General features: G+C 73.1%; 91 protein-coding genes (1 of these 91 running past the window's edge). 47 read left to right on the top strand and 44 right to left on the bottom strand.

What is annotated here, in order from left to right:
* From ACFYOU_RS15015 to ACFYOU_RS14990, 6 genes are all read left to right on the top strand, one after another.
* Positions 1-227 carry the 3' portion of a M64 family metallopeptidase gene (locus tag ACFYOU_RS15015; RefSeq protein WP_391305941.1) on the top strand. It extends 1,114 nt beyond the left edge of the window, so 227 of the gene's 1,341 nt are visible here — the last part of the coding sequence; its start codon lies beyond the left edge, outside the window; the stop codon is at positions 225-227.
* 170 nt (positions 228-397) lie between these two features.
* A complete protein-coding gene (locus ACFYOU_RS15010; RefSeq protein WP_389766191.1) occupies positions 398-802 on the top strand; it encodes a MazG nucleotide pyrophosphohydrolase domain-containing protein in 405 nt (134 codons plus the stop codon).
* 137 nt (positions 803-939) lie between these two features.
* Complete coding sequence (locus ACFYOU_RS15005; RefSeq protein ID WP_385488193.1) at positions 940-1,323, top strand: cell division protein SepF; 384 nt, start codon at positions 940-942, stop codon at positions 1,321-1,323.
* Positions 1,324-1,504: 181 nt separating this feature from the next.
* Positions 1,505-2,689, top strand: a complete 1,185-nt coding sequence (locus ACFYOU_RS15000) for an ATP-binding protein (RefSeq protein WP_391305938.1) — start codon at positions 1,505-1,507, stop codon at positions 2,687-2,689.
* A gap of 68 nt (positions 2,690-2,757) precedes the next feature.
* Positions 2,758-3,096 carry a MazG-like family protein gene (locus tag ACFYOU_RS14995; protein WP_391306311.1) on the top strand — a complete coding sequence of 113 codons (339 nt, stop codon included), beginning with the start codon at positions 2,758-2,760 and terminating at the stop codon, positions 3,094-3,096.
* Positions 3,097-3,348: 252 nt separating this feature from the next.
* A complete protein-coding gene (locus tag ACFYOU_RS14990) occupies positions 3,349-3,813 on the top strand; it encodes a DUF6099 family protein (RefSeq protein WP_391305936.1) in 465 nt (154 codons plus the stop codon).
* Positions 3,814-3,939: 126 nt separating this feature from the next.
* Here ACFYOU_RS14990 and ACFYOU_RS14985 read toward each other — a convergent pair whose 3' ends face one another.
* Positions 3,940-4,446 (bottom strand): DUF6624 domain-containing protein, encoded by a 507-nt coding sequence (locus ACFYOU_RS14985; RefSeq protein ID WP_391305934.1) that lies wholly within the window; start codon positions 4,444-4,446, stop codon positions 3,940-3,942.
* Between the two features lie 295 nt (positions 4,447-4,741).
* On the opposite strand from ACFYOU_RS14985, the gene ACFYOU_RS14980 reads away from it, so the two are divergent.
* Positions 4,742-6,298 (top strand): alpha/beta fold hydrolase, encoded by a 1,557-nt coding sequence (locus ACFYOU_RS14980; protein ID WP_391305932.1) that lies wholly within the window; start codon positions 4,742-4,744, stop codon positions 6,296-6,298.
* A 9-nt stretch (positions 6,299-6,307) separates the two neighbouring features.
* Positions 6,308-6,946 (top strand): nucleotidyltransferase domain-containing protein, encoded by a 639-nt coding sequence (locus tag ACFYOU_RS14975; protein WP_391305930.1) that lies wholly within the window; start codon positions 6,308-6,310, stop codon positions 6,944-6,946.
* A 36-nt stretch (positions 6,947-6,982) separates the two neighbouring features.
* On the opposite strand, the gene ACFYOU_RS14970 is transcribed toward ACFYOU_RS14975, so the two are convergent.
* The 3 genes from ACFYOU_RS14970 to ACFYOU_RS14960 all read right to left on the bottom strand — a co-directional run bounded on the left by ACFYOU_RS14970 (position 6,983) and on the right by ACFYOU_RS14960 (position 12,099).
* A complete protein-coding gene (locus tag ACFYOU_RS14970) occupies positions 6,983-7,906 on the bottom strand; it encodes an LLM class F420-dependent oxidoreductase (protein ID WP_389766138.1) in 924 nt (307 codons plus the stop codon).
* Between the two features lie 135 nt (positions 7,907-8,041).
* Positions 8,042-10,597 (bottom strand): polynucleotide kinase-phosphatase, encoded by a 2,556-nt coding sequence (locus ACFYOU_RS14965; RefSeq protein WP_391305928.1) that lies wholly within the window; start codon positions 10,595-10,597, stop codon positions 8,042-8,044.
* On the bottom strand, positions 10,594-12,099 hold the full coding sequence (locus tag ACFYOU_RS14960; RefSeq protein ID WP_391305926.1) for a 3' terminal RNA ribose 2'-O-methyltransferase Hen1: 1,506 nt from the start codon (positions 12,097-12,099) through the stop codon (positions 10,594-10,596). Before ACFYOU_RS14960 ends, ACFYOU_RS14965 begins: the two co-directional genes overlap by 4 nt.
* 344 nt (positions 12,100-12,443) lie before the next feature.
* Here ACFYOU_RS14960 and ACFYOU_RS14955 point away from each other — a divergent pair, with 344 nt between their 5' ends.
* Together ACFYOU_RS14955 and ACFYOU_RS14950 are read left to right on the top strand one after the other, a co-directional pair.
* On the top strand, positions 12,444-13,043 hold the full coding sequence (locus ACFYOU_RS14955; protein ID WP_391305924.1) for a hypothetical protein: 600 nt from the start codon (positions 12,444-12,446) through the stop codon (positions 13,041-13,043).
* Between the two features lie 86 nt (positions 13,044-13,129).
* On the top strand, positions 13,130-13,846 hold the full coding sequence (locus ACFYOU_RS14950; protein WP_391305922.1) for a class F sortase: 717 nt from the start codon (positions 13,130-13,132) through the stop codon (positions 13,844-13,846).
* A gap of 238 nt (positions 13,847-14,084) precedes the next feature.
* On the opposite strand, the gene ACFYOU_RS14945 is transcribed toward ACFYOU_RS14950, so the two are convergent.
* Together ACFYOU_RS14945 and ACFYOU_RS14940 are read right to left on the bottom strand one after the other, a co-directional pair.
* On the bottom strand, positions 14,085-16,502 hold the full coding sequence (locus tag ACFYOU_RS14945; protein ID WP_391305920.1) for an FtsX-like permease family protein: 2,418 nt from the start codon (positions 16,500-16,502) through the stop codon (positions 14,085-14,087).
* The gene (locus ACFYOU_RS14940) at positions 16,496-17,254 is read right to left on the bottom strand and encodes an ATP-binding cassette domain-containing protein (RefSeq protein WP_391305918.1); all 759 of its coding nucleotides are present in this window, start codon (positions 17,252-17,254) and stop codon (positions 16,496-16,498) included. The genes ACFYOU_RS14945 and ACFYOU_RS14940 overlap by 7 nt, the downstream gene beginning before the upstream one ends.
* Positions 17,255-17,523: 269 nt before the next feature.
* On the opposite strand from ACFYOU_RS14940, the gene ACFYOU_RS14935 reads away from it, so the two are divergent.
* From ACFYOU_RS14935 to argF, 4 genes are all read left to right on the top strand, one after another.
* Positions 17,524-18,810: a sensor domain-containing protein gene (locus tag ACFYOU_RS14935; RefSeq protein WP_391306309.1), complete on the top strand. Its 1,287-nt coding sequence runs from the start codon at positions 17,524-17,526 to the stop codon at positions 18,808-18,810.
* On the top strand, positions 18,807-19,478 hold the full coding sequence (locus ACFYOU_RS14930; protein WP_391306307.1) for a response regulator: 672 nt from the start codon (positions 18,807-18,809) through the stop codon (positions 19,476-19,478). The genes ACFYOU_RS14935 and ACFYOU_RS14930 overlap by 4 nt, the downstream gene beginning before the upstream one ends.
* Before the next feature lie 94 nt (positions 19,479-19,572).
* Positions 19,573-20,814: an arginine deiminase gene (locus tag ACFYOU_RS14925; RefSeq protein ID WP_391305916.1), complete on the top strand. Its 1,242-nt coding sequence runs from the start codon at positions 19,573-19,575 to the stop codon at positions 20,812-20,814.
* Between the two features lie 103 nt (positions 20,815-20,917).
* Complete coding sequence (gene argF, locus ACFYOU_RS14920; protein WP_391305914.1) at positions 20,918-21,928, top strand: ornithine carbamoyltransferase; 1,011 nt, start codon at positions 20,918-20,920, stop codon at positions 21,926-21,928.
* A gap of 50 nt (positions 21,929-21,978) precedes the next feature.
* On the opposite strand, the gene ACFYOU_RS14915 is transcribed toward argF, so the two are convergent.
* The 4 genes from ACFYOU_RS14915 to ACFYOU_RS14900 form a co-directional block, all read right to left on the bottom strand.
* On the bottom strand, positions 21,979-22,752 hold the full coding sequence (locus ACFYOU_RS14915; RefSeq protein WP_389766155.1) for a S1 family peptidase: 774 nt from the start codon (positions 22,750-22,752) through the stop codon (positions 21,979-21,981).
* 125 nt (positions 22,753-22,877) lie between these two features.
* Positions 22,878-23,324 (bottom strand): ATP-binding protein, encoded by a 447-nt coding sequence (locus ACFYOU_RS14910; protein ID WP_391305911.1) that lies wholly within the window; start codon positions 23,322-23,324, stop codon positions 22,878-22,880.
* A gap of 133 nt (positions 23,325-23,457) precedes the next feature.
* Entirely contained in the window at positions 23,458-24,264 is an 807-nt protein-coding gene (locus tag ACFYOU_RS14905; RefSeq protein ID WP_391305909.1) for an AAC(3) family N-acetyltransferase, read from the bottom strand.
* Between the two features lie 93 nt (positions 24,265-24,357).
* Positions 24,358-25,554, bottom strand: a complete 1,197-nt coding sequence (locus ACFYOU_RS14900) for a nucleotide disphospho-sugar-binding domain-containing protein (protein ID WP_391305907.1) — start codon at positions 25,552-25,554, stop codon at positions 24,358-24,360.
* Positions 25,555-25,992: 438 nt separating this feature from the next.
* Here ACFYOU_RS14900 and ACFYOU_RS14895 point away from each other — a divergent pair, with 438 nt between their 5' ends.
* Genes ACFYOU_RS14895 through ACFYOU_RS14885 form a run of 3 tightly spaced genes read left to right on the top strand, consistent with a single transcriptional unit; the run spans position 25,993 to position 29,496 of the window.
* Positions 25,993-27,405 carry a family 2B encapsulin nanocompartment shell protein gene (locus tag ACFYOU_RS14895; RefSeq protein ID WP_389766160.1) on the top strand — a complete coding sequence of 471 codons (1,413 nt, stop codon included), beginning with the start codon at positions 25,993-25,995 and terminating at the stop codon, positions 27,403-27,405.
* Positions 27,402-28,601, top strand: a complete 1,200-nt coding sequence (locus ACFYOU_RS14890; protein ID WP_391306306.1) for a family 2 encapsulin nanocompartment cargo protein terpene cyclase — start codon at positions 27,402-27,404, stop codon at positions 28,599-28,601. The genes ACFYOU_RS14895 and ACFYOU_RS14890 overlap by 4 nt, the downstream gene beginning before the upstream one ends.
* 16 nt (positions 28,602-28,617) lie before the next feature.
* Positions 28,618-29,496, top strand: coding sequence for a geranyl diphosphate 2-C-methyltransferase (locus tag ACFYOU_RS14885; RefSeq protein ID WP_389766162.1), 879 nt, complete (start codon positions 28,618-28,620; stop codon positions 29,494-29,496).
* Positions 29,497-29,571: 75 nt separating this feature from the next.
* On the opposite strand, the gene ACFYOU_RS14880 is transcribed toward ACFYOU_RS14885, so the two are convergent.
* The 4 genes from ACFYOU_RS14880 to ACFYOU_RS14865 all read right to left on the bottom strand — a co-directional run bounded on the left by ACFYOU_RS14880 (position 29,572) and on the right by ACFYOU_RS14865 (position 33,219).
* Positions 29,572-30,114: a GNAT family N-acetyltransferase gene (locus tag ACFYOU_RS14880; protein WP_389766164.1), complete on the bottom strand. Its 543-nt coding sequence runs from the start codon at positions 30,112-30,114 to the stop codon at positions 29,572-29,574.
* Positions 30,115-30,251: 137 nt separating this feature from the next.
* The gene (locus ACFYOU_RS14875) at positions 30,252-30,656 is read right to left on the bottom strand and encodes a hypothetical protein (protein WP_389766165.1); all 405 of its coding nucleotides are present in this window, start codon (positions 30,654-30,656) and stop codon (positions 30,252-30,254) included.
* Between the two features lie 284 nt (positions 30,657-30,940).
* On the bottom strand, positions 30,941-32,470 hold the full coding sequence (locus tag ACFYOU_RS14870; RefSeq protein WP_385488127.1) for a helix-turn-helix domain-containing protein: 1,530 nt from the start codon (positions 32,468-32,470) through the stop codon (positions 30,941-30,943).
* A 257-nt stretch (positions 32,471-32,727) separates the two neighbouring features.
* Positions 32,728-33,219, bottom strand: coding sequence for an SgcJ/EcaC family oxidoreductase (locus ACFYOU_RS14865; protein WP_391305903.1), 492 nt, complete (start codon positions 33,217-33,219; stop codon positions 32,728-32,730).
* Positions 33,220-33,460: 241 nt separating this feature from the next.
* On the opposite strand from ACFYOU_RS14865, the gene ACFYOU_RS14860 reads away from it, so the two are divergent.
* Entirely contained in the window at positions 33,461-34,123 is a 663-nt protein-coding gene (locus tag ACFYOU_RS14860; protein ID WP_391305901.1) for a TetR family transcriptional regulator, read from the top strand.
* A gap of 33 nt (positions 34,124-34,156) precedes the next feature.
* Here ACFYOU_RS14860 and ACFYOU_RS14855 read toward each other — a convergent pair whose 3' ends face one another.
* Together ACFYOU_RS14855 and ACFYOU_RS14850 are read right to left on the bottom strand one after the other, a co-directional pair.
* Positions 34,157-34,828 carry a hypothetical protein gene (locus tag ACFYOU_RS14855; protein WP_391305899.1) on the bottom strand — a complete coding sequence of 224 codons (672 nt, stop codon included), beginning with the start codon at positions 34,826-34,828 and terminating at the stop codon, positions 34,157-34,159.
* Between the two features lie 29 nt (positions 34,829-34,857).
* Positions 34,858-35,373, bottom strand: coding sequence for a hypothetical protein (locus ACFYOU_RS14850; protein WP_389766171.1), 516 nt, complete (start codon positions 35,371-35,373; stop codon positions 34,858-34,860).
* A 438-nt stretch (positions 35,374-35,811) separates the two neighbouring features.
* On the opposite strand from ACFYOU_RS14850, the gene acnA reads away from it, so the two are divergent.
* Positions 35,812-38,526, top strand: a complete 2,715-nt coding sequence (gene acnA, locus ACFYOU_RS14845; RefSeq protein ID WP_389766173.1) for an aconitate hydratase AcnA — start codon at positions 35,812-35,814, stop codon at positions 38,524-38,526.
* 207 nt (positions 38,527-38,733) lie between these two features.
* Here acnA and ACFYOU_RS14840 read toward each other — a convergent pair whose 3' ends face one another.
* Positions 38,734-42,081, bottom strand: a complete 3,348-nt coding sequence (locus ACFYOU_RS14840; RefSeq protein ID WP_391305896.1) for a GH92 family glycosyl hydrolase — start codon at positions 42,079-42,081, stop codon at positions 38,734-38,736.
* A 500-nt stretch (positions 42,082-42,581) separates the two neighbouring features.
* Between ACFYOU_RS14840 and ngcE the strand changes: the two genes are divergently transcribed.
* Genes ngcE through ACFYOU_RS14825 form a run of 3 tightly spaced genes read left to right on the top strand, consistent with a single transcriptional unit; the run spans position 42,582 to position 45,918 of the window.
* Complete coding sequence (gene ngcE, locus ACFYOU_RS14835) at positions 42,582-44,030, top strand: N-acetylglucosamine/diacetylchitobiose ABC transporter substrate-binding protein (protein WP_391305894.1); 1,449 nt, start codon at positions 42,582-42,584, stop codon at positions 44,028-44,030.
* Positions 44,031-44,080: 50 nt separating this feature from the next.
* Entirely contained in the window at positions 44,081-45,004 is a 924-nt protein-coding gene (locus ACFYOU_RS14830) for a carbohydrate ABC transporter permease (protein WP_385493426.1), read from the top strand.
* Positions 45,004-45,918, top strand: coding sequence for a carbohydrate ABC transporter permease (locus ACFYOU_RS14825; protein ID WP_385493425.1), 915 nt, complete (start codon positions 45,004-45,006; stop codon positions 45,916-45,918). The genes ACFYOU_RS14830 and ACFYOU_RS14825 overlap by 1 nt, the downstream gene beginning before the upstream one ends.
* A gap of 105 nt (positions 45,919-46,023) precedes the next feature.
* Here the strand turns inward: ACFYOU_RS14825 and ACFYOU_RS14820 are convergent, their stop codons facing one another.
* Positions 46,024-46,719, bottom strand: coding sequence for a DNA-binding response regulator (locus ACFYOU_RS14820; RefSeq protein ID WP_389770344.1), 696 nt, complete (start codon positions 46,717-46,719; stop codon positions 46,024-46,026).
* A gap of 499 nt (positions 46,720-47,218) precedes the next feature.
* Here ACFYOU_RS14820 and ACFYOU_RS14815 point away from each other — a divergent pair, with 499 nt between their 5' ends.
* The 7 genes from ACFYOU_RS14815 to ACFYOU_RS14785 all read left to right on the top strand — a co-directional run bounded on the left by ACFYOU_RS14815 (position 47,219) and on the right by ACFYOU_RS14785 (position 55,992).
* Positions 47,219-48,442, top strand: coding sequence for an ROK family protein (locus ACFYOU_RS14815; RefSeq protein WP_391305891.1), 1,224 nt, complete (start codon positions 47,219-47,221; stop codon positions 48,440-48,442).
* Between the two features lie 138 nt (positions 48,443-48,580).
* Complete coding sequence (locus ACFYOU_RS14810) at positions 48,581-49,699, top strand: substrate-binding domain-containing protein (protein WP_391305889.1); 1,119 nt, start codon at positions 48,581-48,583, stop codon at positions 49,697-49,699.
* 4 nt (positions 49,700-49,703) lie between these two features.
* Positions 49,704-50,513 carry an ATP-binding cassette domain-containing protein gene (locus tag ACFYOU_RS14805; RefSeq protein ID WP_391305887.1) on the top strand — a complete coding sequence of 270 codons (810 nt, stop codon included), beginning with the start codon at positions 49,704-49,706 and terminating at the stop codon, positions 50,511-50,513.
* Entirely contained in the window at positions 50,510-51,799 is a 1,290-nt protein-coding gene (locus ACFYOU_RS14800) for a sugar ABC transporter permease (RefSeq protein WP_391305885.1), read from the top strand. The genes ACFYOU_RS14805 and ACFYOU_RS14800 overlap by 4 nt, the downstream gene beginning before the upstream one ends.
* A gap of 128 nt (positions 51,800-51,927) precedes the next feature.
* The gene (dxs, locus tag ACFYOU_RS14795) at positions 51,928-53,847 is read left to right on the top strand and encodes a 1-deoxy-D-xylulose-5-phosphate synthase (protein WP_385752881.1); all 1,920 of its coding nucleotides are present in this window, start codon (positions 51,928-51,930) and stop codon (positions 53,845-53,847) included.
* 188 nt (positions 53,848-54,035) lie between these two features.
* Positions 54,036-55,562, top strand: a complete 1,527-nt coding sequence (locus ACFYOU_RS14790; RefSeq protein ID WP_391305883.1) for an amino acid permease — start codon at positions 54,036-54,038, stop codon at positions 55,560-55,562.
* A gap of 64 nt (positions 55,563-55,626) precedes the next feature.
* Positions 55,627-55,992, top strand: a complete 366-nt coding sequence (locus ACFYOU_RS14785) for an NTP pyrophosphohydrolase (RefSeq protein ID WP_391305882.1) — start codon at positions 55,627-55,629, stop codon at positions 55,990-55,992.
* A gap of 56 nt (positions 55,993-56,048) precedes the next feature.
* Here the strand turns inward: ACFYOU_RS14785 and ACFYOU_RS14780 are convergent, their stop codons facing one another.
* The 5 genes from ACFYOU_RS14780 to ACFYOU_RS14760 all read right to left on the bottom strand — a co-directional run bounded on the left by ACFYOU_RS14780 (position 56,049) and on the right by ACFYOU_RS14760 (position 62,742).
* On the bottom strand, positions 56,049-58,181 hold the full coding sequence (locus ACFYOU_RS14780; RefSeq protein WP_391305880.1) for a 3-hydroxyacyl-CoA dehydrogenase NAD-binding domain-containing protein: 2,133 nt from the start codon (positions 58,179-58,181) through the stop codon (positions 56,049-56,051).
* Positions 58,178-59,398, bottom strand: a complete 1,221-nt coding sequence (locus ACFYOU_RS14775) for a thiolase family protein (protein WP_389770323.1) — start codon at positions 59,396-59,398, stop codon at positions 58,178-58,180. Before ACFYOU_RS14775 ends, ACFYOU_RS14780 begins: the two co-directional genes overlap by 4 nt.
* Before the next feature lie 199 nt (positions 59,399-59,597).
* Entirely contained in the window at positions 59,598-60,899 is a 1,302-nt protein-coding gene (locus ACFYOU_RS14770; protein WP_389770321.1) for an HRDC domain-containing protein, read from the bottom strand.
* 78 nt (positions 60,900-60,977) lie between these two features.
* Positions 60,978-61,640: a LuxR C-terminal-related transcriptional regulator gene (locus ACFYOU_RS14765; RefSeq protein ID WP_385493412.1), complete on the bottom strand. Its 663-nt coding sequence runs from the start codon at positions 61,638-61,640 to the stop codon at positions 60,978-60,980.
* 430 nt (positions 61,641-62,070) lie between these two features.
* Entirely contained in the window at positions 62,071-62,742 is a 672-nt protein-coding gene (locus tag ACFYOU_RS14760) for a DUF3000 domain-containing protein (protein ID WP_385493411.1), read from the bottom strand.
* Positions 62,743-62,845: 103 nt separating this feature from the next.
* On the opposite strand from ACFYOU_RS14760, the gene hemE reads away from it, so the two are divergent.
* Positions 62,846-63,922 (top strand): uroporphyrinogen decarboxylase, encoded by a 1,077-nt coding sequence (hemE, locus tag ACFYOU_RS14755; RefSeq protein ID WP_389770317.1) that lies wholly within the window; start codon positions 62,846-62,848, stop codon positions 63,920-63,922.
* A gap of 109 nt (positions 63,923-64,031) precedes the next feature.
* On the opposite strand, the gene ACFYOU_RS14750 is transcribed toward hemE, so the two are convergent.
* Both ACFYOU_RS14750 and ACFYOU_RS14745 read right to left on the bottom strand, forming a co-directional pair.
* Positions 64,032-65,417, bottom strand: coding sequence for an FAD-dependent oxidoreductase (locus tag ACFYOU_RS14750; RefSeq protein WP_391305877.1), 1,386 nt, complete (start codon positions 65,415-65,417; stop codon positions 64,032-64,034).
* A gap of 27 nt (positions 65,418-65,444) precedes the next feature.
* Positions 65,445-66,542: a DUF4349 domain-containing protein gene (locus ACFYOU_RS14745; protein ID WP_391305875.1), complete on the bottom strand. Its 1,098-nt coding sequence runs from the start codon at positions 66,540-66,542 to the stop codon at positions 65,445-65,447.
* A 187-nt stretch (positions 66,543-66,729) separates the two neighbouring features.
* Between ACFYOU_RS14745 and hemG the strand changes: the two genes are divergently transcribed.
* Both hemG and hemQ read left to right on the top strand, forming a co-directional pair.
* Positions 66,730-68,202 carry a protoporphyrinogen oxidase gene (gene hemG / locus ACFYOU_RS14740; RefSeq protein ID WP_391305874.1) on the top strand — a complete coding sequence of 491 codons (1,473 nt, stop codon included), beginning with the start codon at positions 66,730-66,732 and terminating at the stop codon, positions 68,200-68,202.
* Between the two features lie 5 nt (positions 68,203-68,207).
* The gene (gene hemQ, locus ACFYOU_RS14735) at positions 68,208-68,927 is read left to right on the top strand and encodes a hydrogen peroxide-dependent heme synthase (RefSeq protein WP_389770306.1); all 720 of its coding nucleotides are present in this window, start codon (positions 68,208-68,210) and stop codon (positions 68,925-68,927) included.
* A gap of 10 nt (positions 68,928-68,937) precedes the next feature.
* Here the strand turns inward: hemQ and ACFYOU_RS14730 are convergent, their stop codons facing one another.
* The 12 genes from ACFYOU_RS14730 to zapE form a co-directional block, all read right to left on the bottom strand.
* A complete protein-coding gene (locus ACFYOU_RS14730) occupies positions 68,938-70,641 on the bottom strand; it encodes an alpha/beta fold hydrolase (protein WP_391305871.1) in 1,704 nt (567 codons plus the stop codon).
* 219 nt (positions 70,642-70,860) lie between these two features.
* A complete protein-coding gene (locus ACFYOU_RS14725; protein ID WP_391305869.1) occupies positions 70,861-71,688 on the bottom strand; it encodes a TIGR04222 domain-containing membrane protein in 828 nt (275 codons plus the stop codon).
* 251 nt (positions 71,689-71,939) lie between these two features.
* Positions 71,940-73,310 (bottom strand): DUF692 family multinuclear iron-containing protein, encoded by a 1,371-nt coding sequence (locus ACFYOU_RS14720; RefSeq protein ID WP_391305867.1) that lies wholly within the window; start codon positions 73,308-73,310, stop codon positions 71,940-71,942.
* A 216-nt stretch (positions 73,311-73,526) separates the two neighbouring features.
* Positions 73,527-74,288, bottom strand: coding sequence for a DUF4142 domain-containing protein (locus tag ACFYOU_RS14715; protein ID WP_391306304.1), 762 nt, complete (start codon positions 74,286-74,288; stop codon positions 73,527-73,529).
* A gap of 1,327 nt (positions 74,289-75,615) precedes the next feature.
* Positions 75,616-76,410, bottom strand: coding sequence for a peptidyl-tRNA hydrolase (locus tag ACFYOU_RS14710; protein ID WP_391305865.1), 795 nt, complete (start codon positions 76,408-76,410; stop codon positions 75,616-75,618).
* 122 nt (positions 76,411-76,532) lie between these two features.
* Positions 76,533-76,736, bottom strand: a complete 204-nt coding sequence (locus ACFYOU_RS14705) for a hypothetical protein (RefSeq protein WP_389770290.1) — start codon at positions 76,734-76,736, stop codon at positions 76,533-76,535.
* Between the two features lie 53 nt (positions 76,737-76,789).
* Positions 76,790-77,671, bottom strand: coding sequence for a polysaccharide deacetylase family protein (locus tag ACFYOU_RS14700; RefSeq protein WP_391305862.1), 882 nt, complete (start codon positions 77,669-77,671; stop codon positions 76,790-76,792).
* A gap of 189 nt (positions 77,672-77,860) precedes the next feature.
* The gene (locus ACFYOU_RS14695; protein WP_391306302.1) at positions 77,861-78,550 is read right to left on the bottom strand and encodes an alpha/beta fold hydrolase; all 690 of its coding nucleotides are present in this window, start codon (positions 78,548-78,550) and stop codon (positions 77,861-77,863) included.
* 816 nt (positions 78,551-79,366) lie between these two features.
* The gene (locus ACFYOU_RS14690) at positions 79,367-80,926 is read right to left on the bottom strand and encodes an alkaline phosphatase PhoX (RefSeq protein WP_391305861.1); all 1,560 of its coding nucleotides are present in this window, start codon (positions 80,924-80,926) and stop codon (positions 79,367-79,369) included.
* Between the two features lie 348 nt (positions 80,927-81,274).
* Positions 81,275-82,726 carry a SulP family inorganic anion transporter gene (locus tag ACFYOU_RS14685; RefSeq protein ID WP_391306300.1) on the bottom strand — a complete coding sequence of 484 codons (1,452 nt, stop codon included), beginning with the start codon at positions 82,724-82,726 and terminating at the stop codon, positions 81,275-81,277.
* Between the two features lie 547 nt (positions 82,727-83,273).
* The gene (locus ACFYOU_RS14680) at positions 83,274-83,759 is read right to left on the bottom strand and encodes a hypothetical protein (protein ID WP_391305859.1); all 486 of its coding nucleotides are present in this window, start codon (positions 83,757-83,759) and stop codon (positions 83,274-83,276) included.
* A 687-nt stretch (positions 83,760-84,446) separates the two neighbouring features.
* On the bottom strand, positions 84,447-85,544 hold the full coding sequence (zapE, locus tag ACFYOU_RS14675; RefSeq protein WP_391305857.1) for a cell division protein ZapE: 1,098 nt from the start codon (positions 85,542-85,544) through the stop codon (positions 84,447-84,449).
* Positions 85,545-85,581: 37 nt separating this feature from the next.
* Here zapE and ACFYOU_RS14670 point away from each other — a divergent pair, with 37 nt between their 5' ends.
* The 7 genes from ACFYOU_RS14670 to ACFYOU_RS14640 all read left to right on the top strand — a co-directional run bounded on the left by ACFYOU_RS14670 (position 85,582) and on the right by ACFYOU_RS14640 (position 94,045).
* Positions 85,582-86,478: a dihydrofolate reductase family protein gene (locus ACFYOU_RS14670; RefSeq protein ID WP_391305856.1), complete on the top strand. Its 897-nt coding sequence runs from the start codon at positions 85,582-85,584 to the stop codon at positions 86,476-86,478.
* 132 nt (positions 86,479-86,610) lie between these two features.
* A complete protein-coding gene (locus ACFYOU_RS14665; RefSeq protein ID WP_385493389.1) occupies positions 86,611-87,084 on the top strand; it encodes an indole-3-glycerol phosphate synthase in 474 nt (157 codons plus the stop codon).
* 167 nt (positions 87,085-87,251) lie between these two features.
* Positions 87,252-88,640 (top strand): UDP-N-acetylmuramate--L-alanine ligase, encoded by a 1,389-nt coding sequence (murC, locus tag ACFYOU_RS14660; RefSeq protein ID WP_391305854.1) that lies wholly within the window; start codon positions 87,252-87,254, stop codon positions 88,638-88,640.
* A gap of 76 nt (positions 88,641-88,716) precedes the next feature.
* Positions 88,717-89,124, top strand: a complete 408-nt coding sequence (gene msrB / locus ACFYOU_RS14655; RefSeq protein WP_391305852.1) for a peptide-methionine (R)-S-oxide reductase MsrB — start codon at positions 88,717-88,719, stop codon at positions 89,122-89,124.
* Between the two features lie 230 nt (positions 89,125-89,354).
* Positions 89,355-91,631, top strand: a complete 2,277-nt coding sequence (locus ACFYOU_RS14650) for a germacradienol/geosmin synthase (protein WP_391305851.1) — start codon at positions 89,355-89,357, stop codon at positions 91,629-91,631.
* Positions 91,632-91,859: 228 nt separating this feature from the next.
* Positions 91,860-92,984, top strand: coding sequence for a M24 family metallopeptidase (locus ACFYOU_RS14645; protein WP_391305849.1), 1,125 nt, complete (start codon positions 91,860-91,862; stop codon positions 92,982-92,984).
* Positions 92,985-93,016: 32 nt separating this feature from the next.
* Positions 93,017-94,045 carry a phosphotransferase gene (locus tag ACFYOU_RS14640; RefSeq protein ID WP_391305847.1) on the top strand — a complete coding sequence of 343 codons (1,029 nt, stop codon included), beginning with the start codon at positions 93,017-93,019 and terminating at the stop codon, positions 94,043-94,045.
* A gap of 47 nt (positions 94,046-94,092) precedes the next feature.
* On the opposite strand, the gene treZ is transcribed toward ACFYOU_RS14640, so the two are convergent.
* Positions 94,093-95,865, bottom strand: coding sequence for a malto-oligosyltrehalose trehalohydrolase (gene treZ / locus ACFYOU_RS14635; RefSeq protein WP_391305845.1), 1,773 nt, complete (start codon positions 95,863-95,865; stop codon positions 94,093-94,095).
* Positions 95,866-96,078: 213 nt separating this feature from the next.
* Between treZ and ACFYOU_RS14630 the strand changes: the two genes are divergently transcribed.
* Entirely contained in the window at positions 96,079-96,624 is a 546-nt protein-coding gene (locus ACFYOU_RS14630) for an FHA domain-containing protein (protein WP_391306299.1), read from the top strand.
* Positions 96,625-96,737: 113 nt separating this feature from the next.
* On the opposite strand, the gene ACFYOU_RS14625 is transcribed toward ACFYOU_RS14630, so the two are convergent.
* Positions 96,738-97,895, bottom strand: coding sequence for a transglycosylase family protein (locus ACFYOU_RS14625; protein ID WP_391305843.1), 1,158 nt, complete (start codon positions 97,893-97,895; stop codon positions 96,738-96,740).
* On the bottom strand, positions 97,889-99,244 hold the full coding sequence (locus tag ACFYOU_RS14620; protein ID WP_391305841.1) for an FG-GAP-like repeat-containing protein: 1,356 nt from the start codon (positions 99,242-99,244) through the stop codon (positions 97,889-97,891). Before ACFYOU_RS14620 ends, ACFYOU_RS14625 begins: the two co-directional genes overlap by 7 nt.
* A gap of 440 nt (positions 99,245-99,684) precedes the next feature.
* Here ACFYOU_RS14620 and ACFYOU_RS14615 point away from each other — a divergent pair, with 440 nt between their 5' ends.
* The gene (locus ACFYOU_RS14615) at positions 99,685-100,650 is read left to right on the top strand and encodes a helix-turn-helix domain-containing protein (protein ID WP_391305839.1); all 966 of its coding nucleotides are present in this window, start codon (positions 99,685-99,687) and stop codon (positions 100,648-100,650) included.
* Positions 100,651-100,700: 50 nt separating this feature from the next.
* Here ACFYOU_RS14615 and ACFYOU_RS14610 read toward each other — a convergent pair whose 3' ends face one another.
* The 3 genes from ACFYOU_RS14610 to glgX all read right to left on the bottom strand — a co-directional run bounded on the left by ACFYOU_RS14610 (position 100,701) and on the right by glgX (position 106,841).
* On the bottom strand, positions 100,701-101,954 hold the full coding sequence (locus ACFYOU_RS14610; protein WP_391305838.1) for a M14 family zinc carboxypeptidase: 1,254 nt from the start codon (positions 101,952-101,954) through the stop codon (positions 100,701-100,703).
* 185 nt (positions 101,955-102,139) lie between these two features.
* On the bottom strand, positions 102,140-104,596 hold the full coding sequence (treY, locus tag ACFYOU_RS14605; RefSeq protein WP_391305836.1) for a malto-oligosyltrehalose synthase: 2,457 nt from the start codon (positions 104,594-104,596) through the stop codon (positions 102,140-102,142).
* A 103-nt stretch (positions 104,597-104,699) separates the two neighbouring features.
* Positions 104,700-106,841, bottom strand: a complete 2,142-nt coding sequence (gene glgX, locus ACFYOU_RS14600; RefSeq protein WP_391305834.1) for a glycogen debranching protein GlgX — start codon at positions 106,839-106,841, stop codon at positions 104,700-104,702.
* 179 nt (positions 106,842-107,020) lie between these two features.
* Here glgX and ACFYOU_RS14595 point away from each other — a divergent pair, with 179 nt between their 5' ends.
* The 5 genes from ACFYOU_RS14595 to ACFYOU_RS14575 all read left to right on the top strand — a co-directional run bounded on the left by ACFYOU_RS14595 (position 107,021) and on the right by ACFYOU_RS14575 (position 112,867).
* Positions 107,021-107,899 carry a Tat pathway signal sequence domain protein gene (locus ACFYOU_RS14595; RefSeq protein WP_391305832.1) on the top strand — a complete coding sequence of 293 codons (879 nt, stop codon included), beginning with the start codon at positions 107,021-107,023 and terminating at the stop codon, positions 107,897-107,899.
* Positions 107,900-107,939: 40 nt separating this feature from the next.
* A complete protein-coding gene (locus ACFYOU_RS14590; protein WP_391305830.1) occupies positions 107,940-109,241 on the top strand; it encodes a copper amine oxidase in 1,302 nt (433 codons plus the stop codon).
* A 128-nt stretch (positions 109,242-109,369) separates the two neighbouring features.
* The gene (locus tag ACFYOU_RS14585) at positions 109,370-110,611 is read left to right on the top strand and encodes an SAV2148 family HEPN domain-containing protein (protein WP_389770348.1); all 1,242 of its coding nucleotides are present in this window, start codon (positions 109,370-109,372) and stop codon (positions 110,609-110,611) included.
* Positions 110,612-110,701: 90 nt separating this feature from the next.
* Positions 110,702-111,433: an exonuclease domain-containing protein gene (locus ACFYOU_RS14580; RefSeq protein WP_391305828.1), complete on the top strand. Its 732-nt coding sequence runs from the start codon at positions 110,702-110,704 to the stop codon at positions 111,431-111,433.
* A gap of 306 nt (positions 111,434-111,739) precedes the next feature.
* Entirely contained in the window at positions 111,740-112,867 is a 1,128-nt protein-coding gene (locus ACFYOU_RS14575; protein ID WP_391305826.1) for a methyltransferase, read from the top strand.
* 64 nt (positions 112,868-112,931) lie between these two features.
* Here ACFYOU_RS14575 and ACFYOU_RS14570 read toward each other — a convergent pair whose 3' ends face one another.
* Positions 112,932-113,810 (bottom strand): phosphotransferase, encoded by an 879-nt coding sequence (locus ACFYOU_RS14570; RefSeq protein ID WP_391305824.1) that lies wholly within the window; start codon positions 113,808-113,810, stop codon positions 112,932-112,934.
* 175 nt (positions 113,811-113,985) lie between these two features.
* On the opposite strand from ACFYOU_RS14570, the gene mgt reads away from it, so the two are divergent.
* Positions 113,986-115,197: a macrolide-inactivating glycosyltransferase gene (gene mgt / locus ACFYOU_RS14565; RefSeq protein ID WP_391305822.1), complete on the top strand. Its 1,212-nt coding sequence runs from the start codon at positions 113,986-113,988 to the stop codon at positions 115,195-115,197.
* The last annotated feature ends 146 nt before the right edge of the window (positions 115,198-115,343 follow it).

The raw sequence follows: 115,343 nt of genomic DNA, 5'->3' as shown, positions 1-115,343 counted from the left end.
ACCGCCGGGGCATCGCCCGGGTCCAGCTGCGCTGGTACGTCGACGGCGTCGAGGTCCGGCACGCCCGCGGCGAACGGGTCGTGACCCCGCGGCAGTTGGGCGTGCGCGGCCACGGCCAGGGACGGACCGTCACCGCCCGGGCCGTCGACGCGACCTCCGCGATCCGTGACCCGCAGGTCCGCGAGGCGGCCACCAGCTCCCTGACCTGGACCGTCGGCCACCGATGAGCCGGCCGCCCGCCCCGGCTCCGCACCCCGCCGCCCGGAGCGGCGGGGCCGGGGCGGCCGGTAGATTCAGGGGCGTGCGCCCTTCTCCTTCTCCCGCCCCTGACCCGTCCGCCGCTCCCGACGACGCCGGCACCACCACTCCCGCGGCCCCGGGCGGCTCGCCCGCCCGGCTGGTCAACGAGTTCCACCGGGCGTTCGGGCTCGACGCCCGGACCGTCCCGCAGGAGGTGCCCGCCCGGCTCGCCGCCCACCGGCAGGACCTCCTGGACGAGGAGGTGGCCGAGGTCGCGGAGGTCGCCGTCGACGGCCCCCTCGACCGGCTCGCCCACGAACTCGCCGACGTGGTCTACGTCGCCTACGGCACGGCCCTCGTCCACGGCATCGACCTCGACCGGGTGATCGCCGAGATCCACCGGGCCAACATGAGCAAGCTCGGCCCCGACGGGGTGCCCCGGGTACGCGCCGACGGCAAGGTGCTCAAGGGCGACCACTACCGGGCACCCGACGTCTCGGCCGTCCTGCGGGAACAGGGCTGGCGCCGCCCGGCTGCCCCCGCCGCGGACCCCTCGGCCTGACCGCGTCCGGCACCTCGGGGCGTTCCGATCCCCCCGTCCCGCCACGACGTTCCGTGTCGTTGTTGGGCCGATCGGGTGACTTCACGTAAGAATGGTCCAGTGGGGAAGAAAAGCGCGAGCCAGGACGGGGTGGGCCGTTGAACAGCCACGACGTCACCGACGAACAGTGGGAAGGGCTGGCCCGGGTGGTTCCACTGCGCGGGCGGGACGAATGGCCCTCCTGGACCGGACACCCGGCGGAGCCGGAAGGGGCGAGGGAGCCCCGGCGCCAGTTCGTGGTGCTGCGCGTCAACGTCTTCTCGGACGCCCGTGAGGTGGCGGAGACCCTGATGTCGGGCATCCCCGTCCTCCTCGACCTGACGGGCGCCGAAACGGACGTGGCCAAACGCGTGCTGGACTTCAGCAGCGGAGTCGTCTTCGGCCTCGGCAGCGGGATGCACCGCGTCGACCGGAACGTCTTCCTGCTGGCGCCGCCCGGCACCGAGATCCAGGGACTCGTCGCCGGAGCGACCTTTCCCTAGCCCCTCCCCGGCCCTTCCGGAGCCTTCCCGGAGCCCTTCCGGTGGCGACGCCGGCTTCGGGTTCGGCCTGTGCCCGGGGTCCCGCACCCCTCGTCAGCCGCCCGGCCCGTTCCCCCGTTCGTAGGAAAGTCACCCTGAGGGAACGGTTCGGCGCGACGGGCGGTCCCTACCGTCGTGGTGCATGACAGTGCTCACCCCGGGCGCGGCCGAGCCGGGCACCCGAACCCTCCGGCCGGCCCTCACCGAACTCCGACTCACCGCCTGTGCCTCCCACGTCGGCGTCACCCTGCCGGTGGAGCCGCTGACCATCCTCACCGGTCGCAGCGGCAGCGGGCGCAGCAGCGCCCTGCGCGCCTACCGGGCGCTCGCCCGGCTGGCGGCCGGGGCGCCCCTCGCCCGGGCGTTCCCCGACCCCGCCGGCTGGGTGCCCGAACACATGGGCCCCGACGGGAGCGGTCGCCGGGGGTTCCGCGTCGGCTGCACGGTCGACGGTCCGGCCGGTCCGGTCCGTCTGGACCTGGCCGTCCAGGTCGAACCCGAACTGCGGGTCGCGGGCGAGCGGCTGACCGGGGCGGACGGTACCGAACTGTTCGTCACCGCGCTGCGCGATCCCACCCGGTCCACCGTCCAGGCCGCTTGGTACACCGCGGGGGCCGCTGTCGTCACCCGTGCCCCCTTCCCCGACGACCGGCTGGGCACCGCGGTCGTGCCGCTGCGGGTGGCGGGCCGCACCCCCGGGCAGCGCAGGGTGCTCGCCGCCGCCGAACAGGTCGTCGTGGCACTGCGTTCCGTCTTCGTCTGCGACCCCGACCCCGAGCGGATGCGCGCCACCGGCCCGCCGCCCGCCGGCACGGAGCGGGACACCGGACGGCTCCTGCCCGACTGCGGAAACCTCGCAGCCGTGCTCCGTCGCACCCGCACCGAATGCGCCCAGCGCCACGCCCGGCTGGTCGCCGCCGTCCGTGCGGGCTGCCCGGGCCCCGTCGTCGACCTCCGGGCCGAAGGCCCGCCCGACGGTACGGAGCGTGCCGTGCTCGACCGCGGCGACGGGCGCCTCACCCCCGTGCAGCGGCTGGGCGACGGCGAACTGCGCTACCTCGCGCTCGCCCTCGTGCTGCTGACCGGGCCGGGGGTCCTGGACGTGGACCCCGCCACCGAGATCCCGTCCGCGTACCAGTGCCTCACCGTCCTCGCCGACGACCTCGACCGCTCGCTCGACGATCGACAGGTGCGCGAACTCGCGGCGCTGGCCGCAGCGATGTGCGAGCGCGGGCACGTGCGGCTGGTGGGCTCGGCGCGGGGCGCGGCGCAGCTGAGGGCCGGGGTGCCCGGTGATCCGCTCACGGTGGTAGACCTTGACCGGTGACCCCATCGACCCCGGCCGCTCCCGGCACTCCCGAACCTCCCCACCGTCCCGGTACTGAGGACGTCTCGCTGACGGAACTGCGCCGCAGGCTCGTCGAGTTCGCGCGGGCCCGCGGCTGGCAGCCGTACCACACCCCGAAGAACCTGGCCGCGGCGCTGAGCGTGGAGGCGTCCGAACTGGTGGAGATCTTCCAGTGGCTGACGCCCGAGGAGTCCGCCCGGGTGATGGACGATCCCGACCGCGCCCACCGCGTCAGGGACGAGGTGGCGGACGTGCTCGCCTATCTGCTCCAGTTCTGCGCCGTGCTCGACATCGATCCGCTGACCGCGCTGGCCGCCAAGATCGACCGGAACGAGAAGCGGTTCCCGGTCCCGGAGGCCGGCCCCGTCACGGACTCGCCGACCTGACCGACCTGCTGACCGGCCCGTCAGCGGGCCGGAGGGCATGAACTGACCGTCCGCCAACCGGGAGAAGTCGTAGGCCCAGCAGCCGGTTTGGTCACTCTCCGGAGTGGTCGGCTTTTCCCCAGTCGCCTTCTTGTCCACAGATTTCAGGCTTCCACTAGCTATCCGTCTCAGAAGCGCTCACTCTGGGTAATGAACAGATGAGGCGCGGTCGGACGCTCACTCCCAGCGTCCAAGAAAGGCGGGGGCAAGGGCATGGATGCGATGCGGCTGATCGTGATCAACAGGCAGGCGTTGGCGGCGAGCGAGGACGTGGTGCACATCATGGCGGAGTCCTGGCAGGCGCAGGCCCTGGCCCAGGTGATGGGGAGTCGGCTCGCCGTCACGGGCCCCCCGGAACTGCGCGGCGAGGCTCTGCGCCTGAGCGAGGTCGGCGGTCGGGGTTGCGGGGTGCTGTCCCCGCCGCTCCCGGGCGTCGACGGGATACGGGCGGCCCGGCTCACCGGCATCGACGACGCCCAGGTGGCCCTCTTCGGGCTGGGCGGTCTGCTCACCGAGGTCGGCATCGCTCTGGTCGGCATCGCCAGCACCGCGGAGGACCAGGGGGCGTACTGGCAGTGCATGGAGGCGATCGACGCTGCCGACGAATGCCGTGACCGCGTCCTCGAAATGCTTCGCCGCCTCCCCGCCCTCACCCGCCTCCCGGACGGGGACCCGTGAGCGGGTGCCGTGGCCCTGCGGGCGCGCGGTACAGCGGGGGCGCGGTGCTCAGTGCGCGGTGCTCAGTGTTTGGCGTTGGGCGCTCGGTCCGCGCGGACGGGGCCGCTGCGTGAGCATCCGGCGGCGTCAGTCCCGCGTGAACTCGGCGACGTAAGCCTCGAAGGGTGGGATGCCGACCTCCGCGCGGAGCACGTCCATGCGCTCGGGTTCCACGCAGGGCCAGGGGACAGGTGCGCCGCCCCGCACGCCGGCGATCTGCGTGCCGTAGACCTGCTCGCGTCCCTCGTTGACCAGCGTGCGGTCGAGGAGGAAGGCCAGCTCGCGCGGACCGGCCGCGCCCGCCGACACCGCCTGCCGCATCAGTGCGAGGGCGCGCCGCTGGACGTCGAGTTGCCGGTCGGCGTGCTGGGCGATCAGCCAGGCCGCCCGGGCGGCCTCCTCGCCCACGAGCTCCGACGTCGGCCAGCCGTACTCGTCCATGATCTCGCCGAGTCGATCCCCGTGCCGTGCGGTCAGGCGGCGCCACGCCAACTGCTCCACCGGGTCCTCGCTGTTCGCGCCCGTCGCGGACCGATGGTCGACCGCGGCCATCTCCCTGAGTTCCACCGCCAACGCGGCAACGTCCTGCGTCACTCTCAACTCCCCTGATCGGTGCGTGTGTTGTGCTTTCTGCGGCAAGCCTAGGGTGCATATCGGGTGCAAAAGATCATTCCGGAGAACGGTGACGAGCGCCGCCGCACTCCGGGACAATGGACCTACCCCTCCGAGCCGGGCGCTTCTTCCCCCCTCCGCCGAACGGGCCCGTTCCCGTGCCCCGGGGTCGTCCGGGGGTTAACCCCCGTGAGGAACGACCGGGCAGCCGCATGCCGCTGGAGCCTCACCCGCCCCTAGCGTCACCACCAGCGAATCCCCAGCTCGAAGGACCACGATGCGCATGTCACCCCTCGCCGCCCTCGGACTCGGTGCGGCCGTCCTGTTCTCCGGTGCCTTACCGGTCGCCGCAGCCCCGGCGGAACCCCGCGGAGCCCTGTCGCGCTTCACCGAGCAGCGCCTCACCTGGGGCGAATGCCCGGCGGACCAACCGGAACTGGCCACAGCGGGCGCACAGTGCGCGAAGGTGACCGTCCCGCTGGACTACGCGGAGCCCCGCGGACGCACGATCCGCATCGCGGTGTCCCGGGTACGGGCCGCCTCACCGGAGGGCCGCAGCGGCATCCTGTTGTCCAACCCGGGCGGCCCCGGCGGCACCGGACTCGGCCACCCCCTCTCGCTGCGCCCCGTCCTGAAGGACGTGGCGGACCGCTACGACCTCATCGGCTTCGACCCCCGCTTCCTGGGCGAGAGCACACCGATCACCTGTGCCCCCGCCGCCACCGCCCCTCCCACCGGGGAGGTGACGTCACCGCGCGCCGACTTCGAGGAGTCACTGCGGGCCGCACGGGATACGGCCCGGCGCTGTCACGAACACCAGGACAACGCGGCCCTGCTCCCGCACGCCTCCACCCGCAACGTCGCCCGGGACATGGACGTGATCCGGGCCGCCCTGGGAGAACGCCGACTCTCGTTCTACGGGGTGTCCTACGGCGCCGACCTGGGCGCCGTCTACACACAGATGTTCCCCCGCCGGACCCATCGCATGGTCATCGACTCGGCCACCGACCCGGCGGCCACCCAGTACGAACTGTTCCAGCAGTCCGGCGCCCCCGCCGAGGAGGGCCTTGACGCCTGGGCCGCGTGGACCGCCCGCCGGCACGGCACCTACGGACTCGGTCGCACCGCGGGCGAGGTCCGGGCGGCCGTCGAACGGCTGCTCCACCAGGCCGAGCGGCGCCCCGTGGCGGTCCAGGGCCACCGGCTGGGCGCCCCGCTGCAACGGATGATCCTCAAACAACTCGTCCAGCACGAGGAGCACGACGCCGCACTGGCCGCCGTGGTCCGCGACCTGGTGACCGCCGCTGCGGGCGAACTGACCGCGCCAGGACCGGAACTCGCCGGGTTCCTCCAACTCCTCAGCTCGCCCGAACTGGCCGACAGCATGGTGGGCGGCGCCGTCTTCATGTGCGGTGACGGCGGCTGGCCCGCGGGCGGTTGGCCGAAGGACCCCGCGACGTACTGGCACAACAGCGTCCGCAGCCGGGCCACCGAGCCCGTCTTCGGACCGTACGTCAACGGCATGATCGCCCCGTGCGCGTACTGGGCCACCGAGCCCCGGGAAGCGGGCACGGCCATCGACAACGACGTCCCCGTCCTGATGCTGCACGCCCGCAGCGACAACAACGTGCCCTACGAGGGCGCCCTCGCCCTGCACCGCCGGCTCACCGGCTCGCGCCTGGTCACGGCGGACCTGCGCACCCACGGCGTCTACGCCCGCTCCGTCGACGGTCTGGGTGCCGTGCCCTGCGCGGACCGCACGGTCAACGCCTACCTGCGCGACGGGACCCTGCCCCCCGACGACGTCACCTGCGCCGAACCGTCCGCCCGATAGCCTCGCCGGATGACACCCGCCGCGCACGTCCCGCCCGCCCTGGAACCCTGGGAACCCGCACCCCTGTCCACCGTGGTCGGGTGGTTCGCCGCGGCCTCCGTCCCCTGGTGGATCGCCGGTGGCCACGCCATCGAACTCGCCGTCGGCCGTACGGTCAGGGCCCACGGCGACATCGACGTCCTGCTGCTGCGCCGCGATCAGCTGGCGGTCCAGGAGGTGCTGGCCGGGTGGGAGTGGTGGGCGGCGGACCCGCCCGGCGAGTTGCGCCCCTGGGCGCCCGGGGAGGTCCTCCCGGTCGGCGTCCACGACATCTGGTGCCGCCCCGGCCCCACCGCACCCTGGCGGCTCCAGGTCATGCTCGACGAGGCCGAGGGCGGGCACTGGGTCTCCCGGCGCAACCCCCGGGTGCGGCGGCCCCTCGACCTCGTGGGCGCCCGCACCCCCGAGGGGGTGCCCCACCTCGCCCCGGAGGTCCAGCTGTTCTACAAGGCCAAGCAGCCCAGGGCGAAGGACGAGCAGGACTTCGCGGCGGCGCTCCCCGTGCTCGGCGCCGAGCAGCGGCGGTGGCTCGCCGGGGCCGTCGCCGCCACCTACGGGGACCACCCGTGGGACGCCGAGCTGCGCCCACCGGGCGGGGAACGCCCCTGACCCCGCACCCCGCGGGGCGCTCCGCGCCGGCCGGGCTCACGTCAGCTGGGGCATGACCTCGGAGGCGACGAGCTCCAGGTGGTCGAGGTCGTCGAGGTCCAGGATCTGGAGGTAGACCCGCTCGGAGCCGACCGCGGCGTACCGGCCCAGCCTCTCGACCACCTCGGCCGGCGAGCCCGCGAGACCGTTCTCCTTCAGCTCGTCCACCTCCCGGCCGATCGCCGCCGCCCGGCGCGCCACCTCCTCGTCGGTGCGCCCCACACAGGTCACCAGGGCGTTGGAGTACACCAGGTCGGAGGGCGCCCGCCCCAACTCCTCGGCGGCGGCCCGGACCCTGCCGAACTGCCGCTCGGTGTCCGCGACCGAGGCGAAGGGGATGTTGAACTCATGGGCGTACCGCGCGGCCAGGGCGGGCGTCCGCTTCGCCCCGTGCCCGCCGATGAGGATCGGCAGCGGGGACTGCGCGGGCTTCGGCAGCGCGGGGGAGTCCTTCAGCTGGTAGTGGGTGCCGTCGAAGGTGAACCGCTCGCCGACGGGCGTCTCCCACAGCCCGGTCACGATCGCGAGCTGCTCCTCCAACCGACCGAACTTCTCCTTGGGGAACGGGATGCCGTACGCGGTGTGCTCGTCCGCGTACCAGCCCGAGCCGAGGCCCAGTTCCACCCGGCCGCCGGACATCTGGTCGACTTGTGCCACCTGGATCGCGAGGACTCCCGGCAGTCGGAAGGTGCCCGCCGTCATCAGCGTGCCGAGCCTGATCCGCCGGGTCTCCCGGGCCAGGCCCGCCAGGGTGGTCCACGCGTCCGTGGGGCCCGGGAGACCGTCCACCGAACCCATGTGGAGGTAGTGGTCGGACCGGAAGAAGGCGTCGTAGCCCAGGTCCTCGGCGGCCCGCGCGACGCGGAGCAGCGTGTCGTAGGTGGCACCCTGTTGGGGCTCGGTGAAGACTCGTAGATCCATGTCTCCATCATGCCCGGCAGCGGGGAGCCGGCGACGGCAACCCCGCGGCCCCGCACCCGCGCGTCCCCGCCCCGTCGCCGGAGCCCGGGCCGTCGCCGGCAGCCCGGGGCGGGGACGCGCTCGGTGCCGCCCGGGTCAGAGCCTCGGGTCCACCGGCTCCGACTCCAGGGCGAGGACCGCGAACACCGCCTCGTGGACCCGCCACAGCGGCTCCCCCTCGGCCAGCCGCTCCAGCGCCTCCAGGCCGAGCGCGTACTCCCGCAGCGCCAGCGACCGCTTGTGGCCGAGGTGCCGGGAACGCAACCGCTCCAGGTGCTCCGGGCGGGTGTACTCGGGACCGTAGACGATCCGCAGGTACTCCCGTCCCCGGCACTTGATCCCCGGCTGCACCAGACGCTGCCGCCCGACCCGGGCCAGCGCCTCCAGCGGCTTGACGACCATGCCCTCGCCGCCGGCGTCGGTCAGCTCCTGCCACCAGTCGACGCCGGCCCGTACCGACGCCGCGTCCCCGGTGTCGACGACGAGCCGCCGGGTGGGGGCCAGCAACCCCGTCGCGTCGTGCGCCACCAGCAGGTCGATCAGCGCCAACTGCTCGTCGTGCGGCAGCCCCGCCAGCGAACGGCCACGGGTCGCCAGGACCTGGAACGGTGCGAGGCGCACCCCCTCCAGGCCCTCGGTGCTCCAGCAGTACCTGCGGTACGCCTCGGTGAAGGCGGTGGCGTCCTCGGTCCGCCCCCGGTGCCGCTCCAGCAGGTCCCCGACGGGCGCGCCCCGCCCCGCCGCGGCCTCCAGTGCGCTCACCGCCCGCGGCAGCACCGTGCCCGCCGCGGCGCCGACCGCCGCGTACTGGGTGCGCAGCAGCCCCGCCGCCTTCAGCGACCACGGCATCAGCTCGGCGTCCAGGAGCAGCCAGTCGGTGTCCAGCGACTCCCACAGCCCCGCGGCCGTCGCGGCGCCGCGCACCCGCCCGATGACCTCCTCGGTGACCGCCGGATCGTCGAAGAACGGCCGTCCCGTCCGGGTGTACAGGGACCCGGTGGGGCCGTCCACCCCGAAGCGGGTCCGTGCGGCGTCCGCGTCCCGGCACACCAGGGCGACGGCCCGCGACCCCATGTGCTTCTCCTCGCACACGACCCGGGCGACCCCGTCGGCCGCGTACTGCGCGAACGCCTCCACCGGGTGCTCCAGATGGCCGTCCAGCGACGAGGTCGCGGTGGGCGCCATGGTCGGCGGCAGGTACGGCACGAGCCGCGGGTCGACCGCGAAGCGGCTCATGACCTCCAGGGCCGCCGCCGCGTTCTCCTCCCGTACCGCGACCCGACCGCCGTGCCGGGTCTCCACGGTCCGCCGGCCGACGACGTCGGTCAGGTCCAGGGGGCGTCCGTCCTGCCCGCCCGGCGCCTCGGGCACCAGGGGCCGCACCGGCTCGTACCAGACGCGCTCGGCGGGCACCTCGACCAGTTCGCGTTCCGGGTAGCGCAGGGCGGTCAGCTTGCCGCCGAAGACGCAGCCGGTGTCCAGGCACAGGGTGTTGTTGATCCACTGGGCCTCGGGCACCGGCGTGTGCCCGTACACCACGGCGGCGGAGCCCCGGTAGTCCTCCGCCCACGGGTAGCGCACCGGCAGCCCGAACTCGTCCGTCTCCCCCGTGGTGTCGCCGTACAGGGCGTGCGAGCGGACCCGGCCCGAGGTCCGGCCGTGGTACTTCTCCGGCAGCCCCGCGTGGGAGACGACCAGCCGGCCGCCGTCGAGCACGTAGTGGCTGACCAGTCCGTCCACGAAGGCGGCGACCCGGGCCCGGAACTCCTCGCTCTCGTCCGCCAGCTGCGCCGCGGTCTCGGCCAGGCCGTGGGTGAGCTGCACCTTGCGGCCCTTCAGCCAGCGCCCCAGCTTGTTCTCGTGGTTGCCGGGCACGCACAGGGCGTTCCCCGCGGCGACCATGTCCATCACCCGGCGCAGCACCCCGGGGCTGTCCGGTCCGCGGTCGACCAGGTCACCGACGAACACGGCGGTCCGGCCCTCGGGGTGGGCGCCGTCGACGTAGCCGAGCTCGCCCAGCAGGGCCTCCAGCTCGTTGCGGCAGCCGTGCACGTCACCGATCAGGTCGAACGGGCCGGTCAGATGGGTCAGGTCGTTGAACCGCCGCTCGGTGACGATCCGCGCCGACTCGATCGCGTCGACCCCGCGCAGGACGTGCACCTTGCGGAAGCCCTCGCGTTCCAGTCCGCGCAGCGAGCGGCGCAGTTCCCGCTGGTGACGGCTGACCACCCGGGCCGGCAGGTCCGCGCGTTCGGGCCGTTCGGCGTTGCGTCGCACGCACACCGACTCGGGCACGTCCAGGACGATCGCGACGGGCAGCACGTCGTGTTCACGGGCCAGCCGGATCAGCTGGGCCCGCGCCCCGGACTGCACGTTCGTCGCGTCGACGACGGTCCGCCGGCCCGCGGCGAGACGTTTGCCCGCGATGTAGTGCAGGACGTCGAAGGCGTCGCCGGACGCCGACTGGTCGTTCTCGTCGTCGGCGACCAGTCCCCGGCAGAAGTCGCTGGACAGCACCTCCGTGGGCCGGAAGTGCCGCTGGGCGAAGGTCGACTTGCCGGAGCCGGTGGAGCCGATGAGGACGACCAGGGACAGGTCGGTGACGGGCAGGACGCGCACGTCCTGCACGGTGGTGGTGTCGGTGCCGCTCATGCCGCGCTCTCCTCCTCGGTGCCGGTGGTGCCGGTGGTGCCGGTGGTGCCGGTGGTGGCCGGGGCGGCGCCGCGGCGGAACAGGGCGAGCTGCGTCGGCGCGCCCACCTCCGGGTCCTCGGGGCCCACCGGCCGCAGCTCCACGGTGTACCCGTGCCGTGCGGCCACCTGCTGCGCCCAGTCGCGGAACTCGTCGCGACGCCACTCGAAGCGGTGGTCCCGGTGCCGCTTGTGTCCGGCCGGCAGCGACTCCCAGCGGACGTTGTACTCGACGTTCGGGGTGGTCACGATGACCGTCGCGGGACGGGCCGCGCCGAACACCGCGTACTCCACGGCGGGCAGCCGCGGCGGGTCGACGTGTTCGATGACCTCGCACAGCACGGCCGCGTCGTACCCTTCGAGCCGGCGGTCGGTGTACGTCAGCGAGCCCTGGAGCAGCGTGACGCGGGACGCCTGGCGCTCGCCCATCCGGTCCAGCCGCAGCCGTCGGGCGGCAACGGTGAGCGCACGGGCCGACACGTCGACCCCGACGATCTCCGTGAACCGGGGGTCCGCCAACAGTTCCTTGACCAACTGGCCCTGGCCGCAGCCGAGGTCGAGCACCCGGGAGGCGCCGGTCCGGGTCAGCGCGGTCACGACGGCCGTGCGGCGGGCCCGCGCCAACGGCACCGGCTTCTCCTCGGTGTCCGTGGTCTCGTCGACCGCGTTGTCGATCTCCTCGACCTCGGTGTCGTCGCTCTGCGCGAGGCGTTCCAGGGCGAGGCGTTCCTGCGCGGTGCGGGCGAGGCCCCAGCGGTGGTTGAGGTAGCGGCTGGTGATGACCTGCTGCTCCGGGTGGGTCGCGAGCCAGCCCTCCCCGGCGCGCAGCAGCTTGTCGACCTCGTCCTGCGACACCCAGTAGTGCTTGGTGTCGTCCAGTACCGGCAGCAGGACGTAGAGGTGGCGCAGCGCCTCGGCGAGCGTGCTGCCCGAGCCCTCCAGGACCAGGGACACGTAACGGGAGCCGCCCCACTCGGGGAAGTGTTCGTCGAGCGGTACGGGGGTCGCGGTGACCGTCCAGCCGAGCGGTGCGAACATCCGGTGGACCAGTTCGGCGCCCCCGCGCGCGGGGAGCACGGGAACCTCGATCCGCAGGGGCAGCGGCTCGGCGGCCCGTGCGGGCAGCGCCGTGCACTGGCCCTTCAACGCGCTGGAGAACACCCGGCTGAGCGCGACGGCGAGCAGGGAGGACGCCGCGTAGGGCCGGTCGTTCACGTACTGCGCGAGGGCGGCGTCGGGTGTGCTGCGCTCCTTGCCCTTGAGCTTGCGGACCAGCGCCACGGGGTCGACCTCCAGCAGCAGCGCCGCCGTGCAGCGCTCCGCCGTCGCCTCGGGGTAGAAGACGTGGGCGGTGCCGTGCGAGGTGGAGAACGCCTGGCTGCGGTCGGGATGCTTGTGCAGCAGGAAGCCCAGATCGGTCGCGGGACGTTCAGGATGACCTGTCGTGGTGACGGTGATGAACACCCGTACGAGTATTCCGGGCGGATACCGGCCGGGGCGAGGGAGTTTTCCGGGCGCCCGCCCCGGGGCGGTCCGTGGGGGTGCGTCAGGTGGAGCGTTCCGCCGGGGTGTGGCTACCCGTGCGGACGCACCTGGACAAGATCACCTGAGTGCGCCAGCTGCAATGCCTCTGACCTGCGGCGTTGTCCTACGTATCCGGCTGGCCGCGGGGACGGTCCGGCGCCGCGGGCGGGCCGGTGGAGATGCGCCGCCATCCGACGGATCGTCACATGAGGGGGCGACGGTACCGGCTCTCGTCAGCGCGCGGGCAAGCATTCGCACGCGGCCGGTGCTTGACGGAGGATCACATGCATGCTCGACGCTTTCTCGCCTCGGCCGGGGTGGCCGCGGCGACGGTCGCGCTCACCGCGCCGCTCGCCCTCGCGGCGGGCGTGCCGGCCGGCGGGGCGCCCGGCCCCCGGCCCGGTGCCGACACCCTGTCCTTCTCGCCGGACCCGGTGCGGGCCGGACACGCCACCACCGTGCGCACGTTCTCCTGCGGGAACAGCGACACCGCCACGGTGAACGCCGAGTCCCTGGGCGTGCGGCACGTCCGGCTGACCCGCGACGGACGTGACGGACGTGACGGACAGGACGGCCGCGACCTGAGGGACGACCAGGACGCCCGGGGCGGACCGCAGTCCGGTGCCCGGGACGAGCTGAGCGGACGTCTCGACGTGCCGTGGAACACCCGCCCCGGCCGGTACGACGTCCACGGGACCTGCAACAACGGCGCGCACCTCGCCGGAGTGCTGGAGGTCGTGCCCGCCAGCGGCTCGCACGCCGGATTCGGCGGCCTCCGCGCCGACGGACACGACACCCTCACCACGGCCGCGGGCGGTGCGCTGATCGTCGGCGCGGTGGCGGGCGGCGCGTTCCTCCACCGGGCGCGGCGCCGGGCCCTCTGACCCACCCGCCCGGAACGGGCCCGCACCCGCGCCCCGGCCGGGTGCGGTCACGGCAAGAGCACGGGGCGAACGGAAGGAGACCCGGGATGGACCCGTACCCACGGAGGCCGGCGCGCTGCTCCGCCGAGGGCGAGGCGCTGCTCGCGGCGCTCGACGTCCACCGCAGGGCCGCCCGGGCCCGGGTCGATCGACGGTACCGGGTGGGGTGGTCCTCCCTCGCGCTCGCCGTCCTGGTCGGGGTGCGCCTGGTGCAGGGCGACCCGGTGGCGGGCCCGCCGCAGCCGGCGCCCGCGGCAGCGGTCCGGCCCGCCCCCTCCGCCACCGCTCCGGCGGGCGCGGAACCGCTCACCGTCGCCCGCCCGGTACGGGTCCAGGTGCCGAGCGTCCGGGTGGACGCCCCGCTGCTGGACGTCGGTTACGACCCGCAGGGACAGATCGAGGCGCCCGTGCCGACCCGGCCGGACACCGCGGGGTGGTTCAGCGAGGGCCCCACCCCGGGGGAGCGCGGCACCGCGGTGATCACCGGACATGTGGACACCCGCACCGGCCCCGCGGTCTTCTACTCACTGGGCCTGCTCCGCCCGGGCGAAACCGTCGAGGTGCCCCGCGCCGACGGGCGCACCGCGGTGTTCACCGTCGACGGCGTCGAGACCCTCAAACGCGAGGGGTTCCCCGCCGAGCGCGTCTACGGCGACACCGGGCGCGCGGAGTTGCGCCTCATCACCTGCGGCGGCTCCTACGCGGGGGAGAGCGGCTACGACGCGAACGTGGTCGTCTTCGCCCACCTCACCGGCGAGCGCTGATCCGGTTCCGGCCGCAACGCCGTCCGCCGACCGGGGCCTTCGGGTCCCGCCCGGCGGACCGCCCCGGCACTCCCGGGTGCCGACCAGCGTGCCCGCCCCGGCGCTCCGGGTTCCCCGGCGGGCCCCGACCCGGCCCCGGCGGTCCGCGCCGCGCCCCGGCGGGCCCGATCGTGCACCGGCGGGCCCCAGCGGCGCACCGGCGGCGCACCGGCGGGCCCCGACCGCACGTCGGCGGTCCTCACCGACGCGCGCCGAGCAGCGACCGGCCCGTCGCCCACAGCGCCGTCAGCACGGCGACCGTCAGGTACCCGGCACCCACCGCGGCGAGCGGCCCCCACGGGACGACCACCGGGGCCGGCGCCCCGACCAGCGCCAAGGCTGCCGCCAGCGCCCCCAGGTGCACCGCCGCGACCAGCGCGCCCAGCACGGCGCCCGTGCCGACCAGCACCGCCGCCTCGCACCCGACGACCCGGAGCACCTGCCCCCGGGTCGCCCCCGCCAGCCGCAGGGCCCGGAGTTCCGGCAACCGGTCCGCGGCGGCCATCAGCGTCGTGTTGGCCAGCGCCAACGCCCCGTACAGCACCGCGATCCCGATGACCAGCAGGAAACCGATCCGGGTGGCCGCGTTCGCGCGCGGAGCCAACGCCCGCGCGTACGCCTCGCCCGTGCGGACCCGGCCGGCCCCCGCGGCCGTCCGCAGCGCCGCCGCGACCGCACCCGCCCGGGCCCCGGGCACCACCCGGACCTCGACGCGGTCCACCACGGCGCCCGGCGCGTTGGCCGGGGTGACGTACACGCCCTGGGAGCCGGTGCCGGTGCGCAGGACCGCCGCGATCCGCAACCGCACCCGCTGACCGTCGGCCCGCCACACGGTGACGTGCTGCCCCACCCGGTGCCGCTGCCACTCCTCGTTGACGACGAGGGACCCGTCGTCCAGGTCCCGTACGTCGCCCGCGGCGACCGGGAGCGTCGTGGTCGCCGAGAGGGCCGCGGGGTCGACGGCGCGCGCCTCGGACCGGACCAGCGCCGTCCCCTCCTCCAGTACGTGCACCTCGCTCGCCGCGGACGGGGACACCACCGCGCCGGGCACCCGGGCGAGCGCCGCGACCCCGGCCCGGTCCACGCCCGTGACGACGAAGTCCGCCGTCGTCCTGCGCTCGACCTCCCGCGCCTTCGCCCCGTTCAGGGTGGCGGTCGTCCCCAGCAGGGTGCCGGTGAGCGCCACGGTCACCAACACCGGGGACGCCACCGCGGCCCCGCGCCGGACCGCCGTGGACACGCCCGCCCGGACGAGTTCGCCGCCCGCCCCGGGCAGCCGCGCCGGCAACCGGGTCAGGGCCCGGGCCACCGGACCCACCCAGCCGGGCGCCACCAGCGCCACCGCGACGACCAGCAGCGCGGGCCGGCTGGTGTACGTCTTGCGGTGCAACAGCTCGCCCGGTTCGACGACCAGGGAGTACCCGAGGAGTCCCAGCGCGGCCACCAGCAGGCCACCGCCCCACAGCAGCCGGCCCCGGGTCAGCACCCCGTGGTCGACGGACGCCTCCCGCAACGCCTCGGCCGGGCCGGTGCGCCCCGCCCGCCAGGACGCCGCCGCCACCCCGGCGAGGGCCACCACGAGCCCGGTCCAGAACGCCAGGTGGTACGGCCAGCGGTCCGGGCCGATCCGGAAGCCCGCGGGCGCCGCCTGACGGGCCACCAGCAGACGGGCCAGCAGCGGCGCCGCCCAGCCGCCGAGCAGACACCCCACCGCCGAGGCGGTCGCCCCGACGAGCAGCCCCTCCGCGTACACCGTGCGCCGCACCTGACCCGGGGTCGCCCCCGCCGTGCGCAGCAACCCGAACTCCCGGCGTCGACGGGCCACCGAGTACGCGAACGTCGACGCGACCACGAACACCGACACGAACCCGCAGACCCCGCCCGCGGTGCCGAGCAGCGCGACGAGTGCCGTGCGCGCCGCCCGTTCCCGTTCCGTACCGGGGTCCGCGAGCCGCCGCTCGGTGCCCGTGAGGACCCGCACCCCCGGGTACCGGCCGTCGGCGACCACCGCGCGCACCGCCGCCGGCGGGGCGTCCACGACCACGTGGTCCCCGGCGGCGAACCGCGCCGCGTGCCGCTCGGTGAGGAACACGGCCCGCTCGAACACGGTCGGGGCGGCGGCCGTCCCCACCACCCGGAGCACGCCCCGGTCGGTGTCGACCCGTTCGCCGGGGCGCGCCCAGCCACCGGCCGCCACGACCTCCCCGTCCCGCACCGGCGCCCGCCCCGCGGTCAGCCGGTACGAGGCGAAGGCGGCGGTCGACCACGGGTGGGCGACGAGCTCACCGGCGCCCTCGGCCCGGACCGGGAACGTCCGGTCCACCACTGTGGGGCCCAGCTCCGCCAGCTCCCGCAGCAGGGCGCGCGGCACCGCCCGCGGCCCGCTCCACCGGCCCTCGCGGGGTCCGGCGGGGGTGTCCACCCGCAGGGTGTCCGCACCCCGCACCAGCACCGGTGCCGCCGCGAACCGCTCCGGCTGCCGCTCCGGGGTCCGGGTCGCCGAGGCCAGGGCCAGGCCCATCGCGGTGAGCACCCCGACGCCCAGCGCCAGGGCCAGGAAGCCCCCGAGGAAGGTGACCAGGCGCTCGCGCAGTCCGCACCACGTCACGCTCAGCACGACGCCGCCCCCACCCCTGCCTCCAGCGCGGTCATCCGTCGGGCGACCTCCTCGGCGCTCGGCGCGGTGACCTCCCCGGCGAGCGCCCCGTCCACCAGGAACACCACCCGGTCGGCGCGGGCGGCGGCCGTCGGATCGTGGGTCACCATGACGACGGTCCGCCGCTCCTCGTCCACCAACTCCCGCAGCAGGGTCAGCACCCCGCGGCCCGCGCCGGTGTCGAGCGCGCCGGTCGGTTCGTCCCCGAACACCACCGCGGGGCGGGTGATCAGGGCCCGGGCCACCGCGACCCGCTGCTGCTGACCGCCCGACAACTGGGCGGGACGGTGCCGGGCCCGGTCCGCCAACCCCACCCGGGCCAGCGCCTCCCGCACCCGGGCCCGGCCGGGACGGCGGCCCGCCAACCGCAGCGGCAGCGCCACGTTCTGCTCGGCCGTCAGCGACGGCAACAGGTTGAAGGACTGGAACACGAACCCGATCCGCTCCCGCCGCAGCAGGGTCAGCCGCCGCTCACCGAGCCCGGTCAGCTCGGTCCCGTCGAGGACCACCGACCCCGAGGTCGGCCGGTCGAGCCCGGCCGCGCACTGGAGCAGCGTCGACTTCCCCGACCCGGAGGGGCCCATGACCGCCGTGAAGGTGCCCCGCCCGAAGGAGAGGGACACTCCGTCCAGGGCCGTCACCGGGGTGCCGCCGCGGCCGTGCGGCCGGTGCACCCGGGTCACCGAGGCCAGTCTGATCACCTTGTCGTCCATGCCGTCCACTCCACCGCCCCGGACCCCGCCGGGTCAGCGGGGCACGGTGGAGAACGGGGGTAGGGCCTGCCCCACCCCCGGACCTCCACCCAGCGCCCTGGGCCGGCCCCGTACGCCCGCCTACCGTGGGAACCGTGCGCAACGAACGCCGTGAACGCAGCCAGCACGGACGGCACCCCGCCGCCCCTCCCGACCCGCCCGGGCGCCGGGGCACGCCCCCGGCACCCGGGTGCCCGGCGCCGTCCGCCGGCGAAGGGCCCGGCACGGGCCTGCGCGAGGTCCTGGGTTCCCCGCGCCGACTGCGCTACCTGCGCACCGGTTGGCCCTGGCGGGCGGTCGGCTACCTCCTGACCGGCGCCCTGCTGGGCCCCGTCCTCCTGGCGGCGCTCCTGGTCACCGCCGCGGCCGGGCTCGCCCTCGCCCCGGTGCTCCTCGGACTGCCGCTGCTGGCCTCGCTGGTGCTCCTCGGACTGCCGTTCGCCCGGTTCGAACGGTGGCGGCTGCGCATGCTCCGGCACACCGCGACCGATCCGCACCGACGGGTCACCGAGCCTGGGCCCGGAGCCTGGGCCCGGCTCCGCTTCCGGGAACCGGTCACCTGGCGGGAGTTCGGGTACGCCGGCCTCACCGCGCTCCTGCTGTGGCCGTTGGAGGCGTTGGCGGTGGCCTTCGTCCTGGGCGCGCCCCTGACCCTGGTCGCCGCACCGGCCCTGATGGCGACCGTCGGCGGCGGCGAGGAGGTCCGGGTGCTCAAGCTGTGGCTCGTCACCTCCTGGCCGCTGGCCTGCGCCTGCGCCGCCCTCGGGACCGCCCTGATCGCCCCCGGACTGTACGCGCTCGGCTGGCTCGCCGAGGTGCGCGCCGGCATCGCCGGGGCCCTGCTCGGCCCGCGGGACACCACGGCCGAGCGGACCGTACGGGAGCTGAGCCGCTCCCGGGTCCGCCTGGTCGACGCCTTCGACGCCGAGCGGCGCCGGATCGAACGGGACCTGCACGACGGGGCGCAACAACGGCTCGTCGCCCTGACGATGACCCTGGGCCTCGCCCGCCTCGACGCCCCGCCGGGACCGCTCGCCGACACCCTGGCCCGCGCCCACGACGAGGCCGGACGGGTCCTCGCCGAACTGCGCGAACTCATCCACGACATCCATCCGAAGGTCCTCACCGACTTCGGTCTGGAGGCCGCCGTCCAGGACGCGGCCGACCGCTCAGCGGTGCCCGTCGACGTCGCCGCCGCACTGCCGGGCCGGCTCCCCGGGCCGGTGGAGGCCGCCGCCTACTTCGTCACCCGGGAGGCCCTGGTCAACGTCGCCCGGCACAGCGGCGCCCACCGGGCCAAGGTCACCGTCCGGCACGCCGCCGGGACGCTGGTCCTGGAGGTCGACGACGACGGCCGCGGCGGCGCCGACCCGGCGGCCGGCAGCGGACTGACCGGACTCGGCGACCGGGTGTCGGCCCTGGATGGCACACTCACCCTGTCCAGCCCACCGGGCGGACCGACCCTGCTGCGCGTGGAGATCCCTTGCCGACCGACCGAGCGGACCCGTCCCACCTGACGGCCGGCGCCGATGCACCCCGACCGCTGCGGGTGGTCCTCGCCGAGGACAGCGTCCTGCTGCGCGAGGGACTCGTCGGCCTGCTCACCCGCTTCGGGCACCGGACGGTGGCCGCCGTCGGGGACGCCGCCGCGCTGACCGCCGCCGTCGCGGACACGGACCCGGACGTCGTCGTCACCGACGTGCGGATGCCGCCCGACTTCGAGGACGAGGGGCTGCGGGCCGCCGTGGCCCTGCGCCGCGTCCGTCCCACCCTGCCGGTCCTCGTGCTGAGCCAGTACGTGCAACGGGCCTACGCGGCCGACCTCCTCGACTCGGGCGACGGCACGGGCGTCGGCTACCTCCTCAAGGACCGGATCGGCCAGGTCGAACAGTTCCTCGACGCCCTGCGCGCGGTCGCGGACGGCGGCACGGTCGTCGACCCGGAGGTGGTCCGCCACCTGCTGCGCCGCCGCCGCGACCCGTTGCAGCGGCTGACCCCGCGCGAACGGGAGGTGCTGGGCCTGGTCGCCGAGGGACGCTCCAACAGCGCCATCGCCCGGGAACTCGTCGTCTCCGACGCGGCCGTGGTCAAGCACATCGGCAGCATCCTCGCCAAGCTGGACCTGCCGCCCGCGGGCGACACCCACCGCCGGGTCCTCGCCGTCCTCGCCTACCTGCGGTCCTGACCGGCCGCGGCCGGCGGCGTTCGTGCTCACGCGGCGCGCCGGCGGGAAGGCGCACTCGCGTCGTGAGGGTGCCAATTCGGGGAAGGTAGACGCCATGGGATTCCACGTTGACTCCGAGACCGGGCGGCTGCGCCGCGTCATACTGCACCGGCCCGACCTGGAGCTGAAGCGGTTGACCCCCAGCAACAAGGACGCCCTCCTCTTCGACGACGTGCTGTGGGTGCGCCGGGCCCGGCAGGAGCACGACGGGTTCGCGGACGTGCTGCGGGACCGCGGCGTGACCGTCCACCTCTTCGGCGACCTGCTCACCGAGGTGCTGGACGTGCCCGAGGCCCGTGCGCTGGTCCTGGACCGGGTCTTCGAGGAGAAGGAGTACGGTCCGCTCGCCACCGGCCATCTGCGGGCCGCCTTCGCGGGGCTGCCCGCGCCCCAGTTGTGCGAGGTGCTGGTCGGCGGCATGACCAAGCGGGAGTTCCTGGAGGGGCACGCCGAACCCACCTCCGTCCGCTTCCACGCCATGGAGCTGGACGACTTCCTGCTGGGCCCGCTGCCCAACCACCTGTTCACCCGGGACACCTCCGCATGGATCTACGACGGCGTGTCCATCAACGCGATGCGCTGGCCGGCGCGCCGCCGCGAGACCGTGCACTTCGAGGCGATCTACCGGCACCACCCGCTGTTCGCCGCGGAGTCGGCGGGACCGTTCAACGTCTGGTCCGAGGGGCTGGCCGACTACCCGTCCACCATCGAGGGCGGTGACGTCCTGGTGATCGGCAACGGCGCGGTCCTCATCGGGATGAGCGAGCGGACCACGCCCCAGGCCGTGGAGATGCTCGCCCACAAACTGTTCGCGGCCGGGTCCGCGCGGACCATCGTCGCGCTCGACATGCCCAAGCGGCGCGCCTTCATGCACCTGGACACGGTGATGACGATGGTCGACGGTGACACGTTCACGCAGTACGCCGGGCTCGGCATGCTGCGCTCGTACACGATCGAGCCCGGTGTCGACGTGCGGGAGCTGAAGGTCACCGACCACCCGCCGGAGCACATGCACCGGGCCGTCGCCGCGGCCCTCGGCCTCAGCGAGATCAGGGTGCTCACCGCCACCCAGGACGTGCGCGCGGCGGAGCGGGAGCAGTGGGACGACGGCTGCAACGTCCTCGCCGTCGAACCGGGTGTGGTCATCGCCTACGAACGCAACGCCACCACCAACACCCATCTGCGCAAACAGGGCATCGAGGTGATCGAGATCCCGGGCAGCGAGCTGGGGCGCGGTCGGGGCGGGCCGCGGTGCATGAGCTGCCCGGTGGAGCGGGAGGCCGTGGGTGCCGGCTGAACGCCGACCTCGGGAACGGCCTGAAGCAGCCTTGCATAGAAATGTTGTCTATCGTATAGACTTCCAAACTTCCTGACCGACGTTCTCGCCCCTGGAGCCCCGCATGGTGACTGTCCCGTCCGGTTTCACCGGCCGCCACTTCCTCAAGGAGCTGGACTTCACCGCCGACGAGTTCAAGGCCCTGGTCGTCCTCGCGGCCGAACTGAAGGCGGCCAAGAAGTCCCGCGCCGAGACCCCCCTGCTGCGCGGCCAGAACATCGCCCTCATCTTCGAGAAGACCTCCACCCGGACCCGCTGCGCCTTCGAGGTCGCCGCCGCCGACCAGGGCGCCAGCACCACCTACCTGGACCCCTCCGGCTCCCAGATGGGCCACAAGGAGTCGGTCAGGGACACGGCCCGGGTACTGGGCCGGATGTACGACGCGATCGAGTACCGGGGCGACAGTCAGCCCGCGGTCGAGGAACTGGCCGCCTTCGCGGGCGTCCCCGTCTACAACGGCCTCACCGACGACTGGCACCCCACCCAGATGCTCGCGGACGTCCTCACCATGACCGAGCACTGCGTCAAGCCCCTCGACGGGATCTCCTTCGCCTACCTCGGCGACGCCCGGTTCAACATGGGCAACTCGTACCTGATCACCGGCGCGCTCCTCGGCATGGACGTCCGGATCGTGGCCCCCGAGGCGTACTGGCCCGACCGCGGCGTGGTGGACCGGGCCCGTGCGCTGGCCGAGAAGAGCGGCGCCACCCTCACCCTCACCGAGGACGTCACCGAGGGGGTGCGCGGAGCGGACTTCGTCGCCACCGACGTCTGGGTGTCGATGGGGGAGCCCAAGGAGGTCTGGGCCGAGCGGATCGCCGCCCTCGGCCCGTACGCCGTGACCCTGGAGGTGCTCCAGGCCACCGGCAACCCGGACGTGCGGTTCCTGCACTGCCTGCCGGCCTTCCACGACCTGGGCACCCGGGTCGGCCGCGAGATCCACGAGACGTACGGCCTGGAGTCGCTGGAGGTCACCGACGAGGTCTTCGAGTCCCCGTACTCCGTCGTCTTCGACGAGGCCGAGAACCGGCTGCACACCATCAAGGCCGTGCTGGTGGCCACCCTCGCCGACTGACCGGGGCGGGAGCGGCGGCGGGATCGACACCCGCCCCCGCTCCCTCCGGGTCAGGAGGTGGACAGGCCCAGGTCCGCCGCGACGGCGCTGACCCGGGTGAACACCGAGTCGGGGTGCACGTCGTCGCAGTACTTGTTGCCGGTGGAGACGATGCCGATCACCTTGCCGCCGGCGATCAGCGGGCCGCCCGAGTCACCGCGGCAGATGCTGTCCTTGGTGCCCGCGGTGGGCGCCCCGCACACCGTCAGCGCCCGGGTGTCGGTGGGACCGGTGAACGGCTCGCAGGTCTTGATGGACGCCAGCTTGAGCACCGCCGACTTGAGCCGGGTCGCCGAGGTGTCCCGCGCGGTCTGCCCCCAACCCACCGTCGTCGCGGTCTTCCCCAGCGCGTACAGCGCGTTGTCCCGCGGACCCGCCACCGGCAGCGACCGGTACGGCATCCGCGCCGACAGCGTCAACACGGCCGCGTCCCGGCCGAGGAAACCGTCGTACTCCGGGTGCAACGTCACGTCGGCCACCCCGCGGACCGTGCCGTTGGTGGCGGCGAGGGTGGTGCGCCCGCCGATGACCTTCAGCTGGCGGGCCGCGTCGACGTCCTTGACGCAGTGCGCCGCGGTCAGCACCTTGGTGGGCGCCACGAGGGTGCCGCCGCACACGTGTTGACCGCCCGCGGTCCTCAGCTGCATGGCGTACGGGTGGGTGCCGGTCGTGGCGTTCTTCCCGCCGTGGATCGCGCTGGCCGGCGCCGCGGTGACCGTGAGGCCCGCGGCCATGAGCGCGGACGCGGCGAGTACGGTGGCGGCGCTCCTGGTGGAACTGGACATGGAATCCCCCTCTGGACGTGGGCGCGGCGTGATCCACCGCGCCTTCCGTACAGCAGGACGGGGAGTTCGGCGGGGGCGTTCCCCCCGAAGGAGGGAGTTCTGCGCGGTCCGCCGGGGGGAAGTGCTCAGTGGGCGTGGCGGGGCCCGGGCACGGCGGAGAGGGTGAACCACACGGCCTTGCCGGACTCGGTGGCCCGGTGTCCGCACGCCGAACTGAGGGCGCGGATCAGCAGCAGGCCCCGCCCGTGCTCCTGCCAGGGGTCGGGCGGCTCCGAAAGCGCGGGGCGGGTGAGGCTGCCCGGGGGACACGGATCGGGGTCGTGCACCTCGACCTGACAACCGCCGGGCAGCAGCGCCACGACCAACTCGATCGGTTCGTCGCCCGAGGTGTGCTCGACGGCGTTCGCCACCAGTTCCGCCGTGAGCAGTTCGGCCGTGTCGCAGTCGGCGGTGTCCCGGGTGTCGGCCGCGTCGGCGAGCGCCGTCCGCACCAGCGCGCGCGCCACCGGCACCGCCGCGGTGGAGTGGGGCAGCGCGATGCGCCAGGAGGCGGGGGCGGATGACTCGTGCAAGGCGGGTCCGTTCGGGGCGCAGATGGTCCGGCCGTCAACTTCATGAATGGTACGGGGTGGCCCCCGTCCGCCGAACGCGGGGCGAAGCCCGCACCTGCGCCCCTGGTCACACCCCCTGCCGTCGCCGGTACGGTCACCCGTCGCCGTGCGGCCGGTGCTCGACCAGCCAGGACTCGGCGTAGGCCACGGCGTCGGCAAGGTCGAACAGCCGGGCGCGCGCCCCGCCCACCGCGCCCCGCAGCACGGGCCGGGCCCGCTCGAAGGCAGCCCCCAGCTCGTCGAAACGGTCCGCCGAGACCGCGGTGTCGCGCACCGTGCACCACGCACGGCCCCGCGGGGTCATCACCGCGAAGGAGTGGTCCTCCTGCGGCGCGGGAACCCGGTACTCGGCCAGGTGGAACGCCGTGCAGGAGGAGAAGTCCGCGCCCAGCAGCAGGACCCGCGCCCCCGCCTCCTCCAGCCGGGCGAGCGGGCTGCGCTCCCCGAACCGGCAGTCCAGCGCATGGCCGTCCACGAGCGCCTCGGCACGCGGGCCCACGGCGGCGAAGGAGGACTGCGGGTGGGAACTGCGCACGGCACCGGGCCAGTTGCGTACGGTCTCCGGGATCACCCCGACCCCGAAGACGGGCGTGGTGCGCGCGTCGAAGGCCGGCATCGTGGCCCGGATGTCCGCCCACCACGCCTCGGGAGCAGGCGGGTCCTCCCAGTCGGCCGGATCGGAGTTGTCGCCGGTGTGCGCGGGCACCACCAGCGTCCCGTCACCGCCCAGCACGTCGAGCAGCGCCCCCACCACCACACCGGGACCCCCGCAGACCCAGCCGAGCGAGCTGAGCGATGCGTGCAGGAGGAGGGTCCCGCCCGGGGCGAGCCCCAGGGCCCGCAGGTCGGCGGCGAGTGAATCACGGGTACACAGGGGGCCGGTCAAGGGCTTCACGGACATGGGCGCCCAGTGTTCCGGAACGGGTGCCGCCGCGCCAACGGGATTCCGCCCCCGCCCGGCAGACGCACCACGGCACCGGCCGCCCCGACCCGGTCAGCCGGCGATCCGCTCCAGGTCGCCGGCCGCGCGCTCGGCCTCGGGGAGGGTCAGCATCGCCAGCCGGGCCCGCCGGGCGCGGGCCGAGACCTCCGGGTCGGCCAGCACGGCCCGGCAGACCCGTGCGATGCCCTCCGGCGTGGCCTCGCCGACCCGCTGGCCCAGCCCCAGTTCCACCACCCGCTCGGCGTTCGAGAACTGGTCGCCGAACTGCGGGAGCACGGCCATCGGCGTACCGGTGCGCAGCGCTTCCCGGACGCTGTTGAACCCGCCGTGGGTGAGGAAGAGGTCGACGGACTCCAACAGCAGCGGCTGCGGAAGGTACTCGACCAGCCGCACGTGCGGTGGCAGTGCTTCCGCTTCCACCGGCAGGCCCACCGAGGCCACGATCACCGTGCAGTCCGCCAGCAGGGCCGCCGCCCGGGTGATCGACCGCATCGTCTCCACGGGGTGGGGCATCGGGAACGGCAACCGACCGGACCCCCGCCCCTGTGACTCGCGCAGCAGATGGGGGAGCGCGGTGCCGAGCGCGGCGAAGACCAGCGGCCGGTCCACGGGGAGGTCGACCACCCACGGCGGCAACGCCGACCCGCGCCCCACGGTCAGGGTCTGCCGGTACGCGAGGGACGTGGGCAGGTGCCGGGCGAAGGAGTACCCGGCCGGTACGTAGTCGACGCGCCCGTACGGGACCAGGGACAGCGGGTCGTCCTGGACCGGCAACCCGTTCTCGGCGCGCAGTTCGTTGAGCCCGGGCAACAGGTCGACCGGGTCGAGGACGTTGCTCGCCCCCGAAGGCGTCGGCAACTGCGGCACGCTCCGCCGCTCCGAGGTCAGCACGCTACTCATGTCCATGCCGTCGCGGAGGATCAGGTCCGGCCGGAAGTCCTCGACGACCGGCCGCAGCGCCGCGTGCATCTCCCGCGCGCTCGTCCCGGTCAACGCGGCGGCCAACACGCGTCCCATCAGGCGTTGCCGTTCGGGTTCGGCCAGGTCCTTGCGTTCGGCGAGCTCGAACAGGCGCGGTGTCTCGTGGTACCCGGGCACCTGGTCCGTCAGGCACTCCACCACCCGGACCCGCTCGTGCGCGAAGACGGAGGCGAGCGCCGGCGTGGTCGCCACCAGCACCTGGTGCCCCGCCGCGACGAGCGCCCCCACCAGGGGCAACTGGGCACGGCCGTGCGACGGACTGCCCATCGTCGTTACCAGAACGCGCACGAACCAGCCACACCCCTCTCCCGGTCCCGGAACCCCCTGACCACACCGGGCGGAGCGCCGCGCACCGAACGTACGGTGACGCTCCCCACCGGTCAACGGCACCCGACGGCTTCCGGACAACCCCCGGGCACCGACGGCGCCCACGGCCGGAGGGGCGGGAGACCCCGCATGAGGTCACCCCTTACCGAGCGGGCGCGTGACGGCCCTCGGCTCGGATAAACGTCTCATGCGACAAGTTCACTTCATCGAGCGAGTGATCACGTCTCCCAATGGCCCAGGTGGCGGGCCTGCGCCTACGGTTCTCGTGGTTCGGGGCGCCCCCACTGCGCCCCACCTCCGCATCCACTCCCCGCCGCGCCTTCGCCCCGCCGTGCGCGTGTTCCGCAATGCCCGACCTCCTGAAGGAGAGCCCTGCCCGTGACCGTGGAGACCAGCCAGGAAGCGCTCGGAGAACCGCGCCCCCAGAGCAGCCTCAGTACCGCGGCGGCCCGCAATCTCGCCACCACGACCAAGTCCGTCCCGCAGATGCAGGAGATCACCTCCCGCTGGCTGCTCAGGCTGCTCCCCTGGGTGCAGGTCTCCGGCGGCGCCTACCGCGTGAACCGCCGGCTGACCTACGCGGTCGGCGACGGCCGGATCGAATTCATCCAGGACGGGGCCGAGGTCCGGGTCATCCCGCAGGAACTCGGCGAACTGGCGCTGCTCCGCGGCTTCGAGGACGAGGACGTGCTGGCCGCCCTCGCGGGACGGTGCGTCCAGCGCGACTTCCGCGCGGGCGAGGTGCTGGCCGAGCGCGGCGCCCCCGCCGAGCGCATCCACCTGGTCGCCCACGGTCGGATCGAGAAGATCGCCACCGGCCCGTACGGCGACGACCACGTGACCGGCGTGGTCGCGGACGGCGACCGGTTCGGCCAGGACGCGCTGCTCGACCCGGACGCCGTCTGGGAGTACACCGCCGTCGCCAGGACCGCCGGCACCCTGCTCACCCTCTCCCGCGCCGACTTCGACTCCGTGAGCGCCGGATCGCCGTCCCTCCAGGCGCACCTGAACGAGTTCCGCGCCCTGTCGGAACACCGGCAGAACCAGCGGGGCGAGGCGGAGATCGCGATGTCCGCCGGCCACAGCGGCGAGGTCGAACTCCCCGGCGCCTTCGTGGACTACGAGCTCAACCCCCGGGAGTACGAACTCTCCCTCGCGCAGACCGTGCTGAAGGTCCACACCCGCGTGGCCGACCTCTACAACCAGCCGATGAACCAGACCGAGCAGCAACTGCGGCTCACGGTCGAGGCGTTGCGCGAGCGCCAGGAGTACGAGCTGATCAACAACCGTGAGTTCGGGCTGCTCCACAACGCGGCCTTCAACCAGCGCATCCAGCCCCACTCCGGCCCGCCGACCCCGGACGACCTCGACGAACTGCTCTGCCGCCGCCGCGGTTCCAAGTTCTTCTTCGCCCACCCCCGGGCCATCGCCGCGATCGGGCGGGAGTTCAACTCCCGCGGCCTCTACCCCGACCACGTCGACGTCGGCGGCCAGCAGGTCCCCGCCTGGCGCGGGGTGCCGATCCTGCCGTGCAACAAGATCCCGATCAGCAAGGAGAACACCAGCTCGATCCTGGTGATGCGCACCGGCGAGGAGAACCAGGGCGTGATCGGGCTCAACCCGACCGGTCTCCCGGACGAGTACGAGCCCGGCGTCTCGGTGCGGTTCATGGGCATCGACGAGCAGGCGATCATCTCCTACCTGGTCACCACCTACTTCTCCGCCGCGGTCCTGGTGCCCGACGCGCTCGGCGTGCTGGAGAACGTGCAGATCGCCCGTACCGGCGCCTGAGTCCGTCCGCCCGGCCGCCCCGGACCCGGCTGGCGGTCGGGCCCCGAGCCGCAGTGCCGGGCGCCGGCCCCCCGCCGGCGCCCGGCGACCGAGCACTTCACGCGAGGAGTAGTGGTGCGACCATGAGCACCGATGCGCTGCACCGGGTTCTGCGCGGCCCGACCGGTCTGGGCACGTCGGGGCTGCACCCGGCACGGCGCACGGGACCGGCCGACGAGGGCCGTCCCGTGCCGGGCCTGTACCACCATCCCGTACCGGAGCCCGACCCCGTCCGCACCGCCGAGGTCAGCCGTCGGATCAAGGAATGGGCGATCGAGGAGATCGAGCTGTACCCGCCCGAATGGGAGGAGGAGTTCGACGGCTTCGGCATCGGCCGCTACATGACCGTCTGTCACCCCGACGCCCCCACCACCGACCACGTGCTGGTCGCCGCCCGGCTGATGGTCGCCGAGAACGCGGTCGACGACTGCTACTGCGAGGACCACGGGGGCTCGCCCGTCGGACTCGGCGGCCGGCTGCTGCTGGCCCACACGGTGCTCGACCCGGTGCACACCACGGGCGAGTACGCACCGGCGTGGGAGGGGTCACGCGGGGCGGACGCGCCCCGGCGCGCCTACCACTCCGCGATGGAGCACTTCCTCCGGGCGGCCACGCCCTCCCAGGCGGACCGCTTCCGGCACGACATGGCCCGACTGCACCTCGGGTACCTCGCCGAAGCGGCCTGGGACCAGACCGACCACGTCCCCGAGGTGTGGGAGTACCTGGCGATGCGCCAGTTCAACAACTTCCGCCCCTGCCCCACCATCACCGACACCGTCGGAGGCTACGAACTCCCGGCGGACCTGCACGCCCGGCCGGAGCTCCAACGGGTGATCGCGCTCGCCTCCAACGCCACCACCATCGTCAACGACCTCTACTCCTACACCAAGGAACTCGACAGTCCGGGCCGGCACCTGAACCTGCCCGTGGTGATCGCCGAACGCGAGGAACGCACCGAGAAGGACGCGTACCTCAAGGCGGTCGAGGTCCACAACGAGCTGATGCACGCGTTCGAGGCCGAGTCGGCGGCCCTCGCCGCGGCCTGCCCCCTGCCCACTCTGGTGCGCTTCCTGCGCGGCGTGGCCGTGTGGGTCGACGGCAACCACCACTGGCACCAGAACAACACCTACCGCTACAGCCTGCCGGACTTCTGGTGAGGAAGGAACACCGTTCGTGACCACGCCCGAACTGACCACCCCCCGCGAGAGCCTCGTCTCCGCGCCCGCGACGCCCTACCAGGGCGACATCGCCCGCTACTGGAACCACGAGGCCAGGCCCGTCAACCTACGGCTCGGTGACGTCGACGGCCTCTACCACCACCACTACGGCATCGGCGACGTCGACCGCGCCGCCCTCGGCGACCCCGGCGCACCCGGGTACGAGCAGCGTCTGATCGCCGAACTGCACCGACTGGAGTCCGCCCAGGCCGACGTGCTGCTGGACCACCTCGGCCCGGTCCAGCGGGACGACATAGTCGTGGACGCCGGCTGCGGCCGGGGCGGCTCGATGGTCATGGCGCACCAGCGCTTCGGCTGCCGGGTCGAAGGGGTCACCCTCTCGGCCAAGCAGGCCGACTTCGCCAACGGGCGGGCCCGCGAACTCGACTACGAGGGGTCCGTACGGGCCCGGGTCTGCAACATGCTGGACATGCCCTTCGAGAGCGGGCGGGCCGCGGCCTCCTGGAACAACGAGTCCAGCATGTACGTCGACCTGCAGGACCTGTTCGCCGAACACGCGCGGATCCTCGCCCCCGGCGGCCGTTACGTCACCATCACGGGCTGCTGGAACCCCGTCTACGGGCAGCCGTCCAAGTGGGTCTCGCAGATCAACGCGCACTTCGAGTGCAACATCCACTCCCGTCGGGAGTACCTGCGCGCCATGGCCGACAACCGTCTCGTCCCGCAGGCCGTGGTGGACCTGACGGAGGCGACCCTGCCGTACTGGGAGCTGAGGGCCACCTCCTCACTGGTCACCGGGATCGAGGAGGCGTTCATCAACTCCTACCGGGACGGCTCGTTCCAGTACCTGCTGATCGCCGCGGACCGCGTCTGACCACACGCTCCGGCGTGCACCGCCGCACCCCCGCCCGACCCGCGTGCCAGCGGGGCGGGCGGGGGCGCGGCGGCGTCACGGGCGGCGCAACCCCCAGGTCTGCAAGGCGTAGGCCCGCCCCTTGTCCTCGCCCGTGATCAGGGGGACGTCGAGCAGTGCGAAGCCCGCCCGCTCGGCCACGGCGACGCTGGCGGCGTTCTCGGCCTCCAGCTCCAGGATGACCTGCTCCACCCCCAACTGCTCGAAGGCGTACGCGGCCATCACCCGTACCGCCCGTGCCGCCAGGCCCTGGCCGCGGTGCGCGGGGCCGACCGCGTACCCGATCTCCGTGCCCTCGGGGGCCCGCCGCACCATCACCTCGCCCAGCGGTGCGCCGCCGTCGACCGTGAGGGCGAGCAGGAGGGCGGTGCCCTCCGCCCGCAGCCGTCGGCTCCGGTCCAGCCGTGCACGGGCGGCCGCTGCGTCGAAGGGCGAGGCGATCGGCGTCCAGTACGCGATGTCGGGGTGGTCGAACAGTTCCGGCATCGCGGCCAGGTCCGACTCCGTCCACGGACGGAGGACGAGTCCTTCCCCCGAGAGCGCGATCTGCTCGGGGAAGGGCGACGTGATGCTGCTCATGGCGGGACCTCCCTGGCCTGGTCAGGACCAGTTCACGATAACGGGGAGCGTTCCGGGCCGCTGCACCCCGCTGGCCGGGCGGGCTTCCCCGACGGCTCCCCGATCACCGCGGGGGTGCAGGGATTCCCGCCGGGCGATCACCTGATGCTGACGGGAGTGCCGCATCCGCCCCCGCCGGTGGAGCTGCACAGCGTGATCTTTCCGTTCAGGAACCTGCCACCGAAAGGAAGCTGGTCCCAGTGTCCGGTCCTGCTCCCGCCGCTGGAGACGCGACCGACCTCCCTGTTGTAGTTGCCCGTGGTGGTGTTGATGTTCACCCACAAGGCGGTGCCGCCGGGCAGATTGGCCAAGTCGCGCAGCTTGCCGTAGCTCTTCACGTTGGTGGGGTTCACCACCACGGACGTGCCGGTGAACGTCCCGTCGTACCAGCTGACGTTGGGATGGGTGGTCCCGGCGACGGCATGCGGGGCTGCCAGTGCAGCCGCCGCGAGACCGACTCCGGCCACGGTGAGGGCGCGTGTGACGAGTCGAGGCATGTGCATGGGTACTCCTTCACTAGGGAAGCCCGTGGTCCTGCTGAACGTCCACCGACCCGAGCGGGACGGACGTCATCCGCCCGCTGCGGAGCGACGGTGGGGCCGGCCGGACACCGCACAGACTGCTGACCGTCGACAGGTGGGGCAACGGGAGCCGACCGTCCCGGACAGCCGCCGACTGTCCGGGCTGCTCAGCGCCCTGCCCGGAGTACGTCCCGGACAGACGCCGGCGCGCCCCGGTCCGACCTGGGTTTCAGCAGGTCGGACCGGGGCGCGCCGGCACCCGTGCGTCAAATGTCGCGGAACGTCTCGATCTGCGCGCCGACGGAGTTCAACCGCTCCGCCAGCTCCTCGTAGCCGCGGTTGATGACGTACACGTTCCGCAGCACGGACGTGCCCTCCGCGGCCATCATCGCGAGCAGCACCACGACCGCCGGGCGCAGTGCGGGCGGGCACATCATCTCGGCGGCGCGCCAGCGGGTGGGGCCCTCGACCAGGACCCGGTGCGGGTCGAGGAGTTGGAGCCGGCCGCCGAGCCGGTTGAGGTCGGTGAGGTAGATCGCCCGGTTGTCGTAGACCCAGTCGTGGATGAGGGTCTTGCCCTGGGCGGTCGCCGCGATGGCCGCGAAGAACGGGACGTTGTCGATGTTCAGGCCCGGGAAGGGCATGGGGTGGATCTTGTCGATCGGCGCCTCCAGTTTGGAGGGGCGGACCGTGAGGTCGACGAGCCGGGTCCGGGCGTTGTCGGCGACGTACTCGGCGGACCGGTCGTGGTCGAGGCCCATCTCCTCCAGGACCGCCAGTTCGATCTCCAGGAACTCGATGGGCACCCGGCGGATCGTCAGCTCGGACTCGGTGACGACGGCCGCGGCCAGCAGGCTCATCGCCTCGACCGGGTCCTCGGAGGGGGAGTAGTCGACGTCGACGTCGATGGTGGGCACGCCGTGGACGGTCAGGGTGGTGGTGCCGATGCCGTCGACGCGCACGCCCAGCGCTTCCAAGAAGAAGCAGAGGTCCTGGACCATGTAGTTGGAGGAGGCGTTGCGGATCACGGTCGTGCCGTCGTACCGGGCGGCGGCGAGCAGCGCGTTCTCGGTCACGGTGTCGCCGCGTTCGGTGAGGACGATGGGCCGGTCGAGTTGGGCGTCCCGCTCGACCTCGGCGTGGTAGAGGCCCTCGGTGGCGGTGATGTCCAGGCCGAACCGGCGCAGGGCGATCATGTGCGGCTCGATGGTGCGGGTACCGAGGTCGCAGCCGCCCGCGTAGGGGAGCTTGAAGTGGTCCATGCGGTGCAGCAGCGGACCGAGGAACATGATGATGGACCGGGTGCGCCGGGCCGCGTCCGCGTCGATGGCGGCCATGTCGAGCTGGGCGGGCGGCACGATCTCCAGGTCGACGCCGTCGTTGATCCAGCGGGTGCGCACCCCGATGGAGTTGAGGACCTCCAGCAGACGGAAGACCTCTTCGATCCGGGCGACCCTGCGCAGGACCGTGCGGCCCTTGTTGAGGAGCGTGGCGCACAGCAGCGCGACACAGGCGTTCTTGCTCGTCTTGACGTCGATGGAACCGGACAGACGGCGTCCGCCGACCACCCGCAGATGCATGGGTCCCGCGTACCCCAGGGACACGATCTCGCTGTCGAGCGCTTCGCCGATGCGCGCGATCATCTCAAGGCTGATGTTTTGGTTCCCGCGTTCAATGCGGTTGACGGCACTCTGGCTTGTGCCGAGCGCTTCGGCGAGCTGGGACTGGGTCCAGCCGCGATGCTGTCGCGCGTCACGGATGAGCTTGCCGATGCGTACGAGGTAGTCGTCTGCCATGTGCCGCAGGCTATCTCAGATATGAGATGAAGTTACCGTCAGGGTGAGCCATCGGAGTTGATGGGGTCCGCGGACGGGTGACGGAGTCACCCGACCGGATCGACCGGAGGGTCGCGTGTCCGGTCCGTCCGTGCTCGTCCGGATGCGGGCGCTTCCCGGGTTCGATCCTCGGTGGTGCGTCGGGGCCGCGGCAAGCGGGCTTGCGCCGTCCGGGGCGGCCGGGGAGGAGGGGGCCGGCCCGTGGCGGCGCGTGCGGTTCAGCTCAGGATCGGCGTGGTCTGCGAGTGGGTGATCCTCCAGCCGGTGTCGGGCTCGCCGCTCTTCTCCAGGACGTGGGTGAGGGAGCCGGACGTTCCGGGCAGCGGCTTTCCTTCGCTTTCCTCCCGTTCGTCCGAAACGTGCTTCACGCTCACCACGACCGCCACATCGGGGCGGACGAAGCGGACGTCCAGGATCTCCACCGTCGTCAGGACCTTGGCCAGGGGAGAGGCGAGTGCGGCGTGCATGGCCTGTTCGAGTGCGTCCCGGCCGAGCACCCGCCGTCCGCCGAAGTTCACGACGGATGCGTCCGGGGTGTACAGGGGGAGGAAGCGCTCGGGGTCGCTCTGGTGGGTGCTGGCGTCCGAGACGACCCGGCGTATCGCGGCGAGGTCGGCCTCCCGGGTGGTCGCGTCGGGGGTCGCGGGTGCCGGGCCCGGGGTTGCGACCGCTTCGGTTCCGGGGGTCGGCGTGGTGTGGGTGTCGGTCATGGCTGTGCTCCCTCTGGTGTGGAGGCTCCGGCAGTCCGTCGGTGTCGAACTGCGGAGCATTTTGCTCCGGTTGGAACGCCACCTTAGGTGCGGAGCGATTCGCTCCGCAAGGGGGTACGGCGAACGGGTTCGTCGGGAGCGCCCGAACTCCCCCACGGGCCACGGGTCCTGGAGTGCGCCCGGGGCCCGGCTCCGATGCCGCGAAGGACCGCCGCCGCACCGCCGATTACGATGCGGCCGTATGACGCCTTCCGAACGACGAGGCCCCCGCCAGGCGGAGGCCGAGCGCAACGACCGTGCCCTCCTCCAGGCGGCCCGCGAGGTCCTCGCCGCCGAGGGCGCGCACGCCTCGGTCGCCGCGATCGCCGCGCGGGCGGGCGTCGGCATCGGCAGCCTCTACCGCCGCTACCGGACCAAGGAGGAGCTGTTCCAGCGGCTCAGCCAACTGTCCGTGGAGCACTGGGCCGAGGCGGCCGAGCGGGGGCTCGCGGACCCCGACCCCTGGTCCGGCCTCGCGGACTTCGTCGTCACCTGCGTCGAGTTCGGCCAGGGCTCACTGGGCCCCGTCGCCGGGACCATCGAGGTCACCGAGGCCATGCGGGAGGCCAGCGAGCGCTCCGACCGACTGTTCGGCGCCCTGGTGGACCGGGCCCGCGGGGCGGGCGTCCTGCGCCCGGACGTCACCGCGGTGGACCTGTCGCTCCTCATCGAACAGTTCGGCACCTCGCCCGTCCTGGACCAGCTCCGCAAACAGGGCCGCGACGACCTCCTCCCCGAAGCGCACCGGGCCCGGCGCCGCATCGTGGCCCTGGTCCTGGAGGGACTGCGCGCCCCCGGGACGGACCCGCTACCCGGCGGGCCGCCCTCCGCGCGCCTGTTCACCGAGCGCTGGGCCCGCGACTGAGCGCCGCGGCGCACTCCGGCAGCGCCGGGCGCGTCAGCGACCGAGTCCGACCACGCCCCAGCCGCGCTGCTCCGCGGCCGCCGTGACCTCGCCCCATTCGCGCACCAATCGGGCGAACTCCTCGTACGTCTCCACCCAGCCGTTCGGCCGGGCCGGCCGGGCGTCGAACGGTGCGCGCAGATCCGCCAGGTGCGGCGCGGCCCGACGCCAGGCGGCCGCCCGCAGCGCCGCGGCGCCGGGGGCGGCCGAGACCAGCAGCGGGGCGCCCGGTCGGTCGGGGGTCGCGGCGAGCAGGGGCTCCGGAGCGTCCTCCTCGCCGGGCGGCACCCACAGGAGACCCGCGAGGAAGGAGTCCAGGGCGCCGCGCACCCGGTGGGCCGCCGGGGTCACCCGCAGTTCTTCCCAGCGCTCGCCGGCCCAGAAGTGCGGCTTGAACGAGCCGCACGTCAGCGTGAACTCGTAGGCCAGGTACCAGGGGTGCCCCGGGGCCCGCGGCGGTATCCACCCCGCGTCCGGATCGGCACAGTCGGGGCAGTCCCAGCAGCCGGTGCCCCCGTCGCACCGCCCGTCCGCGCAGTGCGCACCGCAGCGGCACCGGTCCGCGTCCTCGTCGAGTGCGGACTCCAGGAGCGCCAACCGCCGCCCGGGCGGTGCGTCCGCCAGCCGTCGCCAGTCCACGACGACGACGGTGAGGTCCAGTCCCATGTGCTTCCCCCGGTCCCCGTCCCGCCGGCTCAGCTCGCGAGCACCTCGGCCACCGCGAGGCGGGCGGCCCGGTTCGTCCGGGGCTCCAGCGGTGCGAGCCGTCCGACCGTGTGGTCGAGCCACCCGAGGTCGCCGAGCCATGCCGCGTGCCCGGCCTCGACGGTCTGGCGCAACAGTTCGCCCGCCAACAGCACCTCGCTCACGGTGTAGAGCCGCGCGTGGTGGCTGAACCTCCCCACCCAGTTCTCGTCGGGGTCGCGCAGGGTCGCCCGGAGGCAGGACCCGGCGCCGGGTGCGGGGACCTCGCCGGCGAGGTCGGTGGCCCCGCCCGTCGGGCGGGGGCTCTCCCGGGTCGAGGTGACCAGGGTGTCGAGATCGAGGAACCGGTCCCAGGTGACCACCCGCTCCGGCGCCCCGGCCGCACGGTGGGCTGCGCCGTCGGCCCGGAGCACGAAGAAGGCCCCGCCCTCCTGCCTGGGGTCCCCGATGATCCATCCGCCCCCTCCGTCGGCGTACCGCTCCAGCGGCCCCAGACGCGCTTGCATGATCCCCCCTGACGTTCGTGCTCGGCACCAGGACTTTAGCCGTCCGCGGAGGTCGCGGTTCGCCAGTGGCGGGATACCGACCGGAACCCCCGCCGGCGGGCGCCCGGCCGAGCGGGTCGACACCGGCGCGCGGGGGCGGTCGCGCGGGGGCGCGAGGAAGGGCTGGGCGCCCTTCGCAGGGGCCCGGGCGCCGGCCGGGAACGCCTCGTACCCGGCGCCCTGCGCACGGTGACGGGCCGGGAACAACCGGGGTCCGGGCATGACCGAGCGGCCGCGATGTACTAGAGTTATCTCGACATCGAGATATCTGCCTAGGCGTACCGCAGCCGCCAACTCGGTAAGGTCAACCTAACTTAGCCTTACCTTAGCGGATCGGCGAGAGGCCGTGGCGGCAGGATTTGCGATTGCGGTAGACGCGCAATGAAGAAGGAGACTGTCGTGTCGGCGAACAGCTTCGACGCCCGTGCCACGCTGAGCGTGGGTGACGAGTCGTACGAGATCTTCAGGCTGGACAAGGTCGAGGGCTCCGCGCGCCTTCCCTACAGCCTGAAGGTGCTACTGGAGAACCTGCTCCGGACCGAGGACGGCGCGAACATCACCGCCGACCACATCAGGGCCCTCGGCGGCTGGGACTCGCAGGCCCAGCCCAGCCAGGAGATCCAGTTCACGCCGGCCCGCGTGATCATGCAGGACTTCACCGGCGTGCCCTGCGTCGTGGACCTCGCCACCATGCGCGAGGCCGTCAAGGAGCTGGGCGGCGATCCGGCGAAGATCAACCCGCTGGCCCCGGCCGAGCTGGTCATCGATCACTCCGTCATCGCCGACAAGTTCGGCACCAACGACGCCTTCGCGCAGAACGTCGAGCTGGAGTACGGCCGCAACCGCGAGCGCTACCAGTTCCTGCGCTGGGGCCAGACCGCGTTCGACGAGTTCAAGGTCGTCCCGCCCGGCACCGGCATCGTCCACCAGGTGAACATCGAGCACCTGGCCCGTACCGTCATGGTCCGCAACGGCCAGGCGTACCCCGACACCCTGGTCGGCACCGACTCGCACACCACCATGGTCAACGGCCTCGGCGTGCTGGGCTGGGGCGTCGGCGGCATCGAGGCCGAGGCCGCGATGCTCGGCCAGCCGGTCTCGATGCTCATCCCGCGCGTCGTCGGCTTCAAGCTGACCGGTGAGCTGACCCCGGGCACCACCGCCACCGACCTGGTGCTGACCATCACCGAGATGCTCCGCAAGCACGGTGTCGTCGGCAAGTTCGTGGAGTTCTACGGCGAGGGCGTCGCCGCGACCTCGCTCGCCAACCGCGCCACCATCGGCAACATGTCGCCGGAGTTCGGCTCCACCGCCGCGACCTTCCCGATCGACGACGAGACCCTGAAGTACCTGCGCCTGACCGGCCGCAGCGAGCAGCAGGTCGCGCTCGTGGAGGCGTACGCCAAGGAGCAGGGCCTGTGGCTGGACCCGGCCGCCGAGCCGGACTTCTCGGAGAAGCTGGAGCTCGACCTCTCCACGGTCGTGCCCTCCATCGCCGGCCCCAAGCGCCCGCAGGACCGCATCGTCCTCGCCAACGCCGCCCAGCAGTTCGCGCTGGACGTCCGCAACTACGTGGCCGACGACGAGGAGGCGGGCAAGGAGTCCTTCCCCGCGTCCGACGCCCCGGCCGCCACCAACGGCGTGCCGACCCGTCCGACCCAGGTCACGGCCCCCGACGGCACCACCTACGAGATCGACCACGGCGCCGTCACCGTCGCCGCGATCACCTCCTGCACCAACACCTCGAACCCGTACGTCATGGTCGCCGCCGCGCTGGTGGCCAAGAAGGCGGTCGAGAAGGGCCTCACCCGCAAGCCGTGGGTGAAGACCACCCTGGCCCCGGGCTCCAAGGTCGTCACCGACTACTTCGACAAGGCGGGGCTCACCCCCTACCTCGACAAGGTCGGCTTCAACCTGGTCGGCTACGGCTGCACCACCTGCATCGGCAACTCCGGCCCGCTGCCGGAGGAGGTCTCCAAGGCCGTCAACGAGCACGACCTCGCGGTCACCTCGGTGCTGTCCGGCAACCGCAACTTCGAGGGCCGGATCAACCCCGACGTCAAGATGAACTACCTGGCGTCCCCGCCGCTCGTCGTCGCGTACGCCCTCGCCGGCTCGATGAAGATCGACATCACCACCGAGGCCCTGGGCATCGACCAGGACGGCAAGCCGGTCTACCTCCAGGACATCTGGCCCACCGAGGCCGAGGTGAACGACGTCGTCGCCAACGCCATCGGCGAGGACATGTTCAACAAGTCCTACAGCGACGTCTTCGCGGGCGACGCCCAGTGGCAGGCGCTGCCGATCCCCACCGGCAACACCTTCGAGTGGGACACCGAGTCCACCTACGTGCGCAAGCCCCCGTACTTCGAGGGCATGACGATGGAGACCACCCCGGTCTCCGACATCTCCGGCGCCCGGGTGCTGGCCAAGCTGGGCGACTCGGTCACCACCGACCACATCTCCCCGGCCGGTGCCATCAAGGCTGACACCCCGGCCGGCAAGTACCTCACCGAGCACGGCGTCCAGCGTCGCGACTTCAACAGCTACGGCTCGCGCCGCGGCAACCACGAGGTCATGATCCGCGGCACGTTCGCCAACATCCGGCTGCGCAACCAGATCGCGGCGGGCACCGAGGGCGGCTACACCCGCGACTTCACGCAGGCCGACGCCCCCGTGTCGTTCATCTACGACGCCTCCCGCAACTACATCGACCAGGGCATCCCGCTGGTCGTGCTGGCGGGCAAGGAGTACGGCTCCGGCTCCTCCCGCGACTGGGCCGCCAAGGGCACCGCGCTGCTCGGCGTCAAGGCCGTCATCGCCGAGTCCTACGAGCGCATCCACCGCTCGAACCTCATCGGCATGGGCGTCCTGCCGCTCCAGTTCCCCGAGGGCGCGACAGCCGCTTCGCTGGGTCTGACCGGCGAGGAGACCTTCTCCTTCACCGGTGTCACCGAGCTGAACGAGGGCGTCACCCCGCGCACCGTCAAGGTCACCACCGACACGGGTGTGGAGTTCGACGCGGTCGTCCGCATCGACACTCCGGGTGAGGCCGACTACTACCGCAACGGCGGCATCATGCAGTACGTGCTGCGGTCGCTGATCCGCAAGTAGTCCACGGAAGAGTGCCGCGCTCCCGCCCGGGGGCGCGGCACTCTGTCGTATCCGGCTGCGGGTCCGCGGTGGTTGCCCGCGCAGTTCCCCGCGCCCCTAAGGGGCGCCCTGGCGGGCGGGCGGATGTGCGACGGCGGGGCGTGCCCCCTCAGGGGCGCGGGGAACTGCGCAAGACCACAGCGCACCTGGGCAGGAGCAGCGCAGGCGTCAGCCCAGGAGCTCCACCTCCGCCAGCGCGACCTCCCGGTCGAACACCAAGCGGTAGCGCTCGTACGCGACGGGGGAACCCCCCGGGGGAACGGAGAACACCCTCAGCTGCCGCCCCCAGGCGAACCCTTCGCGCACCCGCCGGTCCAGCGTCCGCCACCCCGCGCCCCCGGCAGAACCCTGAAGCACCCAGCCGACACGCGCCCCGCCGCGCTCCGCCGAGGTCAACGTGTACTGCACCGGCCGACCCCGCCGCACGACCGGCAACGCGACCGACCGCACCCGCTCCGAGGTCGCCGACGTGTCGTCGAACAACGCCCCCGCGCCCCGCAACAGGTCCGAACGGGGCGCCGGCCGCCGGTCGTCCCCGGTGAGCGAGGCGGGCGCCGCCCCCGGCCCCGTCCCCCAGGACGAGGGCCGCGGCCCCATCGCGAACTCCACCACCCCGCCCCGGGCCAGCACCTCGTGCGGCAGGGCCGTCGAACCCCAGGGCTTCCCGTTGACGGTGAGGCCCTGCACGTACACGTTCCGGGCACTGTTGCGCGGCGCCCGCACCACCAGCGTGCGGCCGTTGTCCATGCGCACGCTCGCCTCGGTGAACAGCGGCGAGCCCACCGCGTACTCCCCGCCGCCCAGGACCAGCGGATAGAACCCCAGCGCGGAGAACAGGTACCACGCCGACTGCTCGCCGTTGTCCTCGTCCCCGTGGTAGCCCTGCCCGATCGCCGAGCCCGTGTACAGCCGGGCCAGCACCTCGCGGACCTTCGCCTGCGCCTTCCAGGGCTGTCCCGCCGCGTCGTACAGGTACGCCACGTGGTGCGCGACCTGGTTCGCGTGCCCGTACTGGCCCATCCGCACGTCCCGGGCCTCGGTCATCTCGTGGATGACCCGACCGTACGAGCCGGGGAACCGGGCCGTCTCCGGCGTGGCGAAGTACCGGTCGAGCCGTCCGGCGAGCGCCGCCCGGCCGCCGTACAGGTTGGCCAGCCCCCGGGTGTCGTGCGGCACCGAGAAGGCGTACCCCCAGCCGTTCGTCTCGGTGTAGTCGTGGCCCCACACCCGCGGGTCGTACGCCGACGGGTCCAGCCGCCAACGGCCCTCGGCGTCCCGCCCCTGGAAGAACCCGACCCGCGCGTCGAAGAGGTTCACGTAGTGCCGCGCCCGGTCGAGGAAGTACGTGGCCTCTTCCCGGTACCTGCGCTGCCCCGTGCGCTCGTACAGGGCCCGGGCCATCCGCCCGATGCCGTGGTCGTTCACGAAGCCCTCCACGGCCCAGGAGAGCCCCTCGCGGGTCGCCGTGCTGGTGTACCCGAGGAACGGTGAGGTGGCCATGCCCTTGCGGCCCACCCCGGAGGAGGCCGGCACCACGGTCGCGTTCTTCAGCGCCGCCTCGTACGCGCGCTCCGCGTCGAAGCGGACGCCCTTCAGGTACGCGTCCGCGAAGGCCACGTCGGAGGAGGTGCCCGTCATCAGGTCCGCGTACCCCGGCGACGACCAGCGCGAGGTCCACCCGCCGTCCCGGTACTGCTGCACGAACCCCTCGACCAGGCGCCCGGCGTGCTCCGGGGTGAGGAACGCGTAGGCGGGCCACGTGGTGCGGTACGTGTCCCAGAAGCCGTTGTTGACGTACACCCGGCCCGGGACGATCCGCGCCCCGGTGCGCACGGGGGTGTCCGGGCGGGGTTGCGGGGAGAACGGCGAGGCGTAGCGGGGGGAGCCGTCCACCGTCTCGAAGCCGGAGTTGGGGTACAGGTACAGCCGGTACAGGTTGGAGTACAGGGTCGTGAGTTGCTCCGGGCTCGCGCCCTTCACCCGCACCCGGCCGAGCAGCGCGTCCCACTGCCGCTGGGCCGCCGCCCGCACCGCCTCGAACGGGGTGCCCTCCGGGATCTCCTGGCGCAGGTTGTCCTTCGCCTGCTCCAGGGAGATCAGCGAGGTCGCCAGCCGCAGCGTGACGGTGCGCTCGGGACCCGCGTCGAGGCGGACGTAGCCGGCGACCTCGCCGCCCGCGTCGCTCCTCAGCGGGCCGGCGCGCCGCACCGGCCGGTCGAGGACCCCGTACACGAACAGTCGGGTCGCCCCCGCCGAGAGCCCCGAGCGCACGTCGGAGTAGCCGGTGACCTCACGGCTGTCCGGGCGGAGGGTGAGTCCCGCCCGGTCCGAGACGTTGTCGAACAGCAGGTTGGCGTCCTCGCCGGGGAACGTGAACCGCAGGGCCGCCGCATGGTCCGTGGGGGCCATCTCGGCCCGTAGACCGTTCTCGAACGTCACCCCGTAGGAGTGGGGCCGCGCCGTCTCGTTCTCGTGCCGGAAGGCCAGGGCCCGTGCCCGGCGTCCGGCGTCGGGGGTGCCGGACGCGGTGGACGGCATGACCTGGAAGGTCTGCCGGTCCCCGATCCACGGGCTCGGCTCGTGGCTGGCGCCGAACGCCTGGAGGGTCGGCAGGTTGTCCGCGCCGTTGCCGCGCGCGTAGTCGTACAGCCAGGTCAGCGAACCGGCGTCGGTGATCGGCGTCCAGAAGTTGAAGCCGTGCGGAACCGCCGTCGCGGGGAAGGTGTTGCCGCGCGAGTAGGCGCGGCTGGAGTGGGTGCCGCGGACCGTCGAGACCAGGTCGGAGGGACGGGCGCGCGGGTCGGCGGCCCGGTCGCCCGCGGTGCGCAGGACCAGGTCGTCCACCCATCCGCCGAGCTGTCCCGGACCTTTAGGCGCGTCGTAGGCGAGGAGCACCCGGTCGACGGTGCGGCCCCGGGCCACCGTGCCGATCCGGGAGACGACGTCGTTCCACTGGTTGACGTACAGCACCTTCGCCGTGCCCTGCCCCTGCGGGCTCAGCGGAAAGCCGTGCTGGTCGCGGGCGCCCAGCCGGCTCAGCAGGGTGCCGTCGGTGAACGCGAGGTCCACGGAGACGTGCGTCGCGCGGTAGTCGAGGTCCCCGTCGGCCATCTCCGGGAAGATCCGGTACCCGAGTTCGGTGTCCGGGCCCACCCGGACGTCCACGTCGAAGACCTCGTGCCGGGCGTGCGCCCGTCCGTCCGCCCGGTGCGCGCCCCGGTAGTGCAGTGCTCCGGTCCCGGTGAAGCCGGCGTGGGTCTTGGCGGTGGGGGAGCGGGTGGGACCGCGGTCGACGGAGGACTCCAGGGTCGCCCCCGAGGCCGGCGGCTGCCCGGACGGGTCGGTGCCGTCGGGGTCCGGCCGCTCGGGCGCGGGGTGGCCGGTTTCGAAGGAGGACGTGAACGCGGTGTCGGGCGGGGTGTCGGCCGTGCCCGGTCCGGCGGCGCCCAGGAGCAGCAGGGCCGTGCAGACCGCTACGGCGGTTCGATGGGTTCCGTGCCGGATTCGACGCCGCATGTGCTCCTCCGCAGCAGGGAGACAACGTTGTCAATTGCGCTGCGGAACGAACAGTAGCGTGGCAAGTGGCCGCTGCCGGCAAGGGTGTTGCCCCTGTGTCGCGGGGCGGACGGAGGTCCCGGGGGGCGTCGTGCGGGCATTTCATCAGGTCATCGGATGCGCGAAGGCGAATTCATCCCATGTCGGGCACGAGCGTGGGGTGGTGGCGTACCGCGCTGATATCCGTGAGGTCTCAACTAGGGAAAGACTGGCGCCCAAACTCGCATTCGATCTTGCCCGGGTGTCTGCAAGTGGACTATACCTGTGCGCGTCCGCAGCACTTCGAGCCGCGGACCGACCGGGGGGATGGGGGAAGGCGGGACAGCGGCGTCTGGGGGACGCCCGTTCCGCGCATTCCAGCCGATCCCGTGGTTTTGTGTTCGACCCCAGCTTCATCACACCGCGGTGCCGGGGAGGGTCCGGTTCACCGCCTGAGTCCTGGAGAAGGCGAGGACTTGAGCATGGGATCTTCCGCCCAGAACGAGCAGGGTGGCCTTGGCCGCCGCGATCTGATCAAGCGGTCCGCTGCGATCGGCGTGATCGCGGTTCCCACGATGAGTTTCCTGTCCGCTTGCGCGAGTGGCGACAGCGGAGGCGACGACAAGGTCGAGAAGGGCAAGAAGTCGGCCGAGAACCCGCTGGCCGTCAACGAGAAGGCGCAGCTGGAATTCGTCCTGTTCGACGGTGGTTTCGGCAAGGAGTACGCCGAGGACGCCAACAAGATCTACGAGAAGAAGTTCTCCGGGGCACCGAAGGTCAAGTTCCTTCCGACCCAGAAGATCCAGTCCACGCTCTCGCCCCGTTTCAACGGGGGCACCCCGCCGGACCTCATCGACAACTCCGGCGCCGAGCAGATGGACATGGGCGTCCTGGTCGGCAAGAAGCAGCTCGCCGACCTGACCCCGCTGCTGGACGCCCCGTCCGTCGACGACCCGAACAAGAAGGTCCGCGACACCCTGCGGCCCGGCATCGTCGAGATGGGCCAGTTCGACGGCGAAGAGGTCTGGATCCTCTACTACGCCTACACCGTGTACGGCGTCTGGTACTCGCAGAAGGCCCTCGACTCCCTCGACGCGGAGTACCCGAAGACCTGGGACGAGATGCTGGAGGTCTGTAAGAAGGCCAAGAAGAAGGACATGGCGGGCTGGACGTACGCGGGCAAGCACCCGTACTACCTCCCCTTCTCGCTGTACCCGATGATCGGCAAGCGCGGTGGCCGCCAGGTCCTCGACGCGATCGACAACCTCGAGCCGAACGCGTGGAAGCACCCCGCGGTCAAGGAGTGCTTCGAGGCGTACTACGAGCTCTACAAGAAGGGTTACGTCCTCAAGGGCACGGCGGGTCTGGACCACATCCAGTCGCAGACCGCGTGGACCGAGGGCAAGGCGCTCTTCATCCCCAACGGCTCGTGGGTCGAGAACGAGGCCGCCAAGACGATGCCGGCCGACTTCAACCTGGCCGTCTCCGCGCCGACCGGCATCGACGACTCGGACAAGATGCCCTTCGGCACCATGTGGGCGTCCGGCGGTGAGCCCTTCATCGTCCCGAAGCAGGCCAAGAACGCCGAGGGCGGCATGGAGATGCTCCGCATCATGCTGAGCGAGGAGTCCTCCAAGAACTTCACCGGCAAGGTGAAGTCGCTCAGCGCGCTCAACGGCGGCACCGACGGGCTGGACCTGACCCCGGGTCTGAAGTCCGGTGTCGCGGCGCTGGAGCTCGCCGGCGACAACGTGGTGAACCCGCGACTCCAGGACTGGTACGTCCAGCTCCAGAAGGAGCAGATCGGCACCGCCGCGCTCGGTCTGATGATGTCCGGGGGGCTCACCCCGACCGAGACGATCAAGAAGATCCAGGACTTCGCCGACGCGACGGCCAAGGACGACTCGATCAAGCACTACAAGCACCAGTAAGCCATGGGTCACCAGCGGCGGCACCCGCTAGCAGATCGGGGTCGGTAGCAATGCAGCACGGTAAGTACCGGTTCATCGTGGGATTCCTCGTGGTCCCCTTGACGTTGTACGCACTCTTCGTCATTTGGCCATTCATCCAGTCCATCTTCTACTCGTTCACGGACTGGACAGGTCTGAGCCCGGACTTCAAGATGGTCGGCTTCGACAACTACACCAGGATGTTCGACGACGATATTTTCTGGAAATCGTTGCAACACAGCCTGTTGTTCGCGTTGCTGCTGCCGCTGGTGACGCTCAGCCTGGCGCTGTTCTTCGCCTTTATGATCAATGTGGGCGGACGGCGCCGCAAGGGCGGCCCGGTGGTCAGTGGCGTGCGCGGGTCGGCCTTCTACAAGATCGTCTACTTCTTCCCGCAGGTCCTTTCCATCGCGATCGTGGCCTTGTTGTTCCAGTTCGCGTACAACCCCGAGAGCGGCGCGATCAATTCCGTCCTCAAGGGCGTCGGATACGAGGACCTCCCGGTGTGGCTGGGCGACCCCGACCTCGCGCTCTGGTGCGTGATGGCGGTCCTCGTCTGGTCCACGGTCGGATTCTTCGTGGTCCTCTTCTCGGCGGGCATGGCGTCGATCCCGTCGGAGCTGTACGAAGCGGCCCTGCTCGACGGCGCCAGCCGGTTCACGACCTTCTTCCGGATCACGCTGCCCCTGCTGTGGGACACCGTCCAGTCCGGTTGGGTCTACATCGGCATCCTGGCCCTGGGAGCCGAGTCGTTCGCGGTCGTGCAGATCATGACGGTCGGCCCCGGCGGACCCGACTACTCCACCACCGTCATGGTGCTGTACGTGTACCAGAAGGCGTTCCGTGACGGTCAGGCCGCCTACGCAACCACGATCGGTGTCGCCCTGCTCGTCGTGACGTTGGCCTTCGCCGCCATCGTGATGCGGCTGGGCCGGCGCGAGCGGCTGGAGTTCTGATGAAGACCACCGAGACCCCCACCCCCGCCGTTCCCGCGCCGCGGGCGACCCCGCCGCGCGCACCGCGCACCGGTGACCGGAAGAAGTCCGAGGGACAGGTCCTCAACGTCTTCTCGCACGGCATCCTGATCGTCTGGGCGATCCTGGTGGTGATGCCGCTCCTGTGGGCGGTCATGACCTCCTTCAAGGACGACAAGTCCATCTTCAGGTCGCCGTGGGCGCTCCCGGACAAGCTGCACTTCGAGAACTGGTCGCGGGCCTGGACCGAGGCCAACATGGCCGACTACTTCCTGAACACCATCCTGGTGGTGGGCGGGTCGCTGATCGGCACCCTGGTCCTCGGTTCGATGACCGCGTACGTGCTGGCCAGGTTCGAGTTCCCGGGCAACCGGTTCCTCTACTACCTGTTCGTCGGGGGCATGAGCTTCCCGGTGATGCTGGCCCTGGTGCCGCTGTTCTACGTCGTGAACAACATGGGGCTGCTCAACACCATCCACGGCCTGATCCTGGTGTACATCGCCTACTCACTGCCGTTCACGGTGTTCTTCCTGACCTCGTTCTTCCGCACCTTGCCGTCCTCGGTGGCGGAGGCGGCGTTCGTGGACGGGGCCTCGCACACCAGGACGTTCTTCCAGGTCATGCTGCCGATGGCCAAGCCGGGTCTGATCAGTGTCGGCATCTTCAACTTCCTGGGACAGTGGAACCAGTACATGCTGCCGACGGTGCTCAACACCGACCCGGAGGAGCGCGTGCTGACCCAGGGACTGGTGCAACTGGCCGTCAGCCAGGGCTACAAGGGCGACTGGTCCGGCCTCTTCGCCGGCCTGGTGATGGCGATGCTGCCGGTGCTGGCCGCGTACGTGGTCTTCCAGCGCCAGGTGGTCGCCGGACTCACCGCGGGCGCGCTGAAGTAGGAACACCGCGAGCACGCACGGCCGAGGGGCCCGGGGAACTCCCCGGGCCCCTCGGCCGTGTGGTGCGGCACAGCCGCGCGGGCCGTCACCGACCCGCGCGGACCGTCACGGCACGGCGGAACCCGCCGGTCCGCAGGTCGCCAACTGCGCCTCCCAGGCGAGCCGGGCGGCCAAGGTCCGGTTGGGCGTGCCCAGCCGGTCCAGAATGGTCTGGACGTGGTCCTTGATCGTCGCGGTGCCCACGGCCAGTGCGTCCGCGATCTCGGGGTTGGTCAGACCCTCGCTCATCAGCGTCAGCACCTCCTGCTGGCGAGGCGTCAGCTTCTCGCGGACCTCCTGGAGCGCCCGGTTGCCGTGCTCCCGGGCCCCGCCGCGCAGATAGCCCGTGACGACCGTCCGGGCCAGTTGCGAGGGGAGGGACCAGCCACCGGCAGCGACGGTCCGGATGGCGTGGGCGAGCGTGGCCGCCCCGCCGTCCCGGTCCGTGATGCCGAGCGCCCCGGCCTCCAACAAGCCGTGCAGGGAGATCCGTTCCTGTGCGGGGATCAGCAGCAGGACGGGCGGTGTGCCCATCCGGCGCAGCCGTCCCAACGCACCGAGCAACTGCTCGTGCCCGCGGACGGTCCCCAAGAGGACGACCTGTGGGCGGGCGTGGCGCAATTGCGCCGCCGCCTCGTGCACCTTTCCCGATACAGCGACCTTGATGTCCGTTTCCTTGTTTAAAACGGCTTCGATCCCTGCTCGGTATACTTCGCTGTCGTCAAACAGCCCTATGTCGATCACGGCCCCCCCGGGTCTCATGAGCGCATGTGCCCTACGTAAAAATGTGGTCACGTATACGTCTACACCACTGGCAGGTCATTACCTCCCACCCAATGGGGGGTATCTGTCACACTGCCCCCGCCGATCGGCGGGGTACGGGGTGGTGTTCCCGGAGGCGGCAGGGTCGAGGACCCGCCGGGTGGCACACCGGGACGGACGGATTCCCCGTGCGGAGGTACGGGGTCGGGTATCGGCCTCTCCGGGCCCGTGAGGCGTGTTCCGCTGGACAAACGGGCGGGCGCGTGCTCGGCGCGGCGCGTGCCGAAGCACGTCCCGCGGCACCGGGGGCGCGGAGCGGTCCGGGTGATCGACGGCGAGACCGACGGTGAGATCGACGGGCGTCATGGACTTGACCGCGACCGTCGGCTCGACGGACGTTGGTGTTCATCACTTGTACACACCTCGGGTCCCACCGCCGCGACCCGGCACGGGCGGCGCCCCCGCGTCCGCCCACCACGCACGTCAGAGTGGAGGGGCCGTGGAGACTCCGGGGTCGCAGTCGTCGTTGCACCGGGCCAATCTGGAGCGCGTCGTCCGAGCCGTGCGGCGGGCGGGCTCGCTCACCCAGGCCGAGATCGCCCGCACCACGGGACTGTCGGCGGCGACCGTCTCCAACATCGTCCGAGAACTCAGGGACCAGGGGAAGGTCCAGGTCACCCCCACCTCGGCCGGCGGCCGGCGAGCCCGCAGCGTGTCGCTGAACGGCGATGCGGGCATCGTCATCGGCGTCGCCGTCGGCCGCACCCACCTGCGCGTGGCCGTGGGCAACCAGGCCCACCAGGTGCTCGCCGAGGAGGTCGAGTCACTGGGCCCCGATCGCGAGGTGCTCCCCGGACCCGCCACCGACCGCCCCGGCGCCATCCCGTACGGCCTGGACCGGGCGGCGGAACTGGTCGAACGGCTCATCGAGAAGACCGGTGTGGACCGGACCCGGATCAGCGGCGTCGGCCTGGGCGTCCCCGGCCCGGTCGACGTCGTCACCGGAACCGTCGGACCCACCGTGGGCCTCCCCGGCTGGGCGGACGCCCGGCCCGCCGAGGACCTGGGCGTCCGGCTCGGCCTCCCCGTCCACCTCGACAACGACGCCAACCTGGGCGCCCTCGGCGAACTCGTCTGGGGCAGCGGCCGGGGCGTGCGGGACCTCGCGTACGTCAAGGTCGCCGACGGGGTGGGCGCCGGACTGGTGATCGGCGGACGCCTCCACCGCGGCCCGGGCGGCACGGCCGGGGAGATCGGCCACCTCACCCTCGACGAGTCCGGTCCGGTCTGCCGCTGCGGCAACCGCGGCTGCCTGGAGACCTTCACCGCCGACCGCCATGTGCTGCCCCTACTGCGGGCCACCCACGGGGACGGGCTCACGACGGCCGCCGTGGTCCGGCTCGCCCGGGACGGCGACCCCGGCTGCCGCCGGGTGATCGCAGACGTCGGACGCCACATCGGCATCGGCGTCGCCAGCCTGTGCAACCTGCTGAACCCGAGCCGGATCGTGCTCGGCGGCGACCTGGCCGAAGCCGGGGAACTCCTGATCGGACCGGTGCGCGAAGCCGTCGGACGGTACGCCGTACCGAGCGCCGCCCGCCAGCTGACCATCCTGCCGGGTGCCCTGGGCGACCGGGCCGAACTGCTCGGGGCGCTCGCCCTCGCCCTCGACGCCATGGGGGACCCCACCCTGACGGACCCGTCCGTTCCGGTGAACCCGTAGCCCCGACCGGGCCGCGCCACGCGCGGGGACGGCACCGCGGCCGTCCCCGCCCGGGTTTACTTCTTGACGCCTGCCGGGTGCCGGGCGGCGACCTCCGCCCGGCACCACCGACCCGGCGGCGTCAGGGAGGTGTCGCACGTGCCTACATCCACCCGCCGCACCGCGGTGGCCCTGGGAGCAACGGCCCTGGCCGTCCTGCTCGCCGCCTGCGGCAGCGCGAAACAGGCGGGCGGCGGCCCCGGCGCACGGCAGCGCCCCGGACCCGGCGACGTCCTCCGGGTCGGTCTGCTGCTGCCCGAGAACCAGACCGCCCGCTACGAGAAGTTCGACCGCCCCCTGATCGAACGGCACCTCGCCGAACTGACGAACGGCACGGCACGGGTGACCTACGCCAACGCCAAGCAGGACGCGGCCGTCCAGACCCAGCAGGTCGACTCGATGATCACCAACCGGGTCCACGTGCTCATCCTCGACGCGGTCGACTCCCGGGCCGTCGCCGGCGCCGTCCGCCGGGCCGAGGAGGCGGGCGTGCCCGTCGTCGCCTACGACCGGTTGGCCGAGGGACCCGTCGACGCCCACACCTCCTTCGACAACGAGGAGGTCGGGCGCGTCCAGGCCCGGGCCCTGCTCACGGCCCTCGGCGACCGGGCCGGCGCCGGGGAGGTCGTGATGGTGAACGGTTCCGCCACCGACCCCAACGCCGCGCTGTTCAAGGCGGGCGCGCACGCGGTCCTGGACGGCCGGGTCCGCGTCGGCCGGGAGTTCGACACCAAGGAGTGGAAGCCGGAGAACGCCCACTCCCACATGGAGAGCGCACTCACCGCCCTCGGCAAGGAACGCGTCATCGGGGTCTACGCCGCCAACGACGGCATGGCCGGCGGCGTCATCCAGGCCCTGAAGACCGCCGGGGTCTCCCCGCTGCCGCCCGTCACCGGTCAGGACGCCGAACTCGCCGCGGTCCAACGCATCGTCGCCGGCGAGCAGTACATGAGCGTCTACAAGCCCTACGGCCCGGGCGCCCGGGCCGCCGCCGCACTCGCGGTCGCCCTGGCCCGCGGCGAACCGGCCACCTCCGTCACCCGCGTCACCGTCGACAGCGCCACCACCGAGGACGTGCCCGCCGTGCTCGTCCCGGTGGTCGCCCTCACCCGGGACAACCTCGCCGAAACGGTCCTGGCGGACGGCGTCCACTCCCGCGCCGAGATCTGCACCCCCCGCTACGCGGCCGCCTGCGACCGGCTCGGCCTGAGGGGCTGACCCGGTGGCGCACCGGACGGCCCGACGGCCCGCACCGCCCGTGCTGGCGCTGCGCGGGGTCTCCAAACGCTTCGGTGCCGTGCAGGCGCTCACCGACGTCGAACTGGAGGTCCACCCGGGCGAGGTGGTCGCCCTCGTCGGGGACAACGGCGCCGGGAAGTCCACCCTGGTCAAGACGATCGCCGGCACCCACGCCCCGGACGGCCACCACGGCGGCGGCATCGAGTGGGACGGCCGGCCGGTACGCCTCGACAGCCCCCGCGCGGCGCGCGAACTCGGCATCGCGACCGTCTACCAGGACCTCGCGCTCTGCGACAACCTCGACGTCGTCGGCAACCTGTTCCTCGGCCGTGAACGACGACGGCACGCGGTGCTGGACGAGATCGGGATGGAACGCCGCGCCCGCGAACTGCTGACCTCCCTGTCCGTGCGGGTTCCGAACCTGCGCATCCCCGTCGCCGCGCTGTCCGGCGGACAACGTCAGACGATCGCCATCGCCCGCGCCCTGCTCGGCGCACCCCGACTGGTGGTCCTCGACGAACCGACCGCCGCCCTCGGCGTCGAACAGACCGCGCACGTCCTCGACCTCGTCGAACGACTGCGCGAGCAGGGCCTCGCGGTCGTCCTGGTCAGCCACGACATGGCCGGGGTGCTGGCCGTCGCCGACCGGGTGGCGGTCCTGCGGCTGGGCCGCAACAACGGCGACTTCCCGGTCGCCACCACCACCCAGGAGGAGATCATCGCCGCGATCACGGGCGCCACCGACAACGCCGTCACCCGGCGCGCCGCCCGCGGTGCGGAGCCGGCCCGATGAGCACCGGGAACCTCAGCGGGCCCGCCCCGGACGGCCCCGTCGACCTGGACCGCCCACCGGCCCCGCCGGCCGCCCCCGACCCCCGGCTCCTGGTGCGGCCGGTGGGGCGGGGCGAGCGGACCGGTGAGCTGCGGCGACGGCTGGCAGCGGGGGAGACCGGCTTCCTCCCCGTCCTCGTCGCCCTGGTCGTCATCGGGGCGGTCTTCCACTCGCTCAACCCGGCCTTCCTCTCAGCTGAGAACCTCTCCCACGTCCTCGTCGACGCCGCGGGCCCCGGGCTGATCGCCGTCGGCGTCGTCTTCGTGCTGCTGCTGGGCGAGATCGACCTGTCGGTCGGCTCGGTCAGCGGCCTCGCCGGCGCCGTCTTCGCGGTGCTGAACGTCACCCACGGGGTGCCCGAAGGCCCGGCACTGCTCCTCGCGGTGCTCACCGGCACCACGGCCGGGCTGGTGCACGGCTTCTTCTTCGCCCGCGTGGGCGTGCCCGCGTTCGTCGTCACCATGGCCGGGCTGCTCGCCTGGAACGGTCTGATGCTCCAGCTCCTCGGTGCCAACGGCACGATCAACCTGGACGACTCCGGGCTCCTCGCCCGGCTCACCCGGCACTACTTCACCGACATCTCCGCCGCCTACGGCCTGGCCACGGCCGTCGTGGTGGGGCACCTCCTCCTCACCCTCCGCGCCGCACGCGAGCGCCGGGCCGCGGGGCTGCCGTGGCGGCCGGTGGGCGAGCTGCTGGCCAGGACGGCCCTGCTCGCGGCGCTCTGTTACGCCGTCGCCCACGTCCTCAACCAGTACAAGGGCCTCCCGCTCGCCCTGGTGATCTTCCTGGGTGTGGTGGTTCTCACGGACTTCGTCCTCAGACGGACGGTTTTCGGTCGTCGCGTGACCGCCCTGGGCGGCAACGTCGAGGCGGCCCGCCGGGCCGGCACCGACGTCGCCGCGGTGCGGATCGCGGTGTTCGCCGTCGCCGGGACGCTCGCCGCGCTGGGCGGACTCGTGATCGCCTCGAAGATCGCCGCCGCGAACCAGGGAGCCGGCTCCGGCGACCTGCTGATGAGCTGCATCGCGGCCGCCGTCATCGGCGGGACCAGCCTGTTCGGCGGGCGGGGGCGGACCTGGTCCGCACTGCTCGGCGTCCTGGTGATCGTCTCGATCCAGAAGGGCCTCCAATTGGAATCCCTCGCCGAACCGGTCAAGTACATGATCACCGGAGGGGTGCTCCTCGCGGCGGTCGTCCTCGACTCGGTGTCCCGCCGCAAGCGTGCCGTGACCGGCCGGGGGTAGGCGAATCGGCCGGGGAACTGTGTTCCCCGGGTGAACCCGGAGGCCCTTCGGTGGCCACCCGCCGGGGGAACACTAGACTCGTCGGACCCGGCGAATAGGTCGAAGAGCTCTAATGCAAGGAGGCACGGGTGCCGCTGCTGACCCGCATCACGGGACCGCGCGATCTGGACCGGCTCAGCCCGGACGAGCTGACCGAGCTGGCCGGAGAGATCCGGACCTTCCTGGTCGAGGCGGTGTCGAAGACCGGCGGCCACCTCGGCCCGAACCTCGGTGTGGTCGAGTTGACGATCGCCCTGCACCGGGTCTTCGAGTCCCCGAAGGACCGCGTCCTGTTCGACACCGGCCACCAGAGCTACGTGCACAAGCTGCTCACCGGCCGCCAGGACTTCTCCCGGCTGAGGGCCAAGGGCGGCCTGTCCGGCTACCCCTCCCGCGCGGAGTCCGAGCACGACGTCATCGAGAACAGCCACGCCTCGACGGTACTGGGCTGGGCCGACGGCCTCGCCAAGGCCAACCAGGTCCTCGGCAAGGACGACCACGTGGTGGCCGTCATCGGTGACGGCGCCCTCACCGGCGGCATGGCCTGGGAGGCGCTGAACAACATCGCCGCCGCCAAGGACCGCCCGCTGGTCATCGTCGTCAACGACAACGAGCGCTCCTACGCACCCACCATCGGCGGCCTCGCCGACCACCTGGCGACCCTGCGCACCACCGACGGCTACGAGCGCTTCCTCGCCCGCGGCAAGGACCTCCTGGAGCGCACCCCGGTCGTCGGCCGCCCCCTGTACGACACGCTGCACGGCGCCAAGAAGGGCCTCAAGGACTTCATCGCCCCCCAGGGCATGTTCGAGGACCTCGGCCTGAAGTACGTCGGCCCCATCGACGGCCACGACATCGACGCCCTGGAGTCCGCGCTGTCCCGCGCGAAACGGTTCGGCGGACCCGTGATCGTGCACTGCCTCACCGAGAAGGGCCGCGGCTACCAGCCCGCCGAGCAGGACGAGGCGGACCGCTTCCACGGCATCGGCCCCATCCACCCCGACACCGGCCTGCCCATCGCCGAGGGCGGCATGGACTGGACCTCCGTGTTCGGCGAGGAGATGGTCAAGCTCGGCCACGAGCGCCCCGACATCGTCGCGATCACCGCCGCGATGCTCCAGCCGGTCGGCCTGAAGAACTTCGCCGAAACGTTCCCGGACCGCGTCTACGACGTCGGCATCGCCGAACAGCACGGAGCGGTCTCCGCCGCCGGGCTCGCCACCGGCGGTCTGCACCCCGTCTTCGCCGTCTACGCGACCTTCCTCAACCGCGCCTTCGACCAGCTCCTGATGGACGTGGCCCTCCACAAGTGCGGAGTGACCTTCGTCCTCGACCGGGCCGGCGTCACCGGCACCGACGGCGCCTCGCACAACGGCATGTGGGACATGTCGATCCTCCAGTGCGTGCCCGAGGTGCGGATCGCCGCGCCCCGCGACGCCGACCAGGTGCGGCTCCAGCTGCGCGAGGCCGTGGAGGTCGACGACGCCCCGACGGTGGTCCGCTACTCCAAGGGCGCCGTCGGCCCCGCCGTCCGCGCCCTGCGCAAGGTCGGCGGCATGGACGTCCTGCGCGAGCCGGGCACCGACCGCCCCGACGTCCTGCTGGTGTCGGTGGGCGCCCTCGCCCCGATGTGCCTGGAGATCGCCGGCCTCCTCGACCAGCAGGGCATCTCCACCACCGTCGTCGACCCCCGCTGGGTCAAGCCCGTCGACGAGGCCATGGCCCCGCTCGCCGAGCTGCACCAGGTCGTCGTCACCGTGGAGGACAACTCCCGGGCCGGCGGCGTCGGCTCGGCCGTCGCCCAGCACCTGCGCGACGCGGGCGTCGACGTCCCGCTGCGCGACTTCGGCATCCCGCCGCGGTTCCTCGATCACGCCTCCCGCAAGGAGGTCCTGTCGGAGATCGGCCTGACCGCACCGGACATCGCCCGCCAGGTCACCGGCCTGGTGTCCCGGCTAGACGGCCGCCTCGACGCGACCGCCTCCGCCGTGGAGAGCACCCGGGACTGAGCCGTACCCGGCCGCCGCGGGCCGGTGCCGCGCCCCACCCGGGGCCCGGCACCGGCCCGTCGCCGTTCCCGGGGCGGGCCGCCACCGCACCCGGTCGCTCCCCGTACGGGTGAACACCCGCGCGCCGGGACCGGTGCACCGGCGGGCCTCTCGATCATGTCGGGGACGACACACGCGGAGGTACGCCGGTGAGCAGCACCCTCTTCCGGACCAAGACGGTCGAGCAGTCCATCCAGGACACCGAGGAGCCGGAACACGCGCTCAAGAAGTCGCTGTCCGCACTGGACCTGACCGTGTTCGGGGTCGGGGTCATCATCGGCACCGGCATCTTCGTCCTGACCGGGAAGATCGCCAAGGAGACCGCGGGCCCGGCGGTGGCGCTGAGCTTCGTCGTCGCCGGCGTGGTCTGCGCCCTGGCCGCCCTCTGTTACGCCGAGTTCGCCTCCACCGTCCCGGTGGCCGGATCGGCGTACACGTTCTCCTACGCCTCGCTGGGGGAGTTCCCCGCGTGGATCATCGGCTGGGACCTGATCCTGGAGCTGGCGCTCGGCTGCGCGGTGGTCGCCGTCGGATGGTCGGGGTACATCCAGTCACTGCTCGACACGGCGGGCCTGCACCTGCCCCGGGCCCTGTCCGGCACCCACGACGGGTCGTTCGGCTTCGACCTGCTCGCCTGTCTGCTGGTCCTCGCCCTCACCTGCGTCCTGGTGGCGGGCATGAAACTGTCGTCCCGGGTCACCGGCGTGGTCGTCGGCATCAAGGTCACGGTCGTCCTGCTGGTCATCGTGGTCGGCGCCTTCTTCATCACCGGCTCCAACTACGACCCGTTCATCCCCCCGGCCCAGTCCACCAGCGGCAGCTCCGACATCCACGCACCGCTGATCCAGCTGATGTTCGGCTACACCCCGTCCGACTTCGGAGTGATGGGGATCTTCACCGCCGCCGCCGTGGTGTTCTTCGCGTTCATCGGCTTCGACATCGTCGCCACCGCCGCCGAGGAGACCCGCAACCCCCAGCGGGACGTGCCGCGCGGCATCCTCGGGTCGCTGCTGATCTGCACGGTCCTGTACGTCGCGGTGTCCATCGTCGTCACCGGCATGGAGAAGTACACGAACCTCACCGTCGACGCGCCCCTCGCGGACGCGTTCAAGGCGGTGGGCCACCCCTTCTGGGCGGGCGTGATCAGCTTCGGGGCGGCCATCGGCCTCACCTCGGTCTGCATGATCCTCCTGCTGGGCCAGACCCGCGTCTTCTTCGCGATGAGCCGGGACGGACTGATCCCCCGCACCTTCTCGAAGGTGCACCCCCGCTTCGGCACGCCCTACCGCTCCACGATCCTGCTCGGCGGCGTCGTGGCGATCGTCGCCGGTTTCACCTCCATCAGCGAACTCGCCGAGCTGGTCAACATCGGCACCCTGTTCGCCTTCGTGGTGGTCGCCGCGGGGGTCATCCTGCTCCGCCGTCAGCGTCCCGACCTGCACCGCGCCTTCCGCACCCCGCTGGTGCCCTACCTGCCCGTCCTGTCGATCCTGGCGTCCCTGTGGCTGATGCTGAACCTGCCCGCCGAGACCTGGCTGCGCTTCGGTCTGTGGATGGTGCTCGGCGTGGTCGTCTACTTCCTCTACGGCCAGTCGCACAGCCGCTTGGGCAAGGGCCTCCCGCGCCGCCCCACCCCGCCCACCGCGGACGACGACACCCAGGTCCCGTACCCGTGAGCCGGCCGGGCGATGATGGGCACGACAACGGTGGAGCCGCAACGGCGGGGGAGGGGGCCCGGGCATGACGACCCTGCTGATCGTCGACGGGGCCAATGTCGTGGGCTCGGTCCCCGACGGCTGGTGGAAGGACCGCCGCGGCGCCGCCGAGCGGCTGCGCGACCGGCTGGCGGCCCGGGCCGCCGAGGGCGTCGCGGACCTCGTCGGGCCCCTCGACGTCGTGCTGGTGGTCGAAGGCGCGGCCCGGGGCGTCGACCCGGTGCCCGGGGTCCGGATCGAGGAGGCGGCGGGCAGCGGGGACGACCTCATCGTGGAACTCGCGGCCGGGGCGGCCGAGGAGTGCGTGGTGGTCACCGCCGACCGGGAACTGCGCGCCCGGGTCACCGCCGAGGGCGCCCGCGCGGTCGGCCCCCGGACCGTCTACCCCTGAGCACGCGTACGGGGCGGGTAGGGGCCGCACGCCCCCTACCCGCCCCGGAGCGCGTCCTAGGCGGGAACGCTCGCCACACCGGGCGCCAGGAACCGCTTCCCGTTCACCCGCTCGCTGACGCCCTCACGGTCCAGGTACGGGGTGATGCCGCCCAGGTGGAAGGGCCAGCCCGCCCCCGTGATCAGGCACAGGTCGATGTCCTGGGCCCCGGCGACGACGCCCTCGTCCAGCATCAGCCCGATCTCCTGGGCCACCGCGTCGAGGACCCGGGCCCGCACCTGCTCCTCGTCGAGCACGCGGTCGCCCTGTACCAGGAGCGCCGCGACCTCGGGGTCCAACTCCGGCCGGCCGGAGTCGTGGACGTAGAAACCGCGCTTGCCCGCCCGCACCACGGCCGCCAGGTTGGGGGACACCCGGAAGCGGTCGGGGAACGCCTCGTGCAGCGTCTCGGATACGTGCAGCCCGATCGCGGGCCCCACCAGCTCCAGCAGCACCAGCGGCGACATCGGCAGGCCCAGCGGCTCCACGCCCCGCTCCGCCACCTCGACGGGCGTGCCCTCGTCGATGACGTTCTGCACCTCGCCCATGAAACGGGTCAGGATGCGGTTCACCACGAACGCCGGGGCGTCCTTCACCAGCACCGCGGTCTTCTTCAACTGCTTGGCCACCGCGAACGCCGTCGCCAACGCGGCGTCGTCGGTCCGCTCGCCCCGGACGATCTCCAACAACGGCAGCACCGCCACCGGGTTGAAGAAGTGGAAGCCGACGACCCGCTCCGGGTGCTTCAGCTCGGAGGCCATCTCGCTGACCGACAGCGAGGAGGTGTTCGTCGCCAGGATCGCGTGCGCCGGGACCACCGCCTCCACCTCGGCGAACACCCGCTGCTTGACACCGATCTCCTCGAACACGGCCTCGATGACGAAGTCCGCGTCGGAGAACCCCTCCGCCTTGTCCAGCACCCCGCTGACCAGCGCCTTCAGCCGGTTCGCCGTGTCCTGGTTCACCCGGCCCTTGAGCAGCAGCTTGTCGATCTCGGCATGGACGTAGCCCACGCCCCGGTCGATGCGCTCCTGGTCGATGTCCGTGAGCACCACCGGCACTTCGAGGCGGCGCACGAACAGCAGCGCGAGCTGCGAGGCCATCAGCCCCGCGCCCACCACGCCGACCTTGGTGACCGGTCGGGCGAGACTCCGGTCCGGGGCGCCCACCGGCCGCTTCCCGCGCTTTTGCACCAGGTGGAACGCGTAGAGGCCGGAACGCAGCTCCCCACCCATGATCAGGTCGGCGAGCACCCGGTCCTCGGTGTCGAACGCGGCCTGGAGGTCGCCGTCCTTGGCCGCGGCGATGATGTCCAACGCGCGGTACGCGGCCGGGGCCGCCCCGTGCACCTTGGCGTCGGCGAGGGCCCGGCCGCGGGCGACGGCCAGGTCCCACGCCTCGCCCCGGTCCGGCTCGGGCCGCTCGACGGTGACCTCACCGGTCAGCACCCCGGCGGTCCACACCAGGGACCGCTCCAGGAAGTCCGCGCCCTCGAAGAGCGCATCGGCGATCCCCAGCTCGAAGACCTGGGCGCCCTTCAGCTGCCGGTTCTGGTTGAGCGCGTTCTCGATGATCACCGAGACCGCCCGGTCCGCGCCGATCAGCTGCGGGAGCAGCGCACAGCCGCCCCAGCCGGGGACCAGCCCGAGGAAGACCTCGGGCAGCGAGAACGCCGGCACGGCCTTCGACACGGTCCGGTAGGTGCAGTGCAGCCCGACCTCGACGCCGCCGCCCATCGCCGCGCCGTTGTAGTAGGCGAACGTCGGCACGGCCAGGCCGGCGAGCCGCTTGAAGACGTCGTGGCCGCACTTGCCGATGGCGAGTGCGTCCTCGTGCCGGGTCAGCACCTCGACGCCCTTGAGGTCGGCGCCGACGGCGAAGACGAAGGGTTTGCCGGTGATGCCCGCACCCACGATCGCCCCGGCGGTGGCCTCCTGCTCCACCTGGTCGAGCGCGGCGTCCAGGTTGGCCAGGGAACGCGGCCCGAAGGTGGTCGGCTTGGTGTGGTCGTGCCCGTTGTCGAGGGTGATGAGCGCGAACCGCCCGGCCCCCTTCGGCAGGTCCAGATGGCGTACGTGCGCCTGGGTGACGACCTCGTCGGGGAACGCCTCGGCGGCGCCCTTCAGCTGCTCAGCGGTGCTCGTGCTCACTTGGCGCCTCCGTCGAAGTGGGGGTTCTCCCAGATGACCGTCGCGCCCATGCCGAAGCCGACGCACATGGTGGTGATGCCGTAGCGCACCTCGGGCCGCTCCTCGAACTGACGGGCCAGCTGGGTCATCAGCCGGACGCCGGAGGAGGCCAGCGGGTGACCGAAGGCGATGGCGCCGCCGTACTGGTTGACGCGGGGGTCGTCATCGGCGATCCCGTAGTGGTCGAGGAAGGCGAGCACCTGCACGGCGAACGCCTCGTTGATCTCGAACAGCCCGATGTCGGAGATCGACAGACCGGCCTTGGCGAGCGCCTTGCGGGTCGCGGGGACCGGCCCGTAGCCCATGACCTCGGGCTCGACACCGGCGAAGGCGTACGAGACCAGCCGCATGCGCACCGGCAGCTCGTGCTCCCGGGCGAAGTCCTCGGCGGCGATCAGCGAGGCGGTGGCCCCGTCGTTCAGGCCCGCCGCGTTTCCGGCGGTGACCCGGCCGTGCGGGCGGAACGGCGTCTTCAGACCGGCCAGCGTCTCCAGGGTCGTCCCCGGGCGCATCGGCTCGTCCTCGGTGGCGAGTCCCCAGCCGGTCTCGCCGGCCTCGGGGGTGGTCCGCCGGACCGAGATCGGTACCAGGTCCTGCTGGATCTTGCCGTTGGCGTACGCCTTGGCGGCCTTCTCCTGGGACCGCACCGCGTAGGCGTCGGCGCGCTCCTTGGTGAGGTGCGGGAACCGGTCGTGCAGGTTCTCCGCGGTCATCCCCATGAACAGCGCGGACTCGCCCACCAGCTTCTCGCTGACGAACCGGGGGTTGGGGTCGACGCCCTCGCCCATCGGGTGACGGCCCATGTGTTCGACGCCGCCGGCCACCACGACGTCGTAGGCACCGAAGGCGATGGACCCGGCGGTCGTCGTCACGGCCGTCAGCGCGCCCGCGCACATCCGGTCGATCGAGTAGCCGGGCACGGAGCGGGGCAGCCCGGCGAGGATGCCCGCGGTGCGCCCGAGGGTCAGGCCCTGGTCGCCGATCTGCGTGGTGGCCGCGATCGCCACCTCGTCGATCTCCGCCGGGTCGAGCCCCGGGTTGCGGCGCAACAGCTCCCGGATCGACTTCACCACGAGGTCATCGGCCCGGGTCTCGTGGTAGATGCCCTTCGGGCCCGCCTTGCCGAACGGGGTACGGACGCCGTCGACGAAGACGACGTCCCTGACGGTACGAGGCACGATGGCTCTCCTCCAGACGCGAACTGGCACGACGCGGCCCGCCCCGCCGAAGGCACCGGCGCACCGCGGTACCGCCATGCTACTTGCGAGTAACCAGACTGCCCAGCCCCCGCCCCCGGCTGCGCGTGTCAGCGGGCGGAACGCGTACGGCCCGCCGGGAGTCAGGGATGACTCCCGGCGGGCCGCAGGCCGTCTCCGGTCAGGCGTCGGCGGGGGTGCGCAGCGCGTCCACCAGCAGGGGGCCGACCTGTTCGATCTGCCAGGGGCGGGCCCCCAGGGCGGCCAGCGCCGCGTCCACCGACTCGGCGGTCACCACGGCCGGCGGCTCCCAGCACACCCGCCGCACGGTGTCGGGGGCGATCAGGTTCTCCTGCGGCATGGACAGCTGCTCCGCCAGGGCGGACACCGCGGCCCGTGCCGCGGCGAGCCGCGCGGCGGCCACGGGGTCCTTGTCGGCCCAGGCCCGGGGCGGCGGCGGACCGCTCACGGTCTGTCCGGGCTGGGGCAGTTCCCCCTCGGGCAGGGCCCGGGCCCGGTCGATCGCCTCCTGCCACTGGTCCACCAGTTGCCGTCGGCCGGACCGGCCCCCGAAGCCGGGCAGTGCGGCGAGCGCCCGTGCGTTCGCGGGCAGCGTCAGCGCCGCCTCGACGATGGCGGCGTCCCCGAGCACCTTCCCGGGCGAGATGTCCCTGCGGCGGGCGATCCGGTCCCGTGCCTCCCACAGCTCCCGCACCACGGCCATCTGTCGCCGCCGCTTGACCTTGTGCATGCCGGAGGTGCGGCGCCAGGGGTCCTTGCGCGGGGGCGCGGGCGGTGCCGAGGCGATGGCCGCGAACTCCTGCCGGGCCCAGTCGAGCTTGCCCTGGCGGTCGAGTTCCTCCTCCAGCGCGTCCCGGAGGTCGACGAGTAGCTCCACGTCGAGCGCGGCGTACCGCAGCCAGGGCTCGGGGAGCGGCCGGGTCGACCAGTCGACGGCCGAATGCCCCTTCTCCAGGACGTATCCGAGCACGTTCTCGACCATCGCCCCGAGGCCGACGCGGGGGAAGCCGGCGAGCCGTCCGGCCAATTCGGTGTCGAAGAGCTCGCTCGGCTGCATGCCTATTTCCCGCAGACAGGGCAGGTCCTGGGTCGCGGCGTGCAACACCCACTCGGTTCCGTCGAGGGCCTCCCCGAGCGCGGTGAGGTCGGGGCAGGCGACGGGGTCGATCAGTGCCGTCCCGGCGCCCTGGCGGCGCAGCTGGACGAGGTACGCGCGCTGTCCGTAGCGGTAGCCGGAGGCGCGCTCGGCGTCCACCGCCACCGGGCCGGTGCCCCGGGCGAACGCGGCGATCACGTCGGTCAGGGCGCCCGCGTCGGCGACGACCGGCGGGATGCCCTCGCGCGGCTCCAGCAGCGCGATGGGGTCACGGTCCGCGGTGACGCCGGTGACGCCGTCGTCCGGAGGGGCGCCCCCGGTGGTTCGCAGTGATGTGTCTGCTGCGGTCTCTTGGGCGTCTGTCACCTGTCAAGGGTACTTGCGAAAACACCGCGTCCGCCGACGGAACGTTCCGTCGGCGGACGCGCGAGCGATCGGTATCGGTCAGTGGATGATTCCGGTGCGTAGGGCGACGGCCACCATGCCGGCGCGGTCACCGGTGCCCAGCTTGCGGGCGATCCGGGCGAGGTGGCTCTTGACGGTCAGGGCCGACAGTCCCATGGAGACCCCGATGGCCTTGTTGGACTGGCCTTCGGCGACCAGCCTCAGGACTTCGACCTCACGGCCGGACAGCTCGCGATAGCCGCCCGGGTGGCTCGGAGAGCCCGGAGGGCGGCGGTGCATACGGGCCGCGGCGGCGCCGATGGGGGCGGCGCCGGGCCGGGTCGGAAGGCCGAGATTGGTACGCGTACCGGTAACGACATAACCCTTCACTCCGCCCGCGAGGGCGTTGCGAACGGCGCCGATGTCATCGGCGGCGGAGAGGGCGAGGCCGTTGGGCCAGCCCGCGGCACGGGTTTCGGACAACAGGGTGAGGCCGCTGCCGTCGGGAAGGTGGACGTCGGCGACGCAAATGTCACGGGGGTTGCCGACGCGGGGGCGGGCTTCTGCGATGGACGACGCCTCGATGACATCGCGCACCCCGAGCGCCCACAGGTGGCGGGTGACGGTGGAGCGGACCCGAGGGTCCGCCACGACCACCATGGCGGTCGGCTTGTTGGGGCGATAGGCGACCAGGCTTGCGGGCTGCTCAAGGAGAACGGACACAGGGCCCTCCTGGGGTGGCGGGACGGGGGGCCGGCTCTGGGGATGAAGCCGGGATGAACCGTCGCTTTCAAGGTCACAGACCTCTTCGGCATCAAACCCGGTCGCCTTTAGAGAAAGATCACGAATTCGTGAGAACAATTCGTGCAATTCGGACGATTGAGCGATCGTTGCACGTAGCCCCGTATGTCCCGGAGCGGCGCCGGGGTCGTCGGAGGGCCGGACCGTGGTGTGGGGGAAGTCGGGCCGTGGGTCCAGCGGGTCGGGCCGGGGAGCCGGAGCGAGCTGTGGGGCCGTAGCGGCCGTGGGGCGCTGGGGGCGGTGTCGCCCGTCCCGTGGGGCGGCGTCCCCGGGGCGCGCCGAAGGGCGGTGCGTCACGGGACGGGCGGACGGGGTGGGAAGGGCGGGTGCGGCGGGGGAGGGGGCGGGCGTCTCAGGAGGTCTGCGGACCGCGGCGCTGCGGCAGGGTGACCACGGACGCATCGGCCGACGGCGACGGGGGGAGCCCCGCGACCTGGCCCAACAGATCGCACCAGGCCGTCAGGTGCGCGGCCGTGTCCGGCACGCCCCGGTCGCCCTCCTGCGGCGTCCAGGACGCCCGGATCTCGATCTGGGACGTGGCCGGGCGACGGGCCAGCCCGCCGAAGTAGTGGGAACCCGCCCGGGTCACCGTGCCGCTGGGCTCCCCGTACGTGAGGCCCCGCCCCTCCAGCGCGCCCGTCAACCAGGACCAGCACACCTCCGGCAGCAGCGGGTCCGCGGCCATCTCGGGCTCCAACTCCGCCCGCACCAGCGTCACCAGTCGGAACGTGCCCCGCCAGCCGTCGTGGCCCGCCGGATCGTGCAGCAGCACCAGCCGCCCGTCCGCCAGGTCCTCGTCCCCGTCGACCACCGCGGCCTCCCACGCGTACGCGTGCGGGGCGAGCCGTCGGGGCGGTCGGACCGGCTCGATCTCGACACCGGGCCGCAGCCGTGCCGTGCGCACCGCGTCGACCGCCGCACGGAAGGCCGGCGGCCCGGCGTCCGCCGGGTTCCCGCCCGGCACCCCCTCGCCGTTGTCCGTCCCACCAGCGTCGTCCGACAGTCGTTCCTGAGCCGCAGCCATGCCGGGAAGAGTAAGGGGAAGCCGGCGCCGGTGCAGGGAGGGACACCCCTGCGGGCGAGGGCTGTCCGGATCGCGCCCCCACCCGCATGGGAGACTTTCCGACGTGAGTGCCAACGAGAACCCCACGGACCGGTCGACCGCGACACGAGAGGGCGTCCGGGAATCCGCGTTCCTGAAGGCCTGCCGCCGCGAACCCGTGCCGCACACCCCGGTCTGGTTCATGCGCCAGGCGGGCCGTTCCCTCCCGGAGTACCGCAAGGTCCGCGAGGGCATCGCCATGCTCGACTCGTGCATGCGGCCCGACCTGGTCACCGAGATCACCCTCCAGCCGGTCCGCAGGCACCACGTCGACGCGGCGATCTTCTTCAGCGACATCGTCGTCCCCCTGAAGGCCATCGGCGTCGGTCTCGACATCAAGCCCGGCATCGGCCCGGTCATCGAGCAGCCGATCCGCTCCCGGGCCGACCTCGACCGACTGCGCGACCTCACCCCCGAGGACGTCCCGTACGTCACCGAGGCCATCGGGCAGCTCACCGCCGAGCTGGGTGCCACGCCGCTGATCGGGTTCGCGGGCGCGCCCTTCACCCTGGCGAGCTACCTCGTGGAGGGCGGCCCGTCCCGCAACCACGAGCACACCAAGGCGCTGATGTACGGCGACCCGCAGCTGTGGGCCGACCTCCTGGACCGGCTCGCCGGCATCACCTCGGCCTTCCTCAAGGTCCAGATCGAGGCGGGCGTCAGCGCCGTCCAGCTCTTCGACTCCTGGGTCGGCGCCCTCGCCCCGGTGGACTACCGGCGGTCCGTGCTCCCGGCGTCCCGCAAGGTCTTCGAGTCCGTCGCCGGCTACGACGTCCCGCGCATCCACTTCGGCGTCGGCACCGGCGAGCTGCTCGGCGCGCTCGGCGAGGCGGGGGCCGACGTGGTGGGCGTGGACTGGCGGGTGCCGCTGGACGAGGCCGCCCGTCGGGTGGGTCCCGGCAAGGCGCTCCAGGGCAACCTCGACCCGGCCGTGCTCTTCGCGGGCACCGAGGCCGTGGTCGCCAAGACCGGCGAGGTGCTGGAGGCGGCCCGCGGTCTGGAGGGCCACATCTTCAACCTGGGGCACGGGGTCCTGCCCGACACCGACCCGGACGCCCTCACCCGGCTCGTGGAGGACGTGCACACCCGCACGGCACGCTGATCGCCGCGGCGGCTCCCCTCTCCGCGGGGAGCCGCCGCCAAGCGTCGGATTCCGGCCGTTCTTCCCTTGGAGGGCGGACGGGAAGCGGGGCGCGGGTCCGACCGCCCGGTTACCAGCCCGCCTCCCGGACCGCGCGCACGGCCTTGCGCGCGGCGACCAGGACCGGGTCCCACACCGGGGAGAACGGCGGCGCGTACCCGAGGTCCAGGTGCGTCATCTGCTCCACGGTCATCTGGGCGGTCAGCGCCACCGCCGCGACGTCCACCCGCTTCGCCGCGCCCTCCCGCCCCACGATCTGCGCCCCGAGCAGCCGTCCGGTGCGGTGCTCGGCCAGCAGCTTCACCGTCATCAGCTGCGCGCCCGGGTAGTACCCCGCCCGGCTCGTCGACTCGATGGTGGCGGTCACGTAGCGCAGCCCCACCGCGCGGGCGTCCTTCTCCCGCAGCCCCGTCCGGGCGATCTCCAGGTCGCACACCTTGGACACCGCCGTGCCGACCACCCCGGGGAAGGTCGCGTACCCGCCGCCGACGTTGGTGCCGATGATCTGGCCGTGCTTGTTGGCGTGGGTGCCCAGCGGAACGTACCGGTCCTGCCCCGACACCAGGTCCAGGACCTCCACGCAGTCGCCGCCGGCCCAGATCGCGTCCTGGCCGCGCACCCGCATCGCCCGGTCCGTCAACAGTCCGCCGTGGTCGCCGAGCGGGAGGCCCGCCGCGCGGGCGAGCGAAGTCTCGGGGCGGACGCCGAGCCCGAGGATCACCACGTCAGCCGGGTACGCGTCGTCGGCGGTGGTCACGGCCCGGACCCGCCCGTCCTCCCCCGTACGGACCCCGGTGACCTCGGTGTCGTTGACCATGGTGATGCCGAGCCAGCTCATGGCGTCGTGCACCTGCCGGCCCATGTCCGGGTCGAGCGTGGACATCGGTTCCCGGCCGCGGTTGACGACCGTGACCTCGTACCCCCGGTTGATCATCGCCTCGGCCATCTCGACGCCGATGTACCCGGCTCCGACGACGACCGCGCGGCGGCCCGCGGTGGCGTCCAGGGTGTCGAGCAGCGCCTGTCCGTCGTCCAGGGTCTGCACCCCGTGCACCCCGGGCGCGTCGATGCCCGGCAGCGGGGGGCGCACCGGTCGGGCACCGGTCGCGATGACCAACTTGTCGTAGTCCGTCCACTCCTCGGAGCCGGAGTCGAGGTCCCGACTGCGGACCCGGCGCCGCTCCGCATCGATCTCCACCACCTCGGTACGGGTCCGCAGGTCGATCGCGCGCTCCCGGTGCTCCTCGGGCGTCCGTGCGATCAGCTCGTCCCGCTCGGCCACCTGGCCGCCGACCCAGTACGGGATGCCGCACGCCGAGTACGAGGTGAAGTGCCCCCGCTCGAACGCCACCACGTCCAGCTCCGCCGGGCCCCTGAGCCTGCGCGCCTGTGACGCGGCGGACATGCCCGCCGCGTCACCGCCGATGATGACCAGCCGCTCCCTGGAATCGTGCATGTGAGCAGGCTACGTGCACCGGGTGGCTCAGCCCGCGTCGGGCGCCCGCGGCGTCGGGGGCGCGGCGGCCGGCGCCTCGGGACCCACGACGCCGGTGGCGCTCACCCGGCCCGGCGCAGCGTGCCCGGCCGGGGGCACCGGGCGACGGCGGCGCACCCACGGGCCCAGCAGCCAGCGCCACACCGCGTACAGGGCCCCGGCCAGGGCCAGGAACGGCAGTGCGGCGCCGAGGACGATCGACAGCCAGCGCAGCGTCGCGACGAACGCGTCCCAGCCGTCGCCGACCGAGTCCAGGAAGCCGGACTCCTCGTCCCGGCCCGCGTCGGGGCGCTCGGTGAGCGACAGCGTGATGGTGGCCAGCGTCGTGCGGTCCTTCAGCGACGTCTGCTGGGCGAGCAGCGACTCCAGGTCCGCCTGACGGCTGCTCAGCTCGCCCTCCAGCGCCACCACGTCGCTGATCTTCGTCGCCTCGTCCATCAGCTCCCGGATGCGGGCCACGCTCGCCCGTTGGTTCTTGAGGCGGGTCTCGACGTCGACCACCTGTTCGGTGACGTCCTCGGCCCCGGTGTTCCGGCGGAGCACCGTCCCGGTGTCGCCCAACTTCTCCAGGACGTCGTCGTACTTCGCCTGCGGAACGCGCAGGACGACCTCGGACTGCTCGCGTCCGTCGTCGTCGCGGTCCGTCGACTCCTCGCCGACCATCCCGCCGACCGACTCGGCGGCCGACCGTGCGGTGGCCAGGGCCCGGGGCACGTCCTCGACCCGCACCAGCAGCTCCGCGGTGCGAATGATCTTCCGCTGGGCGAGTTGCTCCGTTCGCAGGTCGCCGTCCGACTCCGCCTTCCCCGAGTCGGCCTTCCCCCCGGACGCCCGTGCGCCGGCCTTGTCCTCGGGGCCCGCGGCGCCCTCCGCGCGCAGGGCGCCCTCGTCGTCCCCGGGCGGGGCGTAGCCCTGGGCGTCCGCTCCCTTGGCGCCCTTGTTCGCCGACTCGCCCTGGTCGCCGCCCGATCCGGCGCAACCGGCGAGCGTCAGCGACCCGGCGAGCAGGACACCGGCGACCCACCGGGCCCGCCGCCGTACCGGACGGTGGCCCCGCACGGGCCCGGGCTCTTGCAGAACGCTCATCTTCGACTCCCCCTGGGAAGTGGTGCGCAGTCCGACACTCCTTCGACGTCACCGCACCCCGCCGCGACGTCGCCAACGCATCGCGAACGCATCACGGTTCGGACTCGCCGGTCGGTCGGGGAATCCGGACCCCGCACCGGGACCAACGGCCCTGCGAACCGGCCCCCACCTCTGACAGAGTTGGGGCATGCGCGCAGAGCACACCGCCCCGGCACCGCCCCGTAGCTTCGTCGTCATCGGCGCCGGCATCTCCGGACTGGCCGCGGCCCACCGCCTGCTGGCGACCGGTGCCCGCGTCACGGTGCTGGAGGCGTCCGACCGCCCCGGCGGGAAGCTGCTGCCCGGTGAGATCGCGGGCGCCCGCGTCGACCTCGGCGCCGAATCCCTGCTCGCGCGTCGGCCCGAGGCGGTGGCACTGGCCCGGGAGGTGGGCCTCGGCGACCGCCTCTGCGCCCCGGCCACCACCACGGCGTCCCTGTGGACCCGGGGCGCCCTGCGACCCCTGCCGAAGGGGCACGTCATGGGCGTGCCCGCGAGCGCCGACGCCCTCGCCGACGTGCTGTCCCCCGAGGGCCTGCGCCGGGCGGCCGCGGAAGGCGAACTCCCGCCGGTGGACCCGGCCGACCTCGGCGACGACGTGGCGGTCGGCACCTACGTCGCCGCCCGGCTCGGCCGCGAGGTCGTCGACCGGCTGGTGGAACCCCTGCTCGGCGGCGTCTACGCGGGCGACGCCTACCGCATCTCGCTGCGCTCGGCGGTCCCCCAGCTCTTCGAGGCGGCCCGCACCCACCCCTCCCTCACGGCGGCGGTGCGCGAGATCCAGCGCCGGGCCGCCACGAACCCCACCCCCGGCCCCGTGTTCCTGGGCATCGAGGGCGGCGTCGGCACCCTCCCGCTGGCCGTGGCCGACGCCGTGCGCGCCCGCGGCGGGGAGATCCGCCTCGCGACCCCCGCCACCGGACTGCGCCGCACCCCGGACGGCCGCTGGCGGGTCACCGCCGTGGACCTGAGCCTGGACGTCGACGGCGTGGTCCTCGCCGTCCCGGCCCCGACCGCCGCCCGGCTGCTCGCCGCCGAGGCGCCGGGCGCGGCGACCGAGCTGAAGACCGTCGAGTACGCCTCCATGGCGCTGATCACCCTGGCCTACCGGCGCGCCGAGGTGACCCTGCCCCCGGGCAGCGGCTTCCTCGTGCCGCCGGTCGACGGGCACACCATCAAGGCGTCGACGTTCGCCTCCCAGAAGTGGGGCTGGATCGGCGCCGAGGACCCCGAGCTGCTCGTCGTCCGGACCTCCGTGGGCCGCTACGGCGACGAGGCCGACCTGGAGCGCGACGACGCCGACCTCGTCGCCGTCTCGCGCCGTGACCTCGGTGCCGCCGCGGGACTGACCGCGCGACCGGTCGCCAGCCGGGTCACCCGCTGGGACGACGGGCTGCCGCAGTACCCGGTCGGCCACCACGCCCGGGTGGCACGCATCCGCGACCACCTGGCGGAACTCCCCGGTCTCGCGGTCTGCGGAGCCGCCTACGACGGGGTCGGCGTGCCCGCCTGCGTGGGCGGCGGGCAGGCCGCGGCCGACCTGGTCCTGGGCGATCCGGACCGTACGGACCATCTGATGAGCAACCCGGTGCAAAGCCGCCACGGCGGCGCAGGAGAATGAGGAACATGAGCGACGACGCCCCCGCAAGGATTCCCCACCGCGGCAAGCTGGCCAAGGACCTCAACGAGGTCATCCGCTACACGCTGTGGTCCGTCTTCACCCTTCGTGACGTACTCCCGGAGGACCGCTCCGGGTACGCCGACGAGGTCGACGAGCTGTTCGAACAGCTCGCCGCCAAGGACGTCAAGGTCCGGGGCACCTACGACCTGTCGGGCCTGCGCGCCGACGCCGACCTGTTGATCTGGTGGCACGCCGAGACCGCCGACGCGCTCCAGGAGGCCTACAACCTCTTCCGCCGCACCAAGCTCGGCCGCGCCCTCGTCCCGACCTGGTCGAACATGGCGCTGCACCGGCCCGCCGAGTTCAACCGTTCCCACATCCCCGCGTTCCTCGCCGACGAGACCCCGCGCGACTACGTCAGCGTCTACCCGTTCGTCCGCTCCTACGAGTGGTACCTGCTGCCGGACGAGGAGCGCCGCAAGATGCTCGCCGACCACGGCAAGATGGCGCGCGGCTACCCCGACGTCCGGGCCAACACCGTCGCCTCGTTCTCCCTCGGCGACTACGAGTGGATCCTTGCCTTCGAGGCCGACGAGCTCCACCGGATCGTGGACCTGATGCGTCATCTGCGGGCCTCCGAGGCGCGGATGCACGTCCGTGAGGAGGTCCCCTTCTACACCGGACGCCGTCGCAGCATGACCGAACTGGTCGCCTCGCTCGCCTGACCGCCGATCCTCAACGCGGGCCCACCCGGTACGCCGGGTCGGGCCCGCGTTCCGTTCCCCGGGTGGCCAGCGGACGCGGCTGGGGGTGCGCCGCGCACTCCGTGTCCGCCTCGGGCAGCCCTCCCGTCAGCAGGTACGCGTCGAGGTGGGCGTTGACGCAGGCGTTCGGCCCGCCGCCGACCCCGTGCTGCCCGGCGCCCCGCTCGGTCACCAGCCGCGCACCGCCCAGCCGCTCCCGCAGCTCCTGCGCCCCCCGGTACGGGGTCACGGCGTCCCGCTCGGCGGCCAGGATCAGCGTCGGCGGCAGACCCGGCGCGTCCGCCCGTACGTCGAGCGGCCGTTGCCGGGGCGCGCGCCAGTACGCGCACGGCAGATGGGTCCAGGCGTTGTCCCAGGCGGCGAAGGGAGCGGTGGCGGACAGCGCGGTGTGCTCGGCGTCCCAGTCGGCGAAGTCCGTGGGCCAGGGCGCGTCGTTGCACCGCACGGCCGTGTACACGGCGTGGGCGTTCTCCGTTTCGGCGGCGGCCTCCGGAACCGGCGCCGCCTGGGCGACGAGCAGTTCCGGGTCGCCGTCCTGGAAGGCGGACAGGGCGGCGGCCCGCATCGGCCAGTAGTCGTCGTAGTGGGCGGTCCGCAGATAGGCCGCGTGCAACTGGCCCGGCCCCACCGTGCCGCCCGCCGGTTCCGCGGCGACCGCCGCCCGCACCTCCTCGTACGCACGCTGCACGGCGGCGGCGGTGCGCCCCAGCCCGTAGACGTCGTCGTGCCGGGCGACCCAGGCACGGAAGTCCGCCCAGCGCTGCTCGAAGGCCGTCGCCCGGTCGAGGTCGTTGCGGTACCAGATCCGTTCCGGCCGGGGGTCGACCACCGAGTCGAAGACCATCCGCCGCACGTGCGCGGGGAACAGCGTCGCGTACACCGCGCCGAGGTACGTCCCGTAGGACGCCCCCATGAACGTCAACTGCCGTTCGTCGAGCGCGGCCCGCAGCACGTCGAGGTCCCGTGCGTTGTTCAGGGTCGTGTAGTGCTGCAAGGCGTCTCCGGCCCGGCGGGCGCAGCCCCGCGCGTACGAGGTGGCCTCGGCGACGCGTTCCTTCTTGTAGGACGCGGACGGGTGGACGGGGGCCTGGGTGGGGGCCTTCACGAAGTCCCCGGGCGCCTGGCAGGACAGCGGCGCCGAACGGCCCACCCCGCGCGGGGCGTAGCCCACCAGGTCGTACGCGGCGGCGATGCGCTGCCAGGCGGGGACGCCGCCGATCAACGGGAAGTACGTGCCGTTGCCGCCCGGTCCGCCCGGGTTGAACACCAGGGCGCCCTGTCGCGGGGCCGGTCGGCCGTCCGGGTCCGTGCCCGTGGCGCGCACCCGGCTCACCGTGAGCGCGATCCGACGGTCGTCTGGGTGGGCGTAGTCGAGGGGCACCTCGACCGTGCCGCACTCCACCGGTGCCGGGAGGCCCTCCTCCTCGGCGCAGGGGCCGAAGCCGATGCCCCGTACGGCGGCCCGGGCGACGGCGCTGCGCACTCCGGCCGCCTCCCGGGTGTTCGTCGAGCCGGTGGCCGGGGGAGCGGAGAGGGGGGCGACGGGGCGGAGGTCGGCGGGGCGGAGGGCGGCGGGCGCCACCGTGGTCGACAGGCCCGCCGCGCCGGTGGGGGTCGCCCACAGCGCGGACAGGACCAGGGACCCGGCGGTGCTCCAGCGCACGGCTGCTCTCATGGTGCTCCTGCTCTTCGCTCCGCCGTTCCCGCGCACGGAGCCGCCGGTCGCCCGGTGGGGAGACGGAAGCCCGTACGGATCATCTGACAAAAGGGATGATTGGGGTGCGTCGGGGCGATGTAAAGCACCCGCGGACGGATGTCGGCGCAATGGCCCCGATGCGCACACGGAACCGGGGACGCTTCCGCCCGGGACCCGGGTCGCCCGTTCCCGGTCCCGTCAGCGCTCGCGCCGCGCGGACCCCCGGTCGGTCGGCCCGGGACGGAGCACCCGGTCCGTCCCGCCGTGGTGGTCCCGGTGGGCGAACGCCGCCACCAGGCCCGGATCGTCGGCCGCGGGCACCCCGCCCACCGCCACCGCGGTCAGATACGTGCGGTCGTCGCCGCCGGGCCGGGCCGAGAGGCCGCACAACAGGGCGCGCCCCGACGCCGACGCCCAGCGCGTGTACGGCTGCGCCTCGACGCGCGCGATCAGCAGGCAACTCGCCGTCAGCAACAGGGGCAGGGCGAACCAGGCGGCGTGCGTCGTCGCGGCACCGCCCGGTGCCGGCGGGGCCGTGACCCACGCCGACGCACCGAGCCCCAGGACCACCAGCGAGGACACCCGGACCAACTGGACGGCGTTCGTGACGGTGCCGCGGGTGTGCTCGGGCACCGCGAGGCCCGCAGTCGTCAGCCGGTCACCGAGGGCGCGCACCGCCTCGTCACCGGCGACCGCGGCCCGCACCCGGGCGATCCGCGCCTGCCCGGTGGAGCCGATCGCGCCGAGCACCGTCCGTTCCAGGGCGTCCCGGCCGCGCGGGTCGACCACGGTCGCCCAGCCGGTGTGCGCGAGGACCAGCCGGTGTTGACGGGCCATCGACACCATCGCCACCTCGGCGACGCGGTGGGGACCGCCGGACAGGAACGCAGCTTCGTAGACGGTCAGTCGGTGCCCGCGAGGGAAGGGCGTGCCCTCCGCGACCGCCGCGCGGACGACCGCGCGACAGAGCAGGGTGCACGAGGTGCCGGCCACCGCACAGGCCAGCAGGAGGATGAGCCAGAACATGGCGGATTTCTATGCGAACCGCCGGGGTGCCCGCCATCGTCCATCCGCGATGTGGACCAGGTGTTGCCGCGTCGTGATGCTCCCGTGGCCTGGCGTGGCCATATGCGCCGTCCGTGCCGGTCGACGCACTGGCCCGGGGGAGCGGATCGGCTACGCGGGTCCGCCCGGCCCCCGCCGACGGAAGACGTACCGGGCCCGTACCACCGGGGCCCTAGCGCCCGGGGCCCGTACCGCCGGGGCGGCCCGGACCGTCACCCCGGGGAACGCAGTGCACGGGCGACCCGGACCGAGCGCACCAGCCGCGACCACGGGTGCCGGGACGGCGGCCGGGACCCGGACCGGTCGACCCACCACCGCGTCAGCTCCCGGCGGGCCTCCTCGTCGCCGGGGCCGCCGGCCCGCAGGACGTGCCCGGCGAAGCCGAGCGCGTCGGCCCGGTAGCCGGCCGTCATCGGCCGGCGGTTCGCGTACGCGAGGAACTCCGCACGGTAGGAACTCCCCAGGATCACCGGGAGTTCCGGGGCGACCTTCGCCACCACGTCCGCCCGCTTGGCCAGCAGCGCCCGGCTCTGCACGGCGAGCCGCGCCCGGTCGAAGCCCTCGGGGACGGGGGTCCCGGCGACCAGCGCGGACAGCAGTGCCGTCTGGGCGAGGGCCACTCGCTGCCGTGCGGCGGGCCCGTCGTCGGAGGGCGGGGTGGCCGCCTCGGCACTCCGGCGGTGCCCGGCGCCCGCGGGGGTTGCGGGGGCCGCCGGGTTGGGGCGGGCCCGGGACACGGCGGCCCTGATCGACTCCAACTCCCGCGCCAACTCGTCCGGCTCGGGGAAGTCCTCGTCCCGTTCGAGGAGCACCCCCGGCGGGTCCACCCGGGAGGTGAGGTCCGTGAGGATCTCCAGGACCGCCTCGGGCACCGGGTGCGCATGGCTGTCGTGCCACACCCCGTCCCGCTCGACCCCACCCGCCACATGGACGTAGGCGATGGCCTCCACGGGCAGTTCGTCCAGGGCCCGGGCCGGGTCCTCGCCCCGGTTGACGTGGTTCGTGTGCAGGTTCGCCACGTCGATCAGCAGGCGCACCCCGGTGCGGTCCACCAGGTCGTACAGGAACTGGCCCTCCGTCATCTCCTCGTACGGCCAGGAGATCAGTGCGGCGATGTTCTCCACGGCGAGCGGAACGGGGAGGGAGTCCTGGGCGATCCGGACGTTCTCGCACAGCACGTCGAGGGCGTCCCGGGTGCGGGGGACCGGCAGCAGGTGACCGGCTTCCAGCAGCGGCGACGCGGTCAGCCCGCCCCCGGCCCGTACGAAGGCGATGTGCTCGGTGACCAGCGGAGACCCGAGGGCTTCGGCGCGGGCGGCGAGTTGGGCGAGCCGGTCCTCGTCCGGCCGGTCCGCGTCGCCGAGGCCGAGCGAGACCCCGTGCGGGACGACCGTGACCCCGCGCTCGCGCAACCTCAGCAGGGACTCGGGCAGGTGCCCCGGGCAGAGGTTCTCGGCCACGGCCTCGACCCAGTCGATTCCGGGCATCCGTTCGACGGCGTCCGCGATCTCTGGACGCCAGCCGATGCCGGTGCCGAGCCGGGGCGTCCTCGGTGGTGCCGTGCGTAGCGCGGTCGTGGTCATGGTCCCCCTCCTCCGTGAGCCGAGCGCCGTACCGTCGCTGACCGTACGGCTACGCCCCGTGCTTCCGCCCGGCGGCCCCGCCCGACGGGGTCGGGACGGTGCACGGTGCGGCAGTGCGTCGGTGGCGTACGGCGGCCCGGACGGACGCGGCGTGCGCGTTCGACGGGTTCATGGCCCCGCCGCGCCCGGCCGAATCCCGGTGGAGGATGTTCAGAGCTAGTTCTGAGGTTCCGCCCGGTCCGTGTTGACCACCCCGGGCACCGTCGCCGAGGGGCGTGAGGTGGTGGAGATGTCCGCGTCGGCGGTGACGCCCGGCACGGGCGGTGCGACACCGCTCGGCGGGGGCGGTCCGGTGGGGCTCGCGGTACCGGTGGCGGCCCCGTTGGCGATCGCGTCGAAGTCGACCATCCCGGTGTTCTCCAGCACCGTGATGTGGTCGAGCACCGTCTGGTTCGCATCGGTGGCGAGTTGCCGTACCAGGGTGTTGCGGGTGGTGTCGCGGACCTGGGCGATCAGGGCGAACACCTTGCCGTGCGCGATGCGCAGCAGGTTCGCGAAGTCCTTCTGGTACTGCACGCCCGTCGCGTCCGTGAGCTGGCGCAGCCACCCCTGTTGCTGGGCGTTGGGCTGGCTCGGCAGCGCCACGCCGAGTTGCCCGGCGACCTCCCGGACCCGTTTGTCCAGGTCGGTGTGTCCGACGACGAGGTGGTCGCCCGCGGTCCTGATCGCTTCGGTCGGTGCGCGCTCCATCGCCTGCTGACCCGCGGGGAGTTCCCACAGCCCGGCCAACCGCACCCGGACGATGAAGTCCCGGTCGGTCGCCGTGAGCGGACCCCAGTGCGTGGACACCGTGCCCGCGGCGAGGTTCGCCTGCGCGGTGCCGGACCGGTCCGCGTACGACCACACCGGGAAGGCCAGCGCGGCCAGGGTGGCGGTGAGCGCGCCGATGATCAGCGCCGTGCCGTTGATGCGCCGCAGCAAGAGGGCCTCCCGTGGCGGGGGTGTCGCGCGCATCCTGGCGCGCCGGGGGTACCAGAATCAACCGCTGACTCCTCGTGGGTTCAACCCACTTCGCGGTAGTGAGAGGTACGTAACCCGCCGCCGCGGTGTTCAGCGGCCCCGGTCCCGGCCCCGGCCCGGCCCGTGACCTGTCGGTGCCGCGTCGGGTCAGCCGGACAGGCAGACCCCCAGGTCGAGGAGGGACGGGAGCCCTCCGATCAGACAGTGACCGGCTCCCGGGGTGGTTCCCGGGCCGGGGCGCCCAGGTCCGCCGGGTGCGGTGGACGGGCTCGGAGCGCCGGGGGAGGGCGCACCGGATCCACCGGTGCCACCGCTGGCACCGGGTCCGCCCGGCGCCTCGGTCGGGTCGGAGCCCTGACCTTCCGTTCCCCCTCCGGCGGCGCCGCCCGTCGTTCCTCCGGCCCTGCCTCCGGTGCCGCCGCCGGCTCCGGAACCCGGAGATCCGGGGGCGCTCGTGGGTGCGTCGGACCCGGTGCCCGGGGGCGTCCCGCCGGGCCGGTCGCTCCCGGGCCGGACGGTTCCGCCGCCCGTGGAGTGCGGTCGGCCGTCACCGCTGCCCGGGCCGGTGCCCTCGGGGTCGTCGCTCCCGGTGGCGCCGGAACCCGTGTCCGGTGGGGTCGTTCCGCCCGTGGCGCTCGGTGCCGGGCTCGGGGCGTCGGACGCCGTGACCTCCCGGTCGTTGCGATCCGCGTCCGGGCCGCCCCGGCCGCTCGTGGCGGGGCGCGGTTCCGGTGCGCCTCGAAGGCGGCCGCCCGTCACGCCGACTCCGGCCCCTTCCGCGTTCCGGCCGGCGCGGTCGGACGGGTCGGCGCCTCCGGGACGCCCGGGCCCGGACATCCCCATGAGCGCGACGGTCGCGGTCGCCGCCACGAGTACCGTCCCTGTGACCAGGACCGTGCGCGTGCCACCGAGTGGGCGTCTGCGCAGTGCGTGGGCGGCGGACGTCGCCCGTCCCAGAGCGCCCAATTGCCACAACAGCACCAGGAACACCAGTGCCAGTGCACCCAGCACCAGCGCGATCAGTACGTCGAACACCCGGAATCCCCCACGGTCACCGCACGCCCCCGCGCCCGCGGTCCCTGCTCCGCCGGCGCCCTTCGGATGCCGACGATCCCCTGCGGAGGGACACCGGGGCGGGCGGGATGGCGAATCGTCACCGATGCGTTACTCAGTGTGTGAAACGGGTGTGCGGGCAGTCCTTCTCGGGTGTGATCCGGGAGCGGAGCGCGCACGGGTTGGAGCGGGGGTGCCGGGCGGTGCGGGTAGGGGCCACCCGGCCGGAGGTTCAGTCGTCGAACCCGTCGAACCCGTCGAGCGAGCCGAACCCGCGGTGCCCCTCGGCCACCACCGTGTCGCCGGGGGCGATCTCCGTGAAGCCCGCGTCACGCACCACCGGCAGTCCGCTCGTCACCAGACGCCGCCACTGTTCCGGCTTGGCGGTCCGCACGGACAGCGGGAACCCGGCCGCGCGCCAGGCCGAGCGTTCCGCATCCGACTGGTCCCACCAGGCGAGTTGCGCCCCGTGTCCGGCCTGGGCCATCGCCTTGCCCGCGGTCATGGTCGTGGACGGGCTCATCCACAACACGGGACCGCCCGGGTCGGGCGCTCCCGGAGGCTGCGGGTCCTCCAGTTCGGTACCCGAGACCTGGAGCCGCGCCAGGTCCTTGGGCCAACCGTCCAGCGGCACCGGCGGGAACACCCGGACCTCCGCGGACTTCCCGCTCACCGTGATGCCCGGCAGTGCCTCGGCCCGTCGCCACTCCGCACCGCGGGCCCGCCGCACCACCTTGCGGATGCGCGCGTCCTGCCACTGGCGCACTGCCTCGGCCCACTCGCCCTCGCCCAGGGAACGGGGGTCGCTCAGCATGACCAGCACGGCCCGCGCCGCCGTCTCCAACGCGTCCGTGCGCTCCGGGGGGCCGGCGCGCTCCAGACGCACGACCATCGGAAGCACGAACTGCGGTGCCTCGTCGCGGTCGCGCTCCGCGCGTGCCTCGTCGGGTGCGCCCGGCTCGGGGGGAGCCGTCCGCTCTTCGGGGTGGTGGTTCGGGCCTTCGGGCGCGGCTTCGGGGATGCTCACCCGTCCAGTCTGCCAGGGCCGTCCTGAAGTGCCGGACGGTCCGATCCGGGGCTGCGTGGCGCTGTGGTGCCGCGGTGCGGTCGGCCGGTGGGGCGGCGGTGGTGTCGGCCGGGCGGTGCGGTTCAGCCCGAGCAGGCGGAGCGCTGGGCCTCCAGCCACTCGCACCGGGGGCAGAGGGTGATCCCGCGATGCGTCTCGGGGTACTCGGTCGGCTCCCGGCACAGTACGCACTCGGCGAACGGCCCCTGCTCCTCGGCCCCGGCCGCGGTCGCCGCCACGCCGGGCGTCGGTCCGGACCGCTCCGGCCCCGTGCAGTACTCGTCCATGGGGCAAGGGTATGCCCGCAGGTCCGTGCGGTTCCCGCCCCCGCCGCTCCGGGTCAGCGCTTCGAGGGCGTGCCCGCGGTCCGGTCGCGTTCACGTGCGATGAGATCGGACACCTTCACGAACCGGTACCCGCGCTCGCGCAGTTCCGGAACGACCTGCCGGATCACCCGCTCCGTCGTCGGGGCGGCGCTCCGGGTGCAGTGCAGGACCACCACCGAACCCGGTCGCACCCCCTCCAACACCTCCTGCGCCACTGCCCCGGCGTCCGTGGCGAAGGCGTCTCCGCCGACCACGTCCCACTGCACCGCCGTCACCCCCACCGGTGCGAGGGCCCGGAGCGCACGATCGTCGTAACACCCGCCGGGGAAGCGGAAGTACGGCTTCGCGTCCTTGATGCCCACCGTCCGGAAGGCGCGGAACGCCCGCTCGACGTCGGGCTGCATCAGATCCGATTCGACGGTCGGGAGTCCGTAGCAGTCAGGGGTGAAGGCGTGGTGGCTGTAGGAGTGGTTGGCGACCTCGAACAGCGGGTCGTGCCCGATGGACCGTGCCTGCTCGGGGTACTCCTCCGCCCAGCGCCCCGTCATGAAGACCGTCGAGGGCACCTTCAGTCGGCGGAGCGCCGCGATCAGTCCCGGGTTGTCGAACTGTTCCCCGGCCGCGGCCCGGGGGCCCTGGTCGACGGTCATGTCGGCGTCGAAGGTGAGGGCGACGGTGCGGTCCTCGGTGCGCGGTCCGTTCATGAAGACCGGGGTCAGGCCGCCCGGACCGGGTGCCAGTACCGGGGCCTGTGCCGGGGTGGTCGCGGGCGCGGGCGACACGGCCGTTGACGGTGCTCGGTCCCGTCCGGGGCGAGGGGCGACCTCCGTTCCGCACCCCGCGAGTACGGCCCCCAGCAATCCGACCACGGCGACTCTCCGCACAGAAATGATCACATGCGGAACGTATCGTCATATAAGCGGCGGTTCGTTCTTCGGCTGGCCGAGGGCGTCGCCCCGGGGCCCGAACATCACCCGCTTACCGTCATGGCGGACAGGGGTGCAGGCTCGCCCCCGCGGTCGTCGCCGTCCGGTTCGATGTCGTGACGGCGACCACCACGTCCCGGGGGTCGCGCCCCCACGGGCTCAGCTCCAGCCCTCCAGCGACTTCATGAACCCGTCGAAGTCGTCACGGTGGATCGAGTGCCCGGCCCCGGCCACGGTGCGCACCTCGAACCCGGACCCTTCGAGCTTCTGGCGCAGCGGCTCCGACACGAAGTCGCTCGGGTCCGCGATCTGGACCAGCGACGGAACCACGGCCCGTTCGGGTATGCGGTTCACCGCTTCCGCCCCCGACAGGCTGAGCGCGGTCCCCGGGTCCCACAGGTTCAGCGTCGCCAGTTCGAGGTCCACGTCCTCCGCTTCCCAGCGGGGGTTGAGCGAGGCGATGTCCGCCCGGCTCGCGGATCGGAACGCCACGAGGAGGGCGGCGTCGAGCTCGATGTCGCCGAGTGCCCAGGCCGGATCGCTGTACACCACCCGCGCCGGCGCCAGCCGCTCGACGGCCAGCGACAGGGCGAGTGCGCCCAGCGAATGCCCCAGGGCCAGTTCGATCCCCGGCGGCAGGGTCTCGACCAGATCGTCGGCGAACAGGTGGGCTCCGTACTCGTCCCGACCGCTGCGCCCGTGCCCGCGCAGGTCGACACCTATCACCCGGTATCCGCGCGCGGCGAGCGCGGGCCCCACCCGCCGCCAGGTCCGGTGGTCCGACATGATCCCGTGCACGAGGACGGCAGTCCGGTCGCCCGTTCCCCACTCGTAGGTGTGCAACCGCATGCTGGTGACGCCCCTTTCCTCCGGGTCACGCCCCTGGACGGCGGCATGACGTGTTTCGGGCATGTCTAACACCGCTCGCCCGGTCGGGGCGAGCAGACGATGTGCGTGACGTCGGGCACCCCGTCGGGACCCGCGGCGTCTTCCGGATCCCGGAACGTGCGGGCACGTCCGTGAGACGTGGCCCTGGCCCCTGCGCCGCGCCCCGCCTGGTCGGGGTGCGGGCGGCTACCTCGGCGTACCAGGGCGCCGAGGCGGGGCCGTTGGGCCTCGTTCACGGAGAGGAGTCCGCGGGTCGTCCGACCCGTGGGTCGGCGTGCGTCGGGTCTCGACGCGGTGTCCGCCCACGAGGACGAGCCGCGATGGCGTCCGCGGGACGGTGCTCACGGGGCGACGTTCACGGGACGGCGCCTGCGCGATGACGGTGCGCGGTGCTCCTCATGCGTGCATTCGAGGGACGAGGGGGTCGTCCGGCCCGCCGGCACCGCGGTCACGGTGTCGGCCATCCGCTCGTTCGTTCCTTGCTCGGGCCCCGCCTCCCCTCCGTCCGTTCGGCCTCCTCCCGGGCGACCGGGTCGCGAAGTCGGTCGCCGATTGATCCGGGAGCCCGGGGGCGCCCCCGGGTGTTCAGTGGCGCTCGACCGCACGTCCCGTGACCCGTGCCCCGTGAACCGGGCGCCGCCCGCATCAATCAGAGGAAGAACGTGGGGTCACCTCAGCGGAGTGCCTGATTCCGCACACCTGGACCCGATTTCCCGCTGTTTCACCCGTGTGAGGGAGGCGTGCGGGGCGGGTTGACGAGGGTGCGGGCGTCCCGGGTCAGCGCCAGGGGCCGGTGACCGCGAAGGTCGTCCCCGGGGTGTAGCAGTTCACGTACATCGTGCCGCCGCGCGGGGAGAACGTGACTCCGGCGAACTCGCCCCAGTCGGGCTCCTGGGGCGTGCCGATGTCCTGCCTGTTGCGGGCCACCGCGTACACCTCCCCCTTGCGGGTCACTCCGTACACGTGCTGCCCGCCACCGCCGTCCTCGCAGACCATGAGGCCGCCACCGGGTGCGAGACAGATGTTGTCCGGCCGCTCCCCCGGCAGTTGGACGTCGGTGTCGGGGCCGAAGACCACGACCAGGGTGAGCCGTGCCCGCCGGGGGTCGTAACGCCAGATCTGCCCGTAGTGGTCGGCGGCCGAACCCTCGCGACTGCGGGCGTACGACGACACGAAGTACACGCAGCGCCCGCCCCAGTAGCAGCCCTCCAGCTTCTGGGCGTGGGTGATCCCCGCGGGCCCGAAGTCCTGGTGGCGGACGGGGGTTCCGACGGCGAGCGGATCGGGAACGTCGACCCACTCCACCCCGTCGAACCGGGCGCCCGCCTCCCGTACGGACGAGAGGTCGGGGACGTCCGGCACGCGCATCGCCTGGAGGCGTCCGCCCGCGCGCAGCGAGCCGAGCCCGCCACGGGGCCGAGCGGGCAGGAAGCGGTAGAAGAGGCCGAACGGATGGCGGAACGCGTCCTCCGTCTCGTACACGATGCCGTCGCGGGGGTCGATCGCCACGGCCTCGTGCTGGAAGCGGCCCATCGCGGTGAGCGGCTCGGCTCCGGTCCTGTGCGGGTCCACGGGGTCCACCTCGAACACGAACCCGTGGTCCTTGGTGTAGCCGTTGGTGCCGGCCTGGTCCTCGGTCTCCTCGCAGGTGAGCCAGGTGCCCCACGGGGTGGGCCCGCCGGCGCAGTTGACGGCTGTGCCCCCGAGGGAGACGCGTTCGTCCACGACGGTGTGTCCTCGGTCGAGGGTGAGGGTCGTGCATCCGCCCTTGCCCATCGGGTCGTACGTCAGTCCGGGGACCGTGGGGACCGGTAGCGCCGCGGTCGCCCGGTTCTCGTGGTTGCGGACCAGATGGGTCCGTCCGCTGTGGTGACTGCGGCCCGCGAACGCCGCCATGCCGTCGTGGTTGCCGGGGACCGGGCCCTCGCCCGAGCGCAGCGGTTCGCCTTCGCGCGACAGCACCCGGTACCGGAAACCCCGAGGGAGGTCGAGGAGCCCCTGCGGGTCGGGGACCAGCGGGCCGTAGCCGTCGTTCCCGAGACCCGTGAAGGTCCGTGCGCCGGCATCGCCAACGAAGAGTTCGGAGAGGTTGCCCGTGAACGCGATGCCCAGCCCCAGGGCACCCGTACGGGCCAGTACCCGGCGCCGGTTCGGGCGCCCGTCGGCCTCCGCCGCCGCGGGAGCGGAGGTACCGGCGCCCGGACCGGGGCGTGCCGCCGGGGCGCAACCCTCGTACGGGGCGGAGGGGACGGGGGGAACGGACGGAGCGGAGGGGGCGGGCGGGGGAGGGGACGAGCGACGGGCCTCGGTGGGCTCGTGTTCCTGGGCGCGTGCCATGGGGGAACCTCCTGTGGGTGGACAGGACGTGCGACGACCACGAGGAACCCTTGTGTGTAGCACGCACCCCACACCCCCGGAACCACCCCCGCCCCGTGTCCCCACCCGGGTGGCGCAACCCGGTCGCCCGCCCGCTCGCGCAGCACGGGCGCGCACCGCTCGCCCCGATGCGCCGGCGCGTCCCCCGTCCGGGCGCGCTGCCTGTGACGTCGGCAGGCGCCGGCGCGGGGGAGAACGGCGTCCGGCAGCGGAACCAGGGGGCCGGGGCGGCGGATTCCCGGGTCGGCGCACCTGGCGCGTACGCGTTCCCGAGGGGCGCCCGCCCGGGCGCCCCTCGGGAACGTCACCTCAGGCCCGGCCCCCCACCGGGGTCACGGTGACGCACTCGGGTCCGCCCCCGCCGTGGCGGGCGGACCAGTTCTCCAGTGCGGTCCGGCACGCGTGGTCCAGGTGGTGGAGCCCCGACAGGTCCAACTCGACCGCACGGTCGTGGGGCAGCGCCTCCAGGGTGTCCAGGATGCGCGGCAGGCGCAGGAACGTCGCATTGCCCGACAGCCGCGCCCGTACGGTCCCTTCGCCCGTGTCCTGTACCTCCAGCCGCACGTGCGAAGCCTCCCAGGCGGTCTTCACCACGGCCATCGACAGCCCGATCACCACCCCCTCGAACATGCTGATGGCCACGATGGAGACGGCGGTGACTCCGAGGATCACCACCTCGCCCCGGTGGTCGCGCCACAGCGGCGGCAAGGCGCGCACCGGGATGAGCTTGCTCCCCGCGTGCACCAGGACACCGGCGAGCGCGGGCAGCGGGATGATCGCCAACGCCGCGGGGAACAGCGCGGCGAACAGCAGCAGCCACAGGCCGTGCAGCACCCGGGACGCCTTGGTCCTCGCGCCGGCCTGCACGTTCGCCGCGCTGCGCACGATGACCGCGGTCATCGGCAGCGCACCGAGCAGTCCGCACACCGTGTTGCCGGCGCCCTGCGCCATCAACTCCTTGTCGTAGTGGGTGCGTCGGCCGTGGTGCATGCGGTCCACCGCCGCCGCGCTGAACAGGGACTCGGCTGATGCGATCAGGGTGAACGCGAGGATCGTGCCGAGCACGCCGATGTTCGCGAGGGCCGCGAAGTCCCCCGCCCCCGGCAGTCGTACGGAGTCCAGTAGCCCGGTGACCTCGACCTTGGCGACCGGGAGTGAGAACGCCACCGACGCGGTGGTGGCGAGGGCGACGGCCGCGAGCGGAGCGGGTACGAGTCGGGCCGCGTGGGGTACGCGCCGCCACAGCACCAGCACGGCGATCGTGCCCGCACCGAGCAGCAGCGACAGTCGGGCCGTTGACGTGCCGAAGGTGTCGAGGAGCATGCCGGGCAGCCCTGCGATCTTGTCGAGCCCGGCGGCCGGTGCCTCGGCGCCCGTCATCGCGTACAACTGGCCGGCGATCAGGACGAGTCCGATGCCGGCGAGCATCCCCTCGACCACGGACACCGAGATCGCCCGGAACCAACGGCCCCAGCGCAGTGCGCCCATGAGGAGTTGCAGGAGGCCGGTGGCCAGGACGATGACGCCCAGTGCCGCGAGTCCGTAGGCCCGCACGGCCTCCAGGACGAGCACGGTCAGACCGGCGGCGGGGCCGGACACCTGAAGGCTGCTGCCGGGGAGGGCACCTGCCACGAGTCCGCCCACGATGCCCGTGACCAGGCCGAGTTCGGCCGGCACTCCGGAGGCGACGGCGACGCCCACGCAGAGGGGGAGGGCGACGAGGAAGACGACGATCGAGGCGCTCAAGTCCGGGCGGAGCAGGGCGAATCCGCTGGGGGCGGGGGAGCCGGACGAGTCGCGTGAGCGCGGTGACCCAGCAGGGTCAGAGGGACCAGAGGGACCAGAAGGGCCAGAGGGGCCAACGGACCCGGGAGAACCGGAAGAACCGGAGGGGTCGGAGTGGTCGGAGCGGTCGGGGTCGGTGTGAGCGGAGGAACTGTCGGAGCCCGGGGGGCCGGCGGAAGCGGGGCGCTTGACGCGCCTCTTGAGGGTGTTCATACGGATGCCTCCTGCGCGCTGGAACAGCGCGTGGGTGTTGCGTGTGGGGGAACGGGGGGCAGGCGTGTGGGCGGACCGGGCAAGAGGAACCGACCGGGCTCCGCGTGGGCCGAGTATGGAGGCCCGCGGCCACACCGACGACGGTCGGGCGACCACCGGACGTGGAGCCGGGGTGCCGCCGTCGACCTTGGTGGGGCCGCTGTGCTGGCTGATCCGGGTACTGGCCGGGGCGGGGTCATCGAGGGTTTCCGTGCCCGGTGTTGAGCCTTTCGGGTGAACCGGAGCGGTCAGGAGCCGTCCGGCGGCGGGTTCAGCAGCGGAAGACCTGGAGCGTCGCGGCGCGATCGGCCGGTCTGAGCCGGGCCGAGGGCCGGTCGTCCCGCGGCTCCCGCGGGGTGGCCGGCAGCGGGGTCGTGGTGCCGAGGTGGTTCAGGAGCGGGGGGCGCTGCGGCGTGTACTCCTCACAGCGGTGGCGGTCGCGCGCCCGCAGGATCTGTACGGCCTCCTCGACCGGGTGTTCGTGGCGCAGACGATCGTGGGCCCCGGGCCTTTCGGCCACCCGGGTGACCCGGGCCGGGACCGCCGTCGCGGTCCTCCCCGCGTCCGGTCCCGTGGACGTCGCCGTCGGGGTGACGGGCCCGGGGCGTGGACCGACGGTGGCCGTGGACTGCGGGCGCACGGCCCCATCGGAAGTGTGTGCGGTTGCCAACGGAGAAGTGGGAGTGAACAGATGGAGCGCGAACAGCAGGGCGGCGATGATGCAGGGCGGCAGCCGTGTACCGAGGCCGTCACGCATGCGCTCACCTCCCCATCGGTCCTGCGGCGCTCGATCTGGGGGCATCGGCGCGGCGGGCCACCGGTGTCTGCCGACCTCAACGGCCGGGACCGGGCATCACGTTCCCCAAGGCAATCTCCACGTTAACGGCCCGACTCGCTTATGTGGTTACCGTGACGTTGCGTGCGCGTGATCGACCGGAATCGATCATGTGGAGATCGGAGATGGCCGAATGAGGGGGAGCGTGCGCTTCTGGTGCGCGCTGATTTGCGCTCGAACGCGCTGTCTGGCCGGATGGCGCGCCGTAGCGCCGAGTCACCCGTACGGCGCAGCCCTTGCCGGGAGGCGCGCCCACCGAGGGAGGTGCCCCCCACTGCCGGAGGCGCCTGCCACTGCCGGAGGTGCCTGCCAGCGAGGGAGGCCGCCCCGCGGGGAGGTGCCCCCCCCCGCGGGAGGTGCCCCCTCCCCGCGGGAGGCGACCCCTGCCCGCCGGAGGCGCGCGCCGCCGCCGGCGGCAGCAGGGCAGCGGCAGGACGGGGTCGGAGGCGGCGCGACGGAGAAGGGGCGGAGGAGCCGCGGCAGCGGTCATGAGGCCGCCGTGCCCGGCCGGTCCGTGCCCGGCCGGTCCGTGCCCGGCCGGTCCGTGCCCGGCCGGTCCGTGCCGCTCGGTCCGTGCCTCCCCGCGCAGCGGGGCAGGCGTAGGGAGCGTCAGTGCTCGACGAGCGTCCGGGCGTCGCGGGCGAGCGCAGTCAGCCGGGAGATGGCCCGGAAGTACTTCTTGCGGTAGCCGCCGTTCAACATCTCCTCGCTGAACAACCGGTCGAAGGGCACGCCGGACGCGAGGACCGGCACCTCACGGTCGTACAGACGGTCGGCCAGCACCACCAGCCGCAGCGCCGTCGACTGGTCCGGCACCGGCTCGACACCGGTGAGGCAGACGGCCCTGAGATCGTCCGTCAGTGCTCCGTACCGGCTCGGGTGCACCCGGGCGAGGTGGTCCAGAAGTTGGGGGAAGTCGTCCAGCGAGGCGCCGGGCGTGGCGTAGGCCGCCTTGGTGACCTGTTCGTCCGAGTGCGGTGCGGGGGCCTCGGGCAGCCCCCGGTGCCGGTAGTCCTCGCCGTCGATGCGCAGCGGGTGGAACTTCGCGGACAGGCCCTGGATCTCGCGGAGGAAGTCCGCCGCGGCGAACCGGCCCTCGCCCAGCTTGCCCGGCAGCGTGTTCGACGTGGCGGCCAGTGCCACGCCTTCGTCGACCAACTTCCCCAACAGGGAGGAGACGAGCACCGTGTCCCCGGGGTCGTCCAACTCGAACTCGTCGATGCACAGGAGCCGGTGGCCGCCGAGGGTGCGCACCGTCTGCTGGAAGCCCAGTGCGCCGACCAGGTTCGTCAGCTCCACGAAGGTCCCGAAGGCCTTGAGGGCGGGCGGCGCCGGGGTCGCGTGCCACAGCGAGGCGAGCAGGTGCGTCTTGCCGACGCCGTAGCCGCCGTCCAGGTAGACGCCGCGCGGGCCCGAGGGCGCCGCCGGCTTGGCCCGACCGCCGAACCACCGCCGCTTGCCCGCCCCGGTCGCGTGCGCCCCGCCCAGCCCGGCCGCGAAGCCGCTGAGCACCCGCACGGCCTCGCTCTGGCTCGGCTGGCCGGGGTCCGGGATGTACGTATCGAAACGGACCGCGTCGAAGCGGGGCGGGGGGACCATCTCGGCGACCAGACGCTCCGCGGGCACCTGCGGCTCACGGGCGCAGAGGGACACGGGAACGACGTCGGCTATGGGGCTGGGGCCCGCGGCTGCGGTGGATGAGGACACGATTCCCCACTCTAAGGGCCGTGCGAGACTGCACGACATGCGACGCCTGTTCCCTGTGACCGACCAGACACCCGGCCGTCCGCGAGCGGTGGGCGCCGCCGGCACCGGCGACGCACCCGCACCGGTGGGCACACCCGCACCGGTGGGCACTCCCGTATCCGCCCCGGCCGGTCGGCCCGCGCCCGCCTCGGACACCCCGTCCGTACCCGCGCAGGACCGGGAGTGGAGCCTCGACGAACTCGCGGACGCCTACGCCTACCCCGCGGGGCCCGCGGTGTGGCTGCGCGCCAACATGGTCTCCGCGCTCGACGGCGCGGCCCAGCACGAAGGACGTTCGCAGCCGCTCTCCAACGCCACCGACATGCGCATCTTCGGCACCCTCCGAGGGCTCGCCGATGTCGTCGTGGTCGGTGCAGAAACGGTACGCCAGGAGGGTTACCGGCCGGCCCGCGCCCGTGAGGCGTTCGCTGCCCGACGGTCCGCCGCCGGACAGGGGCCCGCCCCCGCCGTCGCCGTGGTGAGCGCGGGCCTCGACCTGGACTTCGGGCTGCCGCTGTTCACCGAGCCCCTGGTGCCCAGTCTCCTGGTGACCGGTGCGAGCGCCCCCGCCGACCGGCTCGCCGCAGCGCGTGCGGCCGGCGTCGAGGTGGTGATCGCCGGGGACGGTGCCGCCGTGGAGCCCGCCCGGGCGGTACGGGCCCTCGCGGACCGGGGGCTGCGCCGTCTGCTCACCGAAGGGGGGCCCCGGCTGCTCGGTCAGTTCGTGGCGGCCGGCGTGCTCGACGAGCTGTGCCTGACGCTGTCGCCGATGCTCACGGCCGGGACCGCGCAGCGCATCGCGGGAGGGCCGGACCTGCCCGTGCCCGAGCGGTTCTCCCTCGGGTCACTGCTCGAAGAGGACGGCTTCTTGTTCGCTCGGTACCACCGAGGCTGACATTCGGCGGAATGATCTGTTCCGCTTAGCTTCCTGCGGGCAGACTAAAGCACGCAGACCCCGTGCGATCACGGGGCAGGATGGTTTCCGCAGGGGCCGTGGACGGCCCCCGGATGGAGAAGGGCGCCCGACGTGTTCACGAGCGTACTGATGATCGAAAAGGCCCTCACGTCCGTCGACGTGGAGTTCGTCACCACCCTGCACGGGGACGAGGGCGCCACCTTCCACGTACTGCTCCAGCCCCGCGGCGACCAGGCGGACCGCCTGCTGCGCGCCATCGACGACGTGGCCCTGGGCGAGCTGGAGGAAGCGGCCCGCGAGGGGGAGACCCCCGAGGGCGACGAGGCGGCCGAACCGGCGCGGCAGGCGCTGAACGTCTCCCTGACGGCGCTGCGGGCCGCCGGGTGCCGGGCCGAGGGCCGACTGGTCGACAACCACCCCCTGGACGCCCTGAAGTCACTGGTGGACGAGGTCGGGGCCGATGAGGTCATCGTCCTCACCGATCCCCACTACGTGGAGGAGTTCTTCCACCGCGACTGGGCCTCCCGCGCCCGCCACAAGGTGGGCGTCCCGGTCCTGAAACTGTTCTCGCACAGCAAGGCATAGGCTGGGGCCCCGGCCGCCCCACCAGCGCGTCCGGGAGCCCTCGGGCGTACGGGACCGGTTGCCGACCCGGCGCGCGGCGGGCGCAGCCCCACCCGAGCAGCGACACCCGGCCACCACCGGCGACGACCAGCAGCGCGCAGCGCCACCTCACCCAGGGAGACACACGCATGGCACCCGGCCTTCCCACCGCCATGGACCGACCGCACTTCATCGGCATCGGCGGCGCCGGAATGTCGGGCATCGCGAAGATCCTCGCCCAGCGCGGTGCCAAGGTCGCCGGCAGCGACGCCAAGGAGTCCCGTACCGCCGAGGCGCTGCGGGCGCAGGGCGCCACCGTCCACATCGGCCACGCCGCCGACCACCTCGCCGACGACGCCAGCTGTGTCGTCGTCTCCTCGGCGATCCGCCCCGACAACCCGGAGCTGGCCCGGGCCGCGGTCCTCGGCGTCCCCGTGGTCCACCGCGCCGACGCGCTGGCCTCCCTGATGACGGGGCTGCGCCCCATCGCCGTCGCCGGGACGCACGGCAAGACCACCACCACCTCGATGCTCGCGGTCTCCCTGCGGACGCTCGGCCTCGACCCCTCGTACGCCATCGGCGGCGACCTCGACGCCCCCGGCTCCAACGCCGAACACGGCGGCGGCGAGATCTTCGTGGCGGAGGCCGACGAGAGCGACCGCAGCTTCCACAAGTACGCGCCCGAGGTCGCGATCGTCCTCAACGTCGAACTCGACCACCACGCCAACTACGCCTCGATGGACGAGATCTACGAGTCCTTCGAGACGTTCACCGACCGCATCGTGCCCGGCGGCACCCTGGTCGTCTCCGCCGACAACGAAGGCGCCCGGGAACTCACCCGCCGGGTGGGCTCCCGAGCGCGCGTCGTCACCTACGGCGCGTCCGCCGACGCCGACGTCCGGGTGCTCTCGGTGGTGCCGCAGGGCCTCAAGAGCGAGGTCACCGTCCTCCTCGACGGCCGTGAGCTGACCTTCACCGTGTCGGTGCCCGGCAGCCACTACGCGCACAACGCCGTCGCCGCCCTCGTCGCCGGCGTCGCGCTCGGCGTGCCCGCCGAGGACCTCGCCCGGGCGCTCGGCTCCTACACCGGGGTCAAGCGCCGCCTCCAGCTCAAGGGAGAGCAGGCCGGGGTCCAGGTCATCGACTCCTACGCGCACCACCCGACCGAGATGACGGCCGACCTGGAGGCGATGCGCGCCGCCGTCGGGGACGCCCGCATCCTGGTGCTCTTCCAGCCGCACCTGTTCTCGCGCACCCAGGAACTCGGCAAGGAGATGGGCGAGGCCCTGACCCTCGCCGACTCCTCCGTGGTGCTGGACATCTACCCCGCGCGCGAGGACCCCGTTCCGGGCGTCACCAGCGCGCTGATCATCGACGCCGCACGGGCCGCGGGCGCCGAGGTGCGGGCCGTGCACGACAAGGACGCGGCTCCCGAGGTCGTGGCGGGAATGGCGCGACCCGGCGACCTCGTTCTCACCATGGGCGCGGGCGACGTCACGGACCTCGGCCCGCTGATCCTGGACCGACTCGCCGAGTAGCCGGGCGGGACCCGCACCACGCACGGTGCGGGTCCGCTCCGGACGGGCTCGGCCGACGGAAGTGAGGAACTGTTCCATGGCGTACGACATCGAGAAGCCGGACGAGCAGTGGCGCGCCGAACTGGCACCGGCGGAGTACGCGGTGCTGCGCCAGGCCGGTACGGAGCCGGCGTTCACCGGTGAGTACACGGACACCAAGACCGAGGGCGTCTACTCCTGCCGCGCGTGCGGGGCGGAGCTGTTCACCTCGGAGACCAAGTTCGACTCGCACTGCGGTTGGCCGTCCTTCTTCGACCCCAAGGACAGCGACGCGGTCGAACTGCTGGAGGACCGCTCGCACGGGATGAGCCGTACCGAGGTGCGCTGCGCCCGGTGCGGCTCCCACCTGGGGCACGTCTTCGCGGGCGAGGGGTACCAGACCCCGACGGACCAGCGGTACTGCATCAACAGCATCTCGCTGCGGCTGGCGCCCGAGCAGGGCTGAGCGAGCTCCGGGGGCGTCGGGCACCCGTCCCGGCGCCCCCGCCCCGCCCCCGCGGAGGCAGTCCGGCACCGCACTCCCGGGGTGTGCACTTCCGTGCGGCGAACACATGTGCGACGGTTCTCCGGCGTCCGACCTGGGGGTTCTCCGTTCGACCGGTCGTCGTTTCACGCTATGGAGCGATCATGGGATGAGTCGCGGATGCGCGGCCGGCGCCGGGGTAGGGCGGGGCCATGAGCCAGCCGTTCGAACTACCGAAGTTCTACATGCCGTACCGGGCGACCCTGAACCCCCATCTGGAGGAGGCCCGGACCCACACCCGTGCGTGGGCCCGCACGATGGGGATGCTGGAAGGTTCCGGCATCTGGGACCTCGACGACCTCGAAGCCCATGACTACGCCCTGCTCTGCGCCTACACCCACCCCGACTGCGACGGCCCGGCCCTGTCGCTGATCACCGACTGGTACGTCTGGGTGTTCTTCTTCGACGACCACTTCCTGGAGACCTTCAAACGCAGCCAGGACCGGGCGGGCGGCAAGGCGTACCTGGACCGGCTCCCGCTGTTCATGCCGAGGGACCCGTCGACGCCCGTGCCCGAACCGACGAACCCGGTGGAGGCGGGACTCGCCGACCTGTGGGCCCGTACCGTGCCGTCGATGTCGTCGGCGTGGCGGATGAGATTCGCGGTCAGCACGGAACACCTGCTCAACGAGTCGCTCTGGGAACTGTCCAACATCAACGAGGGGCGGATCGCCAACCCCGTCGAGTACATCGAGATGCGCCGCAAGGTGGGGGGCGCACCGTGGTCCGCCGGACTCGTCGAGTACGCCACCGCCGAGGTCCCGGCCGCCGTCGCCCGCTCCCGTCCGCTGCGCGTCCTCATGGAGACGTTCTCCGACGGGGTCCACCTGCGCAACGACCTCTTCTCCTACCAGCGCGAGGTCGAGGAGGAGGGCGAACTCAGCAACGGCGTCCTGGTCCTGGAGACGTTCTTCGACTGCACCACCCAGGAGGCCGCCGACACGGTCAACGACATCCTGACCTCGCGCCTGCACCAGTTCGAACACACCGCGCTCACGGAGACCCCCGTCCTGTGCGTCGAGGAGGGGCTCGACCCGGCCCAGTGCGCCGCGGTCGCCGCCTACGTGAGGGGCCTCCAGGACTGGCAGTCCGGCGGCCACGAATGGCACCTGCGCTCCAGTCGCTACATGAACGAGGGCGCGGTCAAGGAGAGTTCGCCGCTGGGCGGACCCACCGGCCCGGGCACCGCGTCCTCCCGGATCGCGGAACTGCTCGGCGCCGCCGGCTCCGCACGCTTGCGCGCCCACGCCCACGTCCCCCACCAACGGGTCGGCCCGTCGATCCTCCCGGACTTCCAACTGCCGTTCACGACCACGCTCAACCCTCACCTGGCGGCGGCCCGCGAAGGGCTCGTCGACTGGTGCCGGGCCGTCGGCCTCGTCCACGAGGGGCTGTGGGACGAGGCGGCGCTGCGCCGCTACGACCTGGCGCTGTGCTCCGCCGGGCTCGATCCGACGGGCACCCGGGCCGCCCTCGACCTCAGTGCGGCCTGGCTGGCCTGGGGCACCTACGGCGACGACTGGTACCCGGTGGTGTACGGGCGCTCCCGCGACCTGGCGGGGGCCAAGGCGCTCACCGAACGGCTGAAGGCGCTCATGCCGGTGGACGGTGCGCTCACCACCGCGACGCCCGACCTCGGCGGGGGAGGACGACCCGACGCACTCGGGACGGCCCCGGCGAACGCCCTGGAACGGGGGCTGGTGGACCTGTGGGCGAGGACGGCGGGCCCCATGGACCGCGGGGCACGGCTGATGTTCCGCAGCGCCGTCGAGTCGATGCTCGACGCCTGGACGTGGGAGCTGACGAACCAGGTGCAGCACCGCATCCCCGACCCCGTCGACTACGTCGAGATGCGCAGGGGAACCTTCGGCGCCGACCTCACCCTGAGCCTGGCCCGGATCGCCCACGGCAAGAAGGTCCCGCCGGAGGTCTACGAGAGCGGTCCGATGCGCTCGCTGGAGAACGCCGCCGTCGACTACGGGATGCTCATCAACGACGTGTTCTCCTACCAGAAGGAGATCGAGTACGAGGGCGAGGTGCACAACCTGATCCTCGTCGTCCAGAACTTCTTCGGCTGCGACTACCCGACCGGCGTCGCGATGGTCCACGACCTGATGAACGGTCGGCTGCGCCAGTTCCAACACGTCGTCGCCCATGAACTGCCGATCCTGTACGACGACTTCGACCTCGACGCCGAGGCCCGCGAACTCCTCGCCGGGTACGTCGGGGAACTGGAGAACTGGCTGGCCGGCATCCTGACCTGGCACCGCGAGTGCCGGCGGTACGCCCCCGAGTACCTGTCCCACGGCATGGGGGCGCTGCGCCCGCGCAGGCTCCGTGCACCGTCCGGTCGGGGACCGGGCACCGTGCCGGCGAACCCGGGCCTGCCGTTCGCCCGACAGGCCGCCGCCCGGGCCGCCATCGGGTGACCCGCCACCGGCCCCTCGTCCGGCCGGGCCCGTGCCGGTCACCGCCGCGCGCACCGCCGGACGAGGGGCGCGGGGTCGGGCACGGGGACGGCCGGCCGCCGGGGCGGATCCCGCAATGGAGTCGCGTCACCCGGTGCGCCCGGGCAGGATGCTGACCGAGGGGCGGGCACGCGTCCCCGGGGCCCGCTCCCGCTGGTGCGGGAACGGGGCCGAAGGGACGGAGGCACCATGACCAGCACCCCCGCACCGTTCACGGCGGACGACTACGCCGCGCGCCTGGCCCGCGCCGCGCACGCCGCGGCCGAGGCCGGCCTCGACGGCATCGTCGTGGCACCCGGCCCGGACCTGGTGTGGCTCACCGGGTACCGGCCCACGGCGATCACCGAACGCCTCACCGCACTCGTCGTGGCCCCCGGCAGCGACCCCGTCCTCGTGGTGCCGACGCTGGAGGCCCCGGACGCGGAGCAGGCGCCGGGCGCCCCGGCACTCACCCTGCGCGACTGGACCGACGGCCAGGACCCCTACGCCGCGACGGCGCCGCTGCTCGGCCCCGCCGGCCGGTTCGCGGTCAGCGACAACGCCTGGGCCCTGCACCTGCTGGGACTCCAGCGGGCCCTGCCCGACACCACGTACACGGCGTTGACGACCGCCCTGCCCATGCTGCGCGCGGTCAAGGACGCCGCCGAACTCGAACGCCTGACGGCGGCCGGCGCCGCCGCGGACGCCACCTACGAGGAGATCAAGGGCGTTCCGTTCGCGGGCCGCAAGGAGACCGACGTCGCCGGCGACCTGGCGGACCTGCTCAGACGGTTCGGACACGCGCAGGTCGACTTCACGGTCGTCGGCTCCGGACCCAACGGGGCCAACCCGCACCACGAGGCGGGGGAGAGGGTCATCCGGGAGGGCGACACGGTGGTCCTGGACTTCGGCGGGCTCCTGCACGGCTACGGCTCCGACACCTCCCGCACGGTGCACGTGGGGGAGCCCGGGGTGGCCGAGCAGACCGTGCACGACATCGTCCGCGAGGCCCAGGAGGCCGGGGTCCGGGCGGTCCGCCCCGGCACCGCCTGCCAGGAGGTCGACCGGGCGGCCCGCGCGCTCATCGCGGACGCCGGGTACGGCGAGTTCTTCATCCACCGCACCGGCCACGGCATCGGGGTGACCACCCACGAGCCGCCCTACATGATCGAGGGCGAGGAACAGCCGCTGGTCCCCGGGATGTGCTTCTCGGTGGAACCGGGCATCTACCTTCCGGGGCGTTTCGGCGTCAGGATCGAGGACATCGTGACCGTCACCGAGGACGGCGGTCGTCGACTCAACAACACCGCGCGCGACATGGCGATCGTGCACTGAGCCGCGCGACGGACCGGCCCTGGAATCGAGAGATGCAGCGACCTCCCACCGATGACCGGCGACGCCTCGACCCCGCCCCGCCCCCCGGCCACCGGCCGTCGGGCGACCCGCCCCCGGACCGCGCCCCGCGCCCCACCGACGACGAGGTGCGGCACCTGGTCCGCACGCTCCTGCACGAAGACCCGACCGGCCCGACCGACCGTGCCGCGCCCGCCGCACCCGACGACGCCCCACGGGTACGGGCCGTCACCGAGGGCGGCGAGTTCTTCACCTGGTGGGTGGGCGCCCGTCACGTGCTGCGGATGGCACCCGACCGCGCGACCTCCGCGCGCCTGACTCGCGAACTGCGGCTGCGCGAACTGGTCCGCCGGCACGTGGGCGTGCCGGTGCCCGCCAGCGCCGCCGCCGGCACCTGGAACGGCGCCCTGGCCCACACCCTCGACCACCGGCTGCTCGGTGCCTCGGGCGAGGACGCGCCCGTCTCGGCGGCGGGGGAGTCGGACCTCGCGGCCCTGCTGTCCGGACTGCGGGAGGCGTCCGCGAAGGACGCCCACGCCCTGGGCCTGCCCCGGACACCGCCCCGCTCACTGGACGAACTGCGCGCCGGTGCGCGCCACGCCGCCTGGCTGCTCGTCCCCGACCGGGAGTTCGACGTGGCGGGGCTCGCCCGGCTGACCCCCCGCGCGGTGGCGCAACTCGCCCCGCGCAGCGGCGAGGTGGTGGTCCACGGCGACCTCAAGGGGGAGCACCTGCGGGTCACCGGGGACGGGCACGTCTGCGGGGTCCTCGACTGGACGGACGCCTTCGTCGGTGACCCGGCGGAGGACATCGGCGGGCTGTGCATCTCGGTGGGCGCCCCGGCCGCCGTCCGGGCGGCGACCCTCGCGGGCTACGGTGCCCGGGAGTGCCTGCGGGGCCTGTGGCTCGCCCGCTGCGACACCGTGATCCGGCTCGCGGACCGCCTGCACGGCAGCGACGACAGTCCCGTGCCGCTGCTGCGCACCCAACTCGCCCGTGCCTGGGAGCCGATCCTGTTGGAGCTGCTCAGCGCCGACGACTGAGGGCGCGCCGGCCGTCGGACCCGCGCGTCCGACGGCCGAGGCGACGCTCAGGGCTGGAGGAGGACCGCACAGGACTCGCCGGGTACGGTGAGCAGCCCCTCGACGCCCGGCGGCGAGAGCGGGTCCCAGGAGGCCAGCACGCGCGCGGGACGGCTGCCGAACGGGACGGAGACGGCCCGCGGGCCGGCGTTGACGACCACCCGCACGTCACCGCGGCGGAACGCGATCCACCGCGCCCGTTCGTCGCACATCACCCGGACCGCCGACAGGTCCGCGTCGGTGAGGTCGGGCTGCTGGTGGCGCAGGGCGATCAGCTCCCGGTACCAGGCCAGCACCCGCGCATGGGGCTCGTCCGTCACCTCCGACCAGCGCAGGCAGGACCGTTCACGGGTCGCCGGGTCCTGCGGGTCGGGCACGTCCCCCGCGGCCCAGCCGTGCGCCGCGAACTCCCGTTGCCGGCCCGTCCGCACGGCCTCGGCGACGTGCGGGTCCCGGTGGTCGGTGAAGTACTGCCACGGGGTCGAGGCCGCCCACTCCTCACCCATGAACAGCATCGGGGTGAACGGTCCGGTGAGGGTCAGGGTCGCCGCGCAGGCGAGGAGCCCCGGGGACAGCGTCGCCGACAGCCGGTCGCCACGGGCCCGGTTGCCGACCTGGTCGTGGGTCTGCGCGTACCCCAGCAGCCGGTGCCCGGAGACGCGGGCGCGGTCCAGGGGGCGGCCGTGTCGGCGCCCGCGGAACGAGGAGTACGTGCCGTCGTGGAAGTAACCGCCCGTCAGCGTCTTGGCGAGCGCCGCGAAGGGCGCTGCGGCGAAGTCCGCGTAGTAGCCCCCGGCCTCCCCGGTGAGCGCGGTGTGCACCGCGTGGTGGAAGTCGTCGTTCCACTGGGCGTGCAGCCCGAGCCCGTGGTGGCGGCGCGGGGTGATCAGCCGGGGGTCGTTGAGGTCGGACTCCGCGATGAGGAACAACGGCCGTCCCGACTCCTCGGCGAGCGCGTCGACGGCCGCCGACAGCTCCTCCAGGAACGGGTACGCGCGGGTGTCCCGCAGCGCGTGCACGGCGTCCAACCGCAGCCCGTCCAGCCGGTAGTCCCGCAGCCACGCCAGGGCACTGTCCCGGAAGTACGCCCGCACCTCGTCGGAGCCGGGCGCGTCCAGGTTCACGGCCCCGCCCCACGGAGTGCGGTGGGCGTCGGTGACGTACGGGCCGAACGCGGACAGCCGGTTGCCGGACGGGCCCAGGTGGTTGTGCACCACGTCGAGCACCACGCCCAGGCCCAGCTCATGGGCCCGGTCCACGAATCGCCGCAGACCGGCCGGTCCCCCGTACGGCTCGTGGACGGCCCACGGTGCCACCCCGTCGTAGCCCCAGCCGTGGCGTCCGGGGAAGGGGCACACGGGCATCAGCTCCACATGGGTGACCCCCAGCCGGGCCAGGTGCTCCAGCCGGGTGGCCGCCGCGTCGAAGGTGCCCTCCCGGGTGAAGGTGCCGATGTGCAGCTCGTACAGCACCGCGCCCGTCAGCTCCCGGCCCGACCAGGGGACGCGCCAGGAGTGGGCACGGTGGTCGACGACCGCGCTGAGCCCCTCCGGGCCGTCCGGTTGGCGGCGGGAACGCGGATCGGGCAGGACCGGTCCGCCGTCCAGCCGGAAGCCGTACCGGGTGCCGTCGACGGCATCGGCCTCGCCCGCCCACCAACCGGGGCGTTCCGGGTCCCGGACCAGGGCGTGCCCGCCCCCGTCGCCGGTGCCCTCCGCGTCCGTTGCGTCGACGGACAGGACGACTTCTCCGACCTCTGGTGCCCACACCTCGAACAGCACGGACGACTACCTCTCGTCTTCTTCGGTCCCGGGTCGCGGCGACCCGTGGTCCATGGTGCGGCAAGCACGCCGCACGAGGACCGAGGCACCGCCGTTCGAGGAGATCCCGTGTCCCGGCCCACTTGTGGACACCTCGGGGCGCGCTGTCCGACAATCGGTCCTGTGACGTCGTCCTCCGAGTCCTTCCCGCGACCAGTCCCGTCCGTGTCCGCGGTGCCCGCCGAGCCGTTCTCCCCCGTCGCCCGGGTCTCCGACACCGACCGCGACCGGGCGTTGAGCGCCCTGCGGGACGGGGTCGCCCAGGGCCGGCTGTCCCAGGACACCTACCTGCGGCGGATGGAACTCGCCCTCGTCGCCCGGCACGCCGAAGAACTCGTCGCCCTCACCGCCGACTTGCGGGGCGAGCGCCGCTGGACGCAGGCGGTGCTCGGCGGGGTGTCGGCCGTCTCGGGCTTCACCGAGCGGATGCGCAGGGCGTGGCAGGGCGAGCGGCTGCCCAAGCTGCTCCTGCCGGGGTACCCGGGCGGCCTGCCGCTGCGGATAGGCAGGGACCCCGGCAACGGGCTGCGGCTGAACCACGAGACGGTGTCCCGCGTGCACGCGGAGCTGGTCCACCGCGGCGGGCTGTGGGTGCTGCACGACCTGGGGTCGACCAACGGGACCACCGTGAACGGGCGGCGGGTCGTCGGCTCCGCCGTGGTGCGGGACGGGGACCACATCGGTTTCGGGCACCTGACCTACCGGGTGACCGCCGGCTGACCGCGGTGCCCCCGAGCCCTCGGCAGGGCCCGGGGGCCACCGCGAACAGGGCCCGGGGGACCGGAACCCGTGCGGGCCGGGGCCGGCACGGGGACGAACTCCGGTGGAACGGACTACCAGTTGGTGCCGAGCTGTACGCGGGTGCTGCCGCCGAACCCGGGACCGGTGTAGCGGTACAGCTTGTCGGTGACGGGGTCCACGGCGAGGAGGTCGGGGACGCCGTCGCCGGTGAGGTCGCCGATGCCGGTGAGGTTCGTCATGGAGTCCCAGTTGGTGCCGATCTTCACCTTGGTGCTGCCGCCGTACCCGGGTCCCGAGTACCGGAAGAGCTCCCCGGTCCCCGCGTGCACGGCGAGGAGGTCCGCGACCCCGTCGCCGGTGAGGTCGCCCGGGCCCACCAGGGTGCCGTAGGCGTTCCACCCGTGACCGATCTTCACCCGGGTGCCGCCCCCGAAGCCGGGGCCGGAGTAGCGGTACAGGTCACCGCTGGACGCCTCCACCGCGATCAGGTCGGGCACCCCGTCCCCGGTCCGGTCGCCCACCGGGGTGAGGTTCGTCATGGAGTCCCAGTTGGTGCCGATCCGCACCCTGGTGCCGCCCCCGTAACGGGGACCCGAGTACCGGTACAGGTCCCCGGTCCGTGCGTCCACGGCGAGGAGGTCCGCCAGGCCGTCGCCGGTCAGGTCACCGGGGCTGAGGATGCGGCTCATGCCGTTCCAGCCGTAGCCGAGCTTCGCCCGGGTGCCGCCGCCGAACCCGGGGGCGGAGTAGCGGTACAGGTCGCCGGTCCGCTTCTCCACCGCCAGCATGTCGTCGGCACCGTCGCCGGTGAGGTCGCCGACCGGGGTCAGATGCGCCATCTTCGACTGGGGGGCGGGCGGTTCGACGGGGTACGGTTCGGCGTCGTCGTTGCCGAGCCCGGCCCGGGCGCCGCACACCGGCCAGGCGCCGGGCCCCTGGGTGGCGAGGATCTTCTCGCCGACGCGGATCTGCTGCTCCTTGGTCGCCTGGTGGGGGTAGCCGCTGTACTGCGTCCCGCCGAAGTCGTCCCAGGTCGCCTTGTGGATCTGGAGCCCGCCGTAGTAGCCGTTGCCGGTGTTGATGCTCCAGTTGCCGCCGCTCTCGCAGGCGGCGACCTTGTCCCAGGTGGCGACGGACGCGGCGGTCGCCGTCGGCGCGGTGAACGGGGCCAGGGCGAGCACGGTCAGCAGAGCCGTGAGGCCGGCCGTCCGTCCGTACGCCCGCAGGCTGCGACCGGCGCGGGCTACCACTTGGTGCCGATCTGCACGCGGGTGCTGCCGCCGAACCCGGGGCCGGTGTAGCGGTACAGCTTCTGGGTGGCCGCGTCGACCGCGAGGAGGTCGGGGACGCCGTCGCCGGTGAGGTCGCCGATGCCGGTGAGGTTCGTCATGGAGTCCCAGTTGGTGCCGATCTTCACCTTGGTGCTGCCGCCGAATCCGGGTCCCGAGTACCGGAAGAGCTCCCCGGTCTCCGCGTGGACCGCGAGCAGGTCCGCGACGCCGTCGCCGGTGAGGTCGCCCGGGCCCACCAGCGTGTGGTACGTGTTCCACCCGTGGCCGATCTTCACCCGGGTGCCGCCCCCGAAGCCGGGCCCGCTGTAGCGGTACAGGTCGCCGCTGGAGCGTTCGACCGCGATGAGGTCGGGGTGCCCGTCGCCGGTCACGTCACCGATCGGGGTCAGCTGCGCCATCGAGTCCCAGTTGGTGCCGATCTTCACCTTGGTGCTGCCCCCGAAGCCGGGCCCGCTGTAGCGGTACAGGTCCCCGGTTTCCGCCTCCACGGCGAGGGCGTCCGCGGTGCCGTCGCCCGTCAGGTCACCGATCCCGACGATGTCGCTGATGGAGTTCCAGCCGTACCCGATCTTCGTACGGGTGCTGCCCCCGTACCCGGGGCCCAGGTACCGGAAGAGATCACCGGTCGCCGTCTCGACCGCGATCACGTCGGGCTGGCCGTCGCCGTTCACGTCACCGACCGGGGTGATGTTGGTCATCCCCTTGTCCGGTACGGGAACGGGGCTCTCGGTGACCTTGTGGTACCGGTACGGCTTGAACCCCTGGGCCTGTATGTAGGACCGGGTGTACTGGCCTCTGCGCGCCACGGTGCCGGGTCGGGCGTGCTCGATGATGTTCGCGGTGGTCCGGGCGTTGTTGGTCCAGCTGACGAAGAGCACCACATGGCTGTTGACGTCGTTCAACGCGTCCCCGGGCTGGAGGTCGTCCAGGTCACCGAGTCGGCTGGAGTAGTCGGGCAGGGTCCAGGTGGTGGCGCTGGTGCCGAGGTGCCAGGCCATCGAGACGAGGCCGGAGCAGTCCGTGCGGTAAGGGCGGCCCTGGGGGTCCCGGTAGTAGTCGGTCTGGCTGTAGGGCACCTGCTGGGCGACCCAGTACTCGGCCCGGCTGATGATCTCCGCCCGGCTGATCGCTCCACCGACGGTCGACGTGGCGGTCGCCCCTGCCGCAGCGACCGCGGCGGGTGCTCCGCCGGACGTCGGGGACGCCTGGGACGGGGCCGTCAGACCGAGGACGGCCGAGGCGAGCGCGAGGGTGACCGCCGCCGAACGGACGGCGGTGCGCGGGAAACGCTGTACTGACCACAACATGAGCGAACTCCATGGTGAGAAGGAGTTGGCGGGCGTCGGGGGTGGACCCCCGCGCCCGGGGCGCGCGGTCGGTCCGGACGGTGCCGGGCGGGACGCCCGTGCCTCCGAAGCCGCCCTGCGCGCCACGAGTCGTGCGTACGGACACGGACTGTGGGGGTCCGGTACCGAGGACGCGGTGCGCCGTCGGCGCTCGGTCCCGCGTCCCGGGCGATCCACAGGCTATGACCGTGGTCGGAGGGGGAGTTGACGAAACGTGCAGGCATTCTTGACCTCGTGCGCCGGGGCGCCCGTCCCCGTGCCGGGGGAGGACCGGGGCGCTCCGGAACACCGTCCGGCCCGTGGAGCCACCGGCGTCCCCGACGCCCCGTCAGGAAGGGCGAGCCGTGGGACGGCTGCCGGCGTCGTAGCCCTTGAGGACACACCAACAGAGGAGGACCGTCATGTGGGCATGGGTGTCAACCGACGACATCGCCCAGCAGGACCGGGCGGACTGGTACCACGACGCGGTGGCCCGCACCGTGGCGCCCCATCGGCTGAAGATCGCCGACCCCGCTGCCTTCCGCGCCCGGATCGGCGTGTTGCGCCTGCGCGGGATCGAGGTGTCCAGCCACACCCACGCGAGCGACTCCTGGCGAACACCCCGGTTGATCCGGCAGAGCGACCCGGAGCAGTACCTCCTGGGCTTCATCTCCGGTGGCTCGATGGGGATCTCCCTGCTGCGCGAGAACTCCCGCATCGACACCGGGGGCGCGGTCTTCTTCGACACCTCCCACCCCTACTTCGCGGGCCCCCCGGACCGGGAGGGCGCCGTGATCACCCTCCTGCACATCCCCCGGACGGCGCTCGCGCTGCCCGCCGACCGGCTCGGCACGGCGATCGGACGCGGTCTGCCCGCACACCACGGCCTCGGCGGCGTCCTCCACCAGTTCCTCTTGTCCCTGAAGACGTACGCCGTCGCGTGCAGCCCCCAGGAACTGCGCCTCCTGGAGCGGACGGCACTCGACCTGGCGTCCGGCTTCCTGGCCCAGCAACTCGCCCTCCAGGACCGGCTTCCCGCCGAGACCCGGGAACAGATCACGCTGAGGACGATCGACGCCTTCATCGACCACCACCTCGCCGACCCCGCCCTCACCCCGCGGGCGATCGCCGCTCGCCACCACATCTCCCTGCGGACCCTCCAGCACCTCTTCCGCAAGCGCGGCGAGACCGTGTCCGCCGTCATCCGCCGCCGTCGCCTCGAACGCTGTCACGCCGACCTCGTCGATCCCGCCCAGGGGAACCGACCGATCCACGCCATCGCCAGTGGCTGGGGCCTGACGGGGGCGACGGTCTTCAGCCGGATGTTCCGCGACGCCTACGGGATGTCGCCCCGCACCCTTCGCCAGCAGGCCCGTGACCGGAGATGAAGCGACCCCGGGCGTTCCGGGAGCGGCCGCGCACCCCCAGCGGTGAGGAACTACCGGGACCGGACCGCGCGGGCGTGCCGGGCCGCCGCGAGCACCGTGCGCGTCTGGTGCTCCACCTGGTGCTCCACCGGCACCCACCGCGCCCGGAACCGCTCCGCGAACGCCTCGCACCAGTGGGCGACCACCTGTTCCAGCCGCGGCGCCGCCCGGTCGTCGAGGCCCCTCAGGACGCGCAGCAGCATCGCGGCGGCCCGGAGCGGCACCCGTCGGCCGAAGGCGTCGACGCTCCCCACGTACGCGGCGCCGGCGTTCCTCGGCGGCGGCCCCGACCAGTCGTCGGCCAGTCCCGGCACGAGCCCCAGGGCCCACCGCGCCGCCCGCAACAGGGCGCCGTCCGAGCGGGGCAGCCGGGGCGCCGCCTCCCGCAGGAACTCCTCCACCACCCGGGCGTCGGCGCGCAGCCGCAGGGACAGCCGGTGCAGTTCCCGCCCGGGCGCCGGGTGCGGAGCGGGGTCCCCCACGAGTTCGCTCGCCCACATGGGCACCTCGACGACCGCGGTGAGGCCGCCGTACCGGTGCGCCCGGTGCCAGGTGCTGAGCCGGACGTCGTCGGGCATGCTGGGGAACACCGGGTGCGAGCCCGGCGGGGGCATCACATGGACGCCCGGGCCGGAGGCCGGCCAGCCGGCCGCGTCCGAGGGGCCGGCCTCCACCGGGATGTGCAGCTCCGCGGCGGACTTGACGAAGGGCTCCACCAGCCCGGGCACGTCCCGGGTCAGCTGCACCCAACTGCCCCCCAGGTCCGTGCCGTGCAGGGACACCTGGAGGTAGGGCCGCACCTCGTCGATGACCGCCGTCAGGGTGCGGGTCTCCGGGGGCAGCCGGTCGGGCGGCAGCACGGAGGGCGCCCACTCCGGCTGTTCGGGGCCGGCGGGACGGAAGAAGTGCCGGTGGTACTCCCACAGGGAGCGCGGCGCGGGGGTGCGGTGCAGCCGGGCCCCGTCGGGGTCGGCGCAGAGCAGGAAGTGCCAGGCGGTGTCGGCGCGCAACGACGCGTCGCGCAGGGTCAGTTCGGCCAGTCGCAGCACGGTCGACCCGCCGGTCGGCTCATTGGCGTGGGCCCCCGCGACCACGAGCACCGCCGGGCCCGCGCCGCCCACCGACAGCAGATGGATCGGTCGTCCCCCGCGCGAGGTGCCGACCTGCCGCAACCTGCTCACGTCCGGCCGACCGGCCGCCATGCTCCGGGCCGCCGCGACCACTTCCGCGACCGTGGGGTAGCGCTGCTCCGTCAGGTGACTCACCCCCGTTTGGTCCTCCTGCCGACGCATGCGCAGTAGTCCACGGGTCCCGTCCGCTGTCAAGGAGTCGGGGCGGGCGTCCGGTCAATGCACTCCTTCGACCGTACGGGCGTGCTCCGTGGTTGGGCGTAGTCCCGCCGTACGGAGGGGTCGCGCCCGCACGGCCCCGCCACCGGGCGGGCGGGCCGTCAGAGGGCGGGGTCCGTTCCGCGGGCGAGCAGGGCCACCGGTAGCTCCGACAGCAGGGCCGCCACCGGGACGGTCCCGGTGAACTCGCGCCCCGGAACCAGCAGATCGCGCCAGGCGCCGCCCGGGAGCGCCACCTCGCCGGCGCCCCAGCCGCCCGCTCCGGCGAGCCGTGCGGACAACCGGGTGACGGCGACCAGCACCTGCTGGGCGCCCCCGGAGCGCACGAAGGCGACCCAGTGGTCCGCGGCGTCCCCCGTGGCGTACAGGGGCGTGTACGAGGCCCCTTCGCCGAAGGCGTCCGGGTGCCGTCGGCGCAGCCGCAGCGCCGTCGCCGTCAGGGAGGTCTTCTCGGCGGACAGTCCCGGCCCGACCACCCCGGCGCCGGTCGCGGGCAGTTCGGCCGGCGCGAAGTGCGCCGGGTTCCGGTTGTCGGGGTCCACCAGGGCCAGGTACTCCCGCTCGGTTCCCTGGTAGAGGTCCGGTACGCCCGGCATGGTCAGGTGCAGCAGCGCGGCGCCCAGCACGTTGACCCGTACCTGCGGCGCCAGCTCGGTCAGCAGGGCGGCGACCCGCTCGGGCGCCCCGCCGCCGGGCCCCGCCGCCACGAAGTCCTCGACCGCCCGCTCGTAGACCGGGTCCGGCTCCGTCCACGAGGTGCGCAGCCCCGCCTCGCGCACGTGTTTGAGCACGGCCCCCGCCAGTCGGCCGTCGCCGGGGAAGCCGAGTCCGACGGCCGACTGCCACGCCACCCACGCGACCTGCGGGTCGGGCGCCGGGAGGCCCGGGGGGCGTGCGGAGCGTTCCGTCAGCTCCGCGAGCAGGTCCGCCCACCGTTGCGGGCGCTCGGTCAGGGCCGCGATCCGCAGCCGGACGTCCGCGCTCCGCTTGGTGTCGTGGGTGGACAGCACCGTCCCGGTGAGGGGCCAGTCGCGTTGGAGGTGCGCAGCGTGCGCGTGGAAGGCGTCGACCGGCAGGGCGGGCGCGTCCGGGGCGCCCCCCACCTCGGTGGCCGACAGCAGGGCGGCGAACCGGTAGAAGGCGGTGTCCTCGACCGACTTGGCGTGCACCGCGGACGCGGTCTGCGCGAACCTCGCCCGGAACGCCGACCGTTCGGCCTCCTCGAACCGCTCGGACCGCTCCGGGGTGTCGTCGCCGGGCCCGCCCGCCAGCAGCGACCGCACGGCGTCCACGGCCGCCGCCTCCTGGGGCACCGCGAACGCCGCCCTGGCCTCCCGCACGGACTCCTCGGACAGCACCCGCGCCAGGTCCGCGCCCCCGTAGGGCCGGTACGCGCGCAGCCGGACCAACAGTTCCCGGATCGCCGTGCGCAGGGCCCACGGCGCGTGGTCGCGCAGCACCGGGTCCGCGGCGCACAGCCGGGCGCAGTCGCGGGTGAGGCGCTCCACCTCGGTGGCCAGCTCCCGGTCGACCACCCGGTGGGCGGCCCTGCGGACGGTGTCCTCCCAGTGGCCGCCCCGGTCGGCCGGGGGCGCGACGAACCTGCGGTACTGGCGCAGGAGTTCCCGGGATCCGGCCGGGTCGGTGAACAGGCCGTCCACCTGCCGCAGCGAGTCGTACCCGGTGGTCCCGGCGACCGGCCAGGACGCCGGCAGCCGCTCGCCCGCGGTGAGGATCTTCTCCACGACCGTCCACCGTCCCGCGGTCGCCTCGTGCAGCCGGCCCAGATAGGTCCCGGGGTCGGCGAGCCCGTCCGGGTGGTCGACGCGCAGGCCCTCCAGCACCCCTTCGCGCACCAGGTCGAGCACCTTGGCGTGGGTCGCGCGGAACACCTCGGGGTCCTCGACCCGGACCGCGATGAGGTCCGCGACGGTGAAGAAGCGGCGGTAGTTCAGTTCGGTGCGGGCCAGCCGCCACCACCCGAGCCGGTACCACTGGGCGTCCAACAGCCGTTCCAGGGGCAGTCCCTCGGTGCCGGGGCGCAACGGGAAGGCGTGTTCGTGGTAGCGCAGGACGCCCCCGTCGACGTGGAGCGAGTCGAGCTCGTCACCGATCCTGCGGCCCAGCACCGGCAGGAGCACGCGTCCGCCCTGGGCGTCCCAGTCGATGTCGAACCACACGGCGAAGGGGGACGCAGGACCGTCGCGCAGGGTCTCCCACAGCGGTCGGTTCAGCCGGGGGAGCGCCGCCATGTGGTTGGGCACGATGTCGGCGACCAGTCCCAGCCCGTGCCCCCGTGCGGTGTGCGCCAGCCTCCGCAGCCCGTCCTCGCCGCCCAGTTCGTCGCGCACCCGCCCGTGGTCCACGACGTCGTAGCCGTGCGCGGACCCCGGCACGGCCTCCAGGACCGGCGACAGGTGCAGGTGGGAGACGCCGAGCGCGGCCAGATGGGGCACGGCGGCCTCGGCCGCGGCGAACGGGAACGAGGGCTGGAGCTGGAGGCGGTACGTGGCGGTCGGCGGTGCGGGGACACGGGGCTCGGCGGGCTGAGGCGTCATGGGGACGTACGTACCCGCCCGGGCGGGCTCCCTGTCACCCCGGCCGGTCAGGTGGCGCAGCGGTACGCCGTCCGGTCCCCGTCCCGGCGCGGGCGGGGCCGGGTCACACGGCCCGCTGGAGCACCACCAGGCTCCGGTCCAGCAGGGTCAGCCGGTCCCCGGCCTTGACCCCGTCCGCGCCCCTCGGGGGCACGCCCGACGGGTGGGCGGTGTCGACCACGGTGCGCCACCGGTGTCCGTGGTCGGGCGGGACCACGAAGTCCAGGGGCTCGGGGGAGGCGTTGAACATCAGCAGGAACGAATCGTCACGGACGGGTTCCCCCCGGGGGCCGGGCTCGGAGATCGCGTCGCCGTTCAGGAACACGCTCAACGCACGGGCCTGGGCCGCGCTCCAGTCCCGCTGGCGCATCACCTCACCCTCCGGGGTGAACCACACCAGGTCCGACAACTCGTCCCGGGTGTCCTGGGCCGGGCGTCCGCGGAAGAACCGTCGTCTGCGGAAGACCGGGTGGTCGCGCCGCAGCCACACCATGGCCCGGGTGAAGGCGAGCTGACGGGCGGCGAGCTCGTCCTCCGGGTCCCCTTCCCCGCCGGGGCCGGCGGGCCACCGCACCCAGGACAGCTCGCCGTCCTGGCAGTAGGCGTTGTTGTTGCCCTGCTGGGTGCGGGCGAACTCGTCGCCGTGGCTGAGCATCGGCACCCCCTGGGACAGCATCAGGGTGGCGACGAGGTTGCGCATCTGCCGCTCCCGCAGGGCGCGCACCCCCGGGTCGTCGGTCTCGCCCTCCACCCCGCAGTTCCAGGAACGGTTGTGGTCCTCGCCGTCGCGGTTGTCCTCGCCGTTGTCCTCGTTGTGCTTGGCGTCGTACGAGACCAGGTCGCGCAGGGTGAAGCCGTCGTGGCAGGTGACGAAGTTGATGGAGGCCAGCGGTCGGCGGCCGTCGTCCTGGTAGAGGTCGGACGAGCCGGTCAGCCGGGACGCGAACTCGGCGAGCCGCCGCGGCTCGCCGCGCCACAGGTCGCGCACCGTGTCGCGGTACTTGCCGTTCCACTCCGTCCACAGCGGGGGGAACTTGCCGACCTGGTAGCCGCCCTCGCCCAGGTCCCAGGGTTCGGCGATCAGCTTCGCCCGGGAGACCACCGGGTCCTGTTGGACCAGGTCGAAGAAGGACGACAACCGGTCCACCTCGTGGAACTGTCGGGCCAGGGTCGCGGCCAGGTCGAAGCGGAAGCCGTCGACGTGCATCTCGGTGACCCAGTACCGCAGCGAGTCCATGATCAGCTGGAGGACGTGCGGGGAGCGCATCAGCAGCGAGTTCCCGGTGCCCGTGGTGTCGGTGTAGTGGCGCCGGCTCTCCCCGAGACGGTAGTAGGACGCGTTGTCGAGGCCGCGGAAGGAGAGCGTCGGGCCGAGGTGGTTGCCCTCCGCCGTGTGGTTGTAGACCACGTCCAGGATCACCTCGATCCCCGCCCCGTGCAGGGCCCGCACCGCCGACTTGAACTCCAGCACCTGCTGGCCCCGGTCCCCCCAGGAGGCGTACGCGTTGTGGGGCGCGAAGAAGCCGATGGTGTTGTAGCCCCAGTAGTTGCCCAGACCCATGTCGACGAGCCGGTGGTCGTTGACGAACTGGTGCACCGGCATCAGCTCCAGTGCGGTCACCCCCAGCTCGGTCAGGTGCTCCAGGACCGCGGGGTGGGCCAGCGCCGCGTACGTCCCGCGCAGCTCGTCCGGCAGGGCCGGATGGCTCATCGTCAGGCCCTTCACATGGGCCTCGTAGATGACGGTGCGGTGGTACTCCGTACGGGGCGGACGGTCGTCCCCCCAGTCGAAGTAGGGGTTCACCACCACCGAGGCCATCGTGTGCCGGGCCGAGTCGAGGTCGTTGCGCCGCTCCGGCGCCCCGAAGCGGTAGCCGTACACCTCCTCCCCCCAGTCGACCGCCCCGCTCACCGCCCGCGCGTACGGGTCGAGGAGCAGCTTCGCCGGGTTGCAGCGCACCCCCCGTTCGGGTGCGTAGGGGCCGTGCGCACGGAACCCGTAACGCTGTCCCGGCGTCACTCCGGGCAGATAGGCGTGGCGCACGAACGCATCGGTCTCGCGCAGTTCCACCGCCGTCTCGGAACCGTCGTCGTGCAGCAGGCACAGTTCGATGCGGTGCGCGGCCTCCGAGAAGACCGCGAAGTTCGTGCCGGCGCCGTCGTACGCGGCACCCAGCGGATACGCCTGTCCGGGCCAGACCTGCATGGGGGAGCCTCTTCCCCTTCCTGGTTCCTGGCCCTGCGTCCTCGGGGCCACCGGGGGCAGAGTCTTCCCGAGATCCAGGCAACCTCCTAGGACCCCGGTCCGTCCTACCGGGTGACCGCAAACCCGGTCGACAGACGGGTTCACACACGGGGGAGTTGGGGGAAACAGTGCGTCAATTGGTGAGACGCCATGTCGGGAAGGTCATGGCGGGCGGAGCGATCGCCATCGCGGGGACGGCCGTGATGGTGGCCGTCACCCTTCCCGGAATGGCCGGCGCGGACGAGGCGGCCGACGACCGTCCCGCCCAGAGCCAGGAGCAGGGCCGGGCATCGGGGCAGGACGGCGGCGCCGACGCGGCGGCGAACGGGGACCGCAACGGGGCGGCGGACGGCTCGCAGGCGCCGGCGGACTCGGGGAGCACGGTGCCCCCGCCGCCCGCCGACGTGGTGCCGGCTCCCGCCGAGGGGGAGAAGGGCATCGGCAGCGACCCGCTGACCGACGACGAACTCAAGCAGGCGGAGCAGCTCGCCGCGACCGGCGACCTCCAGCGGTCCGCCCGCAACGTCGAGGGGGCCAAGGGCCCGGAGCACCTGTACACCAACCTCCAGGAGCCCGACCCGAACGCACCGGCCACCGAGAGCAAGCGCAGGGCCGAGGTCGTGTTCTACGACTACGAGAAGGAAGCCACCGTCACCAAGACGGTGGACCTGACCTCCGGCAAGGTCGTGGACACCGTCACCGCGAAGGGCGCGCAGCCGCCGCCGAGCCGGGACGAGCTGGCGGAGGCGGCGAGCGTGTTGATCGCCCACCCGCTCGGCAAGGACCTGAAGAAGGACTTCCGCCACGCCACCGGCAAGGAACTGACCGGGCCCGGCCAGGCGGAACTCAGCGGCATGATCTTCACCAAGCAGACCACGATGAAGGTCCCGGCCGTACTGAAGGACTGCGGCAAGGACCGCTGCATCAGCGTCGTCTTCAAGGTCAAGGACGGGCCCTGGTTCGACACCCGCGCGAGCGTCGTCAACCTGAGCGCGCGCACCGTCGGCCGCCTCGGCTGACCCCCTTCCTGCCTCCCTCTCGACGAGGAGTTTCTTCCCGATGCTCGACCACAGAATCTCGCGTGCCCGCAAGGGCGCCGGACTGGCCCTCGCCGTGACCGCGCTGATGGGCAGCGCCACCGCGGGCACCGCCCAGGCCGCCCCGCAGGCACCGCGCAACGCGCCGGCTCCGGCGGCCGACTGCAGCGCCGCCTACCGCATCGAGCAGAAGCTCGACGGCGGCACCACCTGGCGCATGTGCTGGCGCTACGACCCGCTGGCCGGCGTCGTCCTGGACAAGGTCACGTACCAGCCCAAGGGCGAGGCGCGTCCCATCCGGGTGCTCAACAGCGCCCGGCTCGCCCAGATCCACGTGCCGTACGACGACGGCAAGAACGAGTACGAGGACGTGACCGCCACGACCTTCGGTTACGACCTCCAGAACCTCAAGACCGGCGAGTGCCCCGGCGGCACCATCCGCACCGTCAAGGTCCCCGACCGCGGCGACGTCAAGGGCCTGTGCACCACCACCCGCGCCCGGGGCCACGCCTACCGCCTCGCCAACGACTCGGGCAGCAAGGTCTGGCAGGCCCAGGGCAAGGACCTGCTGGTCTACTCGATCAACAAGGCGTCCTGGTACGAGTACATCACCGAGTGGCGCTTCTCCTCCGACGGCACCATCTCCTCGAACGTCGGCGCCACCGGCATGCTCTCCCCGTTCGACTACGACGGGGGCGACAGCCAGGGCTGGCCCATCGGCAAGAACGCCTCCGCGTACGCCGAGAGCCACAACCACAACGTGTTCTGGCGCATCGACAGCGCGCTCGACGGCAACACCAAGAACAAGGTCGAGCAGTACGACTCCACCGTGACCCCGGCGAGCGGCGGTCGCAGCCCGGTCACCAAGACCAAGCGCACCGCCGTCACCAAGGAACTCGCCGGTGACGCCAAGAGCATGCGCTGGTGGCGGCTGGTCAGCACCACCGGCAAGAACAAGGACGGCCACCCGCGCAGCTACGAGATCGTGCCGGGCCGCACCGACAAGTTCCCCGGCCGGTCGTTCACCAAGCACGACGTGTACTTCACGGAGTACAAGAAGTGCGAGAAGTACGCGAGCGGCAACCCGAGCTGCCCCACCGGCACGCCCAACAGCGTGGACAAGTGGACCAACGGACAGGCCCTCAAGAACCCCGTCACCTGGGTCAACATCGGCTTCCACCACATAGCCAGGGACGAGGACCAGGAGCCCATGCCGGTCCACTGGCAGGGCTTCTCGCTCGCGCCGCGTGACGTGACCGCCATGAACCCGCTCACTCCGGACGACCTCAAGAACCGCAACGGCGACGTCGGCCCGCTCCCCTAGCCCGTCAACCCGTCCGCACGGGAATCCACCACCCTTCCCATCGGGCTGCACCGCCGACCGCTCCCGGAGTACCCTTCCTTGATCGTTGACCAGGGGGGTCACAAGGGGTGCGGAAGGCGGTGCGGCAGGTGAGCTCGGGCGGGCGGGAGCTGCCTCCTGGTGACGGCGGTCCACAGGAGGGCTCCGCAGAGGTCCCACCCGGAGCGGTGTCCCTGGCCCGTCCGATGGAGACGGGATCACAGATCGGACCCGAACTGGACTGGGGCGCCGAGCAGTGGAGCGAGGTCCGCACCCGCGCCCAGCGCGCGGGGCGGGCCTACATCTGGTTGAACCTGGTGGAACAGCGGCTGCGCGCGGTCGTGGCCGCCGTGCTGCGCCCCGTCTACGAGCCCGTGCACGGTGACGACTGGGTCGTCGCCGCCGCCGGGCCCGCCGGCCAGGAGTGGGTGCAGCGCGCCGTCGCCGTGCGGGAGGTCAGCCGTCGCAAGGGCTATCTGCTGGACCCCGCCGACGACAATGTGCTGAGCTTTCTTACGCTTCCGCAGCTACGCGAGCTGATGGTCCAGCACTGGCCCTGCTTCGAGCCGTACTTCGACGACCGCCGCGACGTCGAACTCGCCCTCGACGAGCTGGAGGTCACCCGCAACGTGGTCTCCCGCAACCGGGCCCTGTCGGAGGCGGTCCTCGCACAGGCCGAGCGCGCCTCGGCACGCCTCCTGGAGATGCTCGGCGCGGGCGCCGACACCCCCTCCCGCCACCGGCTGCCGGTGGACGCCGTCGAGGACCTCGTCGGCGACCGCTACGCGGACGTGGTCGCGGTCCACTCGGACCGGGTGCGACTGCTGCGCCGGTTCCCCGCCGAGGACATCTTCGGCGGCGCCCGTCGCCTGGACGCGATAGGCATCGGGCTCAACCTGCTGGTGCAGAACTTCTCCGGACGGCGACTGGTGCGGCTCGCCGAGTCGGGGTGCCGGGTGCGGCTGCTCTTCCTGAACCCCGCCTCCAGCGCCATCAAGCGCCGCGAACGGGAGCTGGGACTCAAGCGGGGCGAGCTCAGCCGCTCCGTGGAGATGAACATCCTGCACATGCGCCGGGTGCGGTCCCGGCTGCGGGACCCGGGGGCCTTCGAGATCCAGGTCTTCGACGAGACCCCGCGGTTCACCTCCTACCTGGTGAACGGTGACGGAGCCGACGGCGTCGGGGTCGTGCAGAGCTATCTGCGACGCGCCCGCGGCATGGAGGCCCCGGTGCTCGTCCTCCGGGGCGGCGGTCGCCTGCTGAAACCGGACGAATCAGACGAAGGCTCCCTGTTCGAGACGTACCGCGAGGAGTTCGACCTGGCGTGGACCGACTCCCGGCCGGTCTCCTGACTGTCGGGACGTCGACCTGGGCACCTGGTTGTCAGTGGCCCGTGCGAGGGTGAGGCCACTGGGGGAAAGCACCACGAAGGAGGGGGTCCCATGAGCTGGCACCAAGGGCTACTGATCGGCTTCGACCTGGAGACGACCGGGACGGACCCGCGCACCTCGCGCATCGTCACGGCGGCGGTCATCGAGGTGAAGGAGGGCCGGGTACTCGGACGGCGCGAGTGGTTGGCCGATCCCGGCGTACCGATACCCGCGGAAGCCGTCGCCGTGCACGGGATAACCGAGGAGCGGGCGGCGGCCGAGGGCCGGCCCGCCGACCAGGTCGCCGACGCCATCGCCGACGTCCTCGCCGGGTACTGGCGGACGGGCGTGCCGGTCGTCGCCTACAACGCCGCGTTCGACCTCACCCTGCTCTCCGCCGAACTGCACCGGTACGGCCTGCCCTCCCTGCGCAGCAGGCTCGGCGACCGCGATCCCGCCCCGGTGATCGACCCGTACGCCATCGACCGGACCGTCGACCGCTACCGCCGGGGCAAGCGGAACCTGGAGGCCGTCTGCGCCGAGTACGGCGTCGCGCTCGACACGGCCCACGAGGCCGGCGCCGACGCCCTGGCCGCCGCCCGGCTGGCCCGGGCGATCGCGGTCCGCCACCCCAAGGTCGCGGAGCTGGCACCGGCGGAACTGCACGGCCGACAGGTCCAGTGGTACGCGGAATGGGCCGCCGACTTCCAGGACTTCCTCCGGCGCAAGGGCGACCGGACGGCGTTCGTCGACCCGACCTGGCCGCTGCGGGACCTCGTCGACGAGGCACCCGGCGTCGTCTAGGGGCGCGGCGCCCACCGGCGCACCGCAAGCAGCTGCGGAAGCCGCCGACGGGCCGCGGACCGGGGCGGTTTGCCCGCGCCGGAGCCCGTGTGCCAGGCTCGTTCCCCTCCTCTGACGAAAGGGCTCACCGTGACGCTCGGCATGGTCCTCGGCGATCGCACCCCCCGCGCCTCGACGCGGGAGCGGTAGCCCCACCAGCCCTGACACCCGGCCCGCGCGATGGCGCGGGCCGTGGCTCGTGCATGCTCCCGCTCCTCGTCGAAGCGCTCTTCGTGCCCCCGCACGTTCGATCACGAGGAGTTCGTGGTGTCCACGATCCACTGGACCGAGCCCGGCGCGCCCGCACCCCGCAGCGCCCCCTGGCATTCCGAGAACGCCACCCCGCCACCGCGACGCGTCATCGCCGTCGACGAACGGCTGACCGCCGCCACCGCACACCGGCTGGCCTGCGAGGGGACCGCCCTGCTGTGGCGGGGTGACTACCCCCAGGCGCAGCAGCTCCTACGGGCGATGACCCGCCGGGTCGACCGCAAGCCTCCCCGACCGGGCGACGGCCCGGCCCGGTCCTTCCACTCGTACCGCCGGTTCCGCACCCACCGCGCCCGGGTGCGCGGCAGCCTGCTCGTCCTCCTGGAGGGCGCACACGGACTCCGACTGCCCAGGGCTCCCGACGTGCGCCGGGCGTGCACGGAGGCGTACGGCCGGCGGTCCGCGCCGATGGCGGTCTCCCTCACCGAACTGCTGGGGGTGATCGGGGCGCACCAGTGGCGCACCGAGGGCGTGTGGGTGCCGGCGCTGGGTGCGCGCATCCACCCGCACTACGGCGTCTTCTCCCCGGTCCGGGGCGAGTACGTCGACCTGGTCGCCCGTGCCCCGCTCCCCCCGCGGGCGGGCCGCCGCACCGCCTTCGACCTCGGTACCGGAACGGGCGTGCTCGCCGCCGTCCTCGCCGGCCGGGGCGTCGAGCGCGTCGTGGCCACCGACGCCAGCCCGCGCGCCCTGGACTGCGCGCGCGAGAACCTGCGTCGACTGCACCCCGCCGGACCCGTCGACGTCAGGGGCCCCGCCCTCTTCCCCGACGGCCGCGCGGACCTCGTCGTCTGCAACCCGCCCTGGATTCCGGCCCGGCCCACCTCGGCGCTGGAACAGGGCGTCTACGATCCCGGCGGCCGGATGCTCCGCGACTTCCTGTACGGACTGCCCGCGCACCTGCGGCCGGGCGGCGAGGGCTGGCTGGTCCTGTCGGACCTGGCCGAACACCTGGGGCTGCGCACGCGCGGCGCGTTGCTGGCCGACGTGGCGGCGGCGGGCCTGCGCGTGGTGGCCAGGCTCGACACCGGGCCGCGGCATCCACGGGCCCGGGACACCGCCGATCCGCTGCACGCCGCTCGTGCGGCGGAGGTCACCTCGCTGTGGCGCCTGGCACCGGCTTGACGTCCGACGCCGGCCTGACGTCCTACGCCGGGCCGCCACCGACCCGCCGGGGTCGGACGGACCGTCAGAACGGGTGCCAGCGGACCGTCGTGTCGCCGTCCCGGAGCGAGGCCACCCGACGACGGAACTCCACGAGCGCCTTCGGGTTGTCCGGGGCGTGCTGCGCCACCCAGGCGCAGCTCGCGGTCTCCCGGGCGCCCCGCAGGACCGCGCAGCCGTCCCAGGACCGCACGTCCCAGCCGTACGCGTCGGTGAAGGCGGCGTACGCGTCCGCGGACAGGCCGTAGCGGTCGTGGGACAGCGCCATGACGACCAGGTCGTGTTCCCGCAGGTCGTAGGAGAAGGTCTCCAGATCGACCAGCACCGGACCGTCGGGTCCGACGTGGACGTTGCGGGGCAGGGCGTCGCCGTGGATCGGCCCCGGCGCGAGTCGGGGGGTGAGGGCCGCGGCGGCGGAGGCGAAGCCGTCGCGGCGCTCCCGGAGGAAGGCGGCGTCGGCCGGGTCGATCGCGTCACCGGCGAGCCGTAGCCAACGCTCCACCCCGCCGAGGAGGTCGCGCCCGGGCAGCGGGACGTCCGGTGCGGGAAGGGCGTGCACCCCGCGCAGCAGGACCGCCAGGTCCTCGCCGCGGGCCGGGCGGACCGCCTTCGGCAGTCGGTGCCACACCGTCACCGGGTGGCCCTCCACCAGCCGGGCGTCCGCCTGCGCGGCGCGGACCGCGGGAACGCCCGCCGAGGCCAGCCAGGCGGCGACGTCCAACTCCCGCCGGGCCCGCTCCAGCACCTGAGGGCCGCGGCCGACCTTCACCACCAGGTCGCCCACCGCGAACACGGCGTTCTCGCCGAGGGCCAGCAGTTCCGCGTCCGCGCCCGCCGGTGCGCCCGTTCCCGCGAGCGGCAGCCGTGCCGCGTCCAGGACCCTGCGCGCCCGTGCCTCGTCCATCCCCAACCTTCCGCCGATCCCACCGCACACCTGCGGTCCGCCCGCCGTTGCGGTGGGGGTCCCGTCGCGCGTCAGTGTCGCATCCTGCCCGGTCAGCGGGACGCACGGGCCTGGCGCGAGGCGGCGAGGGGAAATCGTGTTGCACGAGACGTATCGTCTTGTCTATGGTGACGCCATGACCACCCCCCGCCGCGCCCACATCGCCATGTTCTCCATCGCCGCCCACGGTCATGTGAACCCGAGCCTCGACGTGATCAGGGAGTTGGTGGCCCGCGGTCACCGGGTCACCTACGCCATCCCGCCCGCCTTCGCGGACAAGGTCGCCGAGACCGGCGCGGAGCCCAAGCTCTGGAACTCGACCCTGCCCACCGACGACGATCCGGACGCCTGGGGCACCGAACTGGTCGACAACCTCGCACCGTTCTTCGAGGACGCCCGCCAGGCACTGCCGCAACTCCTCGCGGCCTACCGGGGGGACGAGCCCGACCTCGTGCTCCAGGACATCACCTCGTACCCGGCCCGGGTCCTCGCCCACCGCTGGAACGTCCCCCTCGTCCAACTCTCCCCGAACATCGTGGCCTGGGAAGGGTACGAGGAGGAGGTGGCCCGCCCCCTGTTCGAACCGATGAAGCAGACCCCGCGGGGCCGGGCGTACTACGAGGCGTTCGGCGACTGGCTCGCGGAGAACGGCATCGACCTGTCCGTGGAGGACTTCGGCGGGCGACCCGAGCGCTGTCTCGTCCTCATCCCGCGCGCGCTCCAGCCGAACGCGGACCGGGTCGACACGTCGCGGTACGACTTCGTCGGCGCCTGCCAGGGCGCCCGGAGCGCGGACGGGCAGTGGCAGCGCCCACCGGGCGCCGAGAAGGTGGTGCTGGTGTCGCTCGGGTCCTCCTTCACCAAGCAGCCCGACTTCTACCGGGAGTGCGTGAAGGCGTTCGGGGACCTGCCCGGTTGGCACCTGGTCCTCCAGATCGGCAAGTTCGTGACGCCGGAGGAACTCGGCGCACTCCCCGCCAACGTGGAGGTCCACTCCTGGGTGCCGCAGCTCGCGATCCTGCGGCAGGCGGACGCCTTCGTCACCCATGCGGGAGCCGGCGGCAGCCAGGAGGGCCTGGCGACCGCGACCCCGATGGTCGCCGTCCCGCAGGCCGTCGACCAGTTCGGCAACGCCGACGTGCTCCAGGACCTCGGGGTGGCCCGGCACCTCCCCACGACGGAGGCCACGGCCGAGGCCCTGCGGTCCGCCGTGCTCGACCTCGTGGACGACCCGGAGGTGGCGCGACGCCTCGCCGAGATCCAGCGGAGCATGGCCGCCGAGGGCGGGACGCGACGTGCGGCCGACCTGATCGAGGCGGAACTCCCCGACGCCGTGCGCTCCGACTGATCCCGCCCGGACACGGCTGGTGGGGGGCGGGCCCCCGGCCCCCGCCCCCCCCCCCCCCCCCCCGGTGCGGGGGCGGCAAACCGCGCCCCGCCCCGGGTGCGCGAGAACGGGGCGCGCACCCCGGCGTGGGTGGCCCCGCCCGTGGG

Source organism: Streptomyces sp. NPDC005955 (assembly GCF_042871255.1).
In the GTDB taxonomy this organism is placed as follows: Bacteria; Actinomycetota; Actinomycetes; order Streptomycetales; family Streptomycetaceae; genus Streptomyces.
The sequence above is the reverse complement of the archived record's forward strand: the minus strand, read 5'-3'. Positions and strand labels throughout refer to the sequence as shown.

Excerpts from the sequence above, each read along its gene's own strand:
- ACFYOU_RS15000 (WP_391305938.1), top strand. The coding sequence starts at position 1,505 with ATGACAGTGCTCACCCCGGGCGCGGCCGAGCCGGGCACCCGAACCCTC.
- ACFYOU_RS14990 (WP_391305936.1), top strand. The coding sequence starts at position 3,349 with ATGGATGCGATGCGGCTGATCGTGATCAACAGGCAGGCGTTGGCGGCG.
- ACFYOU_RS14980 (WP_391305932.1), top strand. The coding sequence starts at position 4,742 with ATGCGCATGTCACCCCTCGCCGCCCTCGGACTCGGTGCGGCCGTCCTG.
- ACFYOU_RS14975 (WP_391305930.1), top strand. The coding sequence starts at position 6,308 with ATGACACCCGCCGCGCACGTCCCGCCCGCCCTGGAACCCTGGGAACCC.
- ACFYOU_RS14970 (WP_389766138.1), bottom strand. The coding sequence starts at position 7,906 with ATGGATCTACGAGTCTTCACCGAGCCCCAACAGGGTGCCACCTACGAC.
- ACFYOU_RS14965 (WP_391305928.1), bottom strand. The coding sequence starts at position 10,597 with ATGAGCGGCACCGACACCACCACCGTGCAGGACGTGCGCGTCCTGCCC.
- ACFYOU_RS14955 (WP_391305924.1), top strand. The coding sequence starts at position 12,444 with ATGCATGCTCGACGCTTTCTCGCCTCGGCCGGGGTGGCCGCGGCGACG.
- ACFYOU_RS14950 (WP_391305922.1), top strand. The coding sequence starts at position 13,130 with ATGGACCCGTACCCACGGAGGCCGGCGCGCTGCTCCGCCGAGGGCGAG.
- ACFYOU_RS14940 (WP_391305918.1), bottom strand. The coding sequence starts at position 17,254 with ATGGACGACAAGGTGATCAGACTGGCCTCGGTGACCCGGGTGCACCGG.
- ACFYOU_RS14925 (WP_391305916.1), top strand. The coding sequence starts at position 19,573 with ATGGGATTCCACGTTGACTCCGAGACCGGGCGGCTGCGCCGCGTCATA.
- argF (WP_391305914.1), top strand. The coding sequence starts at position 20,918 with ATGGTGACTGTCCCGTCCGGTTTCACCGGCCGCCACTTCCTCAAGGAG.
- ACFYOU_RS14915 (WP_389766155.1), bottom strand. The coding sequence starts at position 22,752 with ATGTCCAGTTCCACCAGGAGCGCCGCCACCGTACTCGCCGCGTCCGCG.
- ACFYOU_RS14905 (WP_391305909.1), bottom strand. The coding sequence starts at position 24,264 with ATGTCCGTGAAGCCCTTGACCGGCCCCCTGTGTACCCGTGATTCACTC.
- ACFYOU_RS14900 (WP_391305907.1), bottom strand. The coding sequence starts at position 25,554 with ATGGGCAGTCCGTCGCACGGCCGTGCCCAGTTGCCCCTGGTGGGGGCG.
- ACFYOU_RS14880 (WP_389766164.1), bottom strand. The coding sequence starts at position 30,114 with ATGAGCAGCATCACGTCGCCCTTCCCCGAGCAGATCGCGCTCTCGGGG.
- ACFYOU_RS14875 (WP_389766165.1), bottom strand. The coding sequence starts at position 30,656 with ATGCACATGCCTCGACTCGTCACACGCGCCCTCACCGTGGCCGGAGTC.
- ACFYOU_RS14870 (WP_385488127.1), bottom strand. The coding sequence starts at position 32,470 with ATGGCAGACGACTACCTCGTACGCATCGGCAAGCTCATCCGTGACGCG.
- ACFYOU_RS14865 (WP_391305903.1), bottom strand. The coding sequence starts at position 33,219 with ATGACCGACACCCACACCACGCCGACCCCCGGAACCGAAGCGGTCGCA.
- ACFYOU_RS14860 (WP_391305901.1), top strand. The coding sequence starts at position 33,461 with ATGACGCCTTCCGAACGACGAGGCCCCCGCCAGGCGGAGGCCGAGCGC.
- ACFYOU_RS14855 (WP_391305899.1), bottom strand. The coding sequence starts at position 34,828 with ATGGGACTGGACCTCACCGTCGTCGTCGTGGACTGGCGACGGCTGGCG.
- ACFYOU_RS14850 (WP_389766171.1), bottom strand. The coding sequence starts at position 35,373 with ATGCAAGCGCGTCTGGGGCCGCTGGAGCGGTACGCCGACGGAGGGGGC.
- ACFYOU_RS14840 (WP_391305896.1), bottom strand. The coding sequence starts at position 42,081 with ATGCGGCGTCGAATCCGGCACGGAACCCATCGAACCGCCGTAGCGGTC.
- ngcE (WP_391305894.1), top strand. The coding sequence starts at position 42,582 with ATGGGATCTTCCGCCCAGAACGAGCAGGGTGGCCTTGGCCGCCGCGAT.
- ACFYOU_RS14830 (WP_385493426.1), top strand. The coding sequence starts at position 44,081 with ATGCAGCACGGTAAGTACCGGTTCATCGTGGGATTCCTCGTGGTCCCC.
- ACFYOU_RS14825 (WP_385493425.1), top strand. The coding sequence starts at position 45,004 with ATGAAGACCACCGAGACCCCCACCCCCGCCGTTCCCGCGCCGCGGGCG.
- ACFYOU_RS14820 (WP_389770344.1), bottom strand. The coding sequence starts at position 46,719 with ATGAGACCCGGGGGGGCCGTGATCGACATAGGGCTGTTTGACGACAGC.
- ACFYOU_RS14800 (WP_391305885.1), top strand. The coding sequence starts at position 50,510 with ATGAGCACCGGGAACCTCAGCGGGCCCGCCCCGGACGGCCCCGTCGAC.
- ACFYOU_RS14785 (WP_391305882.1), top strand. The coding sequence starts at position 55,627 with ATGACGACCCTGCTGATCGTCGACGGGGCCAATGTCGTGGGCTCGGTC.
- ACFYOU_RS14760 (WP_385493411.1), bottom strand. The coding sequence starts at position 62,742 with ATGGCTGCGGCTCAGGAACGACTGTCGGACGACGCTGGTGGGACGGAC.
- ACFYOU_RS14750 (WP_391305877.1), bottom strand. The coding sequence starts at position 65,417 with ATGCACGATTCCAGGGAGCGGCTGGTCATCATCGGCGGTGACGCGGCG.
- ACFYOU_RS14745 (WP_391305875.1), bottom strand. The coding sequence starts at position 66,542 with ATGAGCGTTCTGCAAGAGCCCGGGCCCGTGCGGGGCCACCGTCCGGTA.
- hemG (WP_391305874.1), top strand. The coding sequence starts at position 66,730 with ATGCGCGCAGAGCACACCGCCCCGGCACCGCCCCGTAGCTTCGTCGTC.
- hemQ (WP_389770306.1), top strand. The coding sequence starts at position 68,208 with ATGAGCGACGACGCCCCCGCAAGGATTCCCCACCGCGGCAAGCTGGCC.
- ACFYOU_RS14730 (WP_391305871.1), bottom strand. The coding sequence starts at position 70,641 with ATGAGAGCAGCCGTGCGCTGGAGCACCGCCGGGTCCCTGGTCCTGTCC.
- ACFYOU_RS14725 (WP_391305869.1), bottom strand. The coding sequence starts at position 71,688 with ATGTTCTGGCTCATCCTCCTGCTGGCCTGTGCGGTGGCCGGCACCTCG.
- ACFYOU_RS14720 (WP_391305867.1), bottom strand. The coding sequence starts at position 73,310 with ATGACCACGACCGCGCTACGCACGGCACCACCGAGGACGCCCCGGCTC.
- ACFYOU_RS14705 (WP_389770290.1), bottom strand. The coding sequence starts at position 76,736 with ATGGACGAGTACTGCACGGGGCCGGAGCGGTCCGGACCGACGCCCGGC.
- ACFYOU_RS14695 (WP_391306302.1), bottom strand. The coding sequence starts at position 78,550 with ATGCGGTTGCACACCTACGAGTGGGGAACGGGCGACCGGACTGCCGTC.
- ACFYOU_RS14690 (WP_391305861.1), bottom strand. The coding sequence starts at position 80,926 with ATGGCACGCGCCCAGGAACACGAGCCCACCGAGGCCCGTCGCTCGTCC.
- ACFYOU_RS14680 (WP_391305859.1), bottom strand. The coding sequence starts at position 83,759 with ATGCGTGACGGCCTCGGTACACGGCTGCCGCCCTGCATCATCGCCGCC.
- ACFYOU_RS14670 (WP_391305856.1), top strand. The coding sequence starts at position 85,582 with ATGCGACGCCTGTTCCCTGTGACCGACCAGACACCCGGCCGTCCGCGA.
- murC (WP_391305854.1), top strand. The coding sequence starts at position 87,252 with ATGGCACCCGGCCTTCCCACCGCCATGGACCGACCGCACTTCATCGGC.
- msrB (WP_391305852.1), top strand. The coding sequence starts at position 88,717 with ATGGCGTACGACATCGAGAAGCCGGACGAGCAGTGGCGCGCCGAACTG.
- ACFYOU_RS14650 (WP_391305851.1), top strand. The coding sequence starts at position 89,355 with ATGAGCCAGCCGTTCGAACTACCGAAGTTCTACATGCCGTACCGGGCG.
- ACFYOU_RS14645 (WP_391305849.1), top strand. The coding sequence starts at position 91,860 with ATGACCAGCACCCCCGCACCGTTCACGGCGGACGACTACGCCGCGCGC.
- ACFYOU_RS14640 (WP_391305847.1), top strand. The coding sequence starts at position 93,017 with ATGCAGCGACCTCCCACCGATGACCGGCGACGCCTCGACCCCGCCCCG.
- ACFYOU_RS14620 (WP_391305841.1), bottom strand. The coding sequence starts at position 99,244 with ATGTTGTGGTCAGTACAGCGTTTCCCGCGCACCGCCGTCCGTTCGGCG.
- ACFYOU_RS14615 (WP_391305839.1), top strand. The coding sequence starts at position 99,685 with ATGTGGGCATGGGTGTCAACCGACGACATCGCCCAGCAGGACCGGGCG.
- treY (WP_391305836.1), bottom strand. The coding sequence starts at position 104,596 with ATGACGCCTCAGCCCGCCGAGCCCCGTGTCCCCGCACCGCCGACCGCC.
- glgX (WP_391305834.1), bottom strand. The coding sequence starts at position 106,841 with ATGCAGGTCTGGCCCGGACAGGCGTATCCGCTGGGTGCCGCGTACGAC.
- ACFYOU_RS14590 (WP_391305830.1), top strand. The coding sequence starts at position 107,940 with ATGCTCGACCACAGAATCTCGCGTGCCCGCAAGGGCGCCGGACTGGCC.
- ACFYOU_RS14580 (WP_391305828.1), top strand. The coding sequence starts at position 110,702 with ATGAGCTGGCACCAAGGGCTACTGATCGGCTTCGACCTGGAGACGACC.
- ACFYOU_RS14570 (WP_391305824.1), bottom strand. The coding sequence starts at position 113,810 with ATGGACGAGGCACGGGCGCGCAGGGTCCTGGACGCGGCACGGCTGCCG.
- mgt (WP_391305822.1), top strand. The coding sequence starts at position 113,986 with ATGACCACCCCCCGCCGCGCCCACATCGCCATGTTCTCCATCGCCGCC.